The sequence below is a fragment of the Variovorax sp. CF313 genome (assembly GCF_000282635.1).
Lineage (GTDB): Bacteria > Pseudomonadota > Gammaproteobacteria > Burkholderiales > Burkholderiaceae_C > Variovorax.
Genome location: NZ_AKIW01000033.1, coordinates 1 through 112902 on the forward strand (window position 1 = coordinate 1; position 112902 = coordinate 112902).

General features: G+C 67.5%; 101 protein-coding genes and 1 pseudogene (1 of these 102 only partly in view). 49 read left to right on the forward strand and 53 right to left on the reverse strand.

The window, feature by feature from the left end; translation table 11 throughout:
- Positions 1–2: 2 nt before the first annotated feature.
- Complete coding sequence (locus tag PMI12_RS10625) at positions 3–845, reverse strand: universal stress protein (RefSeq protein ID WP_007831980.1); 843 nt, start codon at positions 843–845, stop codon at positions 3–5.
- Positions 845–1222: a hypothetical protein gene (locus PMI12_RS10630; RefSeq protein ID WP_007831981.1), complete on the reverse strand. Its 378-nt coding sequence runs from the start codon at positions 1220–1222 to the stop codon at positions 845–847. Before PMI12_RS10630 ends, PMI12_RS10625 begins: the two co-directional genes overlap by 1 nt.
- A 191-nt stretch (positions 1223–1413) precedes the next feature.
- Here PMI12_RS10630 and PMI12_RS10635 point away from each other — a divergent pair, with 191 nt between their 5' ends.
- From PMI12_RS10635 to PMI12_RS10645, 3 genes are all read left to right on the forward strand, one after another.
- Positions 1414–3786, forward strand: coding sequence for a phosphoketolase family protein (locus PMI12_RS10635; protein WP_007831982.1), 2373 nt, complete (start codon positions 1414–1416; stop codon positions 3784–3786).
- Positions 3787–3889: 103 nt separating this feature from the next.
- Positions 3890–4618, forward strand: coding sequence for a winged helix-turn-helix domain-containing protein (locus tag PMI12_RS10640; protein WP_007831983.1), 729 nt, complete (start codon positions 3890–3892; stop codon positions 4616–4618).
- The gene (locus tag PMI12_RS10645; RefSeq protein WP_007831984.1) at positions 4611–6725 is read left to right on the forward strand and encodes a PAS domain S-box protein; all 2115 of its coding nucleotides are present in this window, start codon (positions 4611–4613) and stop codon (positions 6723–6725) included. Before PMI12_RS10640 ends, PMI12_RS10645 begins: the two co-directional genes overlap by 8 nt.
- A gap of 33 nt (positions 6726–6758) precedes the next feature.
- Here the strand turns inward: PMI12_RS10645 and PMI12_RS10650 are convergent, their stop codons facing one another.
- The gene (locus PMI12_RS10650) at positions 6759–7526 is read right to left on the reverse strand and encodes a Crp/Fnr family transcriptional regulator (protein WP_007831985.1); all 768 of its coding nucleotides are present in this window, start codon (positions 7524–7526) and stop codon (positions 6759–6761) included.
- Positions 7527–7762: 236 nt separating this feature from the next.
- On the opposite strand from PMI12_RS10650, the gene PMI12_RS10655 reads away from it, so the two are divergent.
- From PMI12_RS10655 to PMI12_RS10665, 4 genes are all read left to right on the forward strand, one after another.
- Positions 7763–8266, forward strand: a complete 504-nt coding sequence (locus PMI12_RS10655) for an ornithine carbamoyltransferase (RefSeq protein WP_007831987.1) — start codon at positions 7763–7765, stop codon at positions 8264–8266.
- A gap of 137 nt (positions 8267–8403) precedes the next feature.
- Complete coding sequence (locus PMI12_RS10660) at positions 8404–9057, forward strand: BON domain-containing protein (RefSeq protein ID WP_007831990.1); 654 nt, start codon at positions 8404–8406, stop codon at positions 9055–9057.
- A 2-nt stretch (positions 9058–9059) separates the two neighbouring features.
- On the forward strand, positions 9060–9233 hold the full coding sequence (locus PMI12_RS28700; RefSeq protein WP_007831993.1) for an SDR family oxidoreductase: 174 nt from the start codon (positions 9060–9062) through the stop codon (positions 9231–9233).
- Positions 9234–9332: 99 nt separating this feature from the next.
- On the forward strand, positions 9333–10322 hold the full coding sequence (locus tag PMI12_RS10665) for a zinc-dependent alcohol dehydrogenase family protein (protein WP_007831995.1): 990 nt from the start codon (positions 9333–9335) through the stop codon (positions 10320–10322).
- A gap of 24 nt (positions 10323–10346) precedes the next feature.
- On the opposite strand, the gene PMI12_RS10670 is transcribed toward PMI12_RS10665, so the two are convergent.
- The 3 genes from PMI12_RS10670 to PMI12_RS10680 all read right to left on the reverse strand — a co-directional run bounded on the left by PMI12_RS10670 (position 10347) and on the right by PMI12_RS10680 (position 13125).
- Positions 10347–11699 (reverse strand): MBL fold metallo-hydrolase RNA specificity domain-containing protein, encoded by a 1353-nt coding sequence (locus PMI12_RS10670; protein WP_007831997.1) that lies wholly within the window; start codon positions 11697–11699, stop codon positions 10347–10349.
- Between the two features lie 8 nt (positions 11700–11707).
- The gene (locus PMI12_RS10675; RefSeq protein WP_007832000.1) at positions 11708–12532 is read right to left on the reverse strand and encodes a universal stress protein; all 825 of its coding nucleotides are present in this window, start codon (positions 12530–12532) and stop codon (positions 11708–11710) included.
- 284 nt (positions 12533–12816) lie between these two features.
- Positions 12817–13125 (reverse strand): high-potential iron-sulfur protein, encoded by a 309-nt coding sequence (locus PMI12_RS10680; RefSeq protein ID WP_042673185.1) that lies wholly within the window; start codon positions 13123–13125, stop codon positions 12817–12819.
- 166 nt (positions 13126–13291) lie between these two features.
- Here PMI12_RS10680 and PMI12_RS29395 point away from each other — a divergent pair, with 166 nt between their 5' ends.
- Positions 13292–13828 carry a BON domain-containing protein gene (locus tag PMI12_RS29395; protein WP_237726071.1) on the forward strand — a complete coding sequence of 179 codons (537 nt, stop codon included), beginning with the start codon at positions 13292–13294 and terminating at the stop codon, positions 13826–13828.
- Between the two features lie 110 nt (positions 13829–13938).
- Positions 13939–15519, forward strand: coding sequence for an oleate hydratase (locus tag PMI12_RS10690; protein ID WP_007832007.1), 1581 nt, complete (start codon positions 13939–13941; stop codon positions 15517–15519).
- A gap of 28 nt (positions 15520–15547) precedes the next feature.
- Here the strand turns inward: PMI12_RS10690 and PMI12_RS10695 are convergent, their stop codons facing one another.
- From PMI12_RS10695 to PMI12_RS10745, 11 genes are all read right to left on the reverse strand, one after another.
- Entirely contained in the window at positions 15548–16234 is a 687-nt protein-coding gene (locus PMI12_RS10695; RefSeq protein WP_007832011.1) for a sulfite exporter TauE/SafE family protein, read from the reverse strand.
- A gap of 2 nt (positions 16235–16236) precedes the next feature.
- Positions 16237–17610: an oxygen-independent coproporphyrinogen III oxidase gene (hemN, locus tag PMI12_RS10700; protein ID WP_042673209.1), complete on the reverse strand. Its 1374-nt coding sequence runs from the start codon at positions 17608–17610 to the stop codon at positions 16237–16239.
- A gap of 40 nt (positions 17611–17650) precedes the next feature.
- Positions 17651–17902, reverse strand: coding sequence for a hypothetical protein (locus PMI12_RS10705; RefSeq protein WP_007832032.1), 252 nt, complete (start codon positions 17900–17902; stop codon positions 17651–17653).
- Positions 17899–18183, reverse strand: a complete 285-nt coding sequence (locus PMI12_RS10710) for a FixH family protein (protein WP_007832034.1) — start codon at positions 18181–18183, stop codon at positions 17899–17901. Before PMI12_RS10710 ends, PMI12_RS10705 begins: the two co-directional genes overlap by 4 nt.
- A gap of 11 nt (positions 18184–18194) precedes the next feature.
- Positions 18195–19634, reverse strand: a complete 1440-nt coding sequence (gene ccoG, locus PMI12_RS10715) for a cytochrome c oxidase accessory protein CcoG (RefSeq protein ID WP_007832036.1) — start codon at positions 19632–19634, stop codon at positions 18195–18197.
- A gap of 22 nt (positions 19635–19656) precedes the next feature.
- On the reverse strand, positions 19657–20571 hold the full coding sequence (gene ccoP, locus PMI12_RS10720) for a cytochrome-c oxidase, cbb3-type subunit III (RefSeq protein WP_007832038.1): 915 nt from the start codon (positions 20569–20571) through the stop codon (positions 19657–19659).
- 13 nt (positions 20572–20584) lie between these two features.
- Entirely contained in the window at positions 20585–20725 is a 141-nt protein-coding gene (locus PMI12_RS10725; RefSeq protein WP_007832039.1) for a cbb3-type cytochrome oxidase subunit 3, read from the reverse strand.
- 14 nt (positions 20726–20739) lie between these two features.
- Positions 20740–21378: a cytochrome-c oxidase, cbb3-type subunit II gene (gene ccoO, locus PMI12_RS10730; RefSeq protein ID WP_007832040.1), complete on the reverse strand. Its 639-nt coding sequence runs from the start codon at positions 21376–21378 to the stop codon at positions 20740–20742.
- Positions 21379–21387: 9 nt separating this feature from the next.
- Positions 21388–22827 (reverse strand): cytochrome-c oxidase, cbb3-type subunit I, encoded by a 1440-nt coding sequence (gene ccoN, locus PMI12_RS10735; RefSeq protein WP_007832041.1) that lies wholly within the window; start codon positions 22825–22827, stop codon positions 21388–21390.
- A 65-nt stretch (positions 22828–22892) separates the two neighbouring features.
- Entirely contained in the window at positions 22893–23030 is a 138-nt protein-coding gene (ccoS, locus tag PMI12_RS10740; RefSeq protein WP_007832042.1) for a cbb3-type cytochrome oxidase assembly protein CcoS, read from the reverse strand.
- A complete protein-coding gene (locus tag PMI12_RS10745; RefSeq protein ID WP_007832044.1) occupies positions 23030–25357 on the reverse strand; it encodes a heavy metal translocating P-type ATPase in 2328 nt (775 codons plus the stop codon). Before PMI12_RS10745 ends, ccoS begins: the two co-directional genes overlap by 1 nt.
- Before the next feature lie 101 nt (positions 25358–25458).
- On the opposite strand from PMI12_RS10745, the gene PMI12_RS10750 reads away from it, so the two are divergent.
- Complete coding sequence (locus tag PMI12_RS10750; protein WP_007832046.1) at positions 25459–25902, forward strand: universal stress protein; 444 nt, start codon at positions 25459–25461, stop codon at positions 25900–25902.
- 252 nt (positions 25903–26154) lie between these two features.
- On the opposite strand, the gene PMI12_RS10755 is transcribed toward PMI12_RS10750, so the two are convergent.
- Positions 26155–26847, reverse strand: a complete 693-nt coding sequence (locus PMI12_RS10755; RefSeq protein WP_007832047.1) for a GntR family transcriptional regulator — start codon at positions 26845–26847, stop codon at positions 26155–26157.
- A gap of 94 nt (positions 26848–26941) precedes the next feature.
- Between PMI12_RS10755 and araD the strand changes: the two genes are divergently transcribed.
- The 14 genes from araD to PMI12_RS10825 all read left to right on the forward strand — a co-directional run bounded on the left by araD (position 26942) and on the right by PMI12_RS10825 (position 42874).
- A complete protein-coding gene (gene araD, locus PMI12_RS10760; RefSeq protein ID WP_007832049.1) occupies positions 26942–28669 on the forward strand; it encodes an L-arabinonate dehydratase in 1728 nt (575 codons plus the stop codon).
- Between the two features lie 46 nt (positions 28670–28715).
- Positions 28716–29426 carry a ribonuclease activity regulator RraA gene (locus tag PMI12_RS10765; RefSeq protein ID WP_007832051.1) on the forward strand — a complete coding sequence of 237 codons (711 nt, stop codon included), beginning with the start codon at positions 28716–28718 and terminating at the stop codon, positions 29424–29426.
- A gap of 39 nt (positions 29427–29465) precedes the next feature.
- Complete coding sequence (locus PMI12_RS10770; RefSeq protein ID WP_007832053.1) at positions 29466–30446, forward strand: Bug family tripartite tricarboxylate transporter substrate binding protein; 981 nt, start codon at positions 29466–29468, stop codon at positions 30444–30446.
- A 380-nt stretch (positions 30447–30826) separates the two neighbouring features.
- Entirely contained in the window at positions 30827–31237 is a 411-nt protein-coding gene (locus PMI12_RS10775; RefSeq protein ID WP_007832055.1) for a type IV pilin protein, read from the forward strand.
- On the forward strand, positions 31231–31803 hold the full coding sequence (locus PMI12_RS10780) for a prepilin-type N-terminal cleavage/methylation domain-containing protein (protein WP_007832056.1): 573 nt from the start codon (positions 31231–31233) through the stop codon (positions 31801–31803). The genes PMI12_RS10775 and PMI12_RS10780 overlap by 7 nt, the downstream gene beginning before the upstream one ends.
- A complete protein-coding gene (locus PMI12_RS10785) occupies positions 31800–32933 on the forward strand; it encodes a PilW family protein (RefSeq protein ID WP_007832058.1) in 1134 nt (377 codons plus the stop codon). Before PMI12_RS10780 ends, PMI12_RS10785 begins: the two co-directional genes overlap by 4 nt.
- Entirely contained in the window at positions 32930–33502 is a 573-nt protein-coding gene (locus tag PMI12_RS10790; RefSeq protein WP_007832060.1) for a membrane protein, read from the forward strand. Before PMI12_RS10785 ends, PMI12_RS10790 begins: the two co-directional genes overlap by 4 nt.
- Entirely contained in the window at positions 33499–36570 is a 3072-nt protein-coding gene (locus tag PMI12_RS10795; protein ID WP_007832062.1) for a pilus assembly protein, read from the forward strand. Before PMI12_RS10790 ends, PMI12_RS10795 begins: the two co-directional genes overlap by 4 nt.
- A gap of 8 nt (positions 36571–36578) precedes the next feature.
- Complete coding sequence (locus PMI12_RS10800; protein ID WP_007832063.1) at positions 36579–37124, forward strand: GspH/FimT family pseudopilin; 546 nt, start codon at positions 36579–36581, stop codon at positions 37122–37124.
- A gap of 120 nt (positions 37125–37244) precedes the next feature.
- On the forward strand, positions 37245–38078 hold the full coding sequence (locus PMI12_RS10805) for a DUF6502 family protein (RefSeq protein ID WP_007832065.1): 834 nt from the start codon (positions 37245–37247) through the stop codon (positions 38076–38078).
- Entirely contained in the window at positions 38075–39448 is a 1374-nt protein-coding gene (locus PMI12_RS10810; RefSeq protein ID WP_007832067.1) for a DUF5666 domain-containing protein, read from the forward strand. The genes PMI12_RS10805 and PMI12_RS10810 overlap by 4 nt, the downstream gene beginning before the upstream one ends.
- Before the next feature lie 308 nt (positions 39449–39756).
- Complete coding sequence (locus PMI12_RS10815; RefSeq protein WP_007832069.1) at positions 39757–40233, forward strand: hypothetical protein; 477 nt, start codon at positions 39757–39759, stop codon at positions 40231–40233.
- A 240-nt stretch (positions 40234–40473) separates the two neighbouring features.
- Positions 40474–42156: a sensor histidine kinase gene (locus tag PMI12_RS10820; protein WP_007832071.1), complete on the forward strand. Its 1683-nt coding sequence runs from the start codon at positions 40474–40476 to the stop codon at positions 42154–42156.
- Positions 42157–42181: 25 nt separating this feature from the next.
- Positions 42182–42874 (forward strand): LuxR C-terminal-related transcriptional regulator, encoded by a 693-nt coding sequence (locus PMI12_RS10825; protein WP_007832072.1) that lies wholly within the window; start codon positions 42182–42184, stop codon positions 42872–42874.
- Positions 42875–42905: 31 nt separating this feature from the next.
- Here the strand turns inward: PMI12_RS10825 and PMI12_RS10830 are convergent, their stop codons facing one another.
- The 19 genes from PMI12_RS10830 to PMI12_RS10905 all read right to left on the reverse strand — a co-directional run bounded on the left by PMI12_RS10830 (position 42906) and on the right by PMI12_RS10905 (position 59701).
- The gene (locus PMI12_RS10830) at positions 42906–43817 is read right to left on the reverse strand and encodes a type II secretion system F family protein (protein ID WP_007832074.1); all 912 of its coding nucleotides are present in this window, start codon (positions 43815–43817) and stop codon (positions 42906–42908) included.
- Positions 43818–43829: 12 nt separating this feature from the next.
- A complete protein-coding gene (locus PMI12_RS10835; RefSeq protein ID WP_007832076.1) occupies positions 43830–44822 on the reverse strand; it encodes a type II secretion system F family protein in 993 nt (330 codons plus the stop codon).
- A gap of 9 nt (positions 44823–44831) precedes the next feature.
- Positions 44832–46202 carry a CpaF family protein gene (locus tag PMI12_RS10840; protein ID WP_007832078.1) on the reverse strand — a complete coding sequence of 457 codons (1371 nt, stop codon included), beginning with the start codon at positions 46200–46202 and terminating at the stop codon, positions 44832–44834.
- Positions 46203–46238: 36 nt separating this feature from the next.
- Positions 46239–47390 carry an AAA family ATPase gene (locus tag PMI12_RS10845; protein ID WP_007832080.1) on the reverse strand — a complete coding sequence of 384 codons (1152 nt, stop codon included), beginning with the start codon at positions 47388–47390 and terminating at the stop codon, positions 46239–46241.
- A gap of 28 nt (positions 47391–47418) precedes the next feature.
- Positions 47419–47862 carry a TadE/TadG family type IV pilus assembly protein gene (locus PMI12_RS10850; protein ID WP_007832082.1) on the reverse strand — a complete coding sequence of 148 codons (444 nt, stop codon included), beginning with the start codon at positions 47860–47862 and terminating at the stop codon, positions 47419–47421.
- A complete protein-coding gene (locus PMI12_RS28125; protein ID WP_007832084.1) occupies positions 47859–48311 on the reverse strand; it encodes a TadE/TadG family type IV pilus assembly protein in 453 nt (150 codons plus the stop codon). Before PMI12_RS28125 ends, PMI12_RS10850 begins: the two co-directional genes overlap by 4 nt.
- A 9-nt stretch (positions 48312–48320) precedes the next feature.
- Complete coding sequence (locus PMI12_RS28130) at positions 48321–49556, reverse strand: pilus assembly protein TadG-related protein (RefSeq protein ID WP_007832086.1); 1236 nt, start codon at positions 49554–49556, stop codon at positions 48321–48323.
- Between the two features lie 46 nt (positions 49557–49602).
- On the reverse strand, positions 49603–49779 hold the full coding sequence (locus PMI12_RS10855) for a Flp family type IVb pilin (RefSeq protein WP_007832088.1): 177 nt from the start codon (positions 49777–49779) through the stop codon (positions 49603–49605).
- A 91-nt stretch (positions 49780–49870) separates the two neighbouring features.
- The gene (locus tag PMI12_RS10860; protein ID WP_007832090.1) at positions 49871–50086 is read right to left on the reverse strand and encodes a Flp family type IVb pilin; all 216 of its coding nucleotides are present in this window, start codon (positions 50084–50086) and stop codon (positions 49871–49873) included.
- A 123-nt stretch (positions 50087–50209) separates the two neighbouring features.
- Complete coding sequence (locus PMI12_RS10865; RefSeq protein WP_007832092.1) at positions 50210–50506, reverse strand: hypothetical protein; 297 nt, start codon at positions 50504–50506, stop codon at positions 50210–50212.
- 11 nt (positions 50507–50517) lie between these two features.
- Entirely contained in the window at positions 50518–51993 is a 1476-nt protein-coding gene (locus PMI12_RS10870) for a type II and III secretion system protein family protein (RefSeq protein ID WP_443260164.1), read from the reverse strand.
- Between the two features lie 73 nt (positions 51994–52066).
- Entirely contained in the window at positions 52067–52912 is an 846-nt protein-coding gene (gene cpaB / locus PMI12_RS10875) for a Flp pilus assembly protein CpaB (RefSeq protein ID WP_007832096.1), read from the reverse strand.
- 44 nt (positions 52913–52956) lie between these two features.
- Positions 52957–53541 (reverse strand): A24 family peptidase, encoded by a 585-nt coding sequence (locus PMI12_RS10880; RefSeq protein WP_007832098.1) that lies wholly within the window; start codon positions 53539–53541, stop codon positions 52957–52959.
- Positions 53542–53557: 16 nt separating this feature from the next.
- Positions 53558–53704 (reverse strand): hypothetical protein, encoded by a 147-nt coding sequence (locus tag PMI12_RS29205; RefSeq protein WP_007832100.1) that lies wholly within the window; start codon positions 53702–53704, stop codon positions 53558–53560.
- 213 nt (positions 53705–53917) lie between these two features.
- Positions 53918–56554 carry an AAA family ATPase gene (locus tag PMI12_RS10885; RefSeq protein ID WP_007832103.1) on the reverse strand — a complete coding sequence of 879 codons (2637 nt, stop codon included), beginning with the start codon at positions 56552–56554 and terminating at the stop codon, positions 53918–53920.
- A complete protein-coding gene (locus PMI12_RS10890) occupies positions 56551–57678 on the reverse strand; it encodes a metallophosphoesterase family protein (RefSeq protein WP_007832104.1) in 1128 nt (375 codons plus the stop codon). Before PMI12_RS10890 ends, PMI12_RS10885 begins: the two co-directional genes overlap by 4 nt.
- A 110-nt stretch (positions 57679–57788) precedes the next feature.
- Positions 57789–57971, reverse strand: coding sequence for a hypothetical protein (locus PMI12_RS10895; RefSeq protein WP_007832105.1), 183 nt, complete (start codon positions 57969–57971; stop codon positions 57789–57791).
- Positions 57972–58075: 104 nt separating this feature from the next.
- Positions 58076–58804, reverse strand: coding sequence for a peptidoglycan DD-metalloendopeptidase family protein (locus tag PMI12_RS10900; protein ID WP_007832106.1), 729 nt, complete (start codon positions 58802–58804; stop codon positions 58076–58078).
- Between the two features lie 99 nt (positions 58805–58903).
- Entirely contained in the window at positions 58904–59701 is a 798-nt protein-coding gene (locus PMI12_RS10905; protein ID WP_237726073.1) for a class I SAM-dependent methyltransferase, read from the reverse strand.
- A 638-nt stretch (positions 59702–60339) separates the two neighbouring features.
- Here PMI12_RS10905 and PMI12_RS10910 point away from each other — a divergent pair.
- The 18 genes from PMI12_RS10910 to PMI12_RS10995 all read left to right on the forward strand — a co-directional run bounded on the left by PMI12_RS10910 (position 60340) and on the right by PMI12_RS10995 (position 90927).
- Positions 60340–67662: a type I polyketide synthase gene (locus PMI12_RS10910; RefSeq protein WP_007832108.1), complete on the forward strand. Its 7323-nt coding sequence runs from the start codon at positions 60340–60342 to the stop codon at positions 67660–67662.
- Positions 67659–72656: a non-ribosomal peptide synthetase gene (locus PMI12_RS10915; protein WP_007832109.1), complete on the forward strand. Its 4998-nt coding sequence runs from the start codon at positions 67659–67661 to the stop codon at positions 72654–72656. Before PMI12_RS10910 ends, PMI12_RS10915 begins: the two co-directional genes overlap by 4 nt.
- 2 nt (positions 72657–72658) lie before the next feature.
- The gene (locus PMI12_RS10920; protein WP_007832121.1) at positions 72659–73372 is read left to right on the forward strand and encodes a 4'-phosphopantetheinyl transferase family protein; all 714 of its coding nucleotides are present in this window, start codon (positions 72659–72661) and stop codon (positions 73370–73372) included.
- 55 nt (positions 73373–73427) lie between these two features.
- Entirely contained in the window at positions 73428–74249 is an 822-nt protein-coding gene (locus tag PMI12_RS10925; RefSeq protein WP_007832123.1) for a serine aminopeptidase domain-containing protein, read from the forward strand.
- Positions 74242–75171: a hypothetical protein gene (locus PMI12_RS10930; RefSeq protein ID WP_007832124.1), complete on the forward strand. Its 930-nt coding sequence runs from the start codon at positions 74242–74244 to the stop codon at positions 75169–75171. The genes PMI12_RS10925 and PMI12_RS10930 overlap by 8 nt, the downstream gene beginning before the upstream one ends.
- Before the next feature lie 72 nt (positions 75172–75243).
- On the forward strand, positions 75244–76467 hold the full coding sequence (locus tag PMI12_RS10935; protein WP_007832127.1) for a polysaccharide biosynthesis/export family protein: 1224 nt from the start codon (positions 75244–75246) through the stop codon (positions 76465–76467).
- A gap of 39 nt (positions 76468–76506) precedes the next feature.
- Entirely contained in the window at positions 76507–78831 is a 2325-nt protein-coding gene (locus PMI12_RS10940; protein ID WP_049965612.1) for a polysaccharide biosynthesis tyrosine autokinase, read from the forward strand.
- Positions 78828–79532 (forward strand): sugar transferase, encoded by a 705-nt coding sequence (locus tag PMI12_RS10945; RefSeq protein WP_007832129.1) that lies wholly within the window; start codon positions 78828–78830, stop codon positions 79530–79532. Before PMI12_RS10940 ends, PMI12_RS10945 begins: the two co-directional genes overlap by 4 nt.
- A gap of 54 nt (positions 79533–79586) precedes the next feature.
- Complete coding sequence (locus PMI12_RS10950) at positions 79587–80582, forward strand: GDP-L-fucose synthase family protein (RefSeq protein ID WP_042673190.1); 996 nt, start codon at positions 79587–79589, stop codon at positions 80580–80582.
- A gap of 43 nt (positions 80583–80625) precedes the next feature.
- Positions 80626–81951 carry a hypothetical protein gene (locus PMI12_RS10955; protein WP_007832131.1) on the forward strand — a complete coding sequence of 442 codons (1326 nt, stop codon included), beginning with the start codon at positions 80626–80628 and terminating at the stop codon, positions 81949–81951.
- Positions 81948–83042 carry a glycosyltransferase gene (locus tag PMI12_RS10960; RefSeq protein WP_237726074.1) on the forward strand — a complete coding sequence of 365 codons (1095 nt, stop codon included), beginning with the start codon at positions 81948–81950 and terminating at the stop codon, positions 83040–83042. Before PMI12_RS10955 ends, PMI12_RS10960 begins: the two co-directional genes overlap by 4 nt.
- Positions 83043–83062: 20 nt before the next feature.
- On the forward strand, positions 83063–83992 hold the full coding sequence (locus PMI12_RS10965) for a hypothetical protein (RefSeq protein WP_237726075.1): 930 nt from the start codon (positions 83063–83065) through the stop codon (positions 83990–83992).
- Positions 83993–84037: 45 nt separating this feature from the next.
- On the forward strand, positions 84038–84976 hold the full coding sequence (locus tag PMI12_RS10970) for a hypothetical protein (protein ID WP_007832134.1): 939 nt from the start codon (positions 84038–84040) through the stop codon (positions 84974–84976).
- 13 nt (positions 84977–84989) lie between these two features.
- The gene (locus PMI12_RS10975) at positions 84990–86249 is read left to right on the forward strand and encodes a hypothetical protein (RefSeq protein WP_007832135.1); all 1260 of its coding nucleotides are present in this window, start codon (positions 84990–84992) and stop codon (positions 86247–86249) included.
- Entirely contained in the window at positions 86246–87493 is a 1248-nt protein-coding gene (locus PMI12_RS10980; protein ID WP_007832136.1) for a glycosyltransferase WbuB, read from the forward strand. The genes PMI12_RS10975 and PMI12_RS10980 overlap by 4 nt, the downstream gene beginning before the upstream one ends.
- 30 nt (positions 87494–87523) lie before the next feature.
- On the forward strand, positions 87524–88633 hold the full coding sequence (gene galE / locus PMI12_RS10985) for a UDP-glucose 4-epimerase GalE (protein ID WP_007832137.1): 1110 nt from the start codon (positions 87524–87526) through the stop codon (positions 88631–88633).
- A complete protein-coding gene (locus PMI12_RS10990) occupies positions 88626–89402 on the forward strand; it encodes a LuxR C-terminal-related transcriptional regulator (protein ID WP_007832138.1) in 777 nt (258 codons plus the stop codon). The genes galE and PMI12_RS10990 overlap by 8 nt, the downstream gene beginning before the upstream one ends.
- A gap of 43 nt (positions 89403–89445) precedes the next feature.
- Positions 89446–90927: a mannose-1-phosphate guanylyltransferase/mannose-6-phosphate isomerase gene (locus PMI12_RS10995; protein WP_007832139.1), complete on the forward strand. Its 1482-nt coding sequence runs from the start codon at positions 89446–89448 to the stop codon at positions 90925–90927.
- A 26-nt stretch (positions 90928–90953) separates the two neighbouring features.
- On the opposite strand, the gene PMI12_RS11000 is transcribed toward PMI12_RS10995, so the two are convergent.
- Entirely contained in the window at positions 90954–91556 is a 603-nt protein-coding gene (locus PMI12_RS11000; RefSeq protein ID WP_007832140.1) for a DJ-1/PfpI family protein, read from the reverse strand.
- A 95-nt stretch (positions 91557–91651) separates the two neighbouring features.
- On the opposite strand from PMI12_RS11000, the gene PMI12_RS11005 reads away from it, so the two are divergent.
- From PMI12_RS11005 to PMI12_RS11015, 3 genes are all read left to right on the forward strand, one after another.
- A complete protein-coding gene (locus PMI12_RS11005; RefSeq protein WP_007832141.1) occupies positions 91652–92986 on the forward strand; it encodes an aminotransferase-like domain-containing protein in 1335 nt (444 codons plus the stop codon).
- A 114-nt stretch (positions 92987–93100) separates the two neighbouring features.
- On the forward strand, positions 93101–93391 hold the full coding sequence (locus PMI12_RS11010; protein WP_007832142.1) for a DUF1330 domain-containing protein: 291 nt from the start codon (positions 93101–93103) through the stop codon (positions 93389–93391).
- Between the two features lie 53 nt (positions 93392–93444).
- On the forward strand, positions 93445–93792 hold the full coding sequence (locus tag PMI12_RS11015; RefSeq protein WP_007832143.1) for a GFA family protein: 348 nt from the start codon (positions 93445–93447) through the stop codon (positions 93790–93792).
- Positions 93793–94090: 298 nt separating this feature from the next.
- Here the strand turns inward: PMI12_RS11015 and PMI12_RS11020 are convergent, their stop codons facing one another.
- Positions 94091–95224: a DSD1 family PLP-dependent enzyme gene (locus PMI12_RS11020; protein WP_007832145.1), complete on the reverse strand. Its 1134-nt coding sequence runs from the start codon at positions 95222–95224 to the stop codon at positions 94091–94093.
- 72 nt (positions 95225–95296) lie between these two features.
- On the opposite strand from PMI12_RS11020, the gene PMI12_RS11025 reads away from it, so the two are divergent.
- Positions 95297–96235 carry a LysR family transcriptional regulator gene (locus tag PMI12_RS11025; RefSeq protein WP_007832147.1) on the forward strand — a complete coding sequence of 313 codons (939 nt, stop codon included), beginning with the start codon at positions 95297–95299 and terminating at the stop codon, positions 96233–96235.
- Positions 96236–96336: 101 nt separating this feature from the next.
- The gene (locus tag PMI12_RS11030; protein ID WP_007832149.1) at positions 96337–96543 is read left to right on the forward strand and encodes a dodecin; all 207 of its coding nucleotides are present in this window, start codon (positions 96337–96339) and stop codon (positions 96541–96543) included.
- Positions 96544–96579: 36 nt separating this feature from the next.
- Here PMI12_RS11030 and PMI12_RS11035 read toward each other — a convergent pair whose 3' ends face one another.
- Positions 96580–97074, reverse strand: coding sequence for an arsenate-mycothiol transferase ArsC (locus tag PMI12_RS11035; protein WP_007832150.1), 495 nt, complete (start codon positions 97072–97074; stop codon positions 96580–96582).
- A gap of 85 nt (positions 97075–97159) precedes the next feature.
- Between PMI12_RS11035 and PMI12_RS11040 the strand changes: the two genes are divergently transcribed.
- Positions 97160–99859, forward strand: a complete 2700-nt coding sequence (locus PMI12_RS11040) for a bifunctional acetate--CoA ligase family protein/GNAT family N-acetyltransferase (RefSeq protein WP_007832153.1) — start codon at positions 97160–97162, stop codon at positions 99857–99859.
- A 137-nt stretch (positions 99860–99996) separates the two neighbouring features.
- Here the strand turns inward: PMI12_RS11040 and PMI12_RS11045 are convergent, their stop codons facing one another.
- The 9 genes from PMI12_RS11045 to PMI12_RS28710 all read right to left on the reverse strand — a co-directional run bounded on the left by PMI12_RS11045 (position 99997) and on the right by PMI12_RS28710 (position 108604).
- On the reverse strand, positions 99997–101004 hold the full coding sequence (locus tag PMI12_RS11045) for an LLM class flavin-dependent oxidoreductase (RefSeq protein ID WP_007832157.1): 1008 nt from the start codon (positions 101002–101004) through the stop codon (positions 99997–99999).
- On the reverse strand, positions 101001–101945 hold the full coding sequence (locus PMI12_RS11050) for an ABC transporter substrate-binding protein (protein ID WP_007832163.1): 945 nt from the start codon (positions 101943–101945) through the stop codon (positions 101001–101003). The genes PMI12_RS11045 and PMI12_RS11050 overlap by 4 nt, the downstream gene beginning before the upstream one ends.
- A 9-nt stretch (positions 101946–101954) precedes the next feature.
- A complete protein-coding gene (locus PMI12_RS11055; protein ID WP_007832164.1) occupies positions 101955–102872 on the reverse strand; it encodes an ABC transporter substrate-binding protein in 918 nt (305 codons plus the stop codon).
- 37 nt (positions 102873–102909) lie between these two features.
- A complete protein-coding gene (locus tag PMI12_RS29565) occupies positions 102910–104745 on the reverse strand; it encodes an amino acid ABC transporter permease/ATP-binding protein (RefSeq protein ID WP_007832165.1) in 1836 nt (611 codons plus the stop codon).
- Positions 104742–105281, reverse strand: a complete 540-nt coding sequence (locus tag PMI12_RS11070; protein ID WP_042673220.1) for a GNAT family N-acetyltransferase — start codon at positions 105279–105281, stop codon at positions 104742–104744. Before PMI12_RS11070 ends, PMI12_RS29565 begins: the two co-directional genes overlap by 4 nt.
- 35 nt (positions 105282–105316) lie before the next feature.
- Entirely contained in the window at positions 105317–106657 is a 1341-nt protein-coding gene (locus tag PMI12_RS11075; protein WP_007832167.1) for an LLM class flavin-dependent oxidoreductase, read from the reverse strand.
- Between the two features lie 32 nt (positions 106658–106689).
- Entirely contained in the window at positions 106690–107697 is a 1008-nt protein-coding gene (locus tag PMI12_RS11080; RefSeq protein WP_007832168.1) for an LLM class flavin-dependent oxidoreductase, read from the reverse strand.
- A 101-nt stretch (positions 107698–107798) separates the two neighbouring features.
- The gene (locus PMI12_RS11085) at positions 107799–108299 is read right to left on the reverse strand and encodes an AAA family ATPase (protein ID WP_007832170.1); all 501 of its coding nucleotides are present in this window, start codon (positions 108297–108299) and stop codon (positions 107799–107801) included.
- A gap of 38 nt (positions 108300–108337) precedes the next feature.
- On the reverse strand, positions 108338–108604 hold the full coding sequence (locus PMI12_RS28710; RefSeq protein WP_157632174.1) for a hypothetical protein: 267 nt from the start codon (positions 108602–108604) through the stop codon (positions 108338–108340).
- A gap of 109 nt (positions 108605–108713) precedes the next feature.
- Between PMI12_RS28710 and PMI12_RS11090 the strand changes: the two genes are divergently transcribed.
- Positions 108714–109142, forward strand: coding sequence for a GNAT family N-acetyltransferase (locus tag PMI12_RS11090; protein WP_007832174.1), 429 nt, complete (start codon positions 108714–108716; stop codon positions 109140–109142).
- 6 nt (positions 109143–109148) lie between these two features.
- On the opposite strand, the gene PMI12_RS11095 is transcribed toward PMI12_RS11090, so the two are convergent.
- From PMI12_RS11095 to PMI12_RS11105, 4 genes and pseudogenes are all read right to left on the reverse strand, one after another.
- Positions 109149–110636, reverse strand: coding sequence for an MFS transporter (locus PMI12_RS11095; protein WP_007832175.1), 1488 nt, complete (start codon positions 110634–110636; stop codon positions 109149–109151).
- 49 nt (positions 110637–110685) lie between these two features.
- Entirely contained in the window at positions 110686–111915 is a 1230-nt protein-coding gene (locus tag PMI12_RS11100; protein WP_007832176.1) for an SAM-dependent methyltransferase, read from the reverse strand.
- A gap of 129 nt (positions 111916–112044) precedes the next feature.
- Positions 112045–112283 (reverse strand): annotated as a pseudogene (locus PMI12_RS28140) (cation transporter); the annotation flags it as partial.
- 33 nt (positions 112284–112316) lie between these two features.
- On the reverse strand, positions 112317–112902 hold the 3' portion of the coding sequence (locus PMI12_RS11105) for an AraC family transcriptional regulator (protein ID WP_042673222.1). Its footprint extends 407 nt past the window's final position; 586 of the gene's 993 nt are visible here — the last part of the coding sequence; its start codon lies off the right edge, out of view — the gene reads right to left on this strand; it ends in the stop codon at positions 112317–112319.

Consider the following 112902-nt stretch of genomic DNA (forward strand, 5'->3'; position numbering starts at 1 on the left):
CGTCAGTGCGCCATCAGGACCGGGAGGGTGGCGCGCGCCAGCACGTCGCGCGTCACACCGCCCAGCACGCGCTCGCGCAGGCGGGCGTGGCCATAGCCGCCCATCACGAGCAGATCGGCTTCCAGTGCCTCGGCGCGATGCAACAGGGCTTCGGAGATGCGCAGGGATGTCGTCGAGCGCTCGATCGTGGCCTGGACGCCATGACGAAACAACCAGCCGCTCATCGCCCAGGAGGCCGGCGCATGGGCTGTATCTGGTCCGTCGCGCACAAGAGAGAGCAATGTGACGTGCGCCGCCTTGCACAGCAGCGGCATCGCGCCGCGCAGCGAGATCGACGCTTCCCTGCTCCCGTCCCAGGCCACGAGAACCCTGTCAAGAACATGCGCAACGCGCCCCGCACGCGGAACGATGAGCACGGGCCGGCCCGCGTCCAGCATGACCTCCCCGGGCAGCCGGCGCTCCGCATCGCCCACAACTGCAGCTTCGTCCGCCTGCCCCGCGACAATCAGGTCGCTGGCACGACCGAGACGGACGATGGCCTGCGCAGGTTCGCCGTCCACCAGCCGCGTGTCGCAGGGCAGCGGGGTTGCACCCGCGAGCCGGCTGCGAAACACGTGCGCGACGGTTTCGGCCCGCCTGCGAAGGTACAGGGATGCCTCGACGAGGACATCGGCCCCATCTTTCGTGCAGGGAATCGGGCGTGCCGAAGCGCACTCAGCCGGCACGCTGGTCGGCACGATGCCTATGAGGTGGCTGCGATGCAGCCTGGCAAGCCGGGCCGCCAGCAGGGTACGGACCTCGCACCGCTCGGTGTGGTCGAGGTGAACAGAGATGGTCGAAAGCATCACGCTCTTCCTCGCGCTGCGGCCGCCTTGCGGCCGGCATGCTTCCGGTGCGCAAGCTCGGGCGAGGCTGTGACCAGTCTCTCGTGCAAGGTCCGCAAGGCATCGTTCACCACGGCCCGCCGGGTTGGTGCAGCGGCGACTGGAGCAGCCGGCGCGGTTTCATGCGAAAGGCGACCCTCGTCCGAACGCCGGAACGCCTGCATCGGCGCCATGGCCAGAGCCGGCCAGTCCTCGGCCCGCATGACGGCATCCGTCTCGGCGCGGGTCAGTGCGATGCCGTCCTGCAGGATGCGCGATCCGAACATCTCGAGCGAGTGCAGCCAGATGCCGTACTGCGCCTTGCACAGCGCCAGCGGAAAAGTGAAGCCGGAGTTCATGGTGTGTCCTCTTGCCCGACGGGGCGTTCACACGAATGCTGACGCCGCACCGCCCTGCCCGGCTTGCGCGGGATCAAGGCAACACAAAGCCACGCCTCCTGTATCGGTTGTTACCGGTTTGAGCGACATCAACCCTGCACACGCTCGCATGCCCATACTGGAACGTCCGTCCACCCAGAAAGCAGCTCGACATGGCCTTCTCCCCTGCACCGGCAATTCCGGACGACGACTTCACGCTGCTCGATGCCTGGTGGCGCGCCGCCAACTACCTCTCGGCGGGCCAGATCTACCTGATGGACAACCCCCTGCTGCGCGAGAAGCTCTCGCTCTCGCACATCAAACCGCGCCTGCTGGGGCATTGGGGAACGACGCCGGGCCTGAACTTCATCTATGCGCACATGAACCGCGCCATCAATGCGCGGGACCTCGATGCCATCTTCATCGCGGGCCCGGGCCACGGCGGGCCGGGCGTGGTCGCCAACACTTACCTCGAAGGGACCTACAGCGAGGTGTATCCCGCCATCGGGCAGGATGCCGAGGGCCTGCAGCGCCTGTTCACTCAGTTCTCGTTCCCGGGCGGCATTCCGAGCCACGTCGCGCCCGAGACGCCGGGCTCCATCCACGAGGGCGGCGAGCTGGGCTATTCGCTGCTGCACGCCTACGGCGCGGTGTTCGACAACCCTTCGCTGCTGGCCTGCTGCGTGATCGGCGACGGCGAGGCCGAGACCGGTGCGCTGGCGGCGAGCTGGCACTCCAACAAGTTCCTGAACCCGCAACGCGACGGAGCGGTACTGCCGATCCTGCATCTGAACGGCTACAAGATCGCCGGCCCCACCGTGCTGGCGCGCATCGGCGAGGAAGAACTGACGCAGTTGCTGCGTGGCTACGGGCACGAGCCGTACTTCGTCGTGGGCGACGAGCCGGCCGGGATGCACAGGCAGATGGCGGCCGTGCTCGATACAGCGCTGGACAGCATTCGCGCCATCCAGGCCAGCGCCCGCAAGGACGGTTTTCACACGAGGCCGCGCTGGCCCATGATCGTGCTGCGATCTCCCAAGGGCTGGACCGGACCGCGCCAGGTTGACGGCCTGCAGGTCGAAGGCACCTTCCGCGCGCACCAGGTGCCGCTCACCGACTTTGCAGCCAAGCCCGGCCACGTCGAACTGCTCGAACAGTGGCTGCGCAGCTACCGGCCCGAGGAGCTGTTCGATGCGCGCGGCGCCCTGCGCCCCGAAATCGCGGCTCTCGCACCCGTGGGCCTTCGCCGCATGAGTGCCAATCCGCACGCCAACGGCGGACTGCTGTTGAAGGATCTGACGATGCCGCCCTTCCGCGCACACGCCGTGCCGGTGGCTGCGCCGGGCGCGGTCGATGCAGAGGCCACGCGCGTCGTGGGCAACTTTCTGCGCGAAGTCATGCGCGCCAATGCGCAAGATCGCAACTTCAGGGTGATGGGGCCTGACGAAACCGCGTCGAACCGGCTCGGCGCCCTGTTCGAGGTGACCGAACGTACAACGACCGCCCGGATATGGCCGGGCGACGACCACCTTTCGCCCGATGGCCGCGTGATGGAAGTGCTGAGCGAACACCTTTGCCAAGGCTGGCTCGAAGGCTACCTTCTGACCGGGCGGCACGGCTTCTTCTCGTGCTACGAGGCCTTCATCCACATCATCGACTCGATGTTCAACCAGCATGCCAAGTGGCTGAAGGTCGCGCGCGGCATCGGCTGGCGGCGGCCGATAGCGTCGCTGAACTACCTGCTCACGAGCCACGTCTGGCGGCAGGACCACAACGGCTTCAGCCACCAGGACCCGGGCTTTCTCGATCACGTGGTCAACAAGAAGGCCGAGGTCGTGCGCGTGTACCTGCCGCCGGACGCCAACACCCTGCTCTCGGTGACCGACCATTGCCTGCGCAGCCGCGACTACGTGAACGTCATCGTGGCGGGCAAGCAGCCCGCGCCCCAATGGCTGGACATCGATGCCGCGACGCGCCACTGCACCGCGGGCCTGGGCATCTGGGAATGGGCGAGCAACGACGAAGGCGGCACACCCGACGTGGTCATGGCCTGCGCCGGTGACGTGCCCACGCTGGAGACGATGGCAGCGGTCGACCTGCTGCGCGAAAAGGTACCGGAGCTGAAGGTGCGGGTCGTGAACGTGGTCGACCTGATGGCGCTGCAGTCGCCTGCCGCGCACCCGCACGGCCTTTCCGATGCCGACTTCGACACCATCTTCACCACCGACAGGCCGGTGATCTTCGCGTTCCACGGCTACCCGGCGCTGATTCACCGGCTGATCTACAAGCGGCAAAACCACCCCGGCTTCCACGTCCACGGCTATTGCGAGGAAGGCACCACCACCACGCCATTCGACATGACGGTGCTCAACCGGCTGGACCGCTTTCATCTCGCCGCCGATGCCATCGCACGCGTGCCGCGCCTGTGCGACAGCACGGGGCATGTGCAGCAGCATCTGCGCGACAGGCTCCTGGAGCACCGGGCCTACATCACCCGCCACGGCCGGGACATGCCGGAGGTCGAGAACTGGCGCTGGACGCGATAGCCGGCGGCAGGGCTGCAAGCGGCGCCGCTGGCCAGGCGTGCGTGCTACGCTCATGCCGATCCAGGATGTTTACAACATTCGCGCCTTATTTCCTTGCCCACGCATGAAACCTGCCTCCCACATCGCGGTGCTCGACGACGAGGTTGACATCACCCTGCTGCTGGCCAACTACCTGCAGGGCCACGGTTTCCGTGTCACCCAGGTCCACAACGGCCGGGCCCTCATGACGCTGATGGACACCGACCCCGCAGACCTCGTGCTGCTTGACCTCGGTCTGCCCGGCGAAGACGGCTTCACCATTGCGCGCCGCGTGCGCGAAAGCTGGCGCTGCGGCCTCGTCATCGTCACGGGCCGGGGCGATGCGGTGGACAAGGTGGTGGGCCTCGAGGTGGGCGCCGACGACTACGTCACCAAGCCTTTCGACCTGCGCGAGTTGGTGGCGCGCGTGAAGGCGGTGCTGCGGCGGCTGACGCCCGAGGCGCCTGCAGCCGCGCCAACCGCAGCGGTTTCTCCCGACAAGCTGCTCTTCGCCGGCTGGCAGCTCGACACCGCCGCGCGCAGCCTCAGGAATCCGCAAGGCGAGCAAGTGCCCCTGACCGGCGGCGAGTTCGACCTGCTGCAGGCCTTTGCCCGCCATCCCGGCCGCGTGCTGTCGCGCGACTTCCTGCTCGGGCAGACACGCGGTCGCGAAGCCGCCCCCTTCGATCGCACGATCGATGTGCAGGTCGGCCGGCTGCGCAAGAAGATAGAGGCGGATGCGGACGATCCGCAGCTCATCAAGTCGGTGCGAGGCGCGGGCTACATCCTGGTGCCGTCGGTTTCCCATGGCTGACGCCGCGGACAACCCGCCCTTCCTGCCCGACGCGCCCATCCAGGGCTTGCCGTCGGGCATCGACGAAGGCAGCGTGTTCCGCCTGCTCTTCATCGCCTACCCCGATTCGCTGCTGCTGGTGGACCAGTCCGGCAGCATCATGCTCGCCAACCCTTCGGCAGCCGCGCTGCTGGGCTATGCGGTGAGCGAGCTGGTGGGCCTGAATGTCGACGTGCTGGTGCCCGACAGCATCCGCCCGCGCCATGCCTCGTACCGCGAGGCCTATGGCCGCGCGCCCCGCCCCCGTCCGATGGGCACGCACATGGAGCTGGTGGCCAAGCGCAAGGACGGCAGCGAGGTCATGGTCGAGATTGCGCTCAGCCCGCTGCAGAGCCACGGGCTGCCCTTCGTCGTGGCCGCCATCCGCGACATCGGCGCCTACCCGCGCGTGAAGCAGGCGCTGCAGCGCGCGCGCTACAGCGAACACCTGGCCCAGCTGGGGCGCCTGGCGGTCGACACGCGCGACCTGCAGGTGGTGCTCCAGCACGTGCCGGAAATCATCACCACGGCCTTGCAGGTCGAGGTTGCAATGGTATGGCTGCTCGACGGCAACCGCCTCGAGTTCCGGGTGGCCAGCGGCGTCGGTCTGGTCGCCGGCGAGGAGATAGGGGCGCGCATCGCCAACCGCCCCGACACCCCGCCGGGCTTCGTGTTCTCCCAGGGCCGGCCGGTCGTGGTGCCGGACTACCGCAGGGAAGACCGGTTTTCCGTGCCCAAGGCCTACCTCGACTCTGGCCTGGTCAGCGCGCTCGCGGTGCCGCTGACCGACCTGGGGCGCGTGATCGGCATGTTGTCGGTGCGCTCGAAGGAATCCAAGCGCTTCGGCGACGAGGAAGTCCGTTTTCTCGAATCGCTGTCCAGCCTGCTTGCCACCAGCCTGCAGCGCGTGCAGACAGAGGAGGCGCTCAACCATGCCCAGCGGCTCGAAAGCGTCGGCCAGCTCACGGGCGGCATCGCGCATGACTTCAACAACCTGCTGACCGTGATCCAGGGCAACCTCCAGGTTCTGGAAGAGTTGCCTGCCCTCGCGCAAAACGGCTACGTGCAACAGTTGCTGGGCGCTGCCAACCGGGCTTCGCGACGCGGGGCCGAACTCACCGGCAAGCTGCTGGCGTTTTCCCGGCGGCAGGTGCTGCAGCCGGTCGCCATCGATTCGCACGCGCTGCTGCACTCGCTGGCGGACATGCTGCGACGCACGCTGGACCAGCGCATCCGCATCGAGATCGACACCGCCCCCGGCTGCCCGCCCGTGATGGCGGACCCGGGCCAGCTGGAATCGGCGCTGCTCAACATCGCGATCAATGCACGCGACGCCATGCCTGAAGGAGGCACGCTGCGCTTTTGCACCGAACTGTGCCGCGCCTTGCCGATGGCGCTGCGCAGCCAGCGCAACGACCCTCGCGGCGATGCATCGGCGCGTTTCGTCGCGATCTCCATCGCCGACAGCGGCACGGGCATGTCCGAGGAGGTGAAGGAGCACGCCTTCGAGCCCTTCTTCACCACCAAGGAGGTCGGCCGCGGCACGGGCCTGGGCCTGAGCACGGTGTACGGCTTCGTCCACCAGTCCCGGGGCGCGGTCGCGATCGACAGCAAGATCGGCCACGGCACCACGGTCACGCTCTATCTGCCGCAACAGGAGGAAGTCCGCCCGCCCGCCGCGATGGAAGAACCCGCCGGCGAGGCCATTCCATCCGGCCTGCGCGTGATGCTGGTCGAGGACGATGTGGAAGTGCGCAAGGTCGCGAACACCTTCCTGACCACGCTGGGCTGCAAGGTCTTCACCGCCGCCACGGCCGAGCAGGCGTTGTCGGCGCTGGACGCGGGCGCCGGGCCCTTCGACCTGCTGCTGAGCGACATCGCGCTGGGCGCCGGCATGCGCGGCACGCGCCTGGCCTCGGAGATTCAGCAGCGCTTTCCGCAAATGGCCGTGCTGCTGATGTCAGGCTTTTCGTCGGAACTGCTCGATGCCGACCGTGAGGTGCCGCAAAGCTGGGAATTGCTGCCCAAGCCTTACACGCGCTCTGAACTGGCGCAAGCCATGGCGAAGGTGCTTGCCGGCGGCGCTTGAACGGGCGGGCGGCCGGCCGGCTTGCTGGATTGATTACTGGAGCATCGCGGGCGCGGGCGACAGGCAGCGCTGCACGAAGGCGGACAGCGCGCGCACGTCGGGAATCTGCACGTCGCGGCGCCCCTTGGTGGCAAAGCCGATGACGTTGTCGCGCGCCAGCCGCGAGAGCGCCCGGCTCACGCTCTCGAGCGTCATGCCCAAGTAGTTGCCGATCTCGGCGCGCGTCATGCGCAGCGTGATCTCGTCGGTGCGCATGCCGCGCTCGGCCAGCGTCTCCGCCCAGTAGCGCAGGAAGTCGGCCACGCGGGCATCGGCCGGCAGCGTGCAGACGGACATCAGCGAATCCCGGTCGTGCGCGATCTCGCGGCTCATGGCGGCGTGCAGCACCTGCAGCAGTGTCGGGTGGCTGGCGCAGGCGGCCAGCAGGGCCTCGTACGACACGACCCAGATCTCGCCCGTGTCCATGGCCACGGCATCGCACGAATAGCGCCCGCCGGCGATGCCGTCGAAGCCGAGCCAGTCGCCACGGAACTTCAGGCCCACCACCTGCTCGCGCCCGTCGGCCGAGAGATTCACGATCTTGAAGAAGCCCGAATTCAGGATGTAGAGATTGCCGAAGCGCTCGCCCGCCTGGTAGATCGTGTCGCCCGTGTGCACCACGCGGCGCTGGGGGGTGAGTTGCTCGCACAGCAGCTTCAGCGTGTCGGCGGTGTTCCGACCCTCGCAGTCCCGGCCGATGCTCGGCAATGCCAGGCCGGTCGGGACCGGTGCGGTCTTCGAGGGAGTGACGGTATTGAGCATCTGGATTCCTTGGTGGTCTGTCGCGTGTCGATGGATGGATGTTAGGAAGCCTTCGGCAACGCAATGACAACGGCTGGAGTCGGTGGGTAACGCTCGGAGAATGCAATGTGTCCGGCGTGTATCAACGGCATGGGACGTGCCGCAAATCACATATGTGCACCCCCATGCTTTGACTTGCATCAAGCCCGGGCCCTTCGGGGTCCTTAGCCTTGGCAGGCCACATATCGACCATTTCCATGCCCCTCTCCCACAAGACTTGTGCCCCCGAGGCCGCACCGCAGCTCTCGCCGCTGGAGGTGACGAGCCTGCTGTGCCGCGCGCAGATGCTCCAGCGCGCCGCACTGGACGGGAGCACCCCGAGGCTGCTGCGCGGCAAGAATCTGGGGCTTCTGTGCGAAATGCCGTCCGACGAGGCACAGGCGCTTTTTCGCAGCGCTGCCGAGGAAATGGGCGCGCACGTGGCGGTCATGCGCCCGGGCCTGTCGCTCGCGAGCGCACAGCAGGAAGTGCAGAACACAGCCCGCATGCTCGGCCGTCTCTACGAAGCCGTGGAATGCCAGGGCCTGGACCCCGAGCTCGTGCAACGCATCGGCCAGTACGCCGGGATCCCCGTCTTCGACGGCGCTGCCACGAAAGCCCATCCAACCGGGAACCTTGCCGAGTTGCTCGGCGACAGGACCCCGCTGGCCGACAACCGGCGCTTCGTGCTCCAGGCCCTGCTGCTGGACGCCATCGCCTGAGCCGCCTGGCGCCCGACGCGCGCACTTGATCCAGCGCAATGCGGCCGGGCCTCCCGGTTCCTACAGTGAACTCCACGGTCGCAAACGGTTTTCACGCGACGACCGCTCCTCCATTCACTCACTGCAAGGAATCTCCCATGAAGACCGATACCCAATTGCGCAACGACATCCAGGCCGAGTTGAACTGGGCACCCGACGTCAAGACCTCCGACATCGGGGTGATCGTCAAGGACGGCGTGGTCACCCTCACCGGCCACCTGGCCAGCTACGCCGAGAAATACGCCGTCGAGCGCGCTGTGCAGCGCGTGCATGGCGTCAAGGCGCTGGCCATCGAACTGAGCGTGAAGCTGCCTTTCGACAACCAGCGCACCGATGCCGACATCGCCATGGCGGCCGAACGCGCGCTCGAGTGGAACGTGCTCGTGCCCGACGACAAGATCCACCCCATGGTGGAAAAAGGCTGGCTCACGCTGAACGGCGAAGTCGAGTGGGACTATCAGCGCAGCGCCGCCGAAAGCGCGGTATGCAACCTGATGGGCGTGACCGGCGTGTCGAACCTCGTGAAAGTCAAGCCGAAGGTGAGCCCCGCCGATATCGAGAAGAAGATTCACGACGCGCTTTCGCGCCAGGCCGACCGCGAAGCCCGCCAGCTTGCCATCACGGTCAGCGGCTCACAGGTCACGCTGCGCGGCACGGTCCATTCCTGGACCGAGCGCGACGCGGTGCAGGGTGCCGCATGGGCCACCCCGGGCGTTACGGTGGTGGTGAACGATCTGCTCGTGGACGCCTGAGCATGCGCGTCGCGCTCGTCACCGGCGGCAGCAGCGGCATCCTGTCGGCCATTCCGGCCGGGCGCCTGGCCACGCCGGGGGAGATCGCGCGCGGCGTGGCGTTCCTCGTCGCCGACGAGTCCGCGTTCGTCAACGGCATCACACTGTCGATCAACGGCGGCAAGTACATGGCCTGAGGCGGCAACGCCCGGGCGTTTTTTTCAGCGAGACCTGCCATGCATGCCATCTCCGCGACACAAGCCACTCTCGATCCCCGCGTACGGAGCGAGCCGACCATGTGCGCCATGGTGCTGAACGCAGCGCTGCTCCCGCTCGAACTGGAGCAACGCAACATCCCAAAGCCTGGGCCCGGCGAGCTTCGCCTTCGCGTTCTGGCCTGCGCGGTCTGCCGCACTGACCTGCACATCGTCGATGGCGAGTTGCCGCTGCCCGTGCTGCCGATCGTGCCGGGTCACGAGATCGTGGGCGTGGTGGAAGAGACCGGCTCCGGGGGAACAGACTATCGCGTGGGTGACCTCGTCGGCGTGCCCTGGTTGGGCCACACCTGCGACTGCTGTGCCTTCTGCGCGGAGGGCCGCGAGAACCTCTGCGACACGCCGCGCTTCACCGGCTACCACCGCGATGGCGGCTTCGCGAGCCATGTGATTGCCGAGGCCGCGTTCTGCCTTCCACTGGCCATGCCCAAAGCCGATGCCGCCCGCATTGCCCCCCTGCTCTGCGCGGGCCTGATCGGCTGGCGCAGCCTGAAGGCAGCCGGCGAAGGCGTGCGCCGGCTGGGCATCTTCGGTTTCGGCGCCGCGGCGCACCTGGTAGCGCAAGCGGCCATTGCGCAGGGTCGCGAGGTCTTCGCATTCACCCGGCCCGCGGACCTTGCGACGCAGGCCTTCGCCCGCAGCCTCGGCGCCGTGTGGGCTGGCGGCTCGAACGAGCGGCCGCCCGAGCCGCTGGACGCGGCCATCATCTTCGCGCCCGTCGGCGAGCTGGTGCCGGCCGCGCTGCGTGTCGTGCGCAAGGGCGGCCGGGTTGTGTGCGGCGGCATCCACATGAGCGACATCCCGGCCTTCCCGTACCGGCTGCTGTGGGAGGAACGCAGCGTTGTCTCGGTGGCGAACCTCACGCGCGCCGATGCGAAGGAGTTCCTGGCATTCGCGCAGGCGCATCCGCTGCAGGTGCACACCAGAACCTATCCGCTCGCGCAGGCCAACGAAGCGCTGGCCGATCTGCGCGCGGGCCGCATCGAGGGCGCCGCGGTGCTGGTGCCCTGAACGGGAGCCCGCGCGCCGGGCGCTTCAGAGCTCCCGCGATTCGCGGTAGTCGGGCACCGTGCACGGCCAGCCGTGGCGCTCCTCGATGGCCAGCCGCAATGCATCGGCAGCCACCGGCTCTCCGTGGGTCACGAACACCCGGCGCGGCGCGCGCTGTGCATCGAGCCAGGCGAGCAGCTCGTCGCGGTCGGCATGGGCCGACAGGGTCTCGAGGTTCGCGACCTCCGCGCGTACCGGCACGTAGGCGCCGTGGATCTTGATCGCGTCGGCGCCGGCCACCATGGCCGCGCCGCGCGTGCCGGCGGCCTGGAAGCCTGCGAAAAGGATGGTGTTCCTGGCGTCGGGTGCGTAGGCCTTCAGGTGGTGCAGCACGCGCCCGCCGGTGGCCATGCCGCTGGCCGACACGATGATCGAAGGAAAGCCCAGGGTGTTCAACCGCCGGGATTCCTCGATCGTGTTGACGATAGTGGTTTTCCCCTGCATGGCGGCGCATTGTTCGGCGCTCAAGCGGTGTTCGTCCAGGTGCTTGCCATAGATGCGCGTGGCATCCGCCGCCATCGGGCTGTTGAGGTATACCGGCATGTCGGGAATGCGCCGCGCCTGCTTGAGCAGCTGGATGCAATGCAGCAGCGTCTGCGCGCGTCCGACGGCAAAGGCCGGAATCACCACGATGCCTCCGCGCGCGGCCGTGCGGTTGATCACGCCCGCCAGTTCGGCCAGCGTGTCCGACGCCGGATGCCTGCGATTGCCATAGGTCGACTCCACCACCACGTAGTCTGCCGGTTCGGCGACTTCGGGCGGGCGCATCAGCAGGTCCTGGCTGCGTCCCAGGTCTCCCGAGAACAGGATGCTCGAGCCTTCCCAGCCGACGCGCAGGCTGCCGGCGCCCAGGATGTGGCCCGCCCTGTGCAGTTGCCAGGTCCAGCCGGGCCAAGGGGAGCACTCCTGGCCGAACGGGACGACCTCGAAGCGCTTGAGGGCCGCGCGCGCGTCCTGCTCGGTGTAAAGCGGCAAGGCGGGCTTGTGCTTCGAATGGCCGTGACGGTTGGCGAAGTCGGCGTCTTCCTCCTGCAGGCGGCCCGAGTCGGGCAGCAGCAGTTCGCAAAGCTCACGGGTGGCCGAGGTGCAATACACCCGGCCCTTGAAGCCGAGCTGCACCAGCCGCGGCACGAAGCCGCTGTGGTCCATGTGCGCGTGCGTCAGCAGCACGGCATCGATCGCTGCTGCGTCGACCGGCAGCGCTTCCCAGTTGCGAAGGCGCAGCTGCTTCAGCCCCTGGAAGAGGCCGCAATCGACGAGCAGCCGCCGGCCTTCGTGCGTCAGCAGGTACTTCGAGCCGGTGACGGTGCCCGTGCCGCCGAGAAAGTCGATGCGCATGGTGTGCCTCAGTGCGACATGAGCACGGGCAAGGTCATCCACTGGAGCATGGACAGCGTGGCGCCGCCCATCACCCATTCGCGCGCCCGGCTGTGGCCATAGCAGCCCATTACCAGCATGTCCGAACTCAGATCCGCGGCAAAGGACAGCAGCTTGTTGCCGACGTCGTCGTCGTTGTCGCCGCCGGGATGCAGCGTGATGTTCTGGACGCCTTGCGTCCGCAGGTAGTCCTGCAGGCGCTGCAGCGAAGCCTCGGCGTCCTCGCCGTAGGCCACGACATGCACCCGGGCCGCCTTTCGCAGCCATGGCAGCGCGGCGGTCACGGCGCGCGCGGACTCGGGGGTTTCCTTCCACGCCACCAGTACGTTGCGGCCGATGGAGCCGACCGGCCCCGCATACGGCAGCACCAGTGCCGGCCGGCCGCTCTGCACCAGCACGCTGGGCAGGAAATCGCCGGGCAGTTCGCCGTCCATCGGGTCGTTCCGGTCGCCCTGACCGAGGATCATCAGGTCGGCATAGAGCGCGCGCCGCGCGAAGCCCCAGGGTCCATCGCTCTCCGGCTCGGCCCAGTGCAGGCGCTGCGAACCTGCGCTGTGCTCGATGAAGGTGGCGTGCATCCTGTCGCGCGCGTCCTTGTCGATCTCCTGCATGATCGCGACCGCCTCCGCCGCGGCCTCGATGGCGTACGGGTAGCGCATGAGTGCGGAAAGGGTGCACGGCCGGGCGGTCACTTCGGCATCGAAAGTCTCCGCGAGCTGGCGCGCCAGCTTGATGCGCTCCACGGTACGGGCCGAGCCGTCGAGGTGAAGCAGGATGGATTTCGGGGTCTGCATGAGGGCTCCTTGGACTGACGGGCTTTGGATGGGACGACCTTAGGCCTGCCCGAATCGCACAGCCTTGCGCTGAATCAATCGCCCGCGAACTAACTTCCACGCGACAGCGCCGATGCTTGATCGAGCGCAAGACCGGGCCGGCACGCATGCCTAGCCTCGCACGGCCGCAAGGGCATCAAGCGGCTGCTGCTTGGCAGCGAGACGCAGCAATGCGTCATGCGATTTTGGCCGCCGCAGCTCAACGCGTCTGAAGGAACTCTCCGATCCCTTGGCGACAAGAGGCGCTAGGCCTTTTTTGCCCAGGCGCTGCACCAGCCCTTTGCGCTCACAGGCTTCCCCGGAAACAACGCGCAATTGCCAGTGGCATCTGTCGGCTTGGACTGCCAGAGTGCGCAGCCGTTGCACAGCTGGGCGTTGTCGTGCTTCGGAAACCTCTTCGCGTCGGCCTTCGCTGAATCGGCAACATATCCCAGGGCCGCGGCCTGTGGGTCTTTTTCGTCGAGTCGGGCTTCTGCGAACGCGCCGGTGGCAGAGACGGCTGCCCCCGTTGCGGCCAGCGTGAGCATGAAAGTTCGGCGGCTGGAGGATTTCATCGTGAGTCTTTCGTGGTGTGTGAAGTGGGTGTCGAGCCGTCCTGCGCGGGACTGCGCTCGTTCAAACCCGCGAGCACGAGAACGCTTGTGGCCAGAAGCGTGGCGACGCAGAACCCCAGAAATTGCAGGGTTCCGTTCAATGTAATGTTCATGGGACGACCTCGTGATGGGCGAATGGGATTGCCTGCGGTCATTCTCGAGCGAGCGGCTGCAAGTGGCCTTGCGCAGGATCAATCCCGGAGCGGTTACCCAGCATGTTCAGCAGTCCTTGTTCGCGATGCGCGGATCAGGAACGCGCGCATTGCATCGAAGCTTGCGCTGGCGCAAGGTGTTCTTCTTCTCGATCGGCAAGATCGCGTCATCCCCAAGAAGGACACAAGACATGAACGCACCCGATGTGCCGTTGCGCCTTCCGACCTATGCACCGCCGGAAACTCTCGCCTCCCTCCGTTTTCCAGAAAGGATTGCCATGAACCCGGACATTCAGCTCAGACACGATGTCTTCGCCCAGCTCAACTGGGATCCGGCCGTCAACGCCTGCGATGTCGACGTGCGCGTGACCAATGGCGTGGTGACCCTGGTTGGCAGGGTGGCCGACGAGGCCCAGCGGGCAGCCGCGGAACGCGCCGCACGCCGCACTGAGGGCCTGACGACACTGCTGAACGGACTTACCGTCCGGCCTGCAGCGGTGATCGCGCGGTGATCGCGGCCACCGGCCGGGGGCTGCTGCGCTGCATCAAGCCGCGGCCCCGCCAGTGGCTTTAGCCTTGTGCCGCCCCCACGGTGCTTCATCGCTTTCCCGAGGAATATTCCATGCCCCCTTTCAACCAGGCCTACATCGTCGGCAGCGGTATCGGCGCGCTGAGTGCGGCCGTGCTGCTGATACGCGACGCAGGCATGCATGGTTCACGCATCCGCATCCTCGAGGAATCGCCGTTGCCCGGCGGCGCACTCGACGGCGCGGGCAACGCGAGCCAAGGCTACGTGACGCGCGGCGGCCGCATGTTCACCGACGAGACTTACACCTGCCTGTGGAACCTGCTGGACAGCATCCCCTCGCTGGACACGCCTTCGCGCACGGTGCACGAGGAGGTCCGCGCCTTCAACCAGCAACTGCTTTCGCATGCGCGTGCGCGGCTGATCGACCGACACCACCGCATCATCGATGCCAGCGACCTCGGCTTCGACCTGCAGGACCGGCTGGAGCTGATGCGCCTGCTGGCCACGCCGGAACGCGCGCTGGGTGCAAAGCCCATCGAGGAATACTTCTCGCCGCACTTTCTCGACACCAACTTCTGGGCCATGTGGCGCACCACCTTCGCATTCCAGAACTGGCACAGCGCGGTCGAGCTCAGGCGCTACATGCTGCGCTTCCTTCAGGAGCTGCCGCGCATCCACACCCTGGGTGGCGTTCGCCGCACCACGCTCAACCAGTACGACACCATCGTGCGACCCATGGTGAAGTGGCTGCTGGCGCACGGTGTGCTTTTCGAGTTCGGCACGCGCGTGGTCGATGTGGACTTCGCCGACGCCAGCAGCGGCCTGCGGCTTCAGACGCTGCACGCCCTTCGCGACGGCCGCCCGCTGTCCTACCACCTGGGGCCGGACGACTGCGCCCTTCTCACGCTCGGCTCCATGACAGCCGATTCGCGCAACGGCAACGACCACCAAGCGCCCGAACTCGTGCGCGACCAGCGCGATGGCGCCTGGACGCTCTGGAAGAACATGGCCCGCAAGGCACCCGGCCTCGGCCGGCCCGAAACTTTTTGCGGCCACGTCGACGAGAGCAAGTGGGCATCGTTCACGCTGACCATGAGCAGCCCGCTTCTGCTGCAGCGCATCCAGGCCTTCTCGGGCAACGAGCCCGGCACCGGCGGCCTCATGACCTTCAAGGACTCCAGCTGGCTGATGTCGATCGTGGTTCCGCATTCGCCGCACTTCGACGAACAGCCAGACGGGGTGTATACGCTCTGGGGCTACGGCCTGCTGCAGGAAACCCAGGGCAACTTCATCGACCGGACGATGGCACAGGCGACCGGACAGGACATACTGACCGAGCTCATGCATCACCTGGGCTTCGAGGACATCCTCGAAGAGGTGCGGCAAACCACCACCGTGGTGCCCGTGATGATGCCGTACATCACCAGCGAATTCGAATGCCGGTCCCTGTCGGACCGACCGCCCGTCCGTCCTCCCGGCGCCAGCAACTTCGCCCTGCTCGGCCAGTACGTGGAGATCCCGGAGGATGTGGTCTTCACGGTCGAGTATTCGGTACGTGGCGCCATGCATGGCGTCTACGGGCTCATGGACGTGAAGAAGGAGGTGCCGCCCATCTACCACGGCATCGCCGATGCGAAGGTCGCGCTGGCCAGTCTGCGCACGCTGATGGGCTGAGCGCGCAGCAGGCTCGCCTCGACCTTGCTCAGCCGCACCAGGCCGCTACCTGCCGTGTGATGTCCGACCACAGCGCCTGCAGCGCCACCGCCGAAAGCAGCACTCCGGCCAGGCGCGCACCCCAGGTGCCACGGCCATTCCAGCGCAACCGCCGCCACAGCCAGGGCGCCAGCAGCAACGACAAGCCACTACCGGCCGCGAACGACGCCATCGCGCCGGCGCCCTGCAACGGGTCGCTGCCAAGGCTGGCCAGCATCAGCGCCGAATACAACAGCCCGCACGGCATGGCGAACCACAGTGCGCCCGTCGCCAGCACGCCCAGCGGGGTGCTGGCGGCCAGTGGCCGCAGCCGCGCCTCGAGCAGGCGGCCCGTGCGTCGCGCCCACAGTGGCTGTCGTCCCGTGGCCGCCAACGTCGCTCCCCAGGCGAACACGAACACATGCAACAACACCCACAGCGGTTTCAATGCCGCGATATGGGTGCCCGCCAGGGCCAGGCTGTCGACGCTCGCCGCGGCGACCGCGCCCGCAGCGGCATAGCCGGCAATGCGCCCCAAATGAAACGCGGCAGGTGCCGACGATGCCAATGCGCCGCCGCCGGCCCTGGCCGGCACGATGCGGATCACAGCCGCAGACGCCGCACCGCACATGGCCACGCAGTGCGGGCCTCCGGCCAGGCCCATCAGCAGCGCAGCGCCGGCGAGTGCGGTCTGCATGGTCAGACCACGCGCGAAAAGCGCTCGCGATGGGCGCCGCAGTACTTGTCGAACACCATGGCGACGGCGCGCACGAGGAACCAGCCCCGCGGCGTCACCTTGATGTCGTGGTCGGTCAGGCGCACCAGCCCCTGTGCGACCAGCGGCCCGAGCGCGGCGAATTCGGCCGCGAAGCAATGGCGGAAATCGACCGTGTGTGCCTCGCCCATGGCGTCGAAGTCGACATGGCCGCGGCACATCAGCGCCATGATCACGTCGCGCCGAAGCAAGTCGTCGCGCGACAATGCCAGCCCTCGCACCACCGGCAGGCGGTGTTGATCAAGCAGGTCGTAGTAGTTCTCCAGCGTCTTGGCGTTCTGGCTGTAGGTGGCGCCCATGCGGCCGATGGCGGATACGCCCAGTGCGACCAGATCGCCATCCGGCTGGGTGCTGTAGCCCTGGAAATCTCGGTGCAGCCGGCCGTTGCGCTTGGCCACGGCCAGCGGGTCGCCTGGCAACGCGAAGTGGTCCATGCCGATGTACACATAGCCCGCATCCCTCAGCACCTCGATGGCGCGCGCCAGCATCCGCACCCGGATGGGAGCGTCGGGCAGGTCTTCGGCCAGGATGCGTCGTTGCGGCTTGAAGCGCTCCGGCAGGTGCGCGTAGGCATATAGCGCGATGCGGTCCGGCCGCAACATGCACAGCTGCGCCAGCGTGCGCTCGAACGATGCGTCGTTCTGACGCGGCAGCCCGTAGATCAGGTCCACGTTGACCGACTCGAAACCCAACGCCCGCGCGTCGGCCATCAGCGCGAACACTTGCTCGGCAGGCTGGACGCGGTGCACCGCACGCTGCACGTCGGGGTCGAAATCCTGCACACCGAAGCTCAGGCGGTTGAATCCGAGCGACGCCAGGTGCGCCAGGCGGCCGGTGTCGACCGTGCGCGGATCGATTTCGATGGACTGCTCGCCGTCGGGCGCGAAGTCGAAGACGCCGCGCAGCATGGCCATGAGCCCGGTCAGTTCTGCGTCGTCGAGGAAGGTGGGCGAGCCACCGCCGAGGTGTAGCTGGCTCACGACCGTGCCCGGCCCGAGCTGCGCGGCCTGCAGCGCAGCCTCGCACGCGAGGTAGTCCAGGTAATGCCGCGCCTTCTCGTGATGCCGCGTGATGACCTTGTTGCAGGCGCAGTAGTAGCACAGCGATTCGCAAAACGGGATGTGCACGTACATCGACAGCGGTGCAGCCTGCGCGCCATCCGCGCGCCGCCGGCGCACGGCGCGCGCGTGGTCTTCGGCGCCGAAGGCCTCGACGAAGCGGTCGGCCGTGGGATAGGAGGTATAGCGCGGTCCGGGCACGTCGAACTGACGCAGCAGCTCGGCCGGCAACGAGGGCATGATGGGGTCGACGGTGGTGGAAATCATCTTGAACGCCAAGTCACAGGTCATGCCGGAGGGGGGCGCCACCGGTGGGCGGAGCCAGCAATGCGGTGCATGCACTCGACGCCGCCGCCATCAGCCAGAACACGAAGAACGAGGCCGTATAGATGCCCTGGCGCGACATGTGCAGCACATCGGCACCGCAATACACGCTGAGCGGATCGACCATCGCGAAGACCAGGACCTCCATGCCGCAGGCAACGAGGAAGGACGGCCACAGCACAGCCATGACCTGGCGCTGTGCGTTCATGGCGCCCTCTTTCTCACTGGCGACGGCAGGTCGCTTGCCGGCGTGGCCGCATGGTTGCGCGCGGCGAGCGCGGGCATCGAGTCCTTGCCGGCCAGTGTCCGGTTGATCTCGATGCCCTCGCGGTAGTAGTCCTCGGACACAAGGGCGTCGGGCCGGTGCCACGCGACCCAGAAGGTCGCAACGCTCGCGACCACCACCAGCGCCGGTCCGCCGATCACCATCCACACCAGCGGGTACCGCCACCACGCGGCGGCGACCGGTTCGTTCGTTGTTGCAATCATGTCGATACCTTTCAGCGCGGCACCAGGAAGACCGCTTTTTCGGAGACCTGCGCGCCGCCACCTTCTTCTCGTACGTCGAAGTACACGGTGTGCGAGCCCGAGGGCGTCACGCCGTAGGGCAACTGCAGGCGCACTGCAACCCAGCGCGACTGGGCGGCGTCCACCGTCACCGCCGGCTCGGACGCCACGGCCACTCCATCGAGACCGCGCGCGGAAATCGCATAGCGGCGCTGTTGCTCGGTGGCATTCATGATCTGCAGCCGATAGACGTTCTCCAGCCGACCTCCCTCGACGATGCGCGCCAGCGAAGCGCGGTCGCGCACCACGTCGACCTTGAACGGCGTGCGTGCGACCAGGCTGGCCAGAAGGCCGGACACCAGCACCGCGAGGATGGCCGTGTAGGCCAGCACGCGCGCCCGCAGCACGCGGCGCAGCAGCTGCGGGCGCGTCCAGCGGCCCTCCATGCCGTTCTGCGTGTCGTAGCGGATGAGGCGCGGCGGATACGCCATCTTTTGCATCACCGTATCGCAGGCATCCACGCACAGGCCGCAGCCGATGCACTCGTACTGCAGCCCCTGGCGGATGTCGATGCCGGTCGGGCAGACCTGCACGCACAGGCCGCAGTCGATGCAGTCGCCCAGCGCCAGCGTGCGCGGGTCGGGCCCCTTGCGGCGAGGCGCGCGCGGCTCGCCGCGCAGCGGGTCATAGGTGACGATGAGCGTGTCGCGGTCGAACATGGCGCTCTGGAAGCGCGCATAGGGGCACATGTACTTGCACACCTGCTCGCGCATGAAGCCGGCGTTGCCATAGGTCGCGAAGCCGTAGAAAAACACCCAGAACACCTCCCACGAACCCATCTGCGTCTGCAGGAAGGCCATGCCAAGTTCGCGAATGGGCGTGAAGTAGCCCACGAAGGTGAAGCCGGTCCACATCGCGATGCCGATCCACACGATGTGCTTGAACCATTTCTTCACCAGCTTCTCGAGCGACATCGGCTCGGCGTCCAGCCGCATGCGTGCGGTGCGGTTTCCCTCTATCCGGTGTTCCACCCACATGAATATCTCGGTGTAGACGGTTTGCGGACAGGCATAGCCGCACCACAGCCGCCCCGCCACGGCGGTGAACAGGAAGAGCGAGAGCGCGCTGATGACCAGCAGGCCCGAGAGGTAGATCAGGTCCTGCGGGTACAGCACCAGCCCGAAGACGTAGAAGCGCCGCGCGGCCAGGTCGAAGAGCACCATCTGGCGCTCGCCCCACTGCACCCATGGCAGGCCGTAGAAGACAAGCTGCGTGAGGAAGACCACGGCCCAGCGCCAGCGCGCGAACATGCCGTGCACGCTGCGGGGGTAGATTTTCTTCGAGGCCTCGTAGAGACCGACGCCTTCGCCGGGCCCTCCGGACTCGCCGGCTTCGTTGGCCACGGCGACGATGGGAATGATCTTGCGGGACATGAGGCAGCGGCTGCGGTGCCAGTCAGGGCGTGGCCGCCGGCGGGTTCGAGAAAGCCCACACGTACGAGGCGAGCAGCTTGATCTGCGCCTCGGTCAGGCGCCCTTCCTGCGCGGGCATCACGTTGTGCTTTCCCTCGTTGATCATCTGCACGATGGCCGCCTCGCCGTAGCCATGCAGCCAGATCTTGTCGTTCAGGCGGGGCGCGCCCAGGGCCTCGTTGCCCACGCCGCCGATGCCGTGGCAGGCCGCACAGGCGGTGAACTTCGGCTTGCCCAGCCCAGCCCGCAGCGAGTCGTGCGGCTCGCCCGACAGGCTCAGCACGTAGTTGGCGACGTTCTTCACGTCGTCCGGCGTGCCCACCGCCGCCGCCATGGGCGGCATCGTGCCGACCCGGCCCTTGGTGATGGTCTCGACAATCTTGTCGGGCGCACCGCCGTGCAGCCAGTCCTTGTCCGTGAGGTTCGGAAAGCCCTTGCTGCCGCGCGCGTCGGAGCCATGGCACTGCGCGCAGTTGTTCATGAACAGCCGCTCGCCGATGGCCCTGGCCTGCGGGTCTCGCGCAACCTCTTCCGCCGGCAGGGTCGCATACCTGTCGTACACCGGCGCCAGTTCGCGCGTGGCCCTGGCGACCTCGGTGTCGTACTCGGCGCGCGAGGTCCAGTCGGACTGCCCCTTGAAGCTGCCGAGTCCCGGAAAGATCGCCAGGTACGCCAGGCCGAACGCGATGGTCAGCACGAAGAGGCCCACCCACCACAGCGGCAGCGGGTTGTTGGCCTCGCGCAGATCCTCGTCCCACACGTGGCCCGTGGTGTTGTCCGCGTCGGCCGCTACGCGCTTGCGTGCCGTGAGCCACAACAGCAGCACGCAGCCGGCGATGCTCAGCAGCGAGAGCACCGCGACGTAGTCGGACCAGAAATGACTGATGAAGTCGCTCATCTCGGTTCTCCGTTCAGTCCTGCTCGAAAGGCAGGCGTGCGGCTTCCTCGAAGCCCTTCGCGTTGCGCCGTGCGCAGGCCCACGCGACGATGCCGATGAAGACGATGAAGCAGGCGACGGTGGCGCCGACGCGCAGGGTGGTGATGTCGATCATGTGTTCAGTCCTCGCTACTTGAGCGCCAGGCCCAGCGATTGCAGGTAGGCCACGGTGGCCTCCATCTCGGTCTTGCCCTTCACCTCGTCTGAGGCCTTGGCGATCTCCTCGTCGGTGTAGGGCACGCCCACGCTGCGCAGCGCGCGCATGTGGCTGGGCAGTGCATCGGCGTCGATTGCACTCTTCTCCAGCCATGAATAGGCCGGCATGTTCGACTCGGGCACCAGGTCGCGCGGATTGTTCAGGTGGATGCGGTGCCACTCGTCGCTGTACTTTCCGCCCACGCGCTGCAGGTCGGGGCCGGTGCGCTTGCTGCCCCACTGGAACGGATGGTCGTAGACGAATTCGCCGGCCACCGAATAGTGGCCGTAGCGCAGCGTCTCCGAGCGGAAGGGCCGGATCATCTGCGAGTGGCAGTTGTAGCAGCCCTCGCGCAGGTAGACGTCGCGCCCGGCCAGCTGCAGCGGCGTGAGCGGCATCACGCCCTGCACCGCCTCGGTGGTCGACTTCTGGAAGAAGAGCGGCACGATCTCCACCAGGCCGCCCACGGCCACGACGAAGAGGATCAGCACAATCATCAGCAGGTTGTTGGTTTCGACCTTCTCGTGCGTGAAGCCGGTGGTCTTCGGTGTGTTCGGTGTGTTCGGATTCATCGTGCGTCCTCAGGCGTGGGCCATGGCGGCGGGCGGGATCTCGGCGCGCACCGAGCGGCCCGAGATGACAGTCATCCAGACGTTCCAGGCCATCACCAGCATCCCCGAGAGGTACAGCAGCCCGCCCAGCGCCCGCACCACGTAGAACGGGAAGGTCGCCTTCACGCTCTCCACGAAGGTGTAGGTGAGCGTGCCGTCGGGATTGATGGCGCGCCACATCAGGCCCTGCATCACGCCGGCGATCCACATGGCGGCGATGTACAGCACGATGCCGACGGTGGCGATCCAGAAGTGCGCCTCGATGGCCTTCACGCTGTACATGGTGGTGCGGCCGTACATGCGCGGGATCAGGTAGTACAGCGAGCCCATGGTGATGAAGCCCACCCAGCCCAGCGCCCCGGAGTGCACGTGGCCGATGGTCCAGTCGGTGTAGTGGCTCAGGGCGTTGACGGTCTTGATGGACATCATCGGCCCCTCGAAGGTCGACATGCCGTAGAACGACAGCGAGACGATCAGGAAACGCAGGATCGGGTCGGTGCGCAGCTTGTGCCAGGCACCCGAGAGCGTCATCAGGCCGTTGATCATGCCGCCCCAGCTCGGCGCCAACAGGATCAGCGAGAACACCATGCCCAGCGACTGCGTCCAGTCGGGCAGCGCGGTGTAGTGCAGGTGGTGCGGACCGGCCCACATGTAGGTGAAGATCAGCGCCCAGAAGTGCACGATCGAGAGCCGGTACGAGTACACCGGCCGGCCCGCCTGCTTGGGGATGTAGTAGTACATCATTCCCAGGAAGCCGGCCGTGAGGAAGAAGCCCACCGCGTTGTGGCCGTACCACCACTGCACCATCGCGTCCTGCACGCCCGCGTAGGCCGAGTAGCTCTTCATCCAGCCGGCGGGCACCTCGGCGCTGTTGACGATGTGCAGCAGCGCCACCGCGATGATGAAGGCTCCGAAGAACCAGTTGGCCACGTAGATGTGGCGCACCTTGCGCATGCCGATGGTGCCGAAGAACACGATGGCGTAGGCCACCCAGACCACGGCGATCAGCAGGTCGATGGGCCATTCGAGTTCGGCGTATTCCTTGCCGCTGGTGTAGCCCATGGGCAGGCTGATGGCGGCCGCCACGATGACCAGTTGCCAGCCCCAGAACACGAAGGACGCGAGCGCCGGCGCGAACAGCCGGACCTGGCAGGTGCGCTGCACCACGTGAAAACTGGTGGCCATCAGGGCGCAGCCGCCGAACGCGAAGATCACCGCATTGGTGTGCAGCGGGCGAAGCCGGCCGTAGCTCAGCCAGGGAATGCCGAGGTTGAGCTCGGGCCAGGCCAGCTGCGACGCGATGACCACGCCGACCAGCATGCCGACCACTCCCCAGACCACCGACATGAGCGCGAACTGCCGCACGACGGTGTCGTCGTAGCTGGCCGCGGGTGGGTTCGTTGTTTGCATCGTGATGCCCTCGAATGATTTGCGGGCAGTGTCCCTGCGGGTCCGCCCGGTCGGGTTGATGCAGATCAATCGTTTCGCAGGATGCGGTCGCCTTCGACCTCGATGTCCTCGAACTGGCCGCGCTCGACGGCCCACCAAAGCCCGCCGAGGATGGCGAGCACCAGCACCACGGACAGCGGCACGAGGAGGAAGAGAATGTCCATCAGCCCACCGCCCTCTTCACGTCGGCACCCGGTGCGGCCAGCCGCGCCGCGTTCAGCACCACCACCAGCGAGCTCGCGGCCATACCCAGGCCGGCGAGCCACGCGGGCAGCCAGCCCGCCACCGCCAGCGGTACGCACAGCGCGTTGTAGGCCGCGGCCCAGAACAGGTTCTGCCGCACTACGCGCAGCGTGCGGCGAGCCTGCGCGATGGCCCTTGGCACAGCCGACAGCGCGCCGCCAGGCACCACGAAGTCGGCACGCGAGCGCGACAGCGGAACCGCATCGCCAAAGGCGAACGAGGCGTTGGCGCGCGCCAGGCTCGGGCCATCGTTGAGCCCGTCGCCGACCATGGCCACCTCGCGGCCCGCGGCTTGCAACTGCCAAAGCACTTCGAGCTTGTCTTCGGGCGTGCAGTCGCCCTGCGCCGCGGCAATGCCGGCATGCGCCGCAACGGCGCGCACCGCCGCGTCGCGGTCGCCCGACAGCAGGCGCACCGCGATGCCCTGTTCCTTGAGCGCAGCCACGGCTTCGGCGGCATCGGCGCGCAGTTCCTCCGCCAGGACGAAGCTCGCGAGCCAGCCCTGGTCGTCGCTCATGTGGATCTGCAGAGCATCGACCTGCAATGCGGGCACGTCGCAGAAGGCCGCGGCGCCGAGGCGCAGCGGGTGCGCAGTGCGGTCGCTTCCGCTGCTGCGGACAACGTGGGCTTCGATGCCCTGCCCTGCCGTCTCCGCGAGGTGCAGCACCTTCCAGTCGGGCAGCGCGCGGAATTGCGCTTGCCATGCGCTGGCGAGCGCGCGCGCGGCCGGATGCAGCGACTGCGCCCCGAGCGCCGCGCCGATCTCCAGCGCATCGCCGGGCATCAGCCCGCGCCGGCAGTACACGCGCTCCAGCCGCGGCGTGCCGCCGGTGAGCGTGCCGGTCTTGTCGAACACCACCGTGTCGACGGAAGCCAGTGCTTCGAGCGCCTGCAGGTTCGAGGCCAGCACGCCGCCGCGCGCCAGCGCGCCCGCGCTCGCCAGCATGGCGGCCGGCGTGGCCAGCGACAGCGCGCAGGGACAGGTAACGATCAGCACGGCCACGGCCACCATCAGCGCCCGTCCCGGGTCGATGTGCCACCACATCAGCGCGGCGGCCGCCGCAGCGGCCAGCACAGCCCAGAGGAAGGGCCGCGCCACGCGGTCGGCCAGTTGCGCGAGCCGCGGCTTGCCCAGGGCGGCTCCGTCCATCAGCCGCACGATCTGCGCGAAGCGCGTGCCCTCGCCCACCGACTCGATGCGCACCTGCACCAGGACCCCGAGGTTGTGGCTGCCCGCCAGCACGCGGCTGCCGCACGGACGAGGCACGGGACGAGACTCGCCTGTGAGCAGGGCCTCGTCGGCGCAGGTGTCGCCCTCGATCACCACGCCGTCGGCCGGAAAGGCCTCGCCCGGTCGTACGCGCACCACGTCTCCCACGGCAAGGCGCCGCACCGTCACGCGCACCCATCCACCATTGGCCTCCAGGCGCTCCACGCTGTCGGGCAGCCGGTGCATCAGCGCTTCGAGCGCGCCCGCCGTTCGGTTGCGCAGCCGCGCCTCGAGCCAGCGGCCGGTGAGCAGGAAGAAGACGAACATCGTCAGCGAATCGAAATAGACCTCGTGCCCCAGCGGCCCCGCGCGATCGAAGGTTGCCGCGCTGCTGACGGCGAAGGTGATCAGCACGCCGAAGGCCACGGGCAGGTCCATGCCGATGCGGCCGATGCGCAGGTCGCGCCATGCGCTTCGGAAGAAGGGTCCGCAGGAGAAGAGCACCACCGGCAGCGTCAGCACCCAGGAGGCCCAGCGCAGGAGTTGCGCCGCATCGGCGCTCATGTCGCCGGGGCGCGCGATGTAGGCCGGGTAGGCGTACATCATCACCTGCATCATGCACAGGCCCGAGACCAGCCAGCGCCACAGGGCCAGCCGCGATTCGCGCTCGCGCAGGGCACTCGCGGACCGGTCGCCGCCCGGCAGCAGCGCGTAGCCTGCCTTCGCGCAGGCCTCGAACCAGCGGGACGGCCGGGTCACGGCCGGCGACCACACGATGCGCGCGCGCCGGCTCGCCGCGTTGACCTGCACGTCGCTCACGCCGGGCACCTGGCGCAGCGCGGCCTCGACGGTGAAGGCGCAGGCCGCGCAGTGCATGCCCTCGACCACCACCTGTGATTCCCAGCAGCCGTCGGCCGCGTCCAGTGGGCGGCCGAAGCCGGGCCATTCGCCGGGGTCGTCCAGCACCTGCCATGCCTCGTCGACAGGGGAAGGAAGCGATGGGATCGGGGCGTACTGGGGGGCGAGCGCGGCATTCATCGGGCGAGGCTAAGGGCGGTGCCTCGCAAGCCGTTTGATCTGCGTCAAGCCCGCCGGCCCGGGTGTGCCTAACCTCGGCAGCACGCCTCCCGGAGATTCCCATGTTCAAACGCATCCTCGTCGCCACCGACGGGTCCGCTCTTTCCAGGAAGGCCGTCAAGAGCGCGATCGCGCTGGCGGCCCAGAACGACGCGGACCTGGTCGCGCTGACCGTCGTTCCCCGCTATCCGAAGAGCTTCTTCGAGGGGTCGATGTCGTTCTCGGCCGAAGACATCGGCCGCATCGAGAAGCAGTGGGCGGACAAGGCGCAGGCGACGCTCGACGCCGTTCGCGACCGGGCGCTGGCACAGGGCGTGCGCATCAGGACGGCCCAGGCCAGCTCCGACCTGGTCGCCGAATCGATCATCGCGGCCGCGAAGAAGAACAGGAGCGATCTCATCGTGATGGCGTCGCACGGGCGCAAGGGCATCAAGCGCCTCTTGCTGGGAAGTGAAACCCAGCAGGTCCTGACGCGCTCGCTGCTGCCGGTGCTGGTGTTGCGGTAGCAGGCCCAGTGCCGATCGGCGAGGAGCCGAGGAGCCAAAAAAAGCTCGGCATGCCGGGCTTTTTCTCGATCGATGTTGCCGCTAGGCGGCCCGCCGAATCCGCCGATGCGCAGGAGCGATGCTCGCGCTGCGCTGCGGCGAGAAGGTCCAGTTCTTGTTCTTCCGAACCACGGAAGCGACTTCGGCTTCGTCCGCGTCCACGAGGATCGTGCCCGGCAGCCGGTCCACCACCTTGGCGGCCTTGAGCGCGGATCAGGACGTGGCCACGTAGTCCGGATATTGCCGGCAGATCTCGTCCACCGCGCTGAGCGTGCCCGACAGGTGCCGGCGCAATGCCGCTTGCGCCGCCGCCGGGTCCCTTGCCTCGATGCCGCGCACGATGGCGCGGTGGTCGCGCAGGATCGCCTCGGTCTTGCCGGCGGTGGGCAGGTGCAGGCGGCGCAGCCTGTCGACGTGGCCCGAGACACGCCCTACCAGTTCCCACAGGCTGGCGACGCCGCCGGCCTCGTACATCAGGTGATGGAAGGCGCGGTCGGCGCCGACGAAATCGCCATAGCGCTGTGCCGTCGACAACGCCGCCTGCTGCGCGATGACGGCCTTCATCTGCTCGACCAGCCCCGCCGGCGGCTCCAGCGCGAGCTGGTGCACCAGCTCCAGCTCGATCGAGCGGCGCAGGAAATGCGCCTCCCGGGCCGCCGCGATGTCGATGCGGCTGACCAGCGTGGCGTGCTGCGGGAACACGTCCACCAGCCCTTCCTCGTTGAGCCGCAGCAGCGCTTCGCGCACCGGGGTCTGGCTCACGCCGAAGCGGTCGGCCAGTTCCTGCCGCGCCAGCACGGTACCCGGCACCAGGTCCAGCGAGAGGATGGCGTCGCGCAGCTTCTCCGTCACCTGCGGCGCGGCGAGGCGGGTGCGGTCGAGTCGAAATTTGGGAAGTGCACTCATCGGGCCGGATTGTGGCATTGACGTACTAATATATTAGTGTTTTAATCCCGCCGACCTTGCCCAGCCGCGCCTTGCGCCCACAGAGACAACCCCCATGAAACGCCACTACGAATCCCTGCGCAGCGCACGCTGGTTCGCACCCGACGACTTCCGTTCCTTCGGCCACCGCTCGCGCGTGCTGCAGATGGGCTACAGCCACGCCGACTGGATGGGCAAGCCGCTCATCGCCATCGTCAACACCTGGAGCGATGCCAACCAGTGCCACTCGCACTTCAAGCAGCGGGTGGAGGACGTCAAGCGCGGCATCCTGCAGGCCGGTGGCTTCCCGCTCGAGCTGCCGGCTATCTCGCTGTCGGAAAGCATGGTCAAGCCCACCACCATGCTCTATCGCAACTTCCTGGCCATGGAAACGGAAGAGCTGCTGCGCAGCCACCCGGTGGACGGCGCGGTGCTGATGGGCGGCTGCGACAAGACCACGCCCGGCCTCACGATGGGCGCGATCAGCATGGGCATTCCCTTCATCTACCTGCCCGCCGGCCCCATGCTGCGCGGCAACTGGAAGGGCAAGGTGCTGGGCTCGGGCTCCGACGCCTTCAAGTACTGGGACGAGCGCCGCGCCGGCCGGCTGAGCGACCAGGCCTGGGCGGAGATGGAAGCAGGCATCGCGCGCAGCCACGGCACCTGCATGACCATGGGCACCGCGGCCACCATGATGGGCATCGCCGAGGCCGTCGGACTGACCCTGCCGGGCGCCTCCAGCATTCCCGCGGCCGACGCCAACCACATCCGCATGAGCGCCGACTGCGGCCGCCGCATCGTCGACATGGTGTGGGAAGACTGGACGCCCGCGAAGATGCTCACGCGCGCCAGCTTCGAGAACGGCATCGCCTGCGCGATGGCCATGGGCTGCAGCACCAACGCCATCGTCCACCTGATCGCGATGTCGCGCCGCGCCGGCCATGCAGTGAGCCTGGACGCCTTCGACGACTTCAGCCGCCGCGTGCCCGTCATCGCCAACATCCGCCCCAGCGGCGACGCCTACCTGATGGAAGACTTCTTCTACGCCGGCGGCCTGCCGGCGATGCTGGAGCGCATCCGCGGCCACCTGAAGACCGAAGCGCTGACGGTCAACGGCCGCACCCTCGGCGAGAACATCGCGGGCGCCGAGGTCTACAACGACGACGTCATCCGGCCGCTCGCCAACCCCATCTACGCCGAAGGCGCGCTGGCCGTGCTGCGCGGCAACCTCGCGCCCGACGGCGTCGTGATCAAGCCCAGCGCCTGCGCGCCGCACCTGCTGCGGCACACCGGCCGCGCACTGGTGTTCGACGACTATCCGTCGCTCAAGAAGGCGGTCGACGACCCCGAACTCGACGTGACGGCCGACGACATCCTGGTGCTGCGCAATGCCGGCCCGCGTGGCGCCGGCATGCCCGAGTGGGGCATGCTGCCGATTCCCACCAAGCTGCTCAGGCAGGGCGTGACAGACATGCTGCGCCTGTCCGACGCACGCATGAGCGGCACCAGCTACGGCGGCTGCCTGCTGCACTGCTCGCCCGAGGCGGCCATCGGCGGCCCGCTGGCACTGGTGAAGACCGGCGACCGCATCACCGTGGATGTGCCCGCACGGCGCATCCACCTCGACGTCGACGACGCGGAACTGGCTCGCCGCAAGGCCGCATGGACGCCGCCGCCGCCGCGCTACGAGCGCGGCTACGGCTGGATGTTCGGCCGCCACATCAAGCAGGCCAACGAAGGCTGCGACTTCGACTTCCTCGAAACCGGCTTCGGCAAGCCGGTGCCCGAGCCCGACATCTTCTGATCCGACTGCCCTCCCCCTTTTTTAATTTCGAGAACGGAGACAACACGTGAATCCCGCCACCCGCGACCTGCTCATGAAGGTGAGCACCGCCACCCTGTGCACCGCCCTGTTCAAGCGCGGCCTGCGCAACCAGTTCATCCAGGAGGTGCGACCGCTCGACGCCGGCTTGCCGAACATGGTGGGCGAAGCCTTCACGCTGCGCTACATGCCGGCGCGCGAAGACCTGAACCAGATCAGCGTTTTTCTCGACCGCGACCATCCGCAGCGCAAGGCGGTGGAGCAATGCCCCGAAGGCGCCGTGCTGGTGATCGACAGCCGAAAAGATGCGCGTGCCGCATCGGCCGGCGGCATTCTGGTCACGCGGCTGATGAAGCGTGGCGTGGCCGGCGTGGTCACGGACGGGGGCTTCCGCGACAGCCCCGACATTGCCAAGCTGGGCTTCCCGGCCTACCACCGCCGCCCGAGCGCGCCGACCAACCTCACGCTGCACCAGGCCATCGACATCAACGTGCCCATCGGCTGCGGCGACGCGCCGGTGTTCCCCGGCGACGTGATCGTGGGCGACGCGGAGGGCGTGATCGTCATTCCGGCCCACATGGCCGACGAGATCGCCGCCGAAGCGACCGAGATGACCGCCTTCGAGGACTTCGTGCAGGAAAAGGTGCTCGAAGGCCGCTCCATCCTCGGCCTGTATCCGCCCACCGAGGAACAAAGCCGCACCGACTTCGCGTCCTGGCGCAGCGCCCGCGGCCGCTGAAGCCCTTTCTCTTTCCCCAATTCCCGAGGAGACAAATCCATGAAATTCATCCGTGGCGCCGCGGCGCTGTTCCTGGCTGCGCTCGCCCCCGTGGCCACCTGGGCCCAGGCCTCCGATTGGCCGGCCGCCAAGCCGATCGTCTACGTCGTGCCCTTCACCGCCGGCGGATCCACCGATATCGTGGCGCGCACGCTGGCCCAGAAGCTGGGCGACAGCCTCAAGCAGTCGGTGGTGGTCGACAACAAGCCCGGCCAGGCCGGCGGCATCGGCGCGGCCTATGTCGCCAAGGCCAAGCCCGACGGCTACACGCTGCTTGGCGGCACCATCAGCACGCACGCCATCAACGCGAGCCTGTACAAGAACCTGCCCTACGACCCAATGAAGGACTTCGAGCCCGTCTCGCTGGTCGCGCGCCTGCCCAACGTGCTGATCGTCAACAGCCAGCTCGGCGTGAACTCGGTGGCCGAACTGGTGGCACTGCTGAAGAAAGACGAGAGCAAGCGCACCTTTGCCTCTTCCGGCGCCGGCACCTCCACCCACCTGGCCGGCGAGATGTTCGGCGACCTCATCGGCGTGAAGCTCACCCACGTGCCGTACAAGGGCACGCCGCCGGCCATGACCGACGTGGCCGCGGGGCTGGTGCCCTTCATGTTCGACCAGGTGACGGCCGCACTGCCGCTGGTGAAGAGCGGCAAGCTCAAGCTGCTGGCCGTGACCACGGGCAAGCGCATCGCCCTGACGCCCGAGCTGCCGACCATGATCGAATCGGGCATTCCCGGCTTCGAGATGTCGTCGTGGCAGGCCGTGTACGCACCCAAGGGCACGCCCAAGCCGATCGTCCAGCGCCTGAATGCCGAAATCGTCAAGGCGCTCAAGCAGCCCGATGTGCAGGCCCGGCTCTCGGACCAGTTGGCGATGGAGATCGTGGGAAGTACGCCGGAAGAACTGCGTGATCACATGGCCAGGGAGATTCCGCGCTGGGCCGCACTGGTGAAGAAATCGGGCGCCGTGGCCGACTGACAGCCCCCTTCCCTCCCCCTCGCGGCGGCCTGCAGCCATGAGCGGGTAGCGCGCGCGGCACTCGCGCACGCCGAGCTGGGCAGGCTCACGCTGGGTACCAGGTTGTGCGCGTAGTCCTCGCTCCGGGCGACGGTTGGCCTGCGCTCACGCAGGTAGTCCGGGTCCTACGGCGTGCCCATCGCCGTCGAACTGGACTTTGCCACCTCTCAGGGCCACTATCAGTCCGTGGCAAGGAGAAGCAAGTTGCAACGTCCTCTGACACCCTTTGGCGCACCTGTTGCGCCCGTGCCGCGAATCGCGCCGGGAAAAAGGTTCACACACACGTTTGATGTGATAAATTCACATTTATAACAATGTGAAACATTTCTAAACGCATCACGATGAACGAGCCTTCGCACGCGCGCAAAACCGGCGGTTTCACCCTGATCGAATTGATGATCACGGTGGCGATCGTGGCCATCCTGGCGGCCATCGCGTTGCCCAGCTACCAGCAGTACGTCATCCGCTCCAAGCGATCAGCGGCGCAGGCGCAGATGATGGACATCGCCAATCGGCAGCAGCAGTTCCTCCTGGCGAACCGCAGCTATGCCGACAACGCCGCGCTGGCGGCCAGCGGATACGTGCTGCCGGCCGAGGTCAGCAGCAACTACAGCTACAACATCACTCTGTCGACGACCGGTGTCCCCGGCTACACGCTGACGCTGACACCTACACCGCTAGGCAGCCAGTCGGGCGACGGCGCGCTCACTCTCAACAGCGAAGGCGTGAAAACGCCGCCAGAGAAATGGTGAAAGGCCCCCGCCTCACCCGCCCGGCGCGCAACCAGCGTGGCGTCAGCTTGCTGGAAGTGATCGTCGCCGTCGTCGTGGTGGCCTTCGGGCTGTTCGGCCTCGTGGGACTGCAGGCTCGGCTGCAGGCGTCGGAGATGGAGTCGTACCAGCGCTCGCAGGCGCTGGTCATGCTGAACGACATGGCCAACCGCATCGCGATCAATCGCCGGATGGCCTCGAGCTACGTCACCAGCACCCCGCTGGGCAGCGGCAGCACGTGCCCCGCAGCCACCGGCACACGCCAGCAGGTAGACACCGCCGAATGGTGCAACGCGCTGCAGGGCGCGGCCGAAACCTCGGGGAGCAGCAAGCTCGGCACGGTAATCGGCGGGCGCGGCTGCGTGCAGGACATGGGCAACAACGAGTACCTCGTCACCGTCGCATGGCAGGGCCTGGTGCCGATCTCCGCCCCATCCGCCGGCGTGGGCTGCGGCAAGGATCTGTACGACGCCACCGGCACACGCTGCGTGAACGACCTGTGCCGCAGGACGGTCACCACGCTCGTACGCATCGGAGCCCTTTCATGACGGCTACCGCGTCGCGCCATCGGCAGCGCGGGCTGACGCTGATCGAACTGATGGTGTCGATCACCATCATGCTCATCGTGATGGCAGCCCTGCTCGCGCTGTTCCTCAACGTTAGCGGCACCCAGCGCGAAATGGAACGCGTGAATCGCCAGATCGAAAGCGGGCGGCTCAGCATCTTTGTCCTGGAGAACGAGCTCTCTCACGCCGGGTTCTGGGAAAACTACATGCCCCAGTTCGACGATCTCACGGTCAATGGCGTGCCGGAGCACGTGCCCACCGGCACGCCGCCCGACCCCTGCCTGCCCTACTCCCTGGTCAACTGGACCGACGACTACAAGCGCGAGTTGCTCGATCTGCCGGTGCAGAGCTACGAAACCGTGCCCGCCACCTGCACCGACCTGCTGAAGAACAAGAAGGCCAACACCGACGTCCTGGTGGTGCGGCACGCCGAGACCTGCCTGCCCGGCACGCCCAACTGCGAGGCGGACATCGCCGGCAACCTGTACTTCCAGTCCTCGCTGTGCGGCACGCAGAAGCCCTCGTCGTTCGACCTGTCCACCAGCGGCTTCGGCAACATGTTCATGAAGGACTGCACGACGCCTTCGCCCAAGCGCAAGTTCGTTGCCGACATCTACTACGTGCGCGACTATGCCGAGACAGTGGGCGACGGCGTACCGACGCTGGCGCGCTCGCGTTTCGACTTGGCGGCCGGCGTCCTGGCGCAGCAGCCGCCGGTCCCTCTGATGGAGGGTGTCGAGGGGTTCAGGGTGGAGTTCGGCCTGGACACGATCGGCAAGACCAGCGCCGCCGTGAACTACGCCGCAGCGATCAACTGGGCCGACGCCACCGACCGGATGACCCCTTCCAACCGCGGCGACGGCAGCCCCGATGGCAGTTTCGTGCACTGCAGCGTCGCCGCGCCCTGCACTGCCGACCAACTGGTGAACGTGGTGGCGGTCAAGCTCTATGTGCTCGCGCGCAGCACCGAGGTTTCGCCGGGCCACACCGACACGCGCACCTACAACCTGGGCTCCACCACCCTGGGCCCGTTCAACGACCACTACAAGCGCCACGCGTTCTCCACCACCGTGCGGCTGACCAACGTGACCGGTCGAAGGGAGACGCCATGACCCGTGCACCTGCCACGCGCCGCCAGCAAGGTGCGGCGCTGCTCATAGGAATGATCATGCTGCTGCTGATCACCCTCACGGTCACCGCGGCGTTCAACCTCAGCAGTTCCGACCTCAAGTCGGTTGGCAACCTGCAGACCCGCAACGAAGCCGTTGCTGCAGCCAACCGTGCCATCGAGGAAGTTGCCAGCAGCCTGCTGGCGCCAGGCTCCGACGGCACGCCTTCGCTGACACCGCCCCAGGGCACCGTGAGCCTGGTCGATATCAACAACGACGGCACCTACGACTACACGGTCTCGATCGCCCCTCCGGTGTGCGTGCGCGCAACCAAGGCCGTCGACAGCGGCGGCGGCACGGTGACCGGGCCGAGCGGCATCACCGGCGGGGCCTCCAGCAGCGGCTCGGGGCTCTCCACCCTGCCAGATCAATACAACTCGGTCTGGGACATCAGCACCACCGTGACCGACGCCGCCGGCACCCCCATCACCGCCGTGCGCCAAGGAGTGCGAGCGCTGCTCAACAAGGCGCAGTTCGACGCGCTGTGCAATACGACTGGGCCGACACCATGATGACAAAGAAATTCTTCGCGCCGCTGTGCGCCGCCGCCCTGCTGGCCTTGCCTTTGAGCCAGGCGCGAGCCGAGGACATCGACCTTTTCGTGGGCTACAACCAGGCCGCCACCCAGGCGCCCAATGTGTTGTTCGTGCTGGACAACACGGCCAACTGGAATCAGCCGTTCACGGCCGAGATCACTGCACTCGCCAACGCCTTCGAGAGCTTGCCGTCCAACAAATTCAAGGTCGGCTTGATGATGTTCACCGAGACCGGCGGCGGCAACTCCAACTCCGACGGCGGCTACGTGCGCGCTGCGGTGCGCACGCTGGACGACGGCACCAAGGTCACGTACGGCGCACTCATCCGCAGCCTGGACAAGCTCGCCGACAAGTCCAACGGAGGCAAGGCCGGCAAGACCATGGCCGAGGTCTACCGCTACCTTGCCAGCAGCACCCCAATCGCCGGCAACAACAAGCTGAAGGCCGACTACAGCGGCAGCGTCTACGGCACACCCGCATCGAAGGCCATCTACGCGCTGCCGCGCAACGCGTTGAACGCGGTGAACAGCACCACCTACGTGGGCCCCAGCACCGAAAACTGCATCGGCACGTACGTCATCTACATCAGCAACGGCGCCGCGCAAGACAACACCAGCGACAGCCAGGCCTCCACGAGCGCCCTGCTCGCCGCGGGCGGCAGCACCACCCCCATCGTGCTGAGCCCCAGCGGCTCGCAGGACAACACCGCCGACGAATGGGCGCGATTCCTGCAAAGCAGCATGGGCGTCAAGGTCTACACAGTCGAAGCCGCCAAGGCCACCGGCGGCCAGGGCCCCGGCTGGAGCGCGCTGCTCAAGAGCATGGCCACCCAGAGCAAGGGGGAGTACTACGACATTTCGTCCGATCCCGACCTGGGGGCTTCGCTGGGTGCGGCGCTCGACGACATCTTCAGCAAGATCCAGTCGGTCAACAGCGTGTTTTCTTCGGTGAGCCTGCCGGTGAGCGTGAACACGCAGGGCACCTACCTGAACCAGGTGTTCGTCGGCATGTTCCGCCCTGACCAGGACGCGCTGCCGCGCTGGAACGGCAACCTCAAGCAATACAAGCTGGGCCTGGACAGCAGCAGCCAGCTCGTCCTGCAGGACGCCGCCGGCGCCAACGCGGTGAACAACCAGACCGGCTTCGTCGCGCCCTGCGCGCGCAGCTACTGGACGCCCTTGCCGAGCAACACCGACGCCTACTGGAGCTTCCGCCCCTCCGGCGACTGCCTCGGCAAGGAGGCGGCTGACAGCCCGGACGGCAACGTGGTCGAGAAAGGCGCGCAAGGCTACATGCTGCGCCGCCTCGCGGTGGCCAACCGCAACATGAAGACCTGCGCACCCGGCTCATGCACCGCGCTCACCAGCTTCGCCGATGGCAACGGCAGCATCACCCAGGCGGCCCTGGGCGTTGCGAGCGCCACCGACCGCACCAACCTGATCAACTGGGTCCGCGGCGCAGACAACAAGGGCGACGAACGCACCGACGCCAGTGGCAACCCCCTTACCTCAACCAGCATGCGCCCCTCGGTGCACGGCGACGTGGTGCATTCGCGCCCTGTGGCCATCAACTACGGCACCGATGCTGTGCCTCAGGTGGTGGTTTTCTACGGCGGCAACGACGGCGTGCTGCGCGCCGTCAACGGCAATCGCAGCACGGCCATCGGCTCGGCGGCGGCGGGCGACGAACTGTGGTCCTTCGTGCCGCCAGAGTTCTACGGCAGCCTCAAGCGGCTGTACGACAACAGCACGCGCATCAACTTCCCCGGCCTGCTGGCCACCACCGGCTCCGTGGCACCCAAGCCCTACGGCATGGACGGTGCGGTAGCTGCCTACCGGCAGAGCTCCACCGCCTGGCTGTTCGCGAGCATGCGCCGCGGCGGCCGGCTGATCTATGCCTTCGACGTGTCCAATCCCGCAGCGCCCAGCCTCAAGTGGCGCAAGGGCTGCCCGAACCAGGACGACGACACCGGCTGCGACGCCGGCATGACCGGCATCGGCCAGACATGGTCGGCGCCCAAGATCGTCAAGTCGACCGGCTACGGCGGCGGCAACAGCCCGCTTCTGGTCTTCGGTGGCGGCTACGACAAGTGCGAGGATGTCGACGCCGCCACGACCGCCCAGGCCTGCGGCGCAGGCGCCAAGGGCAACCGGATCTACGTGCTCGACGCCGGCACCGGCGCGCAGCTCAACAGCTTCGTCACCGACCGCGCGGTGGCGGGTGAAGTCACCATCGTCAACGACAGCCTCGGATTGGCGCGCATCGCCTATGCAGCCGACCTGGGCGGCAACGTCTACCGCATCGCCATCGGTGACGCGACGCCCGGCAGCTGGAGCATGACGAAGATCGCCTCGCTCGGCTGCGACACTGTCACCACCTGCACGCCCAACCGCAAATTCATGTTCGGCCCCGACGTCGTCGAGGACAACGGTGTCTACGTGGTGCTGCTGGGCTCCGGCGACCGCGAGAAGCCGCTGCGCTATTACAGCGCCGCGCTCACCGTGGCCAACCGCTTCTACATGCTGGTGGACAAGCCCTCCGACACCGCCTGGCTGAGTTCCGAATCGACAAAATGCAGTAGCACCCCCGTGCTGTGCCATGCCTCCCTGCAGGCCATCACCAGCACGGCAACGCCCACAGCCACCGACCTTGCGAGCAAGAAGGGCTGGTACCTGGCCCTCGCACCCGGCGAGCAGGTGGTGACCGCGTCGGTGACGGCCTACGGCATCACAACCTTCAACACCCACATTCCCACAACGCCGAACACACAGTCCTGCAAAGCCGACCTCGGCACGGCGAATGTCTACAACGTGTCGTATGCCAATGCCGCGCCACCCGACGGCAGCACCGGCCGGTTCCAGAACGTGGTGGGCGGCGGCCTGGCCCCCTCGCCCGTGGTGGGCCGGGTCCAGCTGGACGACGGCAGCATCCGCGACGTGGTGATCGGCGCCAGGCCCGACTCCTTCCTGAGCCCCAAGGGCGCCACCCCGAAGTCGGCGTTCAAGCAGCCCAAGGGCCGGGTCTACTGGTTCATCCAGAAATAGGCGGGCCCGTGATTCCCAAGAGCAGGAGCAACCGCCCCGGCACGGGTTGCCGCCCCCTCCGGCCGCGCGGCTTCACGCTGGTCGAGCTGATGGTCACGCTGGCAGTGATGGTGGTGCTGATCGCCATCGCCGTGCCTTCGTTCGACAGCGTGCGCCTTTCGACACGGCTGAATTCCTACGCCACGGCCCTGGTCGCCAGCGGCCAGCTTGCGCGCAGCGAGGCCATCAAGCGCAATGCCGCCGTCACCCTGTGCGTTTCGGCCGACGGCGCCAGCTGCAGCACTTCGGGCCAATGGGAAACCGGATGGATCGTGCTGAGCGGCACGAAGGTGCTGCTGCAGCAGCCCGCCGCTGCCGGCGGCTACCAGCTGCGCGACTCCGGGGGAACGAGTGCCCTTACCTTCCAGGCCACCGGCGTCGGCGCAAGCCCTGCAAGCATCACGATCTGCCGGGCCTCACCCAGCGCCAGCCAGGCCCGCCTCGTCAACATCAGCGCCACGGGCCGGACCAGTGTCAAACGTTTGGCCGACGGCACTTGCGCCGGAAACGGCTAAAAGCGGTCCAAAGATTTCACACGGGTGCTGTTGCGCAGGACAATAGCGCTTACCCGTGGTCGGCAGCCAGCGCTGCCGTCCCTTTTCGAACCGCACCTTCAGGAATAATCGCTCGCCTCCATGGAACACCGGCTGGACTGGGCCCTTGCCGCCTGCGCTCGCATTCTTCGTCCGGTGGTCCGGCTGGCCCTCGCCATGGGGGTCAAGCATCCGCACCTCGAGGAACTGCTGCGCGACCTGCTGATCGAGGAAGCACAGCGAACCTGGCGCAGCCAGGGCGTGCCCAAGCCCAACCTGAGCCAGCTTTCGGTGACCACCGGCCTGAACCGCAAGGCGGTGACCGCCAAGGTCCGGGCCACCGTCGATCCCCTGCCCCACACCGAGCTGTCGGCAGCGGCCAAGACTTTCACGTTGTGGCTGCAGATGCTGACCCAGGACGACTCCTTCCGGCGCCTGCCCATCACCACCGGCAATGCCGCCCCCTCCTTCGAGACCGTGGCGCGCATGAGCAGCCGCGGCAACGTGCACCACCGCACCATCCTCGACGAACTGGTGCGCCTGAACATGGTGACCGAGGACGAAGGCGTGGTCGAACTCACGACCGACGGCTTCGTGCCCGTGCAGAACCTCCAGTCCATGCTCGCCTTCCTCGGTGACAACGGCCGCGACCATCTGCTGGCGGCCGTCTCAAACACACTGGGCGAGGAGCCCAGGATGCTCGAGCGCGCGGTGTACGCGCGCGGGCTGACGCTGCAGGAATGCGAGCAGATCCAGCGCCTCGCGCGGGAGCGCTGGGCGACCCTGCACCACGAACTGGCGCAGGAAATGACGCGGGCGGTCGACAGCGCCCCCGCCGGTGCCAAGGCGCGCATCCGCGTCGGCATCTACACCTATTACGAAGACGAGAGCGCGCCAGCGCCGCCCCGTCCCCCTGAAAGCGAGCCCCCGCGATGAACAACATCAAGAAACCCCGCCGGCTCATGCTCGGTCTTTTGTACGTCGCCCTCGTGGCCCTGCTGCTGTCCTGCGGCGGGGGTGGAGACGGTGCCAGCGGCGGCTCGGTGGCGGGCGTTGGCAGCAGTGCGGCCGGCACGGCGACCGCGGGCGCAGGCGCAGACGCCGCGGCCGGAGCGAGCACCGGAACCGGCACAGGTGCCACCGGCGACGCATCCGGAACCGGCAGCGGCACCGGCGGCGACACGAGCACCGCCAGCAACGGCAGCACCGACGGCTCCGGCGTGGGTTCGGGCGGCACCGGCGTGACTGCCGACGCCGCCGGCATCGGCGCGGCGGACGGCCTGGGCAGCATCATCCTCAACGGGATGCGCTACAACACTGACAGCGCCGCCATCACCATCGAGGATGCCACCGAACTGCAGATCGGCATCAGCGCACGCGTTGCCGGCAAGGTCGACGCGGACTTCACCAGCGGCGTCGCGACCCAGGTCGTGTCGGCCGCGGAACTGCGCGGTGCGGTCTCGGCCATCGACATCCCCGCCGGCAGCTTCGTCGTGATGGGCACCACCGTGAGCATCGACTCGGCCACCGTCTGGGCCGACGCGAGCGGGCTGGCCGACGTCGTCTCGGGCAGCATCGTGCAGGTGTGGGGCCTGCCCGGTGCGCCGGGCACCCTGCGCGCCACCCGGATTCAGGTCGCTCCAACCCTGAGCGCCCCTCTGGTCACGGGCACCGTGGAGAACATCGATAGCGCGCGCAAGACCTTCATGCTCGGGCAGCTGACGATCGATTTCGGCGCGGCTGCGTTCACGGGCCTGGACGCATCGTCGCTCGCCAACGGGACCATCGTGCGCGTACGGGGCACCGCCGCGCCGTTCGCGAACCTGTTCGTGGCCACGAAGGTGGAGGGCTGGTATGCCGTTCCGGTGAGCAACGGCATCGCTGTCCAGCTGGCGGGCGTCATCACCGACTTCGCTTCGCGCGGCTCGTTCAAGGTTCTGGGCACGCCGGTCGATGCGACCAACGCGCAGATCACGGGCGGACCCGTGGGCTCGCTCGGCAATGGCGTGAAGGTCGAGGTCGACGGCTTCATGTCCGGCGGCGTGCTTGTGGTGAAGAAACTGCGCATCCGCAACATTCCGGGCACCGGCGGCCCGGCCTCGTTCACGCTGATCGGTGCCATTGGCACCTATTTGTCGTCCGCCGATTTCAGGGTGCAAGGCAAGCCCGTGAACGCCGGAGCGCCCGGCGTCGTCTTCGAGAACGGCACCGCCGCGGACCTGGCCAATGGACGGCGCGTTACCGTGGTGGGAGACCGCGTGGTCAACGGCGTGCTGATCGCACAGCGGGTGACGTTCACGCCTTGACCCATCGAGCGCCCGCGACGATGGACGCCCTCTCGATTCACGCCCCGGCCTTCCCGCCTATCGACAAGGCCGGTCGGTTGCTGTACAACAAAACGCCTAAAGTGAAAAAATCACATTTAAGGCGCCAATGCCCTATCTCCGTCGTGACGAACGGCATACATCCAGCCACGGCTTTCCATCCGTGGTTTCGTCACGCGTCCTGAAGGGGTTTGCGGGAGGCGGCGCAGTCCAGGTGCTTCGACGGGGAAACCCGCTCGCATCCCCTCCCCATGTCTCGATGCGCACATCCAGTGCGAACAGGAGCATGTATGCCGCTCACCCTCCTCCTTCGGCTTCTTCACGAGAGATTTCCGGTGACGCTTACAGCCGAGCCGGACATCAGGCACGCCGCGGTTCTGCTTGCGACCGGACTTGTCGAAGCCGAATTCCATCTGGATGACCTTGGCTACCAAAAGTACGAGAGTGCCGTGGTGTTCACCATCACGGACGAAGGGCACGCGGAGATCGCTGGCCTTCGCTCCAGCCGCGCTGCAGCGGCCGACGGTCCGAAGTGGCCCCTCATGCCGCTCGACTACCTGCGCAAGATCGGAAACTCGGTCTTCCCCCTGCGCACCGACGATCCGGCAGAAATCAACTCGGTGGCCGTACTGAATGCTGCCGGCATGGTGGAAGCCACGCTTCCCCCGCCCTGCCGCGCCAGGCAAACCCAGCAGAAGTTCAGGCAGGCAGTCATCCTGCGGGTGACTCCCCTGGGGCAGACAGCGCTGGTCGCGCGGCGGACCTGAATCCGCGCGCTCGACAGCGGCTTCGCTGTTTCGCACGGGAAAGGTACCTGCAATCAGCGAGTTTTTTTGCTGATCGGCGAAGCCGCTCCCCCGGCAGCGGTCTGAAAACCCCTTCAGACCCGCAATTGAAACTATACGTAACAAACGTCACAATGTGACGAAAGGTATCAATTTGCATTGTCTTCGACTACGAAAGTAGTAATGTGAAACCTTCACACACATCGCTTTCCCGCTTTTTCCATGCTCACACGCACCACTGCCCCCGACGTCGACGCGAGCATTGCTGCGGATGCTCTCATGGTGGCCCGCATGCGCCTCGTGCTGTCTTTTGCGGCGCTGCTCGCCGTTGCCGTCGACGCGGGTGACCACCGGCAGCAGGTTTCGGGGGCGGTCTGGTTGGCCTTTTCCGGTTACATCCTGCATAGCCTGCTGGTGTACGGGTGCACCCGCATCGGCCGCCCGTATTTCCAGGGCAAGGCCATCCACTGGTCCGACGTGCTGTGGTTCACGCTGATCGTATTCGTGACCGACGGCGTCCAGAGCCTTTTCTTCCTGTTCTACTTTTTCGCGATCCTGACCTCCTCGTTCCGCTGGGGCTTCGAGGAAGGCGCCCGTGTAACTATTGCATCGGTCGCCTCTTTTGCCGCCTGCGGCCTCGCCACCAGCACTGGCGACGACACGCCGCAGCTGCTGATGCGCGCGACGTTCCTGCTGGCCCTGGGACACATGATCGTGCACTGGGGCGGCTCCAAGCTGGCCCTGCAGCGGCGCCTGGCACTGCTGGGCGATGTCAGCCAGCTGTCCAACCCCCGGTTCGGCGCAGGCCGCACCATCGCCCGCACGATGGAAAAGACGCTGGCCTTCTTCCGGGCGAGCCACTGCATCCTCCTGACGCGCGACACCTCCACCGGCGACTGGATCCTGCGCACGCTGCGCAAGGACGACGCCTGCGAACACGTCAGCGTCGAGACGATCGGGCGCATCGCCGAGTCGCCGCTCATGGCGCTGGCACCGGACCTCACCGTGGTCAGCAGCCGCATGCCCTGGCCCCTGAACCGCCTGTGGCCACAAAGCCATGCCCTCGAAGCCGGCGCGAGCGGCTGGCGCGTCGAGGACGAGGAAGGCGCGCAGCGCTGCGCCGCCGTGGCCGCCATGCTGGAGGCCCGCAGCTTCATCAGCGCTCCGCTGCCGATGCGGCTGGGCGAGGGCCGGGTCTTCGTGTCATCCGGCGACGGGCTGTTCAACAAGTCCGACGCCCTGTTCCTGGCACACCTCATGGAGCAGATCTTCCCGGTCATCGAGACCATCGAAGTGCTCGACCGGATGGCCTCCGAAGCCGCCTCCGCGGAGCGCTTGAAGATCGCGCTGGACCTGCACGACACGGCCGTGCAGCCCTACATCGGCCTGCGGATGGGCCTGTGCGCACTGCTCAAGAAGGCCACCACCGACAACCCGCTGCGCGAGGATCTCGACAAGCTCGCAAGCGTGGCCGACGGCGTGATCGCGGACCTGCGCCGCTATGCCGGCGCGGTCAAGCACGGTGCGAACAGCCCCTGCGGGCTCGTGCTGCCCCACCTGCATCGCCAGGCCGAGCGCATCAAGGGGCTCTACGGCATAGAGATCGCCGTCGCCGTGGACGGCCAGGTCCTGCTGGACGACCGTATGACTGCGGAAGTCCTGCAAATGGTCGGCGAAGGGCTGAACAACATTTGCAAGCACACCCACGCGCACCACGGCAGCATCCGCCTCGGCTGCAAGAACGGGCGGCTGCACCTGCGCATCGAGAACGAAGCCTGCGAAGAGGGTTTCACGAAATTCCGCCCCCGTTCCATCACCGAACGCGCCGCCGCCCTCGGCGGGCGGGCGCAGGTCCGCCAGTGCATCAGCGGCGGCACCGCGGTGGTGGTGGAAATTCCCATCTGAAAAAAGACAAGACCAGGAGCCCGTCATGCAACCTGCTGCCCATTCCATCGGCGTTCTGCTCGTTGACGACCACAAGACGATGCTGTGGGGCCTGTCCAGGCTGATCGACGGGGAACAACCGCGCATGAAGGTGGTCGGCACCGCCAGCAGCTGCGAAGACGCCGTGGCGACGGCGGCAAGCCTCGCGCCCGATATCGTTGTGCTCGACCTGGACCTGGACGGCCATTGCGCCATCGACATCCTGCCCAGCCTCCTGTCGAACGAGGTGTCGCGCGTCTTCGTGCTCACCGCGGAGCGCGAACAGCGCATGCTCGACCTTGCCGTGCTGCACGGCGCCCGCGGCGTCATGCGCAAGGACGCTTCGGCACAGCAAGTCCTCGAGACCATCGAACGCGTCTACAACGGCGAGCTTTGCGTCGATCCGCAGACCATGGGCCGCGTCTTCTCCCAGTTGACCTCGGCGAAGAAGCCGCCGAAGGCCGACCCCGAAGCCGCCAAGCTGGCCAGCCTGACGCAGAAGGAGCGCGAGATCATCCGCGTCGTGGTGGCGGGCAGCGGCGCCTCGAACAAGGCGCTGGCCGCAAAGCTCTTCGTCACCGAGCACACGCTGCGCAACCATCTCACCTCGATCTACCAGAAGCTCGGCGTGACGAACCGCCTCGAGCTGTACATCCACGCGGTGAAGCATCAGCTCGACGCGACGGCTGTCGCGCACTGAGCAGCCGCCGCGCCGGGTTGCCCCCCGGCCCTCAATGCCCGCCCAGCATCGGCCCGATCATCCGGACCATGCGGATGACCGCCGGCGTAAGAATGACCATCGAGATGCAGGGAAAGATGCACAGCACCAGCGGCAGCAGCATCTTGGTCGGCACCTTGGCCGCCAGTTCTTCCGCGCGAACCTGCCGCTTGTGGCGCAGATCCTCGGAGAACACGCGCAGCGATTCGCCGATGCTGGTGCCGAAGCGGTCCGCCTGGGTCAGCATGGTCGCGAAGGTGGCTATCTCCTCCACGCCCGTGCGCAGCGCGAGGTTGCGCAGCGACTTCTCGCGCGTGCTGCCGGCGCGCATTTCGAGATTGGTCCAATGCAGTTCCTGCGCGAGGGCCGCGCTCTTGACCTGGATTTCCTCCGTGACCTTGGTCAGTCCGGCGTCCAGGCCTAGCCCGGCCTCGACGCACACGAGCATCAGGTCGGCGGCATCGGGAAAGTTATCGAATATTTCGCGGTGGCGCGCACGGACCAGCAGGTTCAGCACCACGTTGGGCAGGTAGCAGCCGGTCAGCGCCGCCACCGCGAGCCACAACATCATCACCGTGCCGCCCGCCGCACCCGCCGCCCGCATTCCCAGGAATGCGAGCGCGGCAAAGCCCAGCGGCAGCAGCGTCTTCATGCCGAAGTAGACGAGATAGGCGTCCGGGTAGCGGATGCCGGCGTTCAGGAACCGCAAGCGCAGCGGCGACAGGTCGGCGTCGCTGGTGGGCGACGACAACTGCGCGAAGGGGCCGACCAGCCGGACGGCGGTTTCGGTCCATGCCGACTTGCCGGCCGATGGCGCTACCGCCTGCAGGCGCTGCGCGGTGCGCGTTGGAGACAGCCAGGCCGCCACGCCGACGATGGCCAGCGACACGGCGAGGAAGACGAGGATGGGAAACAGCATGCTCATGGTTCTTCTCCTTCAAACGCGAATCTTCACGATCTTGCGCAGGAGCACGATGCCCACGAGCATCAGCGCCAGCATCCACCGCAGGGCCGTCTGCCCGATCGGGTCCGTCCACAGCGGCGACATGAATGCGGGGTTGAACACGTTCATGAGCGCCGCCAGCGCGAAGGGCATGAGGCCCAGGATCCAGGCCGACAGTCGCCCCTCGGCCGACAGCACACGCACCCGAGCAAGCAGCTTGAGCCGGTCGCGAATGAGCCGGCTCAGGTTGCTCAACACCTCTGTCAGGTTGCCGCCGGAGTCACGCTGTATCAGAACCGCCACCACGAAGTAGCGCAGATCGGTGAGCGGCACGCGTACGCTGAGATTGGTCAGCGCCTGCTGCAGCGAAACGCCGAAGTTGACCTCGTCGGCGACCATGCGGAACTCGCTGGCGATCGGGTCGGCCATTTCATCGCCGATCATCTGCACGCCGCTCGCGAACGAGTGCCCCGCGCGCAGGGCGCGCGTCACCAGGTCCAGCGCTTCCGGAAGCTGCTTCTCCATGCGGGCCAGCCGGCGGCTGCGCTGATGCTGCAGGTAGAGCACCGGAAGCATCGCCGCACCGATACCGGCGGCGAGCGCCGGCAGCACAGGCTGGCGCGCCATCCACATCGTCGCGAAGAACGCGAACACGCCGAGCACGCCGCACGTCAGCAGGAAGCTGGAGACCGTCCATTCCAGCCCCGCCTGCAGGATGAAGCGATCCAGCCGGTGCGCCCGCGGCAGCGTCAGCAGCATGCGCTGCAGCCACGGCACCTCGCTGAGCATGCGCTCCTTGGCCAGGTGGGCCTGCGACGTGCGGTCGATCGCCGCGGAAAACGCCTGCAGCCGCTTCTCGATCTTGCGCGCCTCGGGCCCCTTGTAGGAGCGCCACAGCAGGTACAGGCCCTCGATCACCAGCAGCACGGTCACGAAGACCAGCACGGCGGCAGTGATGAGCGCATTGCCGCCCAGGTTGTTGAACATGATCGCCTCCTATTCGTAGTGCTTGCCCGGCTCGAACATGGTGTCGGGCAGGTCGACGCCGTAGGCATGCAGCCGTTCCGCGAATTTCGGCCTGACACCGGTCGCCTGGAAATGGCCGCGCACCTGGCCGTCGGGCCCCATGCCGGTCTGGTGGAAGGTAAAGATCTCCTGCATGGTGACCACCTCCCCTTCCATGCCGGTGATCTCCTGGATGCTGGTGACCTTGCGCCGCCCGTCGACCAGCCGCAGGACCTGGACGACCACCGTGATGGCCGAGGCGATCTGCTGGCGCACGGTGCGGTGCGGCAGGTTCAGGTTCGCCATGCCGATCATGTTCTCCAGCCGCGCCAGCGCATCGCGCGGCGTGTTGGCGTGGATGGTGGTGAGCGAGCCTTCGTGGCCGGTGTTCATCGCCTGCAGCATGTCGACCGCCTCTGCGCCGCGCACTTCGCCGATGACGATGCGGTCGGGCCGCATGCGCAGCGCGTTGCGCACCAGCGCACGCTGCGTGATCTCGCCCTTGCCCTCGATGTTCATCGGCCGCGTTTCCATGCGCGCCACGTGCGGCTGCTGCAGCTGGAGTTCCGCGGCGTCCTCGATGGTGATGATGCGTTCGGTCGGCGGAATGAACCCCGAGAGAATGTTCAGCAACGTGGTCTTGCCCGCGCCCGTGCCGCCGGAGATGAGCATGTTCACCTTCGCCTGGGCCAGCCCCTCGAGCATCTGCGCCATCGGCGGCGTCAGCGTCTTGAGCTCGTTCACGAGGTTCTCCATGCGCAGCGGAATCTTCGCGAAACGCCGGATCGACATCATCGGCCCATCGAGCGCCACCGGCGCAATGACCGCATTGACGCGCGAACCGTCGGGCAGCCGCGCATCGACCATCGGGCTGGACTCGTCGATGCGCCGCCCCACCAGCGAGACGATCTTGTCGATGATGCGCAGCAGGTGCTTCTCGTCGGTGAAGCTCACATTGGTCAGCTCCAGCCGGCCTCGCCGCTCGACGTAGACCTTCTCGTGCGAATTGACCAGGATGTCCGAGACTGACGGATCGGCCATCAGCAGCTCGATCGGCCCGAACCCGAGCATCTCGTGCTGGATGTCGCGGATCAGCGTGCGGCGCTCGATGTCGTTGAGCGCCTCGGGCTCCTCCTGCAGCAGCCGCGCGACCATGGTCGAGATTTCCTGGCGCAGCACGTCGGGCTTCAGGGTTTCGAGCGCCGCGAGGTCGAAGCGGTCGAGCAGCTTCAGGTGCATGCGCTCCTTCAGCAGCTTGTAGGCATCCGACGCAAAGGGCGAGGTGGTCAGGTCGGCGGCGTGCGGCGCCTGCCCGTGGCCGGGGTCGGTCTCGACCGCATTGAGCTGTTCTCTGAATGACATGGGAACCTGCCTTGCTGTTGAAGAATGGATCGGAACTCAGGCCCGACGGAAGAGTCGCCCGATGAAACCGGGCGCCGCTTCCTGCCGCGGGCTGAGCGTGTGAGCGATTTCGGCGAGCCGCTTGGCGAGCGCGCTGCCACGCGACATCTCCACCAGCGGCACGCCCTGGTTGATGGACGCATCCACGTCCTTGCCACCGTCCGGCACGATCGTGAGCGTTGCCCCGACGAGCGAGCGGCGCATGTCCGACAGCCCGATCTCCCCGCCCCCGGCGCTGCGGTTCACGAGCAGCTCGACCTTGCCGGGCGCGTAGTCCAGCGACTTGAACACGTGCATCAGGCGCGTCACGTTGCGGATATGCGGAAGGCTCGGCTGCAGTACAGGAAAGATGCGGTCCGCGCGATCCAGCACGCGGATTGCAAGCGTGTCGATGCGCGGGCCGAGGTCGAACAGCACGAAGTCGTACATCGAGAGTGCGACCTGCAGGATCGCATCGATGTGCTCGGCCTTGACGTCCATCGCTCGCGAAAGATCGTCGGGGGCGGGCAGGATGCTGAAGCCCGGCGCCACGCGCACCACACTCGCTGCGAGCAGGGAGGCGTCGAGGCGGCCGATGTCGCGCGCGACGTCGGCCATCGTGGAACTCGGGCGCATGTCGCTCACATAAGACAGCGCATCGCCGAACTGCAGGTTCAGGTCGATCAGCAGCACCGAGCGCTCGCGCGAGAGCTGGTACGCGATGTTGGTCGCGAGAAAGGTCGATCCGCTGCCGCCCTTGCAGGGCATGAATGCCACCACCTGGCCGGGGCTGCGCGCCTGTGTGCTGGCCATCTTGAGCGCGATGCGCTCGACGGCGGCTTCGAGCGCGACCGCGTCGGAGGGCGACGGCAGCACTTCGCGCACGCCAGCGCGCATTGCGTGGATCAGGAACTCTGGTGTCTGCATGGCGCACAGCAGCACCACCGCGATCGCCGGGTGCTGCAGCGTGAGCTTTTCCACCAGTGCCAGCTCCTGGAGATCGCAGCACATGCCGTCGACAAGCAACAGTTCGGGGGCCGCCTTCTCGACGACCCACTGCATGCGGCTCTTGCCGCCTTCGAACAGCGACACCTGATGGGAGCGCGCCTCGAGGACCTTGCGCATGTCCTGGAGGTGATTCGGATTGGGGGAGATGATGGCGATTTTCATGATGATGTGGCCCGGAGTTAAGTGCAGACTAGGAACAGACGGCGCTGCTGTTCGGGTCCTGCCCCATGATTTCGCGCGGCAGGTAGGTGGAAAAGCCCGGCATCGGGATCGGAGAATGTGTTCCGAATCCGATGGGCGAAATCCATTGGTAGTCGAGATCGACGATGCGGACGTTCACGCCGCTGCAATTGGCGGCAGTACAGCTCGCACTGATGCTGCCTGCCGCGTCGTACCAGTCGATGGTGACATTGGCAGCCGTCAATTGCGGCAGGAATTTCTGCATGTTGGAAAGTACGACGGTGGCATTCCGGTCGCACACGACGGCAGCGCGAGCGCCCCAACGGGTAGCCTCGTTCGCCGCATTCCAAGTCCACAACATGCGCGAAAAATCGATGATGCCCAGAAGGAATGTCAAAAATATCATCAGCACCAGCGCAAACTCCACCGCGGTTGAGCCTGATTGTTTTTTCATAGCGGTCCCCGCATCGTGGCAGTGATGTCAGCGTAATTGACCGTACCGAAAGTCAACCCAAACGCACTATTTATCAATGGCACAAATTTGTAGCAAGGTGGCGCCGAAGTTGCGCAACCCGCTATTTTTACCGTGACCGTGTTGATGACCGGGTTTGCGCCATTCAACTGCCATACAGGGTCTTTGACCTGATCCAGTGCAAGGCCGAGTGCCAGAGGTACACCACTATTGGCGAGGTTTCCGTACACCACAAGATTTTTTGATTCGGTAATCTTTGTACCGGGGCTTTGGGTGGATAAGTAGCGAGCGGCATCACGTACCGATTTGGTCAGCGTGTTGTACTGATAGAGCGCCCGGCTGAATTCCGTGGTGATGAAGGTGAGTATCAGCAGCAAGGGCAGTATCAGGGCAAACTCCACGAGTGCTGTTCCAGCTTGTTCATGTTTCATAAGGCCTCCTCATTGAACCAAGGCAGGCACGAGTGGGCCGCCGAGCCCACCGACCACCCCTATGGTCGAGCAGGGGCTGCTGGGGCTGTCTGCCTGCCCGAGATATTCCACCCACATTTTCTGGCCCGGACCACCACCGCTTTTTATCGGATGCAGTAGCAGAATGCAGGCCATGCTGTCAATCTTCAGCGTGCCATTTCCACCAAGCCCATCAAAACCCACGCAATCAACGACCGGCGCCACCACGATTCTGCGATCCGCACCTACGGTACTTAGCGAACCCGAATAAGTTTTCCCCCCGGTTTGCAAGCCTGTGGTATCTGGGGCCTTTTTATCTCCTTGGTAGGGCGCATTGATTGCGCGTTTTGCAAGAAACTGGGGATACTTATTGGGATAGGGAGGTTGCGCCGGTGCCGTGTCCAAATACCAGGCATAACCAGTGAGATCAGGAATTCCATCAGTGGTGGGGCCACCGCTTCCCTGATAAATGCCAAAGCGGGTGTTGTAGGCAAAAGCGGCGCTGCCATTGTTGCCGGGCTTGCCGGCGACCGTATTGCTTCCTGGCAGGGCGCACTGGCCTTCTCCCTTCAACACGTCCTTGAGTTCCTTCGCGCCTCCACCATTGGCGGTAAAGTCGAGCCAGCGAAATTGGCCGGTTACCGCGTCATCGCTACCAACGGCCCCGGCCAGCCACTCACCCGGGTGATAAGTGGGAGTCCTTCTGCAAAGACCTACCGGAATCGCGCAGTTGGTTTGTGAGGGAGCACGCGAGGCCACGGCCAGCGCCGCAACGCTTTGAGTCGCTCCCAGTGCGGGATTGCCCGAAGAAGCTGCCGCTACCTGCAACAGCCATGGCTGCATTCCCGATTTGGTATGCACGCATTTCGCATATCTGGCGTTGGCCACCGGGGCGAATGTGTGGCTATAGGAGCCAATCAGCGTGTCGCTGAAAGTGACATCGGCTGCAACGATGCCAGCAGCTTCGCCCTGAAAGTGAATCTTATTGAGATTGCCCGACGCCATGCCCGCATTGGTGGCGCGAGTCAAAGCGTCGCTAGCGCCGTCAAGTTCCTGTGCTGCTGCCAGGGCACAGCTGTCCATAGCAGTCTGCAACTCCGTCTTCACGACGAAGAGGCGGCCGAAGTCCAGCGCAATGCCCATGAATCCGAGGAGGACCAACAGGACCAGCGCGACGGTAATGATCACCGCGCCGCTTTGGCGGTGGCCGGAAGTGTGGACTTTCATGATCGGCTTCCTGTGCAATGGTGTCAGTTCGGAAAAGTCCGGCGCTTCAGCCGCAATTCACGCCGCCAAGGCAGGTGCGGACGAGATCGACAAGATCGCTTAGGTTCGTGTCCGTGACCAGCGGCTGCAATTCGACGACCAGCAGGATCGAGATCACGGCAATGATCAGCGCGTACTCCATCACTTGGGCACCGCTCTCATTCCGCAGGAATGACTTGAACATGATGAGCACCTCGCTTTGGGCTGGACGGCGGCGGGCAACGGACAAGCCGGCTCCGCCACCGCCGTCGTTCCAGTAAATGCGATTACCTGGCTTAAGGGTTGCAGACGGCCATATTGCCTTGGAGGCAAGCGGCCACGCGTTGAATGAAGGTTGTGAAGTAACCTCCGGTGGTCAGGCCCTGCAGCGCAATGACGAGGGCGATCGACACGACTGCGATGATGAGCGCGTACTCGATAACTTGCGCACCGTCCTCTTCCTTGGCGAACGAGGACATGAAGTTGCCGGCACGGACAAAAAGTTGGTTCATTTTTTCACCTTTGAATTGCAGTAAGAAAACAAGAAAATCTTGCATTGGCTCTTGGGTTGATTGACTTCTATCTTTGTGTGGCAACTCCTTTCTGTTCGAATTCAAGAATCGTTCGAGGGCCGCCTAACGACCCCCACCGCCGCTATCTCCACTACCAATCCCGCCACCGATGTTGATGACGTTCACCGCCGGCGGCGGCGCCTTGTAGGACTTCTGGTACTGCACCATCGACTCGCGCGCCGCGCGGCCGTCCATGCCCGCGACGGGGTCGCCGTCCCGGCCTGCATCGGGATTGATCGTCATCTTCCTTTTCGCGTCACGCACCGCATCGCCAAAGCGCGCGTCGTAGTTGGGAGTGACGTGGGAGCATCCGGTGCCCAGGAGCAGCATCAGCGCGAGAGTGGTCGACTTGATGAACATGGTGTTGCTCCTCACTGGATATTGGTGGCCGGTGTGGCCGGTGCGGTCGGTGCCGGGGTGGCGCTTTCGAGGCTGCCGTTCAGATAGACCTCCGCACGGCTGGGAACGACGTGGTTGTCGTTCGGCAGGCGAGGCGACTCGGCCAGTGGCCGGACCATGCGGGGCGTGATGACGAACATCAACTCGGTCTGGTCGTTCTGGAACTCGGTGCTGCGGAACAACGCCCCCATCACCGGCACTTCGCCCAATCCGGGGTAGCGCTTGATGGACTCCGTGACGTTGCTCTTGATGAGCCCCGCGATAACAAAGCTCTGCCCGTCGTTGAGCTGCACGGTGGTGTCGGCGCGGCGCACCGTAAGCGATGGCAGCACGGCGGTCACTCCGCCGATGGTGGTGAAAGGCGAACCGGTCTGCGACAGGTCCGACACCTCCGAGACCATTTTGAGATTGACCCGGCCGCCGTTGAGCACGGTCGGGGTGAACTTGACCCCGATCCCGAACTCCTTTTCTTCCAGCGTGATATTGGTGCCGCTGCCGCTAGAGGAGCTCTGCGCCACCGGAATGAAGATCTTTCCGCCCGACAGGAAGCTCGCCTGCTGGCCGCTGATGGCCATGATGTTGGGCTCCGCCAGGATGCGCACCAGGCCGTCGTCCTTCTGGCCGTCGATGCCGATCGACGTACGGCCGACCCTCAGCGCCTCGATCAGGCCGCCACCGCCGCTCAGGAAATTGGAGATCAGCGAATAGTTGTTGAGGCCGCCGTTGCCGGAGCGGTTCAAGTTGACGCGTCCGCCCAGCCTGTCCAGCAGGGTCTTGCTGATCTCGGCGATCTTCACTTCGAGCATGACCTGCTGCGGCGCCGTGACACGCAGCAGGTTCACAACCTTCTTGCCGTCGGCGCCGTAGGCCGACGCAAGGCTCATCACGTCGTCGAGCTTGAGCGCATCGCTGATCTCGCCGGTGAGCACGATGGATTTTTCCGCGCTGCGCACGCGGATGCGGCTCTCTTCCGGCATCAGCTCTGCCAGCTTGGACTGCAGCGCTCCCGGATCGATGGTGACGATCACATCCTTGATGTAGCAAGTGCCGTCCGCACTCTGCAGCACGACGTTCATCGAGCCCGCCTGGCGGCCGCGGAAGAACAGGTCGGTCGGGCTCAGCAGCGTCACGTCGACATCGGCAATGCCGTCGCCAGCATTCGCAGCCGCGGCCGGTGCTGGCGGCGCCATACCCGCCGGCACGGCAGCCGCCGCGGGCGCCCGGCTCGGCGGCTGCCCGCTGACCACGATGCGGACGACGCGGGCCTTCAGCGGGATGACCACCGACTTGCCCAGCACGGCCTGCGTCGGCTGGTCGTCCGGAATGATGGCGGTGCAGCGACGGGTGGCGGGTGCCGCGGGTACCGCGGGCGCCGCAACGGCGGCGGTGGCGGCCGCAGCCGCGGCAGGCACCGCGAGTTCCGCGGAGATGGCGGGGGCCGCCATCATCGTGAGTGCCGCCAGCAACCAGGCGGGGGTGGGAGAGAGATATTGCACTTGGTGTTCCTCCTGGAGGTTTGGATCAGAAGCAGGCGAGAGAGCGAGCGGCGTTCTGGATCACTTCCACGCACTGGGACGCAGGCGCCATGGCAGGGCCGGTGCGCGCCACGCGCGGCCGGGCCGGCGGCGCCGCTGCCACCGTGGTGGCGATCGGCAGGATTTCCTTCTCGCCGAACAACTGGCCCTTGGTGATGCCGCCCGTTGCGACGGTGGTCTTGTCCATCTGGTTGCGCAGCACGAGCGACAGGGTTCCCACGCTGCGTGCCAGGTCGAGCTTTTCGGAGTCCTCGAGCGAGAGCTCCAGCGTCACGGCGCTCACCACCTTCGGCTTGGTGTCGTCGCGATTGGCCTCTTGCGCAACCGCCAGCACCAGGACCTTCTCCAGCACGGTCTTGCTGATCTGGCTGTTCTGCTCGCCCTTGGCCTTGTCCTGCTGGGCGTTGACCATCACGTCGACATAGTTGCCCGGCAATGCGAAGCCGGCAACGCCGACCACGTCGTTGACGCGCACCGTCATGGCCCGCTTGCCGCTGGCGATCACCGCCGACAGCCCGCCCTGGGTGCCCACCGGCGCCAGCTTGCCTTCCATGATCGCTTCGCCGCGCAGCACGCCGACCTTCACCACGCGGTCGTTCAGCGCCTTGATGTCGCTGAACGAGCCGCTCGGTATGGAGCCAGCGGGCCAGTCGACCGTTGAGAGCATCTGCGCGTTGACGCGGCTGCCCAGTTCGATGTCGACGGCGGCCACGACCACCTTGTTGGAAGCGATTCCGCCTTGCCGCGACATCCACCCGGTCGCATAGACCGCGGCGGCCAGCCCTGTGAGCAAGGCCAGAAAGATCAGCCCGAGCGCCTTGATGTTCTTCATGTGAACCTCGCGTTGGATGAGAAATTGGTGAATGAATGAAAGGACTAGACGTAGCCCAGCTGGTGCGCAAGCACGTTGATCACCGTGCCCGCTGCAATGCAGATTCCGTAGGGCATCTTTCCGACGGACTGCTCCGCCGAAACGTGCCCGGTGGGACGAATTCCCACGATGCTGGAGACCGCCATGCCCTGGGCCGCAGCCTTGACATTGGCCAGCATGTGCCCGAGGCGGCGCCGATGGATCGCGAAGGCCAGGGCCACCACGCCGCCGACGATGAAGGTGCAGAGCACGGCCATCAGCGTCTGCTGAGGCCCAAGGAAGGCCCCTGCCATCGCCATCAGCTTGACGTCGCCGGCGCCCATGATCCCGATCACATAGAACGTCAGCATTGCGCCGAAGCCCACGGCCAGTCCGCCGAATGCGCTCAATGCGCCCACGGTGGGCGTGCGGGCCGCAAGCGTTCCGGCGATGAGCGCGAAGAGCGCGCCACCGAAGGTCAGCCAGTTGGGAATGCGGTAGAAGCGCCAGTCGCTGACGGCGGCCACGCCGAGCAGCGCGAAGAGCGCGAGCATGCGGACGTCGGAAACCAGCATTCCCAGCAGTTCGAGAACGGCGTTGAATTCCTGCATGGTGGGCTCCGCGGGTTCAGGCGCTGCGCCGGATGGCGAGCCACAGGAGCAGGCACACGACCACCACGAGCGCACCGATCAGCGCGAACTCCATGAGTGACATGCCTGCGTCTTCGCGCAGCAGGTTCATGAAGAGTCTCGGCGGCAGTGCGAGCGTTTGCATGTGTGTTCCCCGGTTGTCGTTGCCGGCCTGAACTGCCTGTTTGCCCGGTATGGGCAGAAGCGTTCGGCCTGGGGATGACTTTAGGAATCACGCCGCCTTCGCACATGAGCGAAGCGCCCCTTTGCGGGGGAGCCAAGCGCCCTGCCCGTGCGGGGTCGGGGCCATGACAAAGCGCCTATGCGCAGCGCATCGAACCGCGCCGCGGGTTGTGGGCTACGGGATGTTTCGCGCCACGACCCCGAGATCCCGCCAGACGTCGGGGTGGCAGCTGAAGATCAGGATCTGGTGCCGCGCCGCCGCGTCGTACAGCACCCGCTTCATCTGCCGCAGACGCTCTTCGTCGGTGTTGACCAGGGCATCGTCGAGGATGAGCAGGGTCGGCTTGCTCGCTTCCTTCAGCAGGTCCGCATAGGCCAGCCGGGCGACGACACCCATCTGCTCCCGTGCGCCCACGCTGAGTTCCGCGAAGTCCCCGCTCTGGGCGCCGCGCAGGCCCTGCCGCGTGATGCGGCCCGGCGAGAGGTCGTCGCCGACCTCGACCTGTGCACCGGGAAAAAGAATCTGCAGGTAGTGGTCGAGGTGCTTCTGCAGCGGCGCGCGCAGGCGCCGCGCCAGGGCCGAGCGCTTCTCGCGCAACAGCTTCAGCAGGTGGTCCAGCGCCTTCGCACGGCGTTCGAGTTCGGTGCAGCGCCGCGCGGCATGCTCGAGTTCGCGCTGCTTCTCCGACGCTGCTTCTTCCTGGCCCAGCGCACCCCTGGTTTCCAGTTCGACCTCGAGCCGGGTGATCTCGTTGGCCCGCTGGCTGTGCGTGGCTTCGGCTTGCCTTGCGCTGCGCTCCAGCCGTTCCACGTCCTGCGCGAGCACGGGCAGGTTGACGGTCTGCAACTGCTGTGCGAGTTCGGCGACCTTGTCCTGCAGGGCCGATTGCTGTGCCAGCGCATCCGTCAGGGCTGCGCCGGCCTCCGCCTTGCGGGAGGCGCGCATCGGGTCGTCCAGCGTGGCTTTCACCGCCGCGAGTTCATCCCCGGCCGCCCTGACCTGCTCCCGCGCATTGCCGGCAGCGATCTTGGCGTCGTTGAGCGCTGCGGATGCGGCCTCCAGCGCGGCACGCGCGGCGCTCTCTTCCGACTCCGCCTGCGCACTCGGCGGCACCGCCGCGCCGGCCGCAGGAGCCGGCGGCATGTTCTGCAGAACCTGCCGCGCTTGCGCGAGCCGGGCTTCGCGCATGGCGATGTCGGCAGCGAGCGCGCTCAATCCCTTGGGGGCGAGCGCAGCCAGCACGGCCTCTGCCGCGCCGGCTTCGCCCTTGCGCAGCGCTTGCAGCCGCACGCGCTCCTCCACGGCCGCCACGCTCTCGGCGCGCAGGCTTTGGAGCAGCGCGGCAATTTCGTCGCGCGCACGGTCCCGCTCGATGGCGAGGCTCTCCAGGTCGGCCCCGCCCGGCAGCACCGTGATGCGGCCGATGCCTTCGATCTCGATGTCGGTCCGCGCGATGACGGTCTGGCGCTTCGAGCCGGAAAGCTCGATGCCGGCGACCCGCACCCTCGCCGCGGGCTGCAGTTCGAACTCCAGGGCCGTCGCGACCGCATCGAGCCTGGCCTGTGCCGTGCGAAGCGCATCGGCGCAACGCTGAAGCCGCTTGAGCTCGCCTTCGGGCACCGCGAGCGCCTGGGCTTCGGCCTGCAGGCGCGAGACCTTGTCCTGCTCGCTCCTTGCCTTCTCATGGCTCTGTACGAGCGCTGCAAGCTGCTCGGCCAGGCTTTCGACGGCTCTCTCCTGCGCAATGCGCGAAGCTGCCTGCCGCGCCGCGCGCAGGTTTTCACGTGCGGCGGCATCGGCCTGCGCCGCTGCCGCGTGGCGGGGCTCCCACGCCTGCAGTTCGCCCAACGCCTTGGCCAGGCCCTCCTGAACCGCCTGCAGGTTCTTTTGCCGCAGGACGACCGTGGCTTCCTCGCGCTCCATCGCCTGCAGCTGGGTGCGCCAGGAATTCACCTGGGCGGCGACCTGCTTGAGCACGGCGTCCTGCGCGTTCTTTCGGTCGTTCAACCCCTTGGCTTCGTCCAGCCGCTGCTGCGCAACGACGAGCTGCTCGCGCAAGGCCGCCCAGGGCCGCGCCGCTTCGTCGCGCTGATGGTCGCGGCGCAGGCCGGACAGGCGGTCCACGCCGGACCGATAGGCCTCGATGTCGGCGTACAGCCGTTCGAGTTCGGCCCCGAGATCCGTGCGCAGCCTGATGGCATCGGCGAAGGCGCCACGCGGCGTCCCGGCCGAGGGGGTGAGCAACTCGTTGCGTTCGCCTTCCACCGCCTTCAGCACCGCATCGCCATGGCTGGACGCCAGTTCGCCAAGCGATTCGCCGAGCGCGTTGCGCAGGTGGTCGCTGGCGAAGCCCACGGCGCCGGCAATGTCGTGCGAGGTGCCCTGCCTGATCCACAACAGCCCCGGAATGCCCATGTGCTCCGGCGTGCTGGCACCCTTGCCCGGAAAGCGAAAGCCGAGCAGCGACGCCAGGTGGTCTTCCGCCACCGCGCCGTCCATGGCCTTGCCGTCGATGACGAGCTCGCAGCGCTTCTTGCCGAGGAAGGCCTTGGTGAGCCGGCACGGCTTGCCGTCGAGTTCGAAGTCGAGCTCGACCGTGGGCGTCACCGAACTTTCTCCCCACGGCCGCAGGTGCTCGACCGCGCTCGAGCGATGCCGCTCGAAGAAGGCGGCGCGAATGGCCTCGGCGACGGTGGACTTGCCCGACTCGTTGGGCGCCGCGAAAAGGTTCAGCCCGTCCGTGAAGCCGTCGATTTCCAGTGGCGCGCGGAACAGCTTGAAGTTCTCGATGCGAAGACGCTGCAGCTTCATGCGCCGGCTCCGGTGCGCGCAGGACCTTGCGCGTCGAGGATGCGGGCCAGCGTGAGCAGTGCATCGCGCGCCAGTTCCGCATCGGCATCGCCCTGCTGCGCGCGCAGTTCCTGCAAGGCCTCGCCGACGAAGCCGTCGGCATGCAGCGCCTGGATGTCTTCTTCCGTCGGCTCCAGCCGCAGGGCCTCGCCGTCCCACACCAGCGCACGCGCGCGGGCACGGGCAGCATCGAGCGCGGCGCCCAGCCTGTTGTGGCCGCCGAGGTCGCAGGCGCCTTGCGCGCGCAGCTGCAGCACGTCGCTGCTGCCGACGCGCTCCAGCTTCTCCACCAGTTCGTCGATGTCGGAAGGCACCGCGAGCCGAGGCTCCAGTTGCTGCCAGGCGAACTGGCCGGTGCGAATCGGCTCCACCGCCGGCACGGCGCCGGCCTCCGCGATGGTCACGAGCAGCGCCTGCCCCGAATCGTTGGCCCTGAAGCGGTCGGTCTCGGGCGTGCCCGCATACCAGGTGCGCTCGTCGATCTGCCGGGTGCCGTGCCAGTCGCCGAGCGCGAGATAGTCGAGCCGGGCCTGCGCGGCGCGCCCTGCCGCGATGGGATTGGCCGAGTCGATGTCCTCCGACAGGATGCCCTGCACGCAGCCGTGCGCCAGCCCGATGCGCGGCAGCCCTTCCTCGCCCTGCGCGGTGGCAAACCAGTCGGTGAGGTCGCCGTAGGTATGGCGCTGCGTGAGCGGCGCCGGCAGCAGCGTGAACTTGCCGGCCACCGTGCGAGGCTTGGGCTCCAGGCAGCAGACGACGTTCGGCGCGATGGCGCCCAGCCGCTGCGCGCGGCTCCAGACCGATTCGCTCAGCGCGGAATCGTGGTTGCCCGGAATCAACAGCCAGGGGCCGGCAAAGCCCTGCATGGCGTTGAACATGCGGCGGATGGTCTTGTCGGACACGGTCTGCAGGTCGAACACGTCGCCCGCGACCAGCACGGCGTCGACCTGGCGTTCGGCGGCGATGCCGGCCAGCAGTTCGACCGCCTTGAAGCGCGCCTCGAACAGCGCCGCGGCGTCGTCGGGTTCGAACTGCGAGAACACGCGGCCGATCTGCCAGTCCGCGGTGTGAAGCAAAGAAATCATGCGCGGCCCTCCCTTGCCTCTCGCGTCTTCAGGTCATCTAAAACAGCGAGCATCTTAGAGGGCCGGGGACGCGTCGAGCTTCGCGCGGCCCTGGGGGGGCAGGCGGGCGGCTAGGGCCTGGAGTCGATCCCCGACGCGCACTCTTCCAGCAGCGCGGCCGATTGAGTGACCTGTTCGGCGATCCGGGCACGCAGCAGCGGCCAGTCGAGACTGAAGGGCGCAAGCAGGAACCATTGCGTGGTCAGCGCCAGCGCGGTGCCAAGAATGAGGAACATCCACTGCACGAGTTCCATTGCCGCTCCAGTTCAGAGTGAGGGCGAGAGTCTGCGCATTTCACCGGCGCCGCGATATCACCAATTCGGGGGATGCCTTTCGCCAGAGGGCCGCCCCGCCGCGGTCACCTCGCAGGCAGGTACTGCCGCGGATCGACCGCGTTGCCGCGGTGGCGGATCTCGAAGTGGAGCCTCGCGCGCCCGCCGTCGGCGCCGCCGATCTCGGCGATCTTCTGGCCCCTTTGCACCTGCTGGCCCTGCTTCACCAGCATCGAGCGCACATTGGTATAGACCGACATGTAGGAGCCGCCGTGATCGACCATGAGCACGCTGCCGTAGCCGCGCAGCGTTTCGGTCACGGCCACCTTGCCCGCGCCGATGGACATCACCGGCTCGCCGAGGCTGCCGCCGATGTCGATGCCCTTGTTGCTGCTGCCGTTGAAGCCCGCGATCACCTGGCCCTGCGCGGGCCAGGTCCAGTCGCTTCGCCGCGATGCGGGTGGTGCGGCCGGTTCCAGCTCCGGCACCGCGACCCGGGGCGGCCTCGAACGCTCCGGGCGCTCGGCGCCTGCGCTCCTTGCGGCGGGCGGCTCCGACGATGCGCCGCCCGGCGGAACCACGCGCAGCACCTGCCCCGCCTCGAGCCGATCGGGGTCCTGCAGGTTGTTCCAGCGCGCAACTTCGCCCGGCGAACGCCCCGCCTTTGACGCAATGCGATAGAGCGTGTCGCCCGGCTGGACGACGTACTCGCCCGGTCCCGCCACCGGCGCCTTTGGTGAGGTGGAGCACGCTGCCACCATCAATGCCGCGGTCAGCGCAATGCCCGCGCGCCAGTTCCTTCCTGTCACAACCACTAGCGGATTCCTTCCTTGATGAGCTGAATCTCGCGCTCCCCGGTGCTCCGGGGACCGCGTTCGAAGAATCCTGGAAGGCTACCAGCAGCCGCGGGTTGTTCAACCCGCCTCCGGTTCTTCTCCTGCCGTGCGCCTTGCGATGCACATCAACGACAGCGCGCTCGCAGGGGAAGCCGGATCGCGGCCGGACAGCACATTGCCCATGCGGTATTTCCATTGGGCCCGCCCGAGCTCTCCGGCGAGCGCCTCGGCGCCTATCCGGTGGTTGTGCGGATGCACGCGGACATCGAAGCCCAGCGGCTGCAGCGTGGATTCGAAGAACTCCTTCGTCACGCCGTCGCCGGGCCGGTGATGCACCTCGGTCTTCAGCCCCCACGACTGCTGGCTGCCGGTCTTGTGGAAACCGCGCCCTGTCATGCGGTAGACCCACAGCCGCGCGTCCCACAACAGCCTGGCCAGACCCTTGTAGTCCCATGCCGTCAGCTGGGGATCGTGATCGGTGATCAGGATGCCGTCAGGCTTCACCAGGCGGGCGCCTTCCCGCAGCACCGCCGTCATGTCGTCGCAGTGGTGCAGGGTGGCATTGATGGCCACGATGTCCGCCACGTGCGAGCGGAACGGCGTATGCGCCGCATCCGCCAGCACCGTGGTGTAGCCGAGGCCCGCAGCCAGCTTCAGCGAGCCCGGGGCCACGTCCACGCCGATGAGCAGCCGGGGCTTTCCGCCCAGCGTGGCGAAGACATTGCCAGGCCCGCAACCCAGGTCGATGACGACCTTGTCCGTCCATTCGCCCCCGGCGGCGAGCCAGCGGCTGCGAAAGTGGGCATCGCGGTGACAGAAGTCCAGATATTCCTGCGCCCAGGCCGCATTGCCGAAATATGTGGCATTGGCGGTCAATGCGTCTGAATTGTTCGGGAGAATTGATTTCCAATAGTGTTCGCAAGGCGTCAGGGTAACATCTGGCAATAGGATTTCGTAAAGCATTTTCGACCTTGGAAAGAATTGATTCGCGCGGAATCGGGTGCTTCTTTCAGTCTTTTCAAATCCAAGGTTTTGTACAGTTATTTTTTATCCGGTTACAGACGGGGTGAATTGATAACAGCCGCCGCCGGGAGGATGTTTCATTTTTCGACAGCAAAGGCGCCCCGTTTTTCGCATGACTACAGAGAGCGGACGCGAGACCAACGCGCTCACGCCAGGCCGCCCCATGCAACGCGCTTTGCCCCGGAATTTCGGCATTTCTCCCCAGGAGTACCCCGCTTCAGCCCCGCCTTTTGACCTTCGAAAGTGGCTCGCGCACAGGCTTGCGCCCCCTAAATCCCGCATCAGTTACCTCAAACTGGATGATTCGGGTAGTACGTTTTAGAAATAACCATATCTGTTTGTAACCTAACCATAAAGTACCCACATCGGCCGGTAGAAAGCTCCTAGTATGAAGTCACGAAAAGAACACAACAGATGCTCCCTCATTAATTGGGCAAATGGAAATTCCATTTGCCCAATTGCTTCCATTGTATTGCTTCCGGGATATTCAAATGGAAATTCGAAGTATTTCGCAGCCGCAGGAAAGCTCTCCGGGTCTCGCCCTGGAAGACCTGTTCGGGCCGCGATGCAAGCCGGCAGGACCGGCCGGAGGCTGCACCGGTTCGCTGGCGCTTGAGCCCGGCTTTGCCCGGCGCTGGAGCCAATGGCTCGCCGCCACCGGCCAGCTGCCGGATGCCCTCTTCGCGGGCGCATGGCTGCTGCTGCAGTCGCGCTGGCTCGGAAGCCTCTGGCCCGTGCTGCACGAGGCGGGCGTTGCCCCGGCGCGCTGCACGACCACCGTCGCGTTCGACGCCACCAAGGCCGCGGGTACCTGGCTGGCTGAACTGGACCTCGCCCGCCGCGCAGCGTCGCACTCACCGCAGCCCATTGCGCCACCGGACTCGCTCTGGCTGCGCGAAGAGGTCCACGCCGACGCTCCCGTGCGGCTGCGCTTCGACACCGCTTCGGCATTGCTTCATATAGATGCAGCCGCGGGCTCGATGGACGCCGCCGCAATCGAACAGTTGCTCGCTGCCCTTGCCGACACCGCCCAGGACCTGCTGGAGCATCCCGATGCCGCCCTCGACGACATCCGCACGCTGCCGAGCACCGACCGCGCCGATCAGCTCGCAGCCTGGAACACCGCCCTCGCCCCGGTGGACCCTGTCACCACGGTAACCGGCGTGTTCAGCCGCCAGGCCGCGGCCGCCCCCGATGCCATTGCCATCGCACAAGGCGATGCGCAAATGAGCTACGGCGAACTCGACCGGCAATCCGACGAACTCGCGCGGCGCCTCCAGTGCCTGGGCGTTCGCAGCGGCGACGGGGTCGGCCTGCTGCTCGACCGCTCGATGGCCGCCATCGTGGCCCAGCTCGGCATCCTCAAGGCTGGCGGCGCCTACGTGCCGGTGCCCACCGATTTCCCGCCCGATCGGATCGCCTACATGCTCGGCGAGGCGCGTGCGCAGCACGTGCTCACCATGCAGGCGCACCACCACCTGGTCCCCCCCCACCAGGGCGTTTTGCTGCTCGACGAGTACGAAGACAAGACAAATCGAAGTGCATGGAACGCGCCGGCGATCGACGCCGAATCGGTGGCCTACGTCATGTACACCTCGGGCTCGACGGGCACGCCCAAGGGCATCGAGATCTGCCACCGGTCGATCCTGCGGCTGGTGGTGGGCGTGGACTACGTCGCGCTCGCTCCGGGCCGCGCCATGCTGCACGCGGCGCCGCTGGGCTTCGACGCGGCCACGCTCGAAATATGGGGTCCGCTGCTCAACGGTGGCTGCTGCGTGGTCCACGAAGAGCGCGTGCCCACCGGTGCCGGCCTCGCGCGCACCATCGCGCGCCACGACGTGCACACGGCATGGCTCACCGCCGCGCTGTTCAACGCCGTGATCGACGACGACCCGGCCCATCTCTCGGGCCTGCGGCACCTGTTCACCGGCGGCGAAGCGCTGTCGGTGCCGCACGTGCGGCGCGCGCTGGCGGCCCTGCCCGGCCTCACGCTGAGCAACGGCTACGGCCCCACCGAGTGCACAACCTTCGCGGCCACGCACCGCATCGCGTCGCCGCTGCCGGAAGACCTGCGTTCGATTCCGCTCGGGCGTCCCATCAAGGACACCGTGCTGCGCGTGCTGAGCCCCTCGATGGCACTGCTGCCGACGGGCTTCGTGGGAGAACTGTGCATCGGCGGCCACGGCCTGGCCCGCGGCTACCTGCGGCAGCCCGCGCTCAATGCCGAACGCTTCGTGCCCGACCCCTTCGGCGGTGCGGACGAACGGCTCTACCGCACCGGCGACCTCGCGCGCTGGCTGCCCGACGGCACCGTCGAGTTCATCGGACGCCGCGACGGCCAGGTGAAGATCCACGGCCACCGCATCGAGACCGGCGAGGTCGAGGCCGCGATCCTCGCCCACCCGGACATCCAGTCCTGCGCCGTGGTCGCGCGGCCCGACGAGAGCGGCCAGCTACGCCTTGTGGCCTATCTCGTCGCGCGCTCACAGAAGGTTTCGTGGGACGCCCTGCGTGCGCACCTCGCGGCCCGCCTGCCCGCGGCGTTGATTCCCGCCGCCCAGGTATGGCTCGCGCAGTTGCCCGTCACGCCGAATGGCAAGCTCGACCGCAGGGCGCTGCCCGAGCCGGCCGGCGAACGCCCCGAACTCGCCCAGCCCTTCGAGGAAGCGCGCGACACCGTCGAACAGCAGGTGTGCGAGGCCTTCGCCCGCGCACTGCACATCTCGAAGGTCGGGCGCAACGACAACTTCTTCGACCTCGGCGGCGATTCGCTGCTGGTGCTGCAGGTGCTCGCCGACCTGCAGCGCGGCACCGGCCTGCCGTTGTCGACCAACCTTTTCTTCCGCAATCCCACGCCAAAAGCGATGGGTGCGCGGATGCAGCAGGCGGGTGATCTGCCCGCCTCGGCCGCTGTGGTCGTCTCGGAGGATCGACCGACCACAGCGGCCACCCTTGCAGCGCGGCCGGACGCCGGCATTCACGACGCCATCGCCCTGGTTGCCACCGCCGGACGCTTTCCCGGCGCGGCCGACGTCGAGCAGTTCTGGGACAACCTCGTTGCCGGGCGCGACACCATCAGCTTCTTCGACGACGCCACGCTCGACGCCGGCGTGAGCGAGGCCCTGCGCAGCGACCCGTCCTACGTTCGCGCACGCGGCGTGATCGACGGCATCGAGGACTTCGACGCTGCCTTCTTCGGCATCAGCCCGAAGGAAGCGCAGCTGATGGACCCGCAGCAGCGCGTGTTCCTCGAGATCTGCTGGGAATGCCTGGAGCGCGCCGGCTACGTGCCCGATGCCGCGCCGGGCCCGGTCGGCGTGTATGCCGGCATGTACAACGCGACCTACTTCCAGCGCCACGTGAGCACCCGGCCCGACCTCGTGGAGCCGGTCGGCGAATTCCAGGTGATGCTGGCCAACGAGAAGGACTACATCACCACGCGGGTGGCGAACCGGCTCAACCTCACCGGCCCGGCCGTCAGCGTGCATACCGCCTGCTCGACCTCGCTCGTGGCCGTAGCCCACGCCTTCCACGCGCTGCGCACGGGCCAGTGCTACATGGCGCTCGCCGGCGGCGCATCGGTCAACTGCCCGCCGCGCAGCGGCTATCTCTACAACGAGGGCTCGATGCTCTCGCCCGACGGCCACACGCGCAGCTTCGACGCACAGGCCCGTGGCACGGTCTTCAGCGACGGCGCGGCCGTGGTGCTGCTCAAGCGGCTGGCCGACGCGCAGGCCGATGGCGACACCATCTACGCCGTGCTGCGCAGCGCCTGCGTGAACAACGACGGCGGCTCCAAGGCCAGCTTCACGGCGCCCAGCGTCGACGGGCAGGCGGCGGTGATCCGCGCCGCGCTCGCGGCGGCCGACGTCGATGCACGCAGCATCTCTTACGTGGAGGCTCACGGCACCGCCACGCCGATGGGCGACCCGATCGAGGTCGAGGCGCTGGCCTGTGCCTATGCCGAGCACACCGACGCGCTCGGCTACTGCACGCTCGGCTCGCTCAAGAGCAACGTCGGCCACATGGTCACGGCGGCCGGCGCTGCCGGTCTCATCAAGACGGCACTGGCGCTGCACTACGAACAGATTCCGCCGACCGTGCATTTCAGCGCGCCGAACCCGGCGATCGACTTCGCGCGCACACCCTTCCACGTCACGGCGAGCCTGCAGCCGTGGCCGCGCGCCGACCAGCCGCGCCGCGCAGGCGTCAGTTCCTTCGGCGTCGGCGGCACCAACGCGCACGTGATCGTCGAAGAAGCGCCACCGCGGCAGGCCTCGCCGGCGGCGGCGGGCGACCACGTGCTGCCGCTGTCGGCGCGCTCCGAGGCCGCGCTCGACACAGCCACCGAGCAGCTCGCGGCGCACCTCGAGGCGCACCCCGAACTGCCGCTGGCCGACGTGGCCCACACCCTCGCGGTCGGCCGCAAGGCCCACACCTTCCGCCGCGCGGTGGTGGCCAGCGGAACGGCCGAAGCCATCGCGGCCCTGCGCAGCGCCGACTCGCCCAGCCGCGCCAGCGGCCGCACCGCCTCGCGTGCACCGCAGCTCGTGCTGATGTTCCCCGGGCAGGGCGCGCAGTACGCAGGCATGGGCAAGAACCTCCGCGCGAACGACCCGGTGTTCGCCGCCGCGTTCGACGACTGCATGGCCGCTTTCGACGGGGCGACCGATTTCGACCTGCGCGAGCGCATGTTCTCCGGCGACGCGCAGTCGCTGGTGCCCACGGCCGTCACGCAGCCCGCGATCTTCACGCTCGAATACGCGCTCGCGCGGCGGCTGCTGGCGCTGGGCGCGCGGCCGCATGCGCTGATCGGCCACAGCGTCGGCGAATTCGTCGCGGCCGTGCTCGCGGGTGTGATGCGGCTCGAAGACGCCGCCCGGCTCGTGGCCCGCCGCGGTGCGCTCATGCAGGCCCGGCCAGCGGGCGCGATGCTGTCGGTGCGCATGGGCGCGGCCGAACTGGCCGGCCGGCTCGGCCCGCAGCTGTCGCTCGCCGCCGAGAACGGCCCGGCGGCCTGCGTCGCCGCCGGCCCCTTCGATGCCATCGCGGCGCTGCAGGCGGCGCTGGAAGCGGATGGCATTCCGGCCCGTCCGCTGCAGACCTCGCATGCCTTCCACTCCGCCATGATGGACGCGGCCGTCGAGCCCTTCGAGGCACTGGTCGGCAAGGTGGCGCTGCGTGCGCCGCAGACGCCGATCTACTCGACGCTGACCGGCCAACCGCTCGAAGACGCCGAAGCCACCAGCCCGGCCTACTGGGCCCGGCACCTGCGCGAAACCGTGCGCTTCTCGCCGGCCGTACGCTGCGCGATGGCGCAGACGGCAAACCCGCTGTTCGTGGAAGCCGGCCCGCGCAACATGCTTTCCACGCTGGTGCGCCAGCACGGCGCGGGCAGCGTCGTACCGCTGCTGCACGGCGAGCCGGCCGAAGAGGCTCGCACCCTGCGGCTGGCGTTGGGCCGCCTGTGGACCTGCGGCGCCGAGGTCGAGCTGTCGCGCCTCGCTGCACGCAACGGCGCCCAGCGCGTGTGCCTGCCCACCACGCCGTTCGAGCGCAAGCGCTTCTGGGTCGACATCGCCGCTCCCACCCTTCTCCCCCTTTCCACCGCGACCGCATCCGTCAGCGCCGCCGTCGCGGCCCCTGCCTCTTTCATTCCATCCATTCCCCTGGAGCCGATCGTGACCGCAGCAGCAACGCCCTCGCCTCTTCCCCCTCCCGCCTCGTCCATGGACGCACGCCTGCGCACCCTGTTCGAGGACATCTCCGGCCTCGACATGGCACAGGCGGAGGGACACGCGCCCTTCGGCGAGCTGGGCCTGGATTCGCTCACGCTGACCCAGGCGGCCACGCAGATCAAGAAGCACTTCAAGGTCAACCTCAGCTTCCGTCAGCTGATGGAGAAATACCGCTGCTTCGACTCGCTCTCGGCCTTCCTGCGCGAGAGCCTGCCGCCTGAGGCAGCGCCTGCGTCGGCCGTTGCACCCGCCGTCGTGGCAGCGCCGGTGGAAAGTGCCGTCGCCGTGCCGCAGGCCGCGCCGCGCCAGCCGATGCCCGTGTACATGCCGATGCAAGGGGGTGCCGCGGGCGACGCGCAGTTGTCCCAGCTGATTGCGCAGCAGATGGAACTGATGCGCCAGCAGCTCGCACTGCTGTCGGGTGCGGCGCCGGCCGCGCCGCTGATGACGCTGCAGGCCGTGCCGGTCCAGCCGGTGGCTGCAGTTCCGTCCGAGGAGTCCGCGCAGAAGGAGCCGGTGCGCTACGACGTGTCCAAGGCCTTCGGCGCCATCGCGCGCATCCACACCCAGCGCATGGCCGAACCCAGCGGCCGCCAGAAGGCACGCCTCGCCGCCTTCATCCGGCGCTATGTCGAGCGCACGCGCAAGAGCAAGGACTTCACCGACGCCAACCGCCCCCACATGGCCGACCCGCGCGTGGTCAACGGCTTCCGCCCGATCACGAAGGAGATCACCTACCAGATCGTCATCGAGCGCTCCAAGGGTTCGAAGATGTGGGATCTCGACGGCAACGAATACGTCGACGCGCTCAACGGCTTCGGCATGAACATGTTCGGCTGGCAGCCCGACTTCGTGCAGGAGGCCGTGCGCAGGCAGCTCGACCAGGGCTACGAGATCGGCCCGCAGCACCCGCTGGCGGCCGAGGTCACTGCGCTCATCTGCGAGCTCACGGGCAGCGACCGCGCCGGCCTGTGCAACACCGGCTCCGAAGCCGTGATGGCCGCGCTGCGCATCGCGCGCACCGTCACCGGCCGCAGCACTGTGGTGGTGTTCACCGGCTCCTACCACGGCACCTTCGACGAGGTGCTGGTGCGCGCCGGCAAGGGCGGCAAGGGCCTGTCGGCAGCGCCGGGCGTGATGAGCGGCATGTTCGGCGACATCCGCGTGCTCGACTACGGCACGCCCGAGGCGCTGGCGTTCATCCGCGAGAACGCCGACGACCTGGCCGCCGTGCTGGCCGAGCCGGTGCAAAGCCGCCGCCCCGACTTCCAGCCGCGCGAGTTCCTGCACGAGGTGCGCGACATCACCGCGAAGAGCGGCTGCTGCCTGATCTTCGACGAGGTCATCACCGGTTTTCGCACCGCGCTGGGCGGCGCCCAGGAACTGTTCGGCGTGCGCGCCGACCTTGCCACCTACGGCAAGGTGATCGGCGGGGGCTTCCCGGTCGGTGTGATCGCCGGCAAGCGCGAGTTCATGGACGCGCTCGACGGTGGCGCCTGGCAGTACGGCGACGACTCGATCCCCGGCGTGGGGGTGACCTACTTCGCCGGCACCTTCGTGCGCCATCCGCTCGCGCTCGCCGCGGCCAGGGCCTCGCTCACCCACCTGAAGGAAGCCGGGCCCGCGCTGCAGGCCGGCCTCAATGGCAGCACCGCCGCCATGGCCGCCGAGCTCTCGGGCTGGTGCAGGGAAGTCGGCGCGCCCGTCGAGATCCGCCACTTCGCGTCGCTGTGGCGCGTGAGCTGGCTCGAGGACCACCCGCTGCAGGACCTGTTGTTCGCAATGATGCGCAGCCGCGGCGTGCACATCCTGGACAACTTCCCGTGCTTCCTCACGAGCGCGCACAGCGCCGAGGACATCGCATTCATCCAGAGCGCATTCAAGGAATCGGTCGCCGAGATGCAGGAATCCGGGTTCCTGCCGCGCCGCGCCGTGGCCATCGCCGGCTTCGACGCGCACAAGCCGACCGAGGAAGGCTCGGTGCTGGCCCGCGACATCGACGGCCAGCCCTTCTGGTACGTGCCCGGCGCGCCCACCCCCAGCCAGCACATCTTCAATGGAAAGGCCGCAGCATGAACGCCGTTTTCAAGCCCACCGTCAGCGACGGTGCCATCGAATGCATCATTCCCACGACGGAATCGCAACGCGAAGTCTGGCTCGGCGCAACCCTGAGCACCGAGGCCTCGATGGCCTACAACGAATCGGTCCTGCTGCGCCTGCGCGGCGCGCTGGACGAGGAGGCCCTGGCGCGTGCCATGGACCGGCTGCTCGAACGCCACCAGGCCTTGCGCGCCACGATCTCGCCGGGCGGCACCTGCATGCTGGTCAGCCATCCGGGCGGGAACGTCCTGACCCGGCAAGACCTGAGCGGGCTCGAGCCTGAAGCCCGCGCGCAGGCGCTGCGCTCGGCCCATGGCCAAGCGGTGTGCACGCCCTTCTCGCTCGAACATGGCCCGCTGTTTCGCGCCGTGCTGTACCGCCTCGGCAATGCCGAGCACGAACTCGTGATGTCGGCGCACCACGTGGTCTGCGACGGCTGGTCCTGGGGTGTCATCACCGAGCAGCTGGGCCACCTGTATGCCGAGCAGAACGGCACCGGGCTGAAGCTCAGGGCCGCGCCGCTCTTCGCCGACTTCGCCGCCGAGGAAGCCGCCGCGGCCGCGCATCCCGACATGCAGGCGCACGTGGACTACTGGCTCGGGCGCTTCCCCGGCAGCGTGCAGCCGGTGCTCGACCTGCCGCTGGACCGTCCGCGTCCGGCCGCACGCACCTTCAATTCGCGCCGCACCGAGCGCCTGCTCGACAAGCGCCTCGTCGGCACCCTGCGCGTGACGAGCACCAAGGCCGGCGCCAGCCTGTTCACCGGCCTGCTCAGCGGCTTCGTCGCGACGCTGCACCGTCTCACGGGCCAGGAAGACATCGTCGTAGGCGTGCCGGCGTCGGGCCAGCTCGCGCATGACGTGCCCGGACTGGTCGGCCATTGCGTGAACCTGCTGCCGCTGCGCATCGCCACGCACGCCGGCATGCGCTTCGACGCGCTGATGGACGAATGCAACACCGCCGTGCTCGACGCCTTCGACCACCAGGCGCTCACCTATGGCGCGCTGCTGGGCCAGTTGTCGCTCGAGCGCGATCCGAGCCGGCTGCCGCTGGTGAGCGTGGCGTTCAACGTCGACCCCGACGTGGCGAGCAGCGCCGAGGCGTTCACGAGCCTCGACGTGGCACAGGACACCATCCCCCGCCGCTACGAGAACTTCGAATTGTTCCTGAACCTGCGCCCGCTCGATGGCGGCCTGATGGTGGAGGCGCAGTACAACACCGACCTGTTCGACGACGTCAGCGTACAACGCTGGCTGGACATGTTCGAGTGCGTGCTGCAGTCGGGCTCGCACAAGCCGGACGAAACGGTCGGCCGGCTCGAAGTGCTGTCCGTCGACGCCGCGCGTTCGCTGATCGCGCTGCAGCCCGCGCGCGTTCCGCTGGTCGGCATGCCGCTGGCGCATGCCGGCTTTGTCGCGCGCGTGCCTCGGCAGCCCGATCACCCGGCGGTGCGCGATGGTGCGCGAAGCTGCAGTTACGGCGAACTCGATGCGCTGTCGAACCGCATGGCGCGTGCATTGCACGCGCGCGGCGTGGGCCGCGGCCAGCGCGTGGGGCTGTGCCTGGAGCGCAGCCTGGAAATGGTCGTGGCGATGCTGGGCATCCTGAAGGCGGGCGCGTCCTACGTGCCGCTCGATCCGGCCTTTCCGCAGGCGCGGCTCGACCACTACGCCAGCGACGCCCGGCTCAGCCTGATGCTGACCTCGTCGGACGTCGCCGTGGCGCCGCGCCACTGGTGCGCCGACGCGGGCCAGCGGATCTTCGAGATCGACCGCGACACCTCATGGCGGCAGCTTGCCGGCGAGACCCTGCCGCCGAGCACGGACGACCCGGGGCCCGAAGACGCCTGCTATGTGATCTACACCTCCGGCTCGACCGGCTTGCCCAAGGGCGTCATCGTCCATCATCGGGGCGTGGCGCACCTGCTGCAGTGGATGCAGCGCGAATCGGACGTCGGCCCGGCCGACCGGATCGCCGCCGTCACCACCCTGTCGTTCGACATGGCCATACCCGACCTGCTGCTGCCGCTGGCGGCTGGCGCCGAACTCGTGATGGTGCAGCGCGAGATCGCGATGGACGGCAATCGCCTGGGACAGGCGCTCGACCAGGAGCAGATCACGCTCCTGCAGGCCACGCCCGGCATGTGGCAGCTCCTGCTCGATGCCCAGTGGGCCGGCGGCGCCCCCGGCTTTCGCGGCTGGACCGGTGGCGAGGCGCTGCGTCCGAGCATGGCTCTGGCGCTGTGCGAACGCATGGAGGGCCTGTGGAACGGCTATGGGCCGACCGAGACCACGGTGTACTCCACAGCCTGGCACGTTCGCCCCGAAGAGGTCGCGTCGCGCGGCGTGTCGATCGGCCGGCCGGTCGACAACACCGAGATCTGGATCCTCGATGCCGAACTGCAGCCCTGCCCCATCGGCGTGCCGGGCGAGATCTGCATCGCCGGCGAAGGTGTCTCCCTGGGCTACCTCGATCGTCCAGAGCTGACCGCCGAGCGCTTCGTCACGGTGCGCATCTTCGGCACCGCGAAGAGGGTGTACCGCTCGGGCGACCGCGGCCGCTGGCGCAACGACGGGCTGCTCGACCACCTCGGCCGGCTCGACTTCCAGGTCAAGGTGCGCGGCTACCGCATCGAGCCCGGCGAGATCGAGGTGCGCTGCTGCGAGGTTGCGGGCGTTTCGCGCAGCGTGGTCGTTGCGCGCGAGGACAACCCCGGCGACGTGCGCCTGGTGGCCTACCTTGCCCTGATGCCGGACGCCGGCTTCGACCTCGATGCGCTGATGGTGCACCTGCGCAAGCACCTGCCGGCCTTCATGCTGCCGCAGCACGTGGTGACGCTCGATGCCCTGCCCACGCTGCCGAACGGCAAGGTCGACCGCGTCTCGCTGCCGCCGCCGCAGGCGGCCGCGCGCGAGGAGGTGCGGCGAGGCGCCGGCCCGTGCAACGACCACGAGCGCAAGGTACTCGCGATCATGGAGAAGGTGCTGAGCCTGCCGGGCCTCGACATGGACGACAACTTCTTCACCGTGGGCGGCCATTCGCTGCTGGCCGCGCGGCTCACCACGCTGTTGAGCCGCGAGTTCCAGGTCACGCTGCCGCTGCGTTCGCTGTTCGAGTCGCCCACGGCCGGGAAGCTGTCCGCGGCCATCCAGGGCCTGCAGGGTGCGGGCGTCGGGCTGCAGGCTCCCATTGCATGCCGCCCGGAGCGCCGTAGCGCGCCGCTGACGCTTTCGCAGGAGCGCATCCGCTTCATGGAGCAGTTGCACCCGGGCCGCTCGGTCTACAACGCGCCTTCGGCGCAGCGGCTGATCGGGCAGCTCGATGCAACGCGCTTCGAAGGCGTGCTGCGCGAAGTGATCCGGCGCCAGCCCTCGCTGCGCACCCGCATGGACATCGACCAGCAAAGCGGCAAGCCGGTGCAGCTGATCGCGGAGTCCGTGGAATTCGCCCTGCCGCTGGTCGACCTGCGCGGCCTGCCGGCCGACCAGCGCGAGGCCGAGCTGGCCGAGCGCATGCAGGAGCTGGCGGACCGGCCGATCGACATCCACAGCGCGCCGATGATGCACGCGACCCTGTTCCAGGTCGACGACAACGAGCACGTCTTCATGTTCGTGCCGCACCACCTGATCTGGGACGGCTGGTCCTTCGACCTGATGCAGCGCGAACTGGCCGCGCTCTACGACGCCGCCGAGCGCGGCCGTCCGCACAACCTGCCCGCACTCGCCACCACCCACGGGGACTATGCCGAGTGGCTGGAGAAGTGGATGACCGAGCCCGCCTGCGAGGAACAGCTCGCGTTCTGGCGCGGCCGGCTCGAAGGCGCGAAGGCCGTGCGGCCGCCCGTGACCGACATGCCGCGCCGCGCGGGCAAGAGCGGCCAGGGCGGCGCGCACTGGATCAGCATCGACCTGCAAAGCACACAGCGGCTGCGCGAGATCGCGCGCGACATGGACGTGACGCTCAGCATGCTGACCTTCGGCGTCTACGCGCTGACCATGGCCCAGGTGACCGGCAACGACGCCATCGTCATCGCCAACCCGGTGCGCGGTCGCCAGCAGGCCGAGACGGAAGACGTCATGGGCTACTTCAACAACGTGCTGCCGGTCTCGCTCGCGGTGGACATGGCGCTGCCGCTGCCCGGCTTCATGCACTACGTGAAGCAGGAGCTGCTGTCGATGATGAACAACCAGCAAGTGCCGTTCGAGCGCCTGATGGCCGAGCCGGGCTATGCGGGGCAGATCAAGACCTCGGGTCCCTACCAGTCGATGTTCTCGTTCCAGGACGCGCGCGAACGCTCGCGCTCCATCGGCAGCCTGCAGACCCGCCAGATGCACGTGATGCAGCATGGCGCCACCGACGACATCGGCGTGTGGCTGATGGACAAGCCGCACGGCCTCGAAGGCGCGCTGATCTACAACGCCGACGTGTACCTGCGCGAGACCGGCGCCCAGATGCGCGAGCGCTACCTCGAGGTGCTGCGCCGCGTCGCGGACCACCCGGGCGCCACGCTCGCGGAGATCGCCAGCACTGAAGGCTCGGCCAGCGCGCTCTACCTGCGCAAGCTGGCCACCGGCGACACGGACAAGGGCGCGCCGGCCGGCGCCGCCAACGGCGACGAGCGCAAGGCCAGGCAAGGCCTGCTCAGCCCCGAGCACGCGCAGCTCGCCCAGATCTGGGCCGGCGTGATCGGCATCGACGTGAGCGAGATCCGCGCCAGCGACAACTTCTTCGACCTCGGCGGCGACTCGCTGCTGGTGCTGCGCGCCGTGCAGCAGGCGGCACAGACGCTGGGGCACCGCGTGGAGCCGCGGCGCTATCTGTTCGAAAACCTCGGGCAGATCGCCTCGTCGGCGCAGGTCGCGCCGCAGGGCGTGCCGTCCGACCTCGCGGAACTGGCCGCCGACACGGCCGCACACGCGCAGCGCGGCGGCCTTTTGGGCGCCCTCGGCAGCTGGCTGCGCAAGGGGTGATCATGGACAACTCCGACTACGCACTTTCCATCGACGCGCCGATCTGCCGGTATGTCGACCTGGACAGCTTCCCTGCGCTTCCTCCCGCGCAGATCCTGTCGGAGGAAGAGTGCGCGCGCGCCGCCAGCTTGCGGTTTCCCATCGACCGCCAGCGTTTCGTGGCCGCGCACGTCGCCCTGCGGCAAGCGCTCTGCGAGTACACCGGCCTGCACCACGCTGCACTGCACCTGGCCACCGGCTCATTCGGCAAGCCCTCGCTGTCGGGCCATACGCGCACCCAGTTCTCGCTGAGCCACAGCCAGGGCCTGGCGCTGGTGGCCATCGGCGGGCGCGGCCCTCTGGGCGCGGACGTCGAACTGCTGCGCGCGGTGCCCGACGCGGCGGTGCTTGCGGCGGAATATTTCACGCAGCGCGAACAGGAAGCGCTGGCCGCCCTGCCCGCGCACGAGCGCGACAAGGCCTTCCTGACCTGCTGGACCCGCAAGGAAGCCTGCCTGAAGGCCATCGGCGTCGGCCTGCTGGTGTCGTCGCAGAGCTTCGAGGTGGGCATTGAACCGGACTGCCGCAGCGTCGAGCTGCTGGTGGCCGGCCGCATCCTGTGGCTGGTTCTGGGGCCGGCGCCCACGCGGCTCGACTGCGTGGGCTCGCTCGCCGAATGGCGCCAGACCGAAGCCCGCGCCAGCCGTTCGGGGCGGTTGCTGGAGGCGCACGCATGAGCCGCCGAGCCGTTCTCAAGGCGAATACCGCAGCGCGTAGCGCGGAGGTTATCCAATGACTCGGTTCACGCCACTCATGTTCGGGCCGGCCTCGCGCCAGATCTTCGGCGTGTTCCATCCGGCCGAGGAAGACCGTGCCGAGAACACCGCCGTGCTCCTGTGTCCACCGTTCGGGCAGGAGGGCCTGCGCACCCATCGCTTCTTCAAGGTGCTGGCCGAGCGTCTCTCGCGAAACGGCATCGCCACGCTGCGCTTCGACTTCTATGGCTCGGGCGATTCGCCGGGCGACGAGAACGAGGGCGAACTCGACGGCTGGCGCCGAGACCTGTGCTCGGCGCACGAGGAACTGCGACGCCGCGCGCCGGGCGCTGCCATCGTGTGGGTCGGCGCCCGGCTCGGCGCCACCCTGGCCGTGCTGGCCGCGCGCGGCGGACGCTGCGACCCGGTGCGGCTGGTGCTGTGGGAGCCGGTGATCGACGGGCGCCGCTATGCGCGGCTGCTGCGCGAACAGCACGTGGCCGCCATCGACACCACCTTCTGCATCCCCGACCGGGCCTGGCACCGCAGCCTGGCGCAGGAGCCCGATGCCGTGCCCGAGGAAGCCCTCGGCACGGTGCTCTCGCCCGCGCTGCGCGCGCAGCTGGCGGCGCTGGTTCCCGAATCGCTGCCGCTCACGGCGCTGCACGACACGCTGGTACTGGCCGAGCCGGACGACGAACGCACCGCGCAATGGGCCGCCGACCAGCAGTCGCGCCACATGCCGGTTCGCCTTGCGTACTTCCGGCACCAGCTCGACTGGACCTCCGACCCCTACCCCAACAGCGCGATGGTTCCGGCCGACGCGCTCAACCGCCTCCAGGGGGCTCTCCATGAATGACGCGACACAGACACCGGTGTGCTTCGGCCCGGGCGACGCGCTGATGGGCATGCTCACCGCGCCCGCGCAGCAGGCGCCGGGCGACGTCGCCTGCCTCATGTTCAACATGGGCGCCAACCACCGCGTCGGGCCGCGCCGCATCAACGTGAAGCTGGCGCATGTGCTGGCCGCGCGCGGCGTGAGCAGCCTGCGCTTCGACCTCGGCGGCATCGGCGACAGCGATGCGCTCGACACTTCGCCCGATCTGCAGGCCCGTGCCGTGCACAGCCTGCGGGCCGCCATGGACGCCAGCGAACGCATGCTGGGCGCCCGGCAGTTCGTGATCGTCGGCATGTGCTCGGGTGTCGAGCATGCGATGCTGGCAGCCGCGGCCGACCCGCGCGTGGTGGCGCTTTCGCTGTTCGACGGCTTCGCCTTCCCGGAGCGGCGCGCCCGCTGGGAGCGCAACGTGCGCCGCGCGCTGGCCGCGCCCGCGCACCCGTCCTTCCCAGGCAAGGCCAAACGCTGGCTCCAGCGCCACCTCCTGCCCAGCCATTCGACGACGCCTCTGCCGGGCTTCTTCGCGGAGAAGCGCACACCCGAGGTCAATGCGGCCTGGTTCGGCGCCACCCTGCGGCGCCTCGTCGAACGCCAGGTGGCGGTGCAGTTGCTGTATTCGGGGTCGCTGCACGTCTGCGACCACGGCCGCGACCAGCTCGGCGCCTTCGCCCGCCAGCCCTTCACGCAGGCGCTGCAGTACGAATTCATCGCCGAAGCCGACCACACCGTCTGCACGGAACAGGGACAGCGGCTGTTCCTCCAGTCCGTCGGCGACTGGGTCGCCGATCGCTGCTTCGGCGCAAGCACCGAGCGCCGCAGCCAGAACCGTCCGATGGCGGCTGGCGCCGACCGGGCCATGCCCGCCACCCTGGCCGCGCCCTGACGCACGGCTCAGCCCCTTTCACCCAGTCGTTCCCCATCCACCCACCGTCAACCGGCCGTCAAGGAGATCACCATGCAACGCCCCGATCCAGCGACGCAGACATGCGGCGCACGCGCCCTTCCAGCCAGAGCCCGCGCTCTGGCACCGGCACAGGTCGATGGCCGGCTGCGATGGCTGGGCCTGTGCCTGCTGCTGTCGCTGGGACTGGTCCTGCTCTCCGGCTGCGCGCCGGGCTTCGGCGGCGTGGGACCGCTCGGCTTCACCAGCACCACGGGCGACAGCACCGCCTCGGCCGACAGCGGCAAGGTCATTCCGATCACGCCCGACCTGATCCGCTCGCAGATGGCGCAAAGGCCCAAGACCACGCCCGACGGCATGAAGCGCCTGCTGGCCGCGCCGCCGGTCTACACCATCGGGCCCGGAGACGTGGTCGGCATCATCGTCTACAACCACCCGGAACTGCTGCCCAACGCCGGCGCGGTGATCGCGCAGCAGACCGACCCGACCGGCGTTGCCGTGGCGCCCGGCTTCATCGTCGACGCCAAGGGTGAGATCAGCTTTCCGTTCATTGGGCGTGTCAAGCTGCAGGGCCTGACCGAAAGCGGCGCGTCCGAGCTGGTCGCGCGGCGCATCGGGACCTACATCAAGGAGCCGCAGGTCTCGGTGCGCATCCAGTCGTTCCGCAGCCAGCGCGCCTACGTGCAGGGCGAGGTGCGCACGCCCGGCCTGCAGATCTTCACCGACGTGCCGATGACGCTGTCCGAAGCCATCGGCCGCGCCGGCAGCTTCACGCAGAGCGGCGACCGTTCGCGGGTCACGCTGACGCGCGGCGGCGTCTCGACGGTGATCGACCTGCCGATGCTCCAGTCCATGGGCCTGGACGGCAACAGCATCGCGCTGCGCAACGGCGATGTGGTGAATGTCGGCTCCCGCGACGACAGCCGGGTCTTCGTGATGGGCGAGGTGCGCGGCCCCGGCGCGCTGCTGATGCGCAACAACGGCCGCCTGAGCCTCAACGAGGCGCTGGGCGATGCCGGCGGCCCCGACTTGCTGTCGGCCAGCACGGGGCAGATCTACGTGGTGCGCAACGCGCCCGACAACCTCGACACGCAGCAGATCTTCAACCTCAACGCGAGGAACCCGGCAGCGCTGGCGCTGGCCGACCGCTTCGAGCTGCAGCCGCGCGACGTGGTGTACGTCGACCACGTGCCGCTGGTCACCTGGAACCGCGTCATCAGCCTGATCCTGCCGTCCGCCCAGGTCGTCAACCTCGGCCGCGACACCGCTCGCCGGTAAGCACGCAGCCTCGCCCCGCAATACGAAAAGGTGAACCCCATGAACGCGCGCTGGCAACCTTCGCTTCCCGCACCTGCGGCTTCCCCCATGACGGTGATCGAGACCACGGCCTGGCCCCGGGAGTCCCGGTTCCACGAGTACCTCGACATCCTGATCGACAGCCGCTGGCTGATTGCCTCCATCGCCGCGCTGGCGCTGCTGGTGGGCGTGGGCTACGCGCTGTTCGGCCCGCGCATGTACGAGGCCAACATCCTGATCCAGGTGGAAGACCCCGACCGCTCCGGCGGCAACTTTCCCGGTGACGCCAACGGCGGCGGGGGCATCAGCGTGAAGACGCCGACCGCCGGCGAGACCGAGATCCTGAGATCGCGCATGGTGCTGGGACAGGCGATGGAGAACACGCGGCTGTACATCAGCGCGAAGCCGCGCTACATACCGGTGGTGGGCGAGTTCATCGCCCGGCATTCGAGCCAGCTCTCCAGCCCCGGCGTGTTCGGATATGGCAATTTCGTCTCGGGCACCGAGCGGATCGCCGTCGCGCAGATGGATGTGCCGAGCGCTTTCGAGGGCAAGAAGTTCACGCTGATCGCGGGCAGCGAAGGCAACTACACGCTGACCAACCCGGACCTGGAAACGCCGCTGAAGGGCACGGCCGGCGTGCCGCTGGAGGCCTCCGTGCCCGGCGGCACCCTGCACCTGCTGGTGGGCTCCTTCGAAGCCCGGCCCGGCGGCGCCTTCGAGCTGGTGCGCTACTCGAAGCAGCTCACCCTGCTGGGCCTTCAGAAAGACCTGCGCGTGGTCGAGAAAGGCAAGCAGTCCGGCGTGATTGACGTCAGCCTGCAGGCCCCGAACCGCGCCCAGCTGGCCGACGTGCTCAACGAGATCTCGCGCCTCTACCTGCGCCAGAACATCGACCAGAAGACGGTGCAGGCCGAGCGCGCGCTGGCCTTCCTGGGCACCGAGCTGCCCAAGTTCAAGCAGCAGCTGGAGCAGTCGGAAGACGCCTACAACCAGTACCGCAACCAGAACGGCACCATCAGCCTGGACGACGAGGCCCGCAATGCCCTGTCGCAGAACGTGGACCTGCAGGCCAAGCTGCTCGATGCGAAGCAGAAGCGGCTGGACCTGGCAAGCCGCTTCACCGCCGCGCACCCCGACCTGAAGACGCTGGACGCGCAGATCGCATCGCTCAAGAAGGAGCTCGGCTCGGTTGACGGCCGCATCCGCCGCATGCCCATGCTGCAGCAGAACTCGCTGCGCATGCAGCGCGATATCAAGGTCAACACCGACCTCTACGCCACGCTGCTGAACAGCTCGCTGCAGATGCGGCTGGCCAAGGAAGGCAAGGTTGCCAACGTGCGCGTGCTCGACCTGGCGCTGCTGGCCGAGAAGCCGGTACGGCCGAAGCCGCTGATCGTCGTCGCGCTGGCGCTGGCGGGCGGCCTGTTCCTCGGCGGCGCCGCGGCGATGGCCCGCAAGAACCTGAAGCGCTCCATCGGCAACCCCGGCGACATCGAGGCCGTTACCGGCGTGCAGGTGTACACCTCGATCCCGATGAGCACCCAGCAGCGCGTGCTCGACCGCGCCGTTCGCAAAGGCAAGCCCGGCATCAAGGTGCTGGCGGCGCTGCACGTGGAAGACCCTGCGCTCGAGGGCCTGCGCCGGCTGCGCACTGCGCTGAAGTTCGTGACGATGGGAGCACCCAACAACCGGGTGCTGATATCGAGCGCCACGGCCGGTGCGGGCAAGACCTTCGTGTCGTCGAACTTCGCCACGCTGCTGGCCGCGTCGGGCCAGCGCGTGCTGCTGATCGACGCCGACCTGCGCCGCGGCAAGCTGAGCCAGGAGTTCGGCCTGCAGGGCAAGGAGGGCCTGGCCGACGTCATCGCCGGGGGCGTGCCGCTCGAGGACGCCATTCACCAACATGTGCTGCCGCATCTGGACGTGATGGCCGCGGGCACCCTGCGTCCGGACCCCGCCTCCATGATGACCAGCGACACCTTCGCGCACACGCTGTCGACGCTGTCCGCGCGCTACGACGTCGTGGTCGTCGATGGTCCTCCCGTCCTGCTCGCGTCCGAGACCGCCGCGATGGCGCCGAGCATGGGCACGGTGCTGCTCGTGGCCCGCGCCGACGAGAGCGAGCTCGGCGAGCTGGTGGAAAGCGCCAAGCGGCTGGCTCACGTGGGCGCGGCCTTCCACGGCGCGGTGTTCAACGCGGTCGACGCCTCGAAGCGCCACTCCCGCAGCTACAGCTACGGCTACTACGCCTATGCCCCGACCCGCCGCGAACCCCCCTACGCGCTGGACACGGCCGACACCGTCATGCCCAAGCGCATCCAGCCGGAGCACGCAGAATCATGAACACGCTGCGATCGACATCCTCCACCGGGCGAAGCGCCGGTGGCACGGCGGCCAACACGGCCGCGTACGGGCCGCTGGGCGGCACGCCCTCGCTGCGCCGCGCCAAGCGTGCGGCCGACATCCTGATGGCCGGCTCGTTCTTCCTGTTCTTCGGCTGGGCCTACGCGCTCATCTGGCTGGGCGTGCTCTACACCTCGGGCGGCCCGGCCATCTACATGCAGCCGCGCTACGGCAAGGATGGCCGCGTCTTCAAGTTCTACAAGTTCCGCTCGATGGTGGCCAATGCCGACGCGGTGCTGGCACGTCACCTGCGCAACAACGAGGCCGCGCGGCGCGAATGGGCCGTGTACCAGAAGCTGCAGAACGACCCGCGCATCACCCGCTTCGGTGCCTTCCTTCGCAAGTACAGCATCGACGAGTTCCCGCAGTTCTGGAACGTGCTCAAGGGCGACATGAGCATGGTGGGACCGCGCCCCTGCATGTTCGCGCAGAAGGACCTGTATGGCGAGTACTGGGACCACTACCGCGCCGTGCGCCCGGGCATCACGGGCCTGTGGCAGATCAGCGGGCGCAACGAGATCAGCTACCGCCGGCGCGCGGCGATGGACGCGGAATACGTGGCCCACCTGTCGCTGTGGCGCGACTTCGTGATCCTGCTGAAGACCTTCGGCGTGGTCGCCGGCGCACGCGGGTCCCGGTAGCCGGCTTCGATTCCGTCTCCCTCGAACTTCATCAACCCCTTCACGAAAGCTCATATGCGAATCTTTGTTGCAGGTCATCGCGGCTTGGTGGGTCAGGCGACGGCAAGGCGGCTGCGCGAACTGGGCCACGACGTGGTGACACGAACCCACAGCGAACTCGACCTCCTCGACCAGGCGGCAGTGGCCCGTTTCTTCGCGACGGAGCAGATCGACCAGGTCTACCTGGCAGCCGCCAAGGTCGGCGGCATCCACGCCAACATGACCTATCCCGCGCAGTTCATCTACGAGAACCTGACGATCGCCACCAACGTCACGCACCAGGCCTTCGTGTCGGGCGTGAAGCGGCTGCTGTTCCTCGGCTCCAGCTGCATCTACCCGCGCATGGCCGAGCAGCCGATCCGCGAGGAGTACCTGCTCAACGGCAAGCTCGAACCCACCAACGAGCCCTATGCGATCGCCAAGATCGCGGGCCTCAAGCTGTGCGAGAGCTACAACCGCCAGTACGGGGCCAGCCACGGCATCGACTACCGCAGCGTGATGCCGACCAACCTGTACGGCCCCGGCGACAACTACCACCTGGAGAACAGCCACGTGGTGCCGGCGCTGATCCAGCGCTTCCACCTGGCCAAGATCAGCAACGCGCCCAGCGTGCTGATCTGGGGCAGCGGGCGCGCACGGCGCGAGTTCCTGTACGTCGACGACATGGTCGAAGGCTGCCTCGAGGTGATGAACCTGTCGCGCGCCGACTACGACCGGCAGACCGACGCGATGCGCGGGCACATCAACCTCGGCACCGGCGAAGACGTCTCGATCGCCGAGCTCACCGAGCTGATCAGCGAAGTCGTGGGCTACACCGGCAGCATCCGCTACGACCTCGCGCAGCCCGACGGCGCGCCGAGAAAGCTGCTGGACGTGTCGCGCGCCGCCAGCCTCGGCTGGCACGCGACCGTGCCGCTGGCAGAGGGGCTTCGCCGCACCTACGCCGACTACCAGAAGGCGCCCCGGCCGCTCGAGGAAAGCAACCCGGTCCAGGCGCACGTGCACGCCTGAACCGCTCCAACCCATCCATCGACCCACCCACGGCAGGCCCGCCATGCGAACCCTCTCCTTCTGGTCCGGCATCGTCTGCGCCATGCTGTGCGGCCTGGTCGATCCGGTGTGGGGCTATGCGGCGGTGTTCGCGCTGTCGCTGATCCAGCTCTCGATGCTGGGTTCCTCCGGCGGCAGCGTGTTCCTGCTGATCCACTACGCGACGATCCTCACCTACTTCTCGATCGCGCCGGCGATGCAGATTTCGCAGGACGTCGAGTTCTGGGAGGCCGGCGTCATGCGCACGGACGCGTACACCCAGGCGCTGATGCTCCTGTTGCTGTACATGGCCGGCGTGGAGGCCGCGCGGCTGGGCGTGCCCGACGCGCCCGAGCACCTGCCGGGGGCCCACGACCGGCGGCTGATCGGCGTGGCCCACCCTCTTCTTCTGTTGCTGAGCTGCTCGCTGGCCGCCTTCGCCTCGCTGTTCATCAGGCCCGAGCTCAACTTCGTGGCGCGCGGCGTCGTGGGCGGTGCCAGCGGTGAAGACAACGTGCCGATCGATTACATCTTCTATTCGACGCTGCCCAAGCTGGTGGTTCTGCTGTGCTTCGTGGCGCTGGTCATCCACGCGGTGCGCCGCCGCACGCTGTGGTCCTGGTGCGCGGCGGGCCTGGCGTTCGGCCTGGCGCTGGCCGCGGCCAACCCGGTGAACACGGCGCGGCAGGTCCTGCTGATCGGGCTGCTGCCGCTGCTCATCCATGGGCTGGGGCGCGGCCGGCGCTGGCTGCTCGCAGGGGTGACCTTCGGCTCCATCGCCGGCCTGGGCCCGGTGCTGAACCTGATCTCGCGCGGCAGCATGTGGGGCGAGGAGCTCACGACCTTCCCGTTCAGCCAGGACTTCGACGCCATGTTCGTTGTCGCGGGCATCCTGGAGCGCGCGCCCATTCCGGACCTCGGCTGGGGCCGCTACCTGCTCTCGGCGTTCTCTTTCTTCCTGCCGCGCGACCTGAAGATGTTTCCCGACTTCGACCCGCTCGGCTGGTCGGCCATCCTCGGCAACTTCTCCCAAAGCAACCTGTCGCTGCCGCCCTTCACCACGGCGTACTTCGACTTCGGCCTGGCGGGGCCGGCGCTGTTCGGCTTTGCGATCTCGGCGGGCTTTCGCATGGTCGACCGCGCCATCGATCCGAACCGGCCGCTGTCGGGCGCCTACCTGTCGGCGCTGGTGCTGCTCGCGGCCTACGTGCCGTTCATGCGCGGCCCGATCCTGGGCTGGGGGCCGTTCGCGGCTTCGGGCCTGATCGCCGCTCTCATTGCCGGCGCCCTGAGTTCCCGCGCCCGCCGTCCGCTTCCGCGCGCCGTGCGGCATGGCCTTCCGAGCGCATGAAGAGGGGCATCGCCATGGCCATCTACCTCTACTACGACACCGTGCGGCTCAACAAGGCGGCCGGCGGCGTGCTCAATGTGTCCGAGGTGCTGCTTCGCCACATGCGGCTGTCGCAGGACGACCGGGTCGAGCCGGTGAGCGAGCGGCATCCGCGCCTGTTCGCCCTGGCGCAGCGCCTGAAGATCAACCGCTTCATCCTCGACACGCTGCTCTACAACTTCCACTGCCTGCGCACGCTGTTGACGGGCGAGCGGCTGTACTCGTTCTTTCCCAACTACTTCCTGCCGGTCACGCTTTTCGGGCGGCACCGCCATTCGATCGTCATCGTCCACGACCTGCAGTACAAGGCCTACCCGCAGTACTTCAAGCGCAGCAAGCGCCTCTTCCTGGACTGGAGCCTGTGGCGCGCGGCACGCAGCGCGGCGGACGTGGTCTTCATCAGCCGCAGCAGCCAGCGCGACTTCGAGCGCCACTTCGGCCGCTGCGAGCATTCGACAGTCATCTTCAACCCGGTGGACGCGCCCCGGGTCGCCGCGACGCCCGCCGCGACACCGAACGAGCGCTACCTCATCGCCGCCTACCACTACTACCCGCACAAGAACTTCGGCGGCATCCTCACGCTGTTCGAGCGCATGCGGCGCGCCGGCCTCGTCGACTACCTCGACATCACCGGCAACGGCGCGGCCGAGGTCGAGCGCATGGTGGCCGCGCTGGCGCCCGAGGTGCGCGGCTTCGTGCGGCACCGGGGGCTGGTGTCGCGCGACGAACTGCTGCGGCTCTACCAGGGCGCCACCGCTTTCATCTCGCTGTCCACCTTCGAGGGCTTCAACCTCTCGGCGGCCGAAGCGGCGACGCTGGGCGTGCCGCTGCTGCTGTCGGACATTCCGGTGCACCGCGAGTTGTTCGAGGGCTACGGCTTCTTCGTGGGGAGCGCTTCCAGCGACCCCTTCCGGCTCGCCAAGCACCTTGCCCACCACGAACGCACGCATCCGGTATGGGCGCATGCCGCCGCCTGCGCGCCCGCCACCATCGCGGGCCGCTACCTGATGCTCAAGCGCGGCACGCTGTCGCTCGCCAGGGCCATGCCATGACGAAGCGGCCGCTCCGCGCCATGCGATTTCTCGCGGCGCTGCTGTCGTTCCAGCTGGCGGCACTGCCGCTGGCCGGCCGTGCGCAGCTTGCGGGCGGCCCGGTGCCGGGCTTCGGCGTGATGGTGCATTACCTGCCCGACAAGCAGTCGATCAGCGAGATCGGGCGCTTCGACGTCGAAGCCTTCGCGTCGGCACTGGCGGACATGCGCGCCTCGCACCTGATCCTGACGCTCGGGCAGAACAACGGCCAGTACATCGCGCCCAATGCCGCGCTCGAAGCGCTCTGCCCGGCCAGCGCAGGCAACCGTTCGCCGCGCGACCTGCCGATGGAAATCGGCCAGGCGCTTCGCAGCCGCGGCATTGCGCTGATCCTCTACCTGCCGTTCCGCGCGCCGCAGGGCGACCGCGCGCTGATGGAATGCCTGGGCGACGTGTCCGAACAGGAGCCGCCGCCCGCGCGCTTCATCGCCGCCTGGTCGAGTGTGATCCGCGACTGGTCGGAACGCTACGGCTCGCTCGTGAGCGGCTGGTGGTTCGACGGCACCTACAACACGAAGGGCATCACGCCGGCCGGCTGGGAGCTGCTGTGCAGCGCAGCCCGCGCGGGCGGGGGCAACCGCTGGCTGGCCTTCAACGCGGGGGAAGGCGCGGAGCACTTCAGCGCGAAATCGGCGCCCTGCCAGAACCTGATGGCCGGCGAGTACATGCAGCCGCCCGCGCGTCTCTCGGCCCCGCCGTCGGAGCTGGCGCTCCACGTGCTCACGCCGCTGAGTGCCTCGTGGGGCCGCGAGGCGCCGGCGCGCTTCTCGGCCACGCAGCTGCGCAACTGGATCTCGGAAGCGGCCGCCGCGCGCGGCCTCTTCACGCTGGACATGCCCGTCGATGCCACCGGCCGTTTTCTTCCCGCGCATGTCGCGCTGATGAAGAGCGTCACGGCGCGCACCCCCTGAATTCAACGAGTGCTGTCACATCCCCTCACCCCTCAAACAAGAGCCATGAATCCATCCTTGCCCTTCATCGTCGTGGAAGACCGCCAGAACAAGACGCTCGCGCTGTGCCGCGAATCGGCCGCGCTGGCCGGCGAGCCGCTTCTCGTGCTCTCAAGCACCGACGCCGGCCCGGCCTACGAACGCTTCTGCCGGTCGTACGTGCATCTGTCGAGCAACTCGCCCGAGTTCGAGAAGATCTGCTTCCGGCGCTACTTTCTTCTAGCGCGGTTTCTGGAATCCAACCCGGAAGTGCGCGAGTTCACGCTGATCGACAGCGACGTGCTGCTCTTCCAGGGGGCCGGGCCGCATGTCGCGCGGCTCGCGGGCAAGGCCGATTTCTCGGGTTCCTGCATGCAGACCTCGGACGGCTGGAACCACTGCCAGATCTCGCCGCACGTGAGCTACTGGACCGCGAACGGCCTGCGCCAGTTCGTGGCCTACGTGCTCGACTGCTACGCCACCCCGTCGGGACGCAGGAAGCTGCGCGAGATTGCCGCGCGCTTTGCCGCGCGGGGCGTGCGCGGCGGCGTGTCGGACATGACACTGCTCTACCTCTGGGCCCACGCCACGGGCAACGACGCGCCCATCAACCGCGTGCTCGACGGCACCGTCATCGACCACAACATCAACGGCATGCACAACCAGCTGCAGCGGGAGTTCAAGGTCCTGGGCGGCGCCAAGCGCATCGCGTACCGCGAGGGTAAGGCCTGGCTGACGAGCACCACCGGCGACATGACGCGCGTGGTGGCGCTGCACTTCCAGGGCAGCGCCAAGATGGCCATGCCCTACGCGCTGCGCGGCCACACGTACACCGTGGCGGGCGTGACCTTCGTGCTGCAGATGGCACGCCGCGCCAGGAACAACGCGTTCCGGGCCGCGGCGTTCGCGCGCCGGGTCTTCGACCCGCGCCGCGCGCCCCGCGCCTCGGCCAGCAAGCAACCGTGAACCGGCCTGCGCCATGAAGCACTTCAGCCCGCAACTCGCACTGCCCGGCGCCCGCATGGCCTGGCTTTCGGGCGTGGGCGCGCTGGCTTCGCGGCTGTATGTGTACCTGTCGGGTTTCCTGGCCATCTTCCTGATGGCGGCGAGCATTTCCCCGGCGCGCTTCGGCGAGTACTCCATCTACCAGTCGGTCATGGAAGTGGCGCTGGTGGTGGGCACGCTGGGCAGCTCGCTGCTGTTCTCGCGCAATGCGGCCACAGTACCGCCGGGCGTCACGCGCGGCGACGTGGTGCGCACGCTGGCCATCGGGCTGCCGCTGGCCGCGATGCTGGCGACCGTGATCCTCACGGTGCAGCACATGCCGGTGGGCGACGCGCCCTTCCTGCTCGTGATTGCCACGCTGGCGGTCTTCGCGTTCAACAGCCTGCGCCTCTCGTTCAGCCGCGGCCTCGGCCACGCGAGGCTGCTCAACCTGGAGACCGGCATCCGCTCGACCATCCTGGTCGCCGGCGTGAGCCTCTGCGTCGCGGTGCGCTTCGAGCTGGGCGTGGCGCACCTGCTGCTCATCAACCTGTTCGCCGTGGTGGTGGTTTGCCTGGCCATCGGCCTGCCGGGCAACGGCGCGGCGCCACCGGCCGGGCGGGCTGCGCTCGGGCTGGCGTCGCAGGCCGGCGCAACGATGTACTCGCTGCTCATGTTCCTGCTGCGCAAGTCGGACCTGCTCATCGTGGCGTACTTCATGCCGCTCGGCTACGTGGGGGCCTTCAAGATCGCCTTCCTGCTGGCCGAGGCGCCGTCGCAGTTCGTGCAGGCTTTTCTCGTCACGAAGACACCCGCGATGCTGGAGACGGATGCGCACAACTTCTCCTCGGAAAAGCTGCGCCTCGCGAAGTATTCCTTCCTGCTGGGCTGCGGGCTCTTCGTCGGGCTGGCCGCCCTCATCTCGGTGGCTGCGCCGCTGCTCAAGCTGGGCAACGAGGCGCGCTCCATCTTCCTGTGCATTGCGCCGTACTTCCTGCTGCGCACCTACACGATCCATCACGAAATGGTGCTCTCGCTGAAGACCTCGATGGGGTCGCTCGGCCGGTGGGCGCTGCTGGAGGTTGCCCTGCGGCTGGCGTCCTACTTCGCGGTGGCGGTGATGTTTCCGGGCAAGCCGCACTACGTGTTCTTCATCGCCTGTGCGACCGACCTCGCGCTGTACGAAACACGCATGCGCCTGCATTTCGGTTTCTTCCCCCTGCTGCGCCTGCTGGCGCGGAGGCGGGCATCGTGAAGATCCTCCTCTACTCGATGAACTTCGCGCCCGAGCTGGCCGGCATCGGCAAGTATTCGGGCGAGATGGCTGAGTGGCTGCACGCCCGCGGACACGAGGTGCGGGTGATTGCGTCGCAGCCCTTCTTTCCGCAATGGTCGGTGTTCGAGGGCTACTCGGCGTGGAGCTGGCGCAAGACTGGCTGGAACGGTGTCACGGTCTGGCGCGCGCCCACCTGGGTACCGTCGAAGCCCCGTGCGCTGGGGCGCATCGGGCACCTGCTGTCCTTCACGCTGTCGAGCATTCCGTCGCTGCTGGCGCAACTGCGCTGGAAGCCCGACGTGGTGTTCGTCGTGGAACCGCCCATTTCCTGCACGCCGGCCGCCCTGTGCTTTGCGAAGCTGCTCGGCATCCGGTCGTGGCTGCATATCCAGGACTACGAGGTGGACGCGGCATTTGACCTCGGCTGGGTGCGCGGCGAACGGGTGCGGCGCTTCGCGCTGGCGGCCGAGCGCTGGCTCATGCAGCGGTTCGACCGGGTCTCGAGCATCTCGTCCACGATGTGCGCCAAGGCCCTGGAAAAAGGCGTGGACGAGGCCCAACTGGTGCTGTTTCCAAACTGGGTCGACGTGGAGGCCATCCAGCCTGTCGCAAGGCCGGCGGTGGCCGAAGGTGTGCCGCCGCAGGGCTATCGGGCCGAGCTGAACATTCCGGCCGACGCAGTGGTGGTGCTCTATGCGGGCAGCCTCGGCAGCAAGCAGGGCATCGAGCTGCTGGCCGAGGCGGCGCGCCTGCTGATCTGCTCTCACGGCATCCACTTCGTGTTCTGCGGCAACGGACCGAGCCGCGCCTCGCTGATGGACGCCTGCGTCCGGCTGACCAACACGCATTTTCTCGACCTGCAGCCGGCCGAGCGATTCAACGAACTGCTGGGCATGGCCGACATCCACGTGCTGCCCCAGCGCGCCGATGCCGCGGACCTCGTCATGCCGTCGAAGCTCGGCGGCATGTTCGCGAGCGGCCGCGCCGTGATCGTCACCGCGCACGCCGGCACCGCGCTCAGCGAGGCCGTATGGGGCCGCGGCGTGGTGGTCGAGCCTGGCGACGCGGCAGCGCTGGCCGATGCCATCGAACAGCTCTCCATGTCGCCCGCGACGCGCGATCTGCTGGGCTCGGCCGGCCGCCGCTTCGCGGAGGAAGAGCTGGACCGCGACACCATCCTGCTGCGCCTCGAAGAGGAACTGCAGCGCTGCATCGCGCGCTGACGAAACGCGCCGCACACCAGGACCACGACCATGCGCGCACCCAGAATTCTCGTGACCGGCGGCGCCGGATTCATCGGCAGCCATACCTGCGTGGCGCTGATCGCGGCGGGCTACCTGCCGGTGGTGCTCGACACGCTCGTCAACAGCGACGCGCGTTCGCTGCAGCGGGTGGCGTGCATCACGGGCGTCGAGCCCGTCCTCGTGTGCGGCGACGTGCGCGACGCGGTGGCGCTCGACCGGGTGTTCGCGGCGTACGACGTCGCAGCGGTGGTGCATCTCGCCGGCCTGAAGGCGGTCGGCGAATCGATGGCCGACCCGGTGAGCTACTACGACGTCAACCTCGCCGGCACGCTGGCGCTGGTGCAGGCCATGGACCGGACCGGCGTGCGCACGCTGGTGTTTTCCTCGTCGGCGACGGTGTACGGCGACTCGCAGCCCTCGCCGATCGCGGAAAGCGCGCCGTACGCTGCGGTGAACCCCTACGGCCGCACCAAGGCAATGGTGGAAAGCATGCTGGCCGACCTGGCTCGGGCCGACGCGCGCTGGAGCATCGCCTGCCTGCGCTACTTCAACCCCATCGGCGCGCACGAAAGCGGGCTGCTCGGCGAGCGGCCGCACGGGCCGCCCAACAACCTGATGCCCTACATCGCGCAGGTCGCGGCCGGCCAGTGCGAATGCCTGGTGGTGCATGGCGCCGACTACGACACCGTCGACGGCACCGGCGTGCGCGACTACGTGCACGTGATGGACGTGGCCGAGGGCCACGTGGCGGCGCTGCGCCACGTGGCCCGCCGGCCCGGCATTCTCATGGCCAACCTCGGCACCGGCCGCGGCGCATCGGTGCTGGAGGTGGTGTCGGCCTTCGAGCGCGCGAGCGGCCGCCGCATCGCGCTGCGCATCGGGCCGCGCCGACCAGGAGACGCACCCGCCTACTGGGCCGATGCGCGCGGCGCCTGGCAGGCCTTCGGCTGGCGCGCGCGCCGCGACCTCGACCAGATGTGCGCGGACAGCTGGCGCTGGCAGGCCGCGAATCCGCATGGTTTCGACGACCCGGCACCGGCCCATGCCTCGGGCCTGCCGCGCTTCCAGGACAACACCAGCACGAGCATCAACTCCAAACCGGGACACAGCCATGCCTGAAAACGCATCCTCATCTCCTGGCGAGCAGGCCGCTGGCCGCTCGGGGTATCCACCGGGTGTCTGCGCGCCCGCCGCGCCGCTATGGCCCGGTTTCCTGAGGGGGCAGGAAAACGCGCCGGTGCGCGTGCTGCTCGTCGACGACGACGAGTTCATGCGCCGGGTCATCGCGCAGGAACTGCTGTCGGACCTGCGCATCCAGCTCGAAGGCCAGGCCGGCAGCCTGCGCGACGGCCGCCGGCTGCTGGTCACGCACGAGTTCGACGTGTTGATGGTCGACCTGCGGCTGGGCGACGGCAGCGGCTTCGAGCTGATCCAGGAGGCCCGCGAACTCCACCGCGCGGGAGAGATCATCGTGATTTCCGCGATGGAGGACGAGGCGCACGTGCTGCATGCCTTCGAACTGGGCGCCACCGGCTACCTGCTGAAGGACGCCTGGCTGCAGAGCTTTTCCCAGGCCGTGCTGCAGGTGGTCAACGGTGGCGCGGCCATCACGCCGCGGCTGGCGCGGCGGCTGCTCTCGCGACTGATCCATCGGCCCGGCAACATGCCGCCGTCGGTGGAGCCGCCCGCGCGCGAGGCGACGCTGACGGCCCGCGAGTGCGAGATCCTGCGCTGCGTGGCGCGCGGCCACGTCACCGACGAGATCGGCACCAAGCTCGGCATCTCGGGCCAGACCGTCAACGCGCACATCAAGAACATCTACAAGAAACTGCACGTGCATTCGCGTGCGCAGGCCGTGAGCTACGCGGCGTATTCAGGGCTGATCTGAAGCCCCTTCCCACTCCCTCAAAAAGAAACGCAGGCAGGCCGTCATGAAAACCCATCTCATCCATCCCGTGGTTCTGTGCGGCGGCAGCGGCACGCGGCTGTGGCCGCTGTCGCGCAAGGCGCTGCCCAAGCAGTTCGCGCCGCTGGTCGGCGGCAAGAGCCTGCTGCACCTCACGCTCGAACGACTGTCGGTGCTGAACCGCGACATCACCTGCATCACGTCGGAAGACCATCGCTTCCTGGTGAAGGAAACGCTGGAGAACGCCAATGCCACGGGCCGGCAGATCCTGGAGCCGGTGGCGCGCAACACCGCCGCGGCCATGGCCTCGGCCGCGCTGCTGGCCGATCCCGGCGACCTGCTGCTGTTCGCGCCGGCCGACCACCACATTCCAGACACCGCGCTGTTCGCCCGCACCGTCCGCACCGGCGTCAAGGCGGCACTGGCCGGCAAGATCGTCACCTTCGGCGTGGTGCCGAGTTTTCCGAGCACCGCCTACGGCTACATCGAGGCCGGCGAGCCCTCGGCCGACGGGCGCAGCCAGGCCGTCGCGCGCTTTGTGGAAAAGCCGACGGCGGCGGTGGCCGAAACACTGATCCTGCACGGCGGCTACAGCTGGAACGCGGGCATCTTCCTCGTGCAGGCGCGCACGCTGGTCGCGGCGCTGCGCGAGCACGCGCCCGACATCCTCCTGGCCTGCGAACATGCCACCGCCGCGGTGGCTGCCGACGGCAGCTTTCTGCGGCTGGAGCCCGTTGCCTTCGAGGGCTGCCGCGCCGACAGCATCGACTACGCCGTGCTCGAAAAGCACAGGGACATCGCGGTCGTGAAATTCGAAGGCGCCTGGAGCGACGTCGGCAGCTGGAACGCGGTTGCCAGCCTGCATCCGGCGGACGATGCGGGCAACCGCCTGAGCGGCAAGGCCAGCGCGCTGAATTCGCGCAACACCTTCATCCACGCGCCGCACCGGCCGGTGGTGGCGCTGGGCACCGAAGACCTGATCATCGTGGACACACCCGACGCCGTGCTGGTGGCCGGCGTGGGCTGCGCCGAGCAGGTGGCTGACGTCGTGCGCAAGCTCGTGCGGGAAGGCTGCGCCGAGGCCACCCAGCACCGCCGCGTGGTGCGGCCCTGGGGCGCGTACGACAGCATCGATCTGGGCGAGCGCTTCCAGGTCAAGCGCCTGACCGTCAAGCCCGGCGGCAAGCTGTCGCTGCAGATGCACCACCACCGCGCGGAGCACTGGATCGTCGTGCAGGGCACGGCGCGGGCCACCTGCAACGGCGAAGTCACGCTGGTGCGAGAGAACGAATCGATCTACCTGCCCTCGGGAGCGATCCACCGGCTGGAGAACCCGGGCAAGACCGTGCTCGAGGTGATCGAGGTGCAGACCGGCGGCTACCTGGGCGAGGACGACATCGTGCGCTTCGACGACACCTACGGCCGCTGCGGGCCGGCCAGGATACTGGCGGACGCGTCGGCCGGATCGGGCGCGACCGCGGTGCTGCAGGCGCCCGTGGACCACTGAATTCCGCGTTCAGCCGAACCCGAATGTCATCGGGGCAGGTACGGCGTGATGTTCTTCAGCGCATTGGCAACGTAGGCTTCCTTCTCGCCCACGGGGGCGACGTAGTGAAGCGCCGCGGTGGCGGCTTCGAGCCCCTCGGTGCGGGCGATGATCCAGCCGGCCAGATAGGGAGAAGCAAGGCAGCCGCCCGCGGTGGCGACATTGCCGCGCGCATAAAAGGGCTGGTTCAGCACTTCCACCCCCGCCTCCTGCACCCACGGCTTGGTGGTCAGGTCGGTGCAGGCCGGCACGCTGCCCACGAGGCCCAGCTTTGCCAGGATCAACGTGCCCGAGCACTGGGCCGCGATCAGCTGGCGCGCCGGATCGAGCGCGAGGCGCCCCATCAGCTCGGGACTGGCGACGACATCGCGCGTCCGCATGCCGCTGCCGACGACGACCGCATCCGCATGGCGCGCGTCTTCGAGCAGGGACTGCGCACGAACAGTCACGCCGTTCATCGACGTGACTTCTGCCGTCGGGCAGCACAGGCTCACGCGCCAGTCCGGCTTCTTGATCCGGTTGAGGACGCCGAGCGCGATGAGCGAATCAAGTTCATTGAAGCCGTCGAAGGTAAGGATCGCGATGTGCATGGTGTCCGTGGAGTTCGTGCGTTGGAAGAAGGGGCGCGCCCATCGTAGGAGAGACGATCAATACAATCAAAAAATTGTCATGGATACATCCCGCAATGGCCGAAGCCCGCTACAAGCAACTGGTCGATCAACTCGCTGCCGAGATCCGCGCGGGGCGCCTGCAGCCCGGCACCCGCCTGCCCACGCACCGGCGGCTGGCCGAACGCCACGGGCTGGCGCTGGTCACTGCATCGCGCGTCTATGCGGAGCTCGAGGCCATGGGGCTGGTCAGCGGCGAGGTCGGCCGCGGCACCTTCGTGCGCGAGACCGTGCGGCCTCGCGGACTGGGTATCGACCAGCAGGCCGTGGCCGCGGGCCTGGTGGACCTGAACTTCAACTACCCCTCGCTGCCCGGACAGGCCGAGCTGCTGCGCGGCGCATTGCGCCAGCTTGCCGCCGGCGGCGAACTGGAAGCGATGCTGCGCTATGCGCCCCATGGCGGCCGGATGCACGAACGCGCCTGCGTTGCGCGGCACCTCGAGTCGCGCGGGCTGGCGGCCGAACCGTCGAGAGTGCTGATCGTCGACGGCGCGCAGCACGGGTTGGCAGTGACGGTCATGGCGCTGCTGCAGCCGGGCGACGTGATCGCGGTCGATGCCCTCACCTACCCGGGCTTCAAGGTGCTCGCCGAGGCGCAGCGGCTGGAGCTGGCACCCATTCCGGCATCCGGCCAGGGACCCGACCTTGACGCGCTGGAGCGCCTGTGCACGCAGCGCCGCGTGCGGGCCGTCTACACCATGCCGACCTTGCACAACCCGCTCGGCTGGGTGATGAGTGCGAGCCGGCGCCGCCGCCTGGCCGCCATCGCGCGGCGGCACGGCCTGCTCGTCATCGAAGACGCGGCCTACGCCTTTCTGGCCGACGACCCGCCTCCCCCGCTGGCAACGCTGGCACCGGAGACGACGGTGTACGTCTCGGGCTTGTCCAAGAGCGTGGCGACCGGGCTGCGCGTGGGCTTCGTCGTGGCCCCGGAAGCCTGGGTGCCGAAGATCGAACGGTCGATCCGGGCCACGACCTGGTGCAACCCCGGCGTGACCACGGCAATCGCCTGCGCGTGGCTGGAGGACGGCACCGTCGGCCGGCTCGAATCCGAGAAACGGCACGACGCCGCGACGCGGCAGGCCATTGCCGGCGACGCGCTCGCCGGGCTGCGCTGCGTGCGCCACCCGGCGTCGTACTTCGTCTGGCTGCCCTTGCCGGAAGAAACGCGCGCCGACCGCGTCGCGGCGGCGCTGATGCGCGATGGCGTGTCGGTGTCGACGGCGGAGCCTTTTGCCGCCTCGCAGCACGTGCCGCATGCGCTGCGGCTGGCGCTCGGCTCCGTCGGGTTGGACAGCCTGCGCAGTGCATTGCAGACGGTGCGCCGGGTGATTGCGGAACAGTCCTTCTGAGAGTGCCTGCAGAGGCGACACAGCCGTTTCATCGGGGGGTGTCCATGCCGGCGAGTGGTGGCGAGGAGCCATCGCAAGCTATATTGCCTGCTCCCCAACCTGAGAGAAATCACCATGGCAAAAGCCTACTGGGTCAGTGCATACCGTGCCGTCAAGGACGCCGACAAACTTGCGGCCTACGCAAAGCTGGCCGGCCCGGCAATCACCGCCGGTGGCGGACGCTTTCTGGCGCGAGGGCTGCCGGCCCAGGTCTACGAATTCGGACTGGCCCAGCGCACCGTGTTGGTCGAATTCGACAGCATCGATCATGCGAGATCCGTTCATGACAGCCCCGACTACCAAGCGGCGCTGGCTGCACTGGGCGACGGTGCCGAACGGGATCTGCGGATCATCGAAGGGGTGTGAGCAATCCCCGGCAAGGCGAGCGCGGAATGCGCGAATTTTCTTCTGGAGGACCGATGAACTACCAAGGCAGCTGTCACTGTGGCCGGATCGCTTTCGAAGTCGAGGGCGACATCCAGGGGGCAATGGCATGCAACTGCTCGATGTGCCAGCGCAAGGGGTCGTTGTTGTGGTTCGTGCCGCACGACCGGCTCAGGCTGAAGACGCCAGCCGAGGACATGAGCAACTACATGTTCAACAAGCACGTGATCTCGCATCGCTTCTGCCCGGACTGCGGTATCCATCCCTTCGGCGAAGGCACCGATCCCAAGGGCAACAAGATGGCGGCCATCAACATCCGCTGCCTCGAGGGCATCGACCTTGAGGCGGTGCCGGTACAGCATTTCGACGGACGTTCGAAGTAAACCCGGCCCCTTGCTGCAACTGCGTCAAAGCCATTCGCACTCACAACAGGAGCGAGGGATGGAAAAGGGTGCAATCTCGGTGAGCAGAGCGGAACTGGGCGACGTTGCGCGTCCTTTCCGAGGTGTTGCACTTCACTTGGTCAGACGGCTGGGGGGTTTCCGCACCCCAGCCGTCGCCTTTTTGCCTCGCGTTCGCATCGATGCATGCGCACCGATGACCCGCTGCGAGGCGCAGCGATCGTTCATCCAGGCGGTGAGCGGAGGTGATGCCTTCCTTGCCCGCTCCGCAACGCCCGCGTCACCAACCGTGGAACCGTCCCCAGGTCTTCAGCGCGCCCTCTTCCGACAACGCGTGATATTCGGGAAACTGCGCGCCCGTCGCGCAGGCGTGGTTCGGCAGAATGCGCAACCGCGTGCCGATGGGAAAGCGCGCCGCGATGTCCGCGTCCGGCGCGCCTTCGCGCGAAAGGATGCCGTGCTCCTGGTTGGCACCGCTGAGCACGTAGCCATCCAGCACCTTGCCGTCGATACCGCAGACCTGCCCGTAACCGAAGTCGCGCTTCTGCTTCTGCGTGCCGCGGTCGCGGCTCATGGCCATCCAGCCCGCGTCGACGATGGCCCAGCCCTTTTCGGCCTGGTGGCCAATCACCGTGGTGAGCACGCTCAAGGCAATGTCGGCCTCGGTGCACACGCCGACGTTGCGCATCACGAGGTCGAAGAACACGTACACGCCGGCCCGCACCTCGGTCACGCCATCGAGCGCCTGGGCCATCAGCGCCGTGGGCGTGGAGCCGACGCTGACCGCGGGACATGGCAGGCCCGCGCCGCGCAGACGCTGTGCGGCGCGCACACAGCCCGAGCGCTCCTGTTCGGCCATCGCCCTCAGGGCTTCTGGCGTGTCCAGCTCGTAGCTGGAACCGGCATGGGTCATCACGCCGCCAAGGCGCATGCCGCCGTCGTGCAGCGCGTGTGCCACGTCGAGCAGCGCGTCTTCCTCGGGGCGGATGCCGCTGCGGTGGCCGTCAGTGTCGACCTCGATCAGCACGTCGAACACTTCGCCGTTCGCGCGGCCGAACGCGGCAATCGCCCGCGCCGATTCCACGCTGTCGGTGATGATGCCGAGCGCACAGCCTCGCCGGCGCAGGTCCAGCGCATGCGGCAGCCGGTGCGGCGCCATGCCGACGGCATAGAGGATGTCGGTGAAGCCCCCGGCGAAGAACTGCTCGGCCTCCTTCAGCGTGGAAACGGTGATGCCCTGCGCGCCCGCGTCGCGCTGCGCCTTGGCAACGTCGATGCATTTGCTGGTCTTCACGTGCGGGCGAAAGCGCACGCCGAGCTCGTTCATGCGCTGCTGCATGCGCGCGATGTTGTGCTGCATGCGCGCCTGTTCGATGAGGGCGGCGGGTGTGTCGATGGTGGAAAGGGTACTCATGGCCACCGACTGTACGTTTCAAGGCCGTGCCTGTGCTTCAATGCACGGTCATCAATCGTTAAGCAGAAGTTAATGATCCAGATCGAGGACATGCAGCTCGCCGCCGCCCTTTTGCGCGAACCCTCACTGAGCGCGGCGGCCCGCGCGCTCGACGTGACGCCACCCGCGCTGTCGATGCGGCTGCGCAAGCTCGAAGCCGCGTTGGGCCTGTCGCTCGCCACCCGCACCGCACGGCGGCTGAGCCTCACGCCAGAAGGCGAGCGCTTCGCGCGCGAGGCCGCCGCGCTGCTCGGGCAGATCGAGGGCCTGCGCGAATCGATGCAGCGCGACGACCGGCGGCTCACCGGCGCGCTGCGCATCGCCGCGCCCTTCGGCTACGGCCGGCAGTACATCGCGCCAATGCTGGCGCGCTTCGCCCGGCTGCATCCGGGGCTGCGCGTGCAGCTCGACCTGCGCGAAACCCCGTGGCCCGACCGGCACGACGCCGACGCCGTGATCCACATCGGCACGGTGCGCGATTCTTCATGGGTGGCGCGCACGCTGAGCGCCAACGAGCGCTGGCTGTGCGCGAGCCCGGACTACCTGCGCCTGCACGGCGTGCCGCGTGCACCGCGCGATGTGCTGGCGCACGGCTGCATCTGCATCCGGGAGAACGACGAAGACGTGACGCTGTGGCACGTGCGTCCGGCCAAAGGCGCAGCGGGGTCATCGGGCAAGCGGTCGGCCGCGCGAGAGACGCTGCGCATCTCGCCCGCCTACGTCACCAACGATGGCGGCGTGGCCCGGCAATGGGCCGAGCAAGGCATGGGCCTCGTGCTGCGTTCCGAATGGGACGCGGCCGACGCCGTCGCGCGCGGCACGCTGGTGCGCGTGCTGGCCGACTGGCAGTTCGACAGTGCACCGGTCACGCTGCTGGTACCGAGCCGCAAGGGCCGCACGGCGCGCGTGCAGGCCGTCGTCGGGTTCCTGGTCGAGAGCTTCGGGGATGCGGGAAAGCAGCTGGGCGCATAGCGATAGCCGGATTCGTCCACTGCCGCCCGCAACAGGACTACGATGTTTTGCGGCCGCCTTGCCGCCGCTGTCCAACCAACAACCTGAAGGAGACCGATCCCATGTCCAACCATGTCTACAAATCGCTCGAACTGACGGGCTCCTCGCCGACGGGCATCGAAGATGCCGTGCAGGTGGCCATCGCCAAGGCGCACGAGACGGTGCGCAACATCCAGTGGTTCACCGTGACCGAGACACGTGGGCATGTGGTCGACGGCAAGGTGGCGCACTGGCAAGTGACGCTGAAGATCGGCTTCACGCTGGAGTGAAGCGACGGACGCGGGGCGCCACGCTGCGCAGGCCCGCTAGCGCAAGTACCCCAGGTCCCGCAGGTCGGAGCGCACGGCCGAGCGATCCACCCCTTGTATCGGCAGGCTCACGAGCAGTTCCAGCCGGCGGCGCAGCGAGAACAGCATCTGGATCGCGTCGTGCGCGATCTTGTCGAGGTCGCTGCCATCGGCCACGTCCGGGTAGGCCCACAACGCCGCGTCGGGCTGGCCGGGCCATGGCGGCTGGCGGGATTCGGTGGTCGCATCCAGCGTGATGACGAAGTCTGCCGCCGCTGCATTCGCGCGCACCAGTTCGTCCCAGCTGCGCGGCGGCCGCAGCGGCACGGGGATGCTCGTGCTCTTCAATGCGGCGACGGCGGCGGGATGGAACTCGCGGGCGACCTGCCCGGGTTGACCGCAGGAAGATGCCGAGAACCGCTTCGGGTCCAGGTGCGCGAGGCACGCTTCGGCCAGGATGCTGCGTAATGAATTTCGTCGCGAGACGAAGATCACGCCGATACGTTTTTGCATGGAACCTTGACTATAGCCAAGCGCGCTGAATCCGTCCTGACCACCGCACTGCACAACGGCCGGCGAACGGTGCAGACTTGGGGGCATGGACAAGCACTTTCTGAACCCGCTTTTCGCGCCCGCCTCCATCGTGGCCTTCGTCGGCCACGCCGACGATCCGGGCGGCCAGACTCCGGCGGGCCACACGCTGCGCGAGGCCTTTCGCACCGACCGCTTCGACGGCACATTGCGCTTTCTGGACGTGCGCACCAAGGGCACGCTCGAAGAGTTGGCCCAGACCCACGCCGACCTCGCATTGATCGCGCTGGCGCCGCGCGACGTGGCGGCCGCGCTTGAAATCGCAGGGCGCATCGGCTGCACGGCGGCAGCGGTTCTTTCGAGCGGCATCGGCGCGGACCAGGCGGCTCAGTGGCGCAAGATCGCGCAGCGCGAAGGGGTGCATCTGCTGGGGCCGAACTCGCTCGGTTTCCAGCGGCCGCTACTGCATCTGAATGCGAGTGCAGCCGGTCCGCTGGCCAGGCCGGGGCCGCTCGCGCTGGTGTCGCAATCGGGGGCGCTCACGGCCTCGATGCTCGACTGGGCGCGGCAGAACGGCGTCGGTTTTTCCAGCGTGGTGTCGCTGGGCCCGCACACCTCGGTCGACATTCCGCAGGTGCTCGACTTCCTCGCCAACGACCGGGCCACGCACAGCATCATCGTGTACCTCGAGGGCATTGCCGACGCGCGCCGCTTCATGAGCGCGCTGCGCTCGGCCTCGCATGCCAAGCCGGTGGTGGTGCTCAAGGCCGGCCGCAAGCCCGCGGGCAACGAGGCAGCGCAGACACACAGCGCGGCCATCGTGGGCAGCGACGACGTGTTCGATTCCGCCTTGCGCCGCGCGGGCGCCGTGCGCGTGCGTTCCTTCGTCGAACTGTTCTCGGCCGCCAAGTGCCTGGCTTCGCGCTATCGCCCCGTGGGCAAGCGGCTTGCGGTGGTCACCAACGGCGGCGGCCCCGGTGTGCTGGCGGCCGACTGGATCAACGAGATCGGGCTCGACCTGGGCAAGCTCTCCGCACCGGCGCAGAAAGTGCTGCAGCCCGCCCTGCCCCCGCTCGCCTCGCTGGCCGACCTGATCGACCTTTCTGAAGAGGCCCTGCCCGCGCACTACCGCGCCGCCATCGACGCAGCCTCGGCCGACAGCCAGGTCGACGGCGTGCTCGCCATCTTCTCGCCCAAGGCCGGCGCCGACGCGGCCGCCACCGCGAAAGCGCTGGCGGACATTCCGCGGCCGATGAACAAGCCGCTGCTGGCCTGCTGGATGGGCGACTCTTCCGTCGGCAAGGCGCGCTCGGTGCTGGCCGAGGCAACCATCCCGAGCTTTCGCACGCCAGAGGCCGCGGTGGGCGCCTTCGGCAACATCGCGGCCTTCTACCAGAACCAGCAGTTGCTGCAGCAGACGCCGCCGCCGCTGTCGGCGCTGGCCAAGCCCGACATCGAGGGCGCGCGCCTGCTGATCGAAAGCGTGCTGGCCGAGCGGCGCCGTGTGTTGACGGAGATGGAATCGAAGTCGCTGCTGTCGTCCTTCCACATTCCGATCACGCGCACGCTGCTCGCGCGCAGCGCCAGCGAGGCGATGATGATCGCGACGCAGCTTGGCTTTCCGGTGGCGCTGAAGATCGATTCGCCCGACATCCCGCACAAGTCGGACGTCGAGGGCGTCGCGCTCAACGTGATGAACGGCACCGGCGCGCGCGACACCTACATCGAGATGATGGAGCGCGTGGCCCGCCTCGCGCCCGAGGCGCGCATCAACGGCGTGACCGTGCAGAAGATGGTGCGGGCGCGGCGCGGCCGCGAGATCTACGTGGGCATGGTGACCGACGAACCCTTCGGCCCGGTCATCGTCTTCGGTGCGGGAGGCACCATGATCGAGCTGCTGAACGACCGCGCGATGGAGCTGCCGCCGCTCAACCAGTTTCTCGCGCACCGGCTCATCGAGCGCTCGCGCGTGGCGCAGACGCTGGGTGAATGGCGCGGCGCGAGTGCCGTGAACATGGAAGCGATCGAAGACGTGCTGCTGCGCGTGTCTGAAATGGTGTGCGAGCTGCCCGAGCTGCGCGAGATGGATATCAACCCGATCATCGTGGACGAGTCGGGCGCGGTGTCCGTCGATGCGCGCATCGTGATCGGCAGCAGCACGCAGGCGGCGGCGGGCCACCTGGGCAACGGCTACCAGCACCTGGCGATCATGCCGTACCCCGCGCGCTACCGGCGCGAGTGGCCCCTGCCGGGCACCGGCGGCGGCACCTACATCGTGCGGCCGGTACACCCCAACGACGCCCAGATGCTGCAGGCGCTGGTGCAGGGCCTGTCGCCCGAGAGCCGCTGGTTCCGCTTCGTCTCGCGCTTCCACGAACTGCCGCCGTCGATGCTGTCGCGCTTCACGCTGATCGACTACGACCGCGAGATGGCGCTGGTGGCGGTGATGCTGGAGCGCAGCGTGTCGCCCGAAGGCACCGTGCTCGAGAGCGAGCACATCGTGGGGGTGTCGCGCTACGTCACCAACCCCGACCAGACCAGCTGCGAGTTCTCGCTGGTGGTGGCCGACGAGTTCAGCGGCAAGGGCATCGGCTCGCGGCTGATGGAAAGCATCATCGACGTGGCGCGCGACAAGGGCCTTGCGGAAATCGACGGGCTGGTGCTGGCCAACAACCCCGACATGCTGAAGCTGGTGCGGCGGCTGGGCTTCACGGTGAAGCCCTTCCCCGAGGACCCGGACTTCAAGCTCGTGACTTACATGCTGTAGGGCTCGCCTTCTCTTGAAAAAAAACGGGCCGAAGGCCCGTTGAAAAGTCGCCCGTCGAATTGCAGAAAGCGCAACCCGACTCCGACTCACCTCGAACTCAATGCCTCAGGGTCTCCCCTCTCTCTCCATCCTCCAGTTCAAAGCGCCCGCCAACCGAGTTCCGGCGCGATGCGGCCAGACAAGTCGGTCAGGATCTGTTCGTATTCCGCACCGCTGAAGTTGTAGGGCAGCTCCACACGCAATTCGCTCACATGCGGCAGCACCGGGTCGTGCCGCAGGCGCTCCAGGATTTCGTCGGAGGTACCCACAAGGTCGCCCGCGAACAGCGTGCGCCGCTCGCCCTGCGGCGTCAGCGTGCGTTCGACGCGGCCGGCCGCAAACTCGCGGTAGCGCTTGCGCGTGGCGGCATCGGCGCTATCGAGCGGCACGATCACGCGGCCCAGCGCCACCCTGCCCCTGCGCCCATCCGCTTCGCTGGCGCGATAGCGCTCGACGAGGCCCAGCTGCGCCTGCAAAAAGTCGTCGGTGGTCTCGCCCGACAGCACATTGCCCAGCAGCAGGTTGAACGCATTGCGTCCCGCCCACTCGACCGAGCGCAACGAACCGCCGCCGTACCAGAGCCGGTCGGTCAAGCCCTGTGGGTACGGTTGAATGCGCGGCCGAACGCGACCGCCGGCCGACTCGACAAAAGTCTGCTCATCGCCAAGCAGCGTGTCCTCCAGGTTGGCCTTGAGCCGCCCGACGCGCTTGTGCGTGAAGTCGATGGTGTTCGGCGCCGCGTCGTAGAAGCGGTTGCCCAAGAGCGCGCCATGCTGCGGCGCGCCCGCGCTCAGGCCCACCTGCAGCCGGCCGCGCGAGAGCACGTCGACCGTGGCGAGGTCTTCGGCAAGCCGGAACGGATTCTCGTAGCCCATCTGGATCACTGCCGCGCCCAGCTCGATGCGACGCGCACGCTGCGTTGCGGCGGCCAGGAAGGTCGCGGCCGACGACACGCCGCGCTCCAGGTGCCGCTGCCGCACCCATGCACCGTTGAAGCCGAGCTTCTCGCCGAATTCGAAGAGCTTCAGCGCGGCTTCGAGTCCGGTGTGCGGATCGCCCTCGGCGTAGTTGCCGGGCGTGAGGAATGCAAGATGGCGGATGCTCATGGCGCGAACTTCGGCAAACCGGGCGGGTTGGTCTCCGACTTCGGCAAGGCTTCTTCCACGAGGCTCCAGCGCGCCAGGGCCTTGGCGTAGGTGCCGTTGCGGATCAGGCCATTGGCCGCGGTGGTCAGCGCCACCGCGAGGCCGCTGCCCTTGCGCGTGGCAATGGCCACGTCCGACTTCAGCGGCCAGCCCGCGTTGACCGTTCCGACCAACCGGATCTGCCCGTTCTTCGCAGCCTCATAGGCCTGCGGCGCATTCGGATTGAAGTTGGCATCGACCCGCTTGGTGACCACCGCCAGCGTGCGCGTCACATCATCGTCGTAGTACTGGATCTCGACGGGCTTCAAACCCGCCGCAACGTTCTGCCGGTTCCACTCGAGCAGGATGCGCTCCTGGTTGGTGCCGGCGCCGGTCGTCAGCTTGAGGCCCGCCACGTCCTTCGGCTCCTTGATCGACTTGATCGCGCTGTCGGTGCGCACATAGAAGCCATGCAGGCCGAGGCGGTAGGTCGAGAAGTCGAACTTCTCCTTGCGCTGCTCTGTCACGCCCACGTTGGAGATCACCGCGTCGTACTTACCCGAGCTCAGGCCCAGCGGCCAGTCGGCCCAGGCGATGGGCTGCAGGTCGAGCTTCAGGCCCAGCGCATCGGCGATGAGCAGCGCGAAGTCGGCGTCGAAGCCGACGACCGTCCTCGCGTCGGTGGCGTAGGTCGAGATGGGTGGGGCGAACGGCGCAATGGCGACGGTCAGCACGCCTTCCTTCACGAATCTGAAGCTCGGTGGAATGGCATTGACGGCTTCCGCGTCCTTGCCGGCGCGCAGACGGCTGCGCTGTTCGGGGCTGAAGTCGAACTTGTCGGCAGCCTGCACCGCGCCGGCAACCAGCGCGAGTGCGACGAAGCTGCGGGCGATCCAGGCGCCCGGTGCGTACTTGAAAGTCATGCCCGTCGCTCAGTTCTTCGGCAGGCCTGGCGGATTGGTGCGCGAGGCCTCGATGGCTTCGGAATTCAGATTCCAGCGCGAAAGCGCCTTGGCGTAGTTGCCGTTCCTGATCTGCGCGTTCAGTGCGAGCGTGATGGCGTCCGCAATGCCCGAGCCCTTGCGTGAAGTGACTGCAATCTCGGCGTTCTGCGGCCAGCCGCCGGAGAACACACCCGCGAGCTTCGTCTTGCCGTCGCGCGCCTCATAGGCCGCGATGGCGTTCGGGCCCACGTACGCATCGGCGCGGCCCGACTGGATCGCCAGCCGCTGCACCACATCGTCGTCGTAGTACTGGATCTCGACCGGCTTCAGCCCGGCCGCCACGTTCTGCTTGTTCCAGCGCAGCAGGATCTGCTCCTGGTTGGTGCTGGCCGACACGATCACCTTCAGACCCGCGATGTCCTTCGGCTCCTTGATGGCGCCAAGCTTGCTGTCGGACTTCACGTAGATGCCGATCTGGTCGTTGCGGTAAGTGGAGAAGTCGAACTTCTCCTTGCGCTCCTCGGTCACTGTCACGTTGGACACCACCACGTCGAACTTGCCCGACTGCAGGCCCAGCGGCCAATCGGCCCAGGCGGTGGACACCAGCTCCAGCTTGCGGCCGAGGCTGTCGGCCACCAGCTGGGCGATGTCGGGGGCGTTGCCCACGGGCGTCTTCGTGTCGGTCGCATAGGCCGCGAACGGCAGGCGGCCGGTGGTCGTGCCGACGACGAACACGCCCTCCTTCTGGAACTTGAAGTCCTTCGCGAGCTTGACGGCCTCGTCGAGCTTCTGCGCGCGCGGCCGGCCGGCCTGCTCGGGGCTCAGGTCGGCGGCGGGTTGCGCCAGGGCAGCCAGGGGCAGCAACGTCGCCAGAAGAGCGGACAGGATGTTTCGTCGATGGGTCATGAAGAGCGATGCAGTAGAGAAAGAAAAGGATGAGGAATCAAAGAACCTTGGCCAGGAACTCGGCCGTGCGCGGATGCTCCGGCGCGTTGAACACCTTGTCGGGCGTGCCGGTTTCGAGAATGCGGCCGCGCTCCATGAAGACGATGGTGTCGGCCACCTCGCGCGCAAAACCGATCTCGTGCGTCACGATGACCAGCGTGGTGCCCGAGCACGCCAGCTCCTTGATGACGGCCAGCACCTCGCCCACAAGCTCGGGGTCGAGCGCCGAGGTGGGCTCGTCGAACAGCAGCACCTTGGGCTTGAGCGCGAGCGCGCGCGCGATGGCCACGCGCTGCTGCTGGCCGCCGGAAAGCTGGCGCGGATAGGCATGCGTCTTGTCGCCCAGGCCCACGCGCCCCAGCAGCTCGGAGGCCAGTGCCTCGGCTTCGGCGCGCGGCAGGCCGCGCACCGACACCGGCGCCTCGACGATGTTCTCCAGCACCGTGAGGTGCGGGAACAGGTTGAAGTTCTGGAACACCATGCCCACATCAACGCGGCGCTTGAGGATTTCCTTCTCGTGCAGCTCGTAGAGCGTGTCCGCGTCGCGGCGGTAGCCGATGAGTTCGCCGTCGATGGCAATGAAGCCGTCGTCCACGCGCTCCAGGTGATTGATGACCCGCAGCAGCGTCGACTTGCCCGAGCCCGACTGGCCGAGGATGACCGTCACGCTGCCCTGACCCACGGTGAGCGTCACGTCGTCGAGTACCTTGAGCGTGCCGAAGCTCTTCGAAACGCCGTGGATCGTGACCTCGCCGCCCCGCGTGAGCGGATCGGTCCAGCGCGGCACCTGCGCGGGGGCGTCGGCGGCGACCGGCGCTCCGGTCACGGGTGCCACGGTCGGCGCCTTCGATCGCCACAGGCCGCGCACCACGCCACCGAGCCACGAACGCGGCGGATGGCGCAGCGCGCCGCGCGAAAAATACCGCTCGATGTAGTGCTGCGCCACCGACAGCACCGTGAGGATGATGAGGTACCACACCGTCGCCACCATCAACAGCGGAATCACTTCGAGGTTGCGCCGGTAGATGATCTGGATCGTGTAGAACAGCTCGGGCAGCGCCAGGATGTAGAGGTTCGACGTGCCCTTGGCCAGCCCGATGATGTCGTTGAAGGCCGTCGGCAAGATCGTGCGCATCGCCTGCGGCAGCACGATACGCAGCGACTGCCTTCCGCGCGACAGCCCCAGTGCAGCCGCCGCTTCGAGCTGCCCCTGCTCCACCGAAAGGATGCCGCCGCGCACGATCTCCGAGGCAAAGGCCGCCTGGTTCAGCGTGAGGCCCAGCAGTGCCGCCACGAACGGGCTGATCAGCTGCGTGGTCGGGTACGAGAAGAAGGTGACGTCGGTGCCCGGAATGCCCAGCGCTACGGTCTCGTAGAGGTAGCCGAGGTTGTTGATGATCAGCAGCAGCACGATCACCGGAATCGACCGGAAGATCCACGTGAACACCCATGACAGCCGCGCCAGCAGCGGCGAGCGGGAGACGCGTGCCAGCGCCAGCCCGGTGCCGAAAAAGAAGCCGAGCAACGCGCCCAGCGCCGTCAGCAGCAGCGTGCGGCCCAGCCCTTCGAGCACCGGCTGCGCAAAGAACCATTCGGCGAACACGCCCCAGCCCCAGCGCGGGTTGGTGAGCGTCGAATGCAGCACGATGCCGATGACCGCCACGGCAAAGATGGTGCCGGCCGTGCGGGCCGGGTACTTCGCCGGCACGACGCGGAAGTGCGAGTAGTCGCCCTTGGCGGGTGCTGGCGCTGCTGCCGCGCGCTGCGGTTGAGGCACGCGAACGGGCGCGGGGCTGCGCGGCTCGCTGCCGGCGTCGAGAACGGTCGTGTTCATCGCTGTACCGCCTCGGCTCGTTGCGCGGCCGGACGGCCGTGATGGCGCCCCGTGTCCAGGTGCTTCTCGAAAGGCAGCTTGCGCGGCGTTTCGGGGTCGATGGGCGGATCGAACAGCGCCGTGTAGCCATGGCCGAGGTACAGGCCCACGGCCTCGGGCTGGCGAAAGCCCGTCGTCAGGTAGATGCGCTCGTAGCCCTGCCGCAGCACCTGCGCCTCCAGCTCGGCAAGCACCTTGCCGGCCAGACCCTGCCGCCGCAGTGGGCCGTGCGTCCACACGCGCTTGAGTTCCGCCGTGCGCTCGTCATGGCGCATGAAGGCGCCACCGCCGATGGCGATGCCGTCCCGCAGCAGCAGCACGAAGTTGCCGCCGTGCGACGGCGCAAACACCTCGGCCGGATAGCGGTCTATCTCGCGCGGCGCGCCGGGCTCGCGCAGCACGTCGCCATAGCGGCTGTCGTACTCGAACGAAAGGCCTTCGAGCAACGGCTTCGCGCGCGGGTCGAGCGGCGTGGTGTAGAGGAAGTGTTCGTTCATGCGGTTCGTCTCCGTCTCCTTGTGGTTCTTTCCCATCAGGCGACCTTCTTTTTCGCGGCGGGCGCGTCGTCTTGCGCGGCGTAGCGGCTCGCCTTGCGTGGCAGTCCCAGGTGGTCGCGCAGGGTGACGCCAGGCAGTTCTCGCTGGTAGCGCCCGCGCGCCTCCAGCACCGGAATCACGAACTCGATGAAGTCGTCCAGGCCCTGCCCCAGCACCGGGAAACCGAGGATGAAGCCATCGGCCGCGCCCTCGTCCACCCAGCGGATGATCTCGTCGGCGATGCGCTCGCCGGTGCCTACAAACTGCGTGCGCGGCGTGGCCACTTCGAGCGCCACTTCGCGCAAGGTCTGGCCCTTGGCCTTCGCGTTGGCCTTGATGCGGTCGGTGGTCGAGCGAAAACTGTTGCGGCCGATTTCGCCCAGCTCGGGGAACGGCGCGTCCAGCGGGTACTGGCCGAAGTCGTGATGATCGAAGAAGCGACCCAGGTAGGCCAGCGCCTCCTCCACCGTCAGCAGCTCGCGGATGGCGCGGTACTTGGCCTCGGCTTCTTCCTCGGTGGCCGCGACCACGGGACCGATGCCGGGGAATATCTTCACGTCGTCGGCCTGACGGCCCTGCGCGACCGCACTGGCCTTCACCTGCCGCAGGAAGCTGCGCGTGTCTTCCAGCGAAGGTGAATGCGTGAACACCGCGTCCGCATACTTGCCCGCGAGACCGACACCCGCGTCCGACGATCCGGCCTGGAAAATCACCGGCTGGCCCTGCGGCGAGCGCTGGATGTTCAGCGGGCCCGATACCTGGAAGAAGCGCCCCTTGTGGTCCAGCGTGTGGAGCTTCTCGCGCTCGAAGAACTGGCCGGTCTCGCGGTTGCGCGCGAAGGCATCGTCGTCCCAGCTGTCCCACAGGCCCTGCGTGACGGCAAGGTACTCGTCGGCGATCTCGTAGCGCAGCGCGTGCTCGGGGTGGCTGCGGCTGTAGTTCTTCGCGCTGCCTTCGAGCGGGGTGGTCACCACGTTCCAGCCCGCGCGGCCGCCGCTGATCAGGTCGAGCGAGGCGAACTGGCGCGCCACCGTGAACGGGTCGCTGTACGAACTGGAAACGGTACCCGCGAGGCCGATCTTCGAGGTCACGGTGGCGAGAGCCGAAAGAATCGAGATCGGCTCGAAGCGGTTGAGGAAATGCGGGATCGACTTCTCGTTGATGTAGAGCCCGTCCGCCACGAATGCGAAGGCGATGCCGGCCGCTTCGGCCCTCTGCGCGGTGCGCACGAAAAAGTCGAGGTTGACGCTGGCGTCGGCCGGCCCGCCCGGATGCTTCCATGAATTCATGTGGCTGCCGGCACCCTGCAGCATGACGCCGAACTTGATGTTGCTCATGACGATCGTTCTTGTGAGGTTGAAGGAAAGGCTCAGGCCAGCGCCGGTTCGCGCGCCTTGGCAAGCAGTTCGACGCAGGCGTGGCGCTCGGCGAAACCGGCCACGGGGATGTCTATGACGAACTCCTCGATGCCGTAGCGCTCGCTCAACCCGTCGAGCGCGTCGCGCACCTCTTCGCCGGAACCTGCGATCACATGCGGGCGGCGTTCTTCGGTGCGGTAGTCGCTCACGCCGGCCTGCCGCGCAAACTCGGCGGCCGCCTCGAGGCTCGGCAGGTTGACGCTCTGGCCCGTGGACAGGTGCACGCGAAAGCTGCGCAGCGCACCGACAAGCTCCGCGGCCTTCTCGTGCGTCTCGGCCGCGAAGGCGAAGAGCGCGAGCAGCGGCGCGCGGCCCGTCTCGGCGCGGTAGGCCTCGATCGATTGCGCAAGGTTCACCGGGTCGCCGTTGAAATGCCCCGCATAGGCAAAGTCCCAGCCGAGGCGCGCCGCCAGCACCGCGCTTTCAGGACTGCCGCCGAGCAGCACGCGCTGCGGCAGCTGCGGGGGATTGGGCGTGGCCACCACGCCGGCCAACGCATGGCCGGAGGCAATGCCATCGTGCAGGAAGGCATCGAGCTCGGCCAGGCGCAGCCCGAAGTCCTCGCCCTTCGCCTTCACCGGATCGTGCAGCCATTGCAGCGCCTTGCTCGTCAGCGGCAGGCCGCCGGGTGCCTTGCCGATGCCCAGGTCCACGCGCCCCGGTGCCAGCGAAGCCAACACGCGGAAGGTCTCGGCCACCTTGAACGGGCTGTAGTGCTGCAGCATGACGCCACCCGTGCCCACGCGGATTCGCGAGGTCTTCGCGAGCACGTGCGCTGCCAGCACCTCGGGGGCGGAGCCCGCGTAGTTCCTGTTGCCGTGATGCTCGGCGAGCCAGTAGCGGTGGTAGCCCAGCCGCTCCGCGCTTTGCGCGAGCGCAATGGTGTGCTGGAACGCTTGAGCGGCGTCGGCGCCTTCTGGGATCAGGCTCTTGTCGAGCAGGGACAGCGAGTAGGACACGGTGTGCGGCGAAAGACGCCTCGGAAAGAATTGATGCAAATTCTCCGAGGCATCGCGTGCACCGTTTGCGCTGAATTTCTATATCGATATTTGCTGAATGCTCAGTCGCGCACGTGGGACAGGATCGATTGCACGGCCTCGTGCGCGCTGAGGCTTGCGGTGTCGATGACGAGGCGTTGGGTGGTCCAGGGCGCGTAGTCGTGGCGCTGCACGGACGCCCACGCCGGCGGCACGAGGCCCGGCACGTCGGCGCTGCGCTGCTCGACGCGGCGCCGATGTTCGGCGATATCGGAGCACACGATCTCGACCTCGACGATGCGCGATGCGGTATCTGCCGCCACCGTGCGCCAGGCCTCGCGCGTCACCGGCAAGGGATTCACGCAGTCGGCCACGACCGCCTGCCCCAGGGAAAGATTGGCGCGGGCCAGGTCATAGGCCACGATGTAGCCGGCCGGCCCCACGTCACCGGCCAGCACCCTGGCCGACCGCAGCGCCTGCTCGATGGTGTCGATGCGCAGGTAGACGGCCGGCACGAGTTCGGCGATCTCGCGCGCGATGGTGGTCTTGCCCGTGCCCGGCAGACCACCCAGGACGATCAGCATCTTCTCTTGTCTCCAGGTTCATGGCCCTGGCGCCAAGTTCACCACGAATGCGGCAGCAAGGCCAGCACCGCGGCCGCATGAAGCCGCCGCAGCGCCCGCACACGCATATAGCCATGCGGCGCCCGGCGCGCCACTTCGCGTGCCGAGCGCGGCGGAATGCGCCAGGCAGTGGCTGTCAGGGCAAGAACTTTGCGGCCCTGGGCCGACGGAGAAAGATGAAAGGTACGCAGTGGCATGGCAATGGTCGAACGAACGCTTCGACCGATTCTGTGCAGTGCCACCGCTTTTCCAAAGACGGATTCCAAGTTTCCTGATGAGGTTCGCGATGGAGGGGCGTGAGCGGGCTGGGTTCGGGTTCGGGCTTCGGGCGGGCCGGTAGAGTTGCACCGTTCCATCGCACAGCTTTTCTCCCGAATGAAAAACCTCACCATTGCCCCCGCCACGCCTGAAGAAATCCGCTCTGGCGAGCTCGGCCTCAAGCTGCGCCACTACAACTATGGCTTTGTCGGCGAGTACCCCGAACAGCAGTACATCCGCCTCAACGCAAGGGACGAGAACGGGCGCCTCCTCGGTGGCCTGCGCGGCTTCGTGTTTCTCTACTGGCTCAACATCGAAGTGCTCTTCGTCGAAGAAGACGCGCGAGGCTCGGGCCTTGGCACCCGCCTGCTGGCCGAGGCCGAGCAGCAAGCCATCGCGCTGGGCGCGAAGAACGCAAAGCTGGACACCTTCGAGTGGCAGGCGCGCCCGTTCTACCTGAAGCACGGCTACGAGGAGTACGCCCGCATCGACGATTACGCGCCCGGCTTCTACCTGGCGTACATGAAGAAGTCGCTGCTGCGCTGAAGCGGCCTACTTCGGCGCCGGCTTCCCAGCCCCGACCGCATGGCTCTCCAGTCCTTCCTTCGGCAGCAGCAACGCCAGCGCGACCACACCCAGGCTCACGGTCAGCATCGCCACGAAAGTCAGATGCAGCGAACCGCCCAGCGCCAGGCGAATGCCCGCGTCATTGGCCTCCGAACCCTGCACACCCTGCAGCAGCAGGCGCAGCTGGTCGTCGGTGAACATCGGGCTGCCATCCCCGCGCGTCAGCCCGAAATTGAAGACTGCGCCGAAGAAGGCCGCGCCCAGCGCACTGCCAAGGTTGCGGGAGAACACGTTCGACGCCGTGGCGATGCCGCGCTGCGCAAGATCGACGCCTTCCTGGATCAGGATCAGCGAGCTCAGGCTCATCACGCCCATGCCCAGGCCGATAACGAAGGAGCCGATGGCGGGCAGCACCGGCGAGCTGCCTGACGCGAGCAGGACGAAGGCCGAGGTGCCCACCGGAATCAGCGCTGCACCGACCACCACCATGCGCCACAGGCCGATGCGATGGAAGGTGCGCGAGGTCAGCGTCGCACCGATGGGCCAGCCGAGCATCACCATCGTGAGCGTGAGGCCGGCCGTGACCGACGAGCGCTCGAGCACCACCTGCACGTACATCGGCAGGAAGGTCGTGATGCCGATCAGCACCATGCCGGCCAGCATTGCCGCGCCGTTGACGGCGGCGATCATCCGCGCGCCCCAGAGCTTCAGCGACATCATCGGGTCGGTGGCACGGCGCTCCTGCGCGATGAACAGCACGAGCGTGACGACGAACAACCCGGCCCACGCGAGTGCCACGCCCGAATTGCCGACGCCGAATTCCGTCAGCGCGATCATCAGCGCCGCAATGCCGATGGTGAACAGCACCGCGCCCACCATGTCGATGGACGAGCGGCGCACCGTCGGCGCTTCGTGCAGGAAGAGCCAGAAGCCAGCCGCGGCCGCCAGGCCGATGGGCACGTTGACCCAGAAGATCCAGGCCCAGGACAGCTTCTGCACGATCAGTGCGCCGATCATCGGCCCCACCACAGCCGACACGGCCCAGACGCTCGCAAGCCAGCCCTGCACCTTGCCGCGTTCGCGCACCGGATAGAGATCGCCCACGATGGTGAGCGCCACCGGCTGGATGGCGCCCGCGCCGATGCCCTGGATGAGCCGGAAGCAGATCATGGCCGGCATCGACCACGCGAAACCCGCCAGCACCGACCCGAGAACGAAGACGGCGATGCCCACGAACATGATGGGCTTGCGGCCGTACAGGTCCGAGAGCTTGCCGAACACCACAGTCATCGCGGTCTGCGCCAGCAGGAAGGAGGCGAACACCCAGCTGTACAGATGCAGTCCGCCCAGTTCGGAGGCGATCTGCGGCATGACGGTGGAGACGATGGTGGCTTCGATGGCCACCATCGCCATGGAGGCCATGATCGAGGCGATGACGAGGGGGCGGTTTGTTGTTCTGTTGGTGGAAGTCATGAGCCGTGCATGCTATAGACGGCTTGAGCCCCTGTCCGGCGCTCAAGCTCTAGGGGCTTCCGAACGAGGTGCCGTCGTAGATATAGCGGCGCGACCACGGCAGCGTGTTCGCCGGCCGCCCTGCCTTGCGGCCCACGACCTGGTAGATGGCCACGTCGTCGTTCTCGAAGGCATAGGCGCAGCCCGCGAGGTAGATGCGCCAGATACGGAATTTTTCTTCGTCGACGAACGCGCGCGCCTTCTCGCTGTTGGCTTCGTAGGCATCGCTCCAGCAGCGCAGCGTGCGCACATAGTGGCGGCGCAGGTTCTCCACGTCGAAGGCTTCGAGGCCGCCCTGCTGCATGGCCTGCAGCGCGAGGCTGATGTGCGGCAGCTCGCCGTTGGGGAACACGTAGCGGTCGATGAAGTCGCCGCCGCCGTACGACATGCCGCCGCCGGCGGGGTCGGACGAGGTGATGCCGTGGTTCATCACCACGCCGTCGTCTGCAAGCAGCTCCTGCACGCGCCTGAAGTACGCAGGCAGGTTCCTGCGGCCCACGTGCTCGAACATGCCGACGCTGGTGATGCGGTCGAACCGGCCGGTCACGTCGCGGTAGTCCTGCAGGCGGATCTCGATGCGGTCCTGCAGGCCGGCGGCCTTCACGCGTTCGGTCGCCAGCTCCAGCTGGTTCCGAGAGAGCGTCACCCCCACGCAGCGCGCGCCGAACTTCTGCGCCGCACGGATCGCCAGAGCGCCCCAGCCGCAGCCGATGTCGAGCAGCGTCTGGCCCGGCTTCAGTTCGATCTTGGTGAGGATGTGGTCTATCTTCTTCAGTTGCGCAGTGGCCAAGTCCTCGTCGCCGTTCTCGAAGTAGGCGCATGAATAGACCATGTTCGGATCGAGCCACAGCCGATAGAACTCGTTGGAGACGTCGTAGTGGTACTGGACGGACTTCCTGTCCGACGACCTCGTGTGCGCGAAATGGCGCGCCATGTTCCGCAGCGCCCCGCCGTGCTTGTCGATCGACGTCCTGGCGAGGCCGTAGGCGATGTCGATGACGTCGCTGAGCTTGCCCTCGATGTCGATCTTGCTCTTGACGTAGGCCTCGCCGAGGTTGTCGAGCGTGGGATGCAGCATCAGCGGCAGCGCGGCGGGCGTCTTCACGTGCAGCGTGACCGAAGGCCCGCTGAAGGTGCCGAAGTCGTAGGACTGGCCGTCCCACAAGGTAAGCCGCACAGGCAGGTTGGCGCGCTCGCGGACCACGTCGCTCCATCGTGCCAGCTTCTTTTGCCAAAGCATGCATTACTCCGTGTTGCTGCAGCGAACAAAACAATAGCGAAATTCCGCGAAACCTGCATGGCAGGGGCGGCGTGCGAACCGCGGCAGGTGCTACCGCGCGTCCAGTGCATGGCTGGACCAGATGCCCGGCGCGGCCGCCGCAAGCACCACGTAATTCCACGTCGGGTCGCGCATCGGCTCGGGCTGGCGGATGTGCTGGACGCCTTTGTAGAACGAAACGCCGCCGCCCAGCCCGAAGATCAGCACCGCGACGATGAGGCTCCAGAAGTACAGCTCCTTGCCGTGCCCGAACGGATGCCTTCCGACAGCATGGCCGAGCTGCCGGTGATGCCCGCGACGATGAACTTGGCGATCTTCGAATCAGCCATGCGGCGGCGCGCCGGCCATGCTGCCCGGCCGGTTCACGCAGCCTCCATCGAGGCCGCCCCCATCGCGTCGTTGCCTGCCTCGCCGAGCCAGCGGCGCTTGTCGCGCAGCGGCGGCGCGCCGAACATGCGGCCGTACTCGCGCGCGAACTGCGACGGGCTTTCGTAGCCCACGTTGTGCGCGGCGCTCGCCACGTCGGCGCCGGCGATCAGCATCTGCCGGCGCGCCTCCTGCAGGCGCAGCTGCTTCTGGTACTGCAGCGGGCTCATCGCGGTGACGGCCTTGAAGTGGTGATGGAATGACGACACGCTCATGTGCACCGCCCGCGCCATGTCTTCCACCCGCAGCGACTGCGCGTAGTTGACGCGCAGCGCGCTGATGGCTTTCGCGATGCGCTGGGTGTGGCTGTCCTGCAGCGCGATCTGCCGCAGCCGCGCGCCCTCGCCGTTGACCAGCAGGCGGTACATGATCTCGCGCTTGATGAGCGGCGCCATGATCGGCACGTCTTCCGGCGTATCGAGCAGCCGCAGCAGGCGCAGCACGGGTTCGAGCACCGGCATGGCGATGCGGTTGACGTACATGCCGCGCGAGGCTGGCGCATTGGCCTTGGCGGGCAGCTTC

What these genes read in the sequence shown, in the direction of transcription:
- PMI12_RS28700 (WP_007831993.1), top strand. Translation starts at nt 9,060, where the DNA reads ATGCGCGTCGCGCTCGTCACCGGCGGCAGCAGCGGCATCCTGTCGGCC.
- PMI12_RS11005 (WP_007832141.1), top strand. Translation starts at nt 91,652, where the DNA reads ATGGCCGAAGCCCGCTACAAGCAACTGGTCGATCAACTCGCTGCCGAG.
- PMI12_RS29565 (WP_007832165.1), bottom strand. Translation starts at nt 104,745, where the DNA reads ATGAACACGACCGTTCTCGACGCCGGCAGCGAGCCGCGCAGCCCCGCG.
- araD (WP_007832049.1), top strand. Translation starts at nt 26,942, where the DNA reads ATGAAACGCCACTACGAATCCCTGCGCAGCGCACGCTGGTTCGCACCC.
- PMI12_RS10995 (WP_007832139.1), top strand. Translation starts at nt 89,446, where the DNA reads ATGAAAACCCATCTCATCCATCCCGTGGTTCTGTGCGGCGGCAGCGGC.
- PMI12_RS28125 (WP_007832084.1), bottom strand. Translation starts at nt 48,311, where the DNA reads ATGAAACATGAACAAGCTGGAACAGCACTCGTGGAGTTTGCCCTGATA.
- PMI12_RS10670 (WP_007831997.1), bottom strand. Translation starts at nt 11,699, where the DNA reads ATGCGCATCGACTTTCTCGGCGGCACGGGCACCGTCACCGGCTCGAAG.
- PMI12_RS10655 (WP_007831987.1), top strand. Translation starts at nt 7,763, where the DNA reads ATGCCCCTCTCCCACAAGACTTGTGCCCCCGAGGCCGCACCGCAGCTC.
- PMI12_RS10630 (WP_007831981.1), bottom strand. Translation starts at nt 1,222, where the DNA reads ATGAACTCCGGCTTCACTTTTCCGCTGGCGCTGTGCAAGGCGCAGTAC.
- PMI12_RS10640 (WP_007831983.1), top strand. Translation starts at nt 3,890, where the DNA reads ATGAAACCTGCCTCCCACATCGCGGTGCTCGACGACGAGGTTGACATC.
- PMI12_RS10975 (WP_007832135.1), top strand. Translation starts at nt 84,990, where the DNA reads ATGAAGCACTTCAGCCCGCAACTCGCACTGCCCGGCGCCCGCATGGCC.
- PMI12_RS10725 (WP_007832039.1), bottom strand. Translation starts at nt 20,725, where the DNA reads ATGATCGACATCACCACCCTGCGCGTCGGCGCCACCGTCGCCTGCTTC.
- PMI12_RS29395 (WP_237726071.1), top strand. Translation starts at nt 13,292, where the DNA reads ATGGGCGAATGGGATTGCCTGCGGTCATTCTCGAGCGAGCGGCTGCAA.
- PMI12_RS11050 (WP_007832163.1), bottom strand. Translation starts at nt 101,945, where the DNA reads ATGACTTTCAAGTACGCACCGGGCGCCTGGATCGCCCGCAGCTTCGTC.
- PMI12_RS11015 (WP_007832143.1), top strand. Translation starts at nt 93,445, where the DNA reads ATGAACTACCAAGGCAGCTGTCACTGTGGCCGGATCGCTTTCGAAGTC.
- PMI12_RS10860 (WP_007832090.1), bottom strand. Translation starts at nt 50,086, where the DNA reads ATGAACCAACTTTTTGTCCGTGCCGGCAACTTCATGTCCTCGTTCGCC.
- PMI12_RS11100 (WP_007832176.1), bottom strand. Translation starts at nt 111,915, where the DNA reads ATGCTTTGGCAAAAGAAGCTGGCACGATGGAGCGACGTGGTCCGCGAG.
- PMI12_RS11000 (WP_007832140.1), bottom strand. Translation starts at nt 91,556, where the DNA reads ATGCACATCGCGATCCTTACCTTCGACGGCTTCAATGAACTTGATTCG.
- PMI12_RS10895 (WP_007832105.1), bottom strand. Translation starts at nt 57,971, where the DNA reads ATGGAACTCGTGCAGTGGATGTTCCTCATTCTTGGCACCGCGCTGGCG.
- PMI12_RS10945 (WP_007832129.1), top strand. Translation starts at nt 78,828, where the DNA reads ATGAACACGCTGCGATCGACATCCTCCACCGGGCGAAGCGCCGGTGGC.
- PMI12_RS10825 (WP_007832072.1), top strand. Translation starts at nt 42,182, where the DNA reads ATGCAACCTGCTGCCCATTCCATCGGCGTTCTGCTCGTTGACGACCAC.
- PMI12_RS10930 (WP_007832124.1), top strand. Translation starts at nt 74,242, where the DNA reads ATGAATGACGCGACACAGACACCGGTGTGCTTCGGCCCGGGCGACGCG.
- PMI12_RS10770 (WP_007832053.1), top strand. Translation starts at nt 29,466, where the DNA reads ATGAAATTCATCCGTGGCGCCGCGGCGCTGTTCCTGGCTGCGCTCGCC.
- PMI12_RS10950 (WP_042673190.1), top strand. Translation starts at nt 79,587, where the DNA reads ATGCGAATCTTTGTTGCAGGTCATCGCGGCTTGGTGGGTCAGGCGACG.
- PMI12_RS10775 (WP_007832055.1), top strand. Translation starts at nt 30,827, where the DNA reads ATGAACGAGCCTTCGCACGCGCGCAAAACCGGCGGTTTCACCCTGATC.
- PMI12_RS10890 (WP_007832104.1), bottom strand. Translation starts at nt 57,678, where the DNA reads ATGATTTCTTTGCTTCACACCGCGGACTGGCAGATCGGCCGCGTGTTC.
- PMI12_RS10840 (WP_007832078.1), bottom strand. Translation starts at nt 46,202, where the DNA reads ATGTCATTCAGAGAACAGCTCAATGCGGTCGAGACCGACCCCGGCCAC.
- PMI12_RS10795 (WP_007832062.1), top strand. Translation starts at nt 33,499, where the DNA reads ATGATGACAAAGAAATTCTTCGCGCCGCTGTGCGCCGCCGCCCTGCTG.
- PMI12_RS10910 (WP_007832108.1), top strand. Translation starts at nt 60,340, where the DNA reads ATGGAAATTCGAAGTATTTCGCAGCCGCAGGAAAGCTCTCCGGGTCTC.
- PMI12_RS10880 (WP_007832098.1), bottom strand. Translation starts at nt 53,541, where the DNA reads ATGCAGGAATTCAACGCCGTTCTCGAACTGCTGGGAATGCTGGTTTCC.
- PMI12_RS10645 (WP_007831984.1), top strand. Translation starts at nt 4,611, where the DNA reads ATGGCTGACGCCGCGGACAACCCGCCCTTCCTGCCCGACGCGCCCATC.
- PMI12_RS11035 (WP_007832150.1), bottom strand. Translation starts at nt 97,074, where the DNA reads ATGCAAAAACGTATCGGCGTGATCTTCGTCTCGCGACGAAATTCATTA.
- PMI12_RS10845 (WP_007832080.1), bottom strand. Translation starts at nt 47,390, where the DNA reads ATGAAAATCGCCATCATCTCCCCCAATCCGAATCACCTCCAGGACATG.
- PMI12_RS10955 (WP_007832131.1), top strand. Translation starts at nt 80,626, where the DNA reads ATGCGAACCCTCTCCTTCTGGTCCGGCATCGTCTGCGCCATGCTGTGC.
- cpaB (WP_007832096.1), bottom strand. Translation starts at nt 52,912, where the DNA reads ATGAAGAACATCAAGGCGCTCGGGCTGATCTTTCTGGCCTTGCTCACA.
- PMI12_RS10625 (WP_007831980.1), bottom strand. Translation starts at nt 845, where the DNA reads ATGCTTTCGACCATCTCTGTTCACCTCGACCACACCGAGCGGTGCGAG.
- PMI12_RS11010 (WP_007832142.1), top strand. Translation starts at nt 93,101, where the DNA reads ATGGCAAAAGCCTACTGGGTCAGTGCATACCGTGCCGTCAAGGACGCC.
- PMI12_RS10810 (WP_007832067.1), top strand. Translation starts at nt 38,075, where the DNA reads ATGAACAACATCAAGAAACCCCGCCGGCTCATGCTCGGTCTTTTGTAC.
- PMI12_RS11040 (WP_007832153.1), top strand. Translation starts at nt 97,160, where the DNA reads ATGGACAAGCACTTTCTGAACCCGCTTTTCGCGCCCGCCTCCATCGTG.
- PMI12_RS11075 (WP_007832167.1), bottom strand. Translation starts at nt 106,657, where the DNA reads ATGAGCAACATCAAGTTCGGCGTCATGCTGCAGGGTGCCGGCAGCCAC.
- PMI12_RS10850 (WP_007832082.1), bottom strand. Translation starts at nt 47,862, where the DNA reads ATGAAAAAACAATCAGGCTCAACCGCGGTGGAGTTTGCGCTGGTGCTG.
- ccoS (WP_007832042.1), bottom strand. Translation starts at nt 23,030, where the DNA reads ATGGACATTCTCTTCCTCCTCGTGCCGCTGTCCGTGGTGCTGGTGCTC.
- PMI12_RS10675 (WP_007832000.1), bottom strand. Translation starts at nt 12,532, where the DNA reads ATGCAGACCCCGAAATCCATCCTGCTTCACCTCGACGGCTCGGCCCGT.
- PMI12_RS10710 (WP_007832034.1), bottom strand. Translation starts at nt 18,183, where the DNA reads ATGATTGCAACAACGAACGAACCGGTCGCCGCCGCGTGGTGGCGGTAC.
- PMI12_RS10745 (WP_007832044.1), bottom strand. Translation starts at nt 25,357, where the DNA reads ATGAATGCCGCGCTCGCCCCCCAGTACGCCCCGATCCCATCGCTTCCT.
- PMI12_RS10870 (WP_443260164.1), bottom strand. Translation starts at nt 51,993, where the DNA reads ATGATGGCGGCCCCCGCCATCTCCGCGGAACTCGCGGTGCCTGCCGCG.
- ccoG (WP_007832036.1), bottom strand. Translation starts at nt 19,634, where the DNA reads ATGTCCCGCAAGATCATTCCCATCGTCGCCGTGGCCAACGAAGCCGGC.
- PMI12_RS11070 (WP_042673220.1), bottom strand. Translation starts at nt 105,281, where the DNA reads ATGAACGAACACTTCCTCTACACCACGCCGCTCGACCCGCGCGCGAAG.
- PMI12_RS10660 (WP_007831990.1), top strand. Translation starts at nt 8,404, where the DNA reads ATGAAGACCGATACCCAATTGCGCAACGACATCCAGGCCGAGTTGAAC.
- PMI12_RS10965 (WP_237726075.1), top strand. Translation starts at nt 83,063, where the DNA reads ATGCGATTTCTCGCGGCGCTGCTGTCGTTCCAGCTGGCGGCACTGCCG.
- PMI12_RS10820 (WP_007832071.1), top strand. Translation starts at nt 40,474, where the DNA reads ATGCTCACACGCACCACTGCCCCCGACGTCGACGCGAGCATTGCTGCG.
- PMI12_RS10940 (WP_049965612.1), top strand. Translation starts at nt 76,507, where the DNA reads ATGAACGCGCGCTGGCAACCTTCGCTTCCCGCACCTGCGGCTTCCCCC.
- PMI12_RS10865 (WP_007832092.1), bottom strand. Translation starts at nt 50,506, where the DNA reads ATGTTCATCAAGTCGACCACTCTCGCGCTGATGCTGCTCCTGGGCACC.
- PMI12_RS10690 (WP_007832007.1), top strand. Translation starts at nt 13,939, where the DNA reads ATGCCCCCTTTCAACCAGGCCTACATCGTCGGCAGCGGTATCGGCGCG.
- PMI12_RS10970 (WP_007832134.1), top strand. Translation starts at nt 84,038, where the DNA reads ATGAATCCATCCTTGCCCTTCATCGTCGTGGAAGACCGCCAGAACAAG.
- PMI12_RS10885 (WP_007832103.1), bottom strand. Translation starts at nt 56,554, where the DNA reads ATGAAGCTGCAGCGTCTTCGCATCGAGAACTTCAAGCTGTTCCGCGCG.
- hemN (WP_042673209.1), bottom strand. Translation starts at nt 17,610, where the DNA reads ATGCCCTCGTTGCCGGCCGAGCTGCTGCGTCAGTTCGACGTGCCCGGA.
- PMI12_RS10835 (WP_007832076.1), bottom strand. Translation starts at nt 44,822, where the DNA reads ATGTTCAACAACCTGGGCGGCAATGCGCTCATCACTGCCGCCGTGCTG.
- PMI12_RS10680 (WP_042673185.1), bottom strand. Translation starts at nt 13,125, where the DNA reads ATGAAATCCTCCAGCCGCCGAACTTTCATGCTCACGCTGGCCGCAACG.
- PMI12_RS11025 (WP_007832147.1), top strand. Translation starts at nt 95,297, where the DNA reads ATGATCCAGATCGAGGACATGCAGCTCGCCGCCGCCCTTTTGCGCGAA.
- PMI12_RS10925 (WP_007832123.1), top strand. Translation starts at nt 73,428, where the DNA reads ATGACTCGGTTCACGCCACTCATGTTCGGGCCGGCCTCGCGCCAGATC.
- PMI12_RS10935 (WP_007832127.1), top strand. Translation starts at nt 75,244, where the DNA reads ATGCAACGCCCCGATCCAGCGACGCAGACATGCGGCGCACGCGCCCTT.
- ccoP (WP_007832038.1), bottom strand. Translation starts at nt 20,571, where the DNA reads ATGAGCGACTTCATCAGTCATTTCTGGTCCGACTACGTCGCGGTGCTC.
- PMI12_RS10665 (WP_007831995.1), top strand. Translation starts at nt 9,333, where the DNA reads ATGTGCGCCATGGTGCTGAACGCAGCGCTGCTCCCGCTCGAACTGGAG.
- PMI12_RS11030 (WP_007832149.1), top strand. Translation starts at nt 96,337, where the DNA reads ATGTCCAACCATGTCTACAAATCGCTCGAACTGACGGGCTCCTCGCCG.
- PMI12_RS10785 (WP_007832058.1), top strand. Translation starts at nt 31,800, where the DNA reads ATGACGGCTACCGCGTCGCGCCATCGGCAGCGCGGGCTGACGCTGATC.
- PMI12_RS11045 (WP_007832157.1), bottom strand. Translation starts at nt 101,004, where the DNA reads ATGAGCATCCGCCATCTTGCATTCCTCACGCCCGGCAACTACGCCGAG.
- PMI12_RS10750 (WP_007832046.1), top strand. Translation starts at nt 25,459, where the DNA reads ATGTTCAAACGCATCCTCGTCGCCACCGACGGGTCCGCTCTTTCCAGG.
- PMI12_RS10780 (WP_007832056.1), top strand. Translation starts at nt 31,231, where the DNA reads ATGGTGAAAGGCCCCCGCCTCACCCGCCCGGCGCGCAACCAGCGTGGC.
- ccoO (WP_007832040.1), bottom strand. Translation starts at nt 21,378, where the DNA reads ATGAATCCGAACACACCGAACACACCGAAGACCACCGGCTTCACGCAC.
- PMI12_RS10855 (WP_007832088.1), bottom strand. Translation starts at nt 49,779, where the DNA reads ATGTTCAAGTCATTCCTGCGGAATGAGAGCGGTGCCCAAGTGATGGAG.
- ccoN (WP_007832041.1), bottom strand. Translation starts at nt 22,827, where the DNA reads ATGCAAACAACGAACCCACCCGCGGCCAGCTACGACGACACCGTCGTG.
- PMI12_RS28130 (WP_007832086.1), bottom strand. Translation starts at nt 49,556, where the DNA reads ATGAAAGTCCACACTTCCGGCCACCGCCAAAGCGGCGCGGTGATCATT.
- PMI12_RS10755 (WP_007832047.1), bottom strand. Translation starts at nt 26,847, where the DNA reads ATGAGTGCACTTCCCAAATTTCGACTCGACCGCACCCGCCTCGCCGCG.
- PMI12_RS11095 (WP_007832175.1), bottom strand. Translation starts at nt 110,636, where the DNA reads ATGACTTCCACCAACAGAACAACAAACCGCCCCCTCGTCATCGCCTCG.
- PMI12_RS11090 (WP_007832174.1), top strand. Translation starts at nt 108,714, where the DNA reads ATGAAAAACCTCACCATTGCCCCCGCCACGCCTGAAGAAATCCGCTCT.
- PMI12_RS10920 (WP_007832121.1), top strand. Translation starts at nt 72,659, where the DNA reads ATGGACAACTCCGACTACGCACTTTCCATCGACGCGCCGATCTGCCGG.
- PMI12_RS10990 (WP_007832138.1), top strand. Translation starts at nt 88,626, where the DNA reads ATGCCTGAAAACGCATCCTCATCTCCTGGCGAGCAGGCCGCTGGCCGC.
- PMI12_RS11055 (WP_007832164.1), bottom strand. Translation starts at nt 102,872, where the DNA reads ATGACCCATCGACGAAACATCCTGTCCGCTCTTCTGGCGACGTTGCTG.
- PMI12_RS10805 (WP_007832065.1), top strand. Translation starts at nt 37,245, where the DNA reads ATGGAACACCGGCTGGACTGGGCCCTTGCCGCCTGCGCTCGCATTCTT.
- galE (WP_007832137.1), top strand. Translation starts at nt 87,524, where the DNA reads ATGCGCGCACCCAGAATTCTCGTGACCGGCGGCGCCGGATTCATCGGC.
- PMI12_RS11085 (WP_007832170.1), bottom strand. Translation starts at nt 108,299, where the DNA reads ATGCTGATCGTCCTGGGTGGTCTGCCGGGCACGGGCAAGACCACCATC.
- PMI12_RS10790 (WP_007832060.1), top strand. Translation starts at nt 32,930, where the DNA reads ATGACCCGTGCACCTGCCACGCGCCGCCAGCAAGGTGCGGCGCTGCTC.
- PMI12_RS29205 (WP_007832100.1), bottom strand. Translation starts at nt 53,704, where the DNA reads ATGCAAACGCTCGCACTGCCGCCGAGACTCTTCATGAACCTGCTGCGC.
- PMI12_RS10830 (WP_007832074.1), bottom strand. Translation starts at nt 43,817, where the DNA reads ATGAGCATGCTGTTTCCCATCCTCGTCTTCCTCGCCGTGTCGCTGGCC.
- PMI12_RS10695 (WP_007832011.1), bottom strand. Translation starts at nt 16,234, where the DNA reads ATGCAGACCGCACTCGCCGGCGCTGCGCTGCTGATGGGCCTGGCCGGA.
- PMI12_RS11020 (WP_007832145.1), bottom strand. Translation starts at nt 95,224, where the DNA reads ATGAGTACCCTTTCCACCATCGACACACCCGCCGCCCTCATCGAACAG.
- PMI12_RS10705 (WP_007832032.1), bottom strand. Translation starts at nt 17,902, where the DNA reads ATGAACGCACAGCGCCAGGTCATGGCTGTGCTGTGGCCGTCCTTCCTC.
- PMI12_RS10635 (WP_007831982.1), top strand. Translation starts at nt 1,414, where the DNA reads ATGGCCTTCTCCCCTGCACCGGCAATTCCGGACGACGACTTCACGCTG.
- PMI12_RS10915 (WP_007832109.1), top strand. Translation starts at nt 67,659, where the DNA reads ATGAACGCCGTTTTCAAGCCCACCGTCAGCGACGGTGCCATCGAATGC.
- PMI12_RS10815 (WP_007832069.1), top strand. Translation starts at nt 39,757, where the DNA reads ATGCCGCTCACCCTCCTCCTTCGGCTTCTTCACGAGAGATTTCCGGTG.
- PMI12_RS10960 (WP_237726074.1), top strand. Translation starts at nt 81,948, where the DNA reads ATGAAGAGGGGCATCGCCATGGCCATCTACCTCTACTACGACACCGTG.
- PMI12_RS10650 (WP_007831985.1), bottom strand. Translation starts at nt 7,526, where the DNA reads ATGCTCAATACCGTCACTCCCTCGAAGACCGCACCGGTCCCGACCGGC.